This window comes from Mycobacterium paraintracellulare, from assembly GCF_000276825.1.
Lineage (GTDB): Bacteria > Actinomycetota > Actinomycetes > Mycobacteriales > Mycobacteriaceae > Mycobacterium > Mycobacterium intracellulare.
The window spans coordinates 396,795-508,270 of record NC_016948.1 but is presented as its reverse complement, the minus strand read 5'-3'; the positions used below and the strand labels follow the sequence as shown (position 1 = coordinate 508,270).

Genomic DNA, 111,476 nt, shown 5'->3' with positions numbered 1-111,476 from the left:
CGATGATGCGGCTGGTGTCGGGATTCGCGGTGGTCGCGGCGCTGCCGATGTTGCTGCCCGCCGGGGTGTGCGCGGCGGCGAGCAACACGGCCACCACGCTGTTCCCGCTGGACGGGCCCAACCAGCTCGAGACGCGGGTGATCCTCAACTGCTTCAAATCCGACGGCCACTGCGACTTCACCGCCGGCGCGGACATGCTGACGCCCGACGGGGTGACCGGTTTCCCGCCCGGCCTGTGGGCCCGTCAGACCACCGAGATCCGCTCCTCGAACCGGCTGGCCTACCTCGACGCGCACGCCGACGGCCAGTACGAGCGGGTGCACAAGTCGATGGGTTCCGACGAGATCACCACGATCTACATGGGCGAGGGTCCCCCGGAGAAGTATCAGACCAACGGGCGCATCGACTCCACCGATTGGCAGACGGGGCAACCCAAGACCGACAACAACGTCATCGCCTGCACCCACATCCAGGTCGTCTACTCCGGGGTCAACATCACCTCGCCCAGCACCTGCGCGCAGACCACCTTCTCCTGATCTCTCAGTCCGGATAGTCGCCGGTCTCGAGGTCGTCGAGAAGGCTTGGGCCCGTGGGTTTCCAGTCGAATCGTTGGCGGGTCAGCGCGCTGGACGAGGGCTGGTCGGCGGCGAAGATGGCGCCGAGCGGGCCGAAGGCCTCGACCGGGGCGGATTCGACGGGCACCCCGAGCCGGCGGCCGATCACCTCGGCGATCGCCCGCATCGGGTCGCCTTCGTCACCCACCGCGTGCAGTACCGAGCCGGGCGGGGCCTGCTCGAGGGCCAGCCGGAACAACGACGCCGCGTCGTCGCGGTGCACCGCGGGCCAGCGTTGCGCGCCGTCGCCGATGAAGGCCGACACCCCGCGCCGGCGCGCGAGCTGAATCAGCATGCCGGCGAAGCCGTAGCGTCCGCCGGCATCATGGACCGACCGCGGCAGCCGCACCACGGCCGATCTGACACCGCGCTCGGCCAGGTTGATGACGGCTTGTCCGGTGCGGCCACGCCCGGCCATCGGCCCCTCGGTGTTGAACGGGTCGTCCTCGGTGCTGGCGCGACCGGCCACCGCGGGGGTGCCGCTGGCGAGCACCAGCGGCTTGCCGGTGTCGACGAGCGCGTCGCCGAGCGCGGCGACCGCGCGGGCCTCGTCCCCGATCGCGTCTCCGATCACGTCGCCGGTACCGACGAAGTCGTGCGAGAACGCCAGGTAGGCAACGCCGTCGGCGTCGCCGGCCGCCTCCCGCAACACGTCGAGGTCGGTGACGTCGCCGCGCAGCGGCTCGCCCCCGAGTCCGCCGATGGTCGCCGCCGCGGCCTCCGAGCGGGCCAGGCCCACGACCTGATGGCCGGCGGCGAGCAGTTCCGTGACGACGGCCGAGCCGATTCCTCCGCTGGCGCCGGTGACGAATACGCGCACGAGCAGCTCCTTCCACGTGATGAGACATTTGTCCCATCACCCTACACCCGTGACGGGACTATGGTCGCATCACTAGGCTGGGGCCATGGCCCGGTGGGAACCCGATGCGCGCGAACGCCTGGTCGCCGCCGCACTGGACCTGTTCAACGAACGGGGCTACGACGAGACGACCGTCACGCAGATCGCCAAGCGCGCCGGCCTGACGAAAAGCACGTTCTTTCGGCACTTCCCGGACAAGCGGGACGTGCTGGCGGCCGGCCAGGACGCGATCGCGCAACTACTGCGCGAGGGCATCGCCACGGCGCCGGCCGACGCGACGCCGCTGGCCGCCGTGTGCTCCGGCCTGAAATCGGCCGCGGCCGCGTTCACGTCGTTCAACCGGGAGCTCGCGCCCAGGCTCAAGGCCGCGATCGCCGCCAGCACCGAACTCCAGGAGCGCAACGCGCTCAAACAAATCGGGCTGGCGCGCGCGGTGGCCGAGGCACTCCAGGCGCGCGGCATACCCGAGCCGACGGCGGTATTGGCCGCCGAACTCGGTGCGCTGGCATTCAAGACGGCCTACGCACGCTGGAGCGAACCGGGCGACGACCGAGACCTGGGCGCCATGGCATGCGACGCGCTGCACGAATTACACGCCGCCGCGGCCGATCTCGGCTAGCGCGGCAGACCGAGCAGGCGTTCGGCCGCCACGGTCAGCAGGATCTGCTCCGTGCCGCCCGCGATCGTCAGGCAGCGGGTGTTGAGGAAATCGAACACCGCCCGGTCGCCGTCGGCCCGGCGGTCGACGAGGCCGCCGCCTTCGGCGGCATCCATGGTGAATTCGGCCAGCGCCTGGCGGTAGCGGACGCCGATCAGCTTGCGCACACTCGATTGGGCGCCGGGGTCCTGGCCGCCCACCGCGAGCTGGGCGATGCGCTGGTCCAGCAGCGCGCCGGTCTGGGCCAGGATGATCAGGCGCGCCAGCCGGTCCTGCTCGGCGACGTCGAGTTCCCTTGCCGCCAAGAGGGTTAACAGCTCTTCCATCGGGTTGCCCAGCGCCGTGCCGTTGGCCATCGCCACCCGCTCGTTGGCCAGCGTGGTGCGGGCCAGCCGCCAGCCGTCGTTGACCTCACCGACCACCATCTCGTCGGGCACGAACACGTTGTCCAGGAACACCTCGTTGAACAGCGAGTCGCCGGTGATCTCGCGCAGCGGCCGGATGTCGATGCCGGGCGATTTCATGTCGACCAGGAAGTAGGTGATGCCTTTGTGTTTCGGGGCATCGGGGTCGGTGCGCGCCAGGCACACGCCCCAGCGCGCCTTGTGCGCCGCGGACGTCCACACCTTCTGGCCGGTCAGCAGCCAGCCGCCGTCACCGCGGACCGCCTTGGTGCGCAGCGACGCCAGGTCGGAGCCCGCGCCGGGCTCGGAAAACAGTTGGCACCACAGGAATTCACCGCGCAACGTGCCCGGCACGAATTGCTCGATCTGCTCCGGTGTGCCGTGCTCGAGGATGGTCGGCGCCGCCCACCAGCCGATCACCAGGTCCGGCCGTTCGACGCCGGCCGCGGCGAGCTCCTGATCGATCAGCAGCTGCTCCGCCGGGGATGCGGCGCGCCCGTACGGCTTGGGCCAGTGCGGCGCCTGCAGGCCCGCCTCGGCCAGACCCACCTGTCGCTTCTCGGCCGGCAGTTCGGCGATCTCGGCGACGGCCGCGGCGATCTCGGCGCGCCGGCCCTCGACCTCGGTGAGGTCGATGCCCAGCCGCCGGCGCACGCCGTCCTGGGTGAGCGCGGTGATGCGCCGCTGCCAGCGCTCGGGGCCGCCCAGGAAGCGGCCGATGGCGTGCGCCCGGCGCAGGTACAGGTGCGCGTCGTGCTCCCAGGTGCAGCCGATGCCGCCGAGCACCTGGATGCAGTCCTTGACGTTGGCCTTCACGGTGGTGATGCAGGTGCTGGCGGCCAGCGCGGCCGCGATGGAGAACTGGGACGCGTCGCCGTCGCCGGCGGCGCGAGCCGCGTCCGAGGCGGCCACCTCGGCCTGCTCGGCGCGGCACAGCATCTCGGCGCACAGGTGTTTGATGGCCTGGAAGCTGCCGATCGGCTTGCCGAACTGCTCGCGGACCTTGGCGTAGTCGACGGCGGTCTCGAGCGCCCATCGGGTGATGCCGGCGGCCTCGGCGGCCAGGACGGTGGCGGCCAGTTCCTCGACGCGCGTGCCGGTTTCGGACAGCACCGTGGCCGGGGCGGAGCTGAGCACCACCCGGGCCAGCGGCCGGGAGAAGTCGGTGGCCTGCAGCGGCTCGACCCGCACGCCCTCGCCGGCGGCGTCGATCAGCAGCCACTTGCCGTCGGCGGGCGCCAGCAGCACGCTATCGTCGGCGGCGCCCAGCGCGAACGGAAGTGTGCCCGACGCCGTCGAGGTCGCGCCGTCGAGTCGGACGTCGCCTTCGAGCGCCAGCCCGGCGAAGCGCTCCCCGGCGGCCAGCGCCTCCAGCAGTCCGGGGTCGGTGACGACGAGCGTCGCGAGCGCGGTGGTCGCGACCGGGCCGGGGACCAGCGCTTTGGCCGCCTCCTCGACCATCGCGCACAGGTCTTCGATGGACCCACCCGCCCCGCCGGATTCCTCCGGGATCGCGACGCCGAAGATTCCCAGTTCGGCCAGCCGGGAGAACACCGGCCGCCACGCGTCGGGCTTGCCCTGCTCGACCTCGCGGATCGCCGCGGTGCCACCCGGTCCCGACGTCGCATTGCGGGCCCAGTCGCGCACCAGGGCGCGCGCGGCAAACTGCTCATCGGTGACGGTCGCTACCACCTGAGAGGACCTCCGCGTCCTTGGCTCGACGTGACACGGGGCCGGCCGGCGCCCGTGTCCTGATTGTCCGATCTTTGCGCGAGCGGGGACATCCCCACCACCAGTTGGCGCGCAACCCGCTCACCGAAGACTAGAACGTGTTCTAATAGTGCCAGTGATCGACCGTCAAGTCGAACGCCATTGCAGCAGCACATGCGCTTGTCCCCGGCGGTATGGAGGTGGGAAATTCACACGCAGAATGCGTATCGTTTGCAAACGAACCGCCCGGAACAGGAGCAAACCATCACATGCCAGCCAGCGCCAATGCCAAGGCCACTTCCAAGGCTAGTTCGGGCCGCGTTTCCGACTCGCAGCCGCGTGAGGTCATAAACGTGGCGGTTCTGGCGGAGTCCGAACTCGGGTCTGAGGCGCAGCGGGAACGCCGCAAGCGCATCCTGGATGCCACCATGGCCATCGCGTCCAAGGGCGGCTACGAGGCCGTTCAGATGCGTGCGGTCGCGGATCGCGCCGACGTGGCGGTGGGGACGCTGTACCGGTATTTCCCGTCGAAGGTGCACCTGCTGGTATCGGCGCTGGGCCGCGAGTTCGGCCGCATCGACGCCAAAACCGACCGCTCGGCGATGACCGGCGGCACACCCTTTCAGCGGCTGAACTTCATGGTGGGCAAGCTCAACCGCGCGATGCAACGCAACCCGCTGCTGACCGAGGCGATGACGCGCGCCTACGTCTTCGCCGACGCGTCGGCGGCCAGCGAGGTCGACCAGGTCGAAAAGCTCATCGACTCCATGTTCGCGCGCGCGATGGCCGACGGCGAACCGACCGAGGACCAGTACCACATCGCCCGGGTGATCTCCGACGTGTGGCTGTCGAACCTGCTCGCCTGGCTCACCCGCCGCGCCTCGGCCACCGACGTCAGCAAGCGGCTGGATCTGGCCGTGCGGTTGCTGATCGGCGACCAAGACTCCAAATAGCGGCGCTCACCCGGGCGGGCCGGCGGTGCGTCCGCGGATCAGCTCGGTGTCGAGGAGTTCGGTGACCGGCAGACCGGACCGCGGTGGCTTCAACAACAGCTCGCCCGCGCGGCGCCCCTTGTGCAGGCTCGGCTGCGACACCGTGGTCAGCCCGCGGCTGATGGCCTCGGGCACGCCGTCGAATCCGGTGACGGTCAGCTGGCCGGGCACGTAAATGCCATGCGCCCGTAGGTAATCCATGGCGGACAGGGCCAGGATGTCCGCGGTGCACAGCAGCGCGGTGATGCGCGGATTGGTTTCCAGCGCCACCTTGGCGGCCGCGCCGCCCGATTCGGCCAGGTGCTCGTAGCTTTCCACCACGGTCAGCGAATCCGGGTCGATGCCGGCGGCCGTCATCGCCTCCCACACGCCGATGATCCGCTCGCGTTGCACGTCGAAGGCGGGCGAGCGCAACCGCTCGGCGTCCACCAGGCCGTGGCGCCGGTCCCGGCCCAGCCGCATGGTCAGCAGCCCGATCTCGCGATGCCCCAGCCCGAGCACGTAGTCGGCGAGCTCACGCATCGCCGCGCGGTCGTCGATGCCCACCCGCGAGGCGCCGGCGAGATCCTTCGGCTGATCGACCACCACGACCGGCAGCCGTCGCTGCAGCACCACCTGCAGGTAGGGATCGTCATCGCACACCGAATACACCACGAAACCGTCCACGCCCGCCGACAGCACCGCGTCGGTTCCCTCTTTCAGGCTGCGGCTGGGCCCCACGGCCACCAACAGCAGCCCCTGCCCGGCCGCCTCGCAGGACTGCGCCACCCCGGTGACGAAATCCCGGGCGGCGGGGTCGCTGAAGAAATAGGTCAGCGGCTCGGCCATCACCAGACCGACCGCGCCGGCCTTGCGGGTCCGCAACGAGCGCGCCACCGGGTCGGGGCCGGCGTAGCCGAGCCGCTTGGCCGTCGCGAGCACGCGTTCACGCAGGTCGGCGGAGAGTTGATCGGGGCGGTTGAAGGCGTTCGAGATCGTGGTGCGCGAAACGTTGAGCTCGTCCGCGACCGACGCCAGGGTCGCACGCCGGCGCGGTGTGGGGCTCACGTTCGGTGACGCTACAGCGGATCGGTGCGCGGCCCATGCGCTTCCGACCGCGGCTTTGTAATGGAAACGATTTTCATTAGTATTGTGGATCGGCTTGCTGGCGGGCGGGAGGAAATCGGACGTGCGCATGGCACTGACGCGTGGGCTGGCGGCCGCATTGGCCGTGGCCGGCTCGGCGGTGCTGTCCGGCTGCGGCGGGCACCCCGCGCACCCGCACGCGTCTGCCGTCGTCGCGTCCACCGACGTGTGGGGCAGCGTCGCGCGCGCCGTCGCCGGCAGCCATGTGGCGGTCAAGTCCATCCTGAGCGGCGCGGAAACCGACCCGCACTCCTACGAGGCCAGCCCCTCGGACGCCGCCGCCATCGCCGACGCCGCCCTGGTCGTCTACAACGGCGGCGGCTACGACGGATGGGTCGACGACGTGCTGGCCCGCCAGCCCGGCGCCAGGCCGGTCAACGCCTACTCGTTCCTCGAGAACGACGGGCAACCGCGCAACGAGCACGTCTTCTACGACCTGAGCGTCGCCAAGGCGGTGGCCGCCACGATCGCCGACCGGCTCGCGACGATCGACCCGGGCAACGCCGCGGACTACCGGGCCAGTGCCGCCACGTTCGGGCGCGGCGCCGACGCCATCGCCGGCACCGAACACGGCATCGCCGCCGCCTACCCCCACACCTCGGTCGTGGCGACCGAACCGGTCGCCTTCTACCTGCTGAAGGCGACGGGCCTGCTGAACCGCACCCCGCCCTCGTTCGCCGCGGCGATCGAGAACGAGACCGACCCGGCGCCGGCCGATCTGGCGTCGGTCCTCGACCTCATCGACCGGGCTCAGGTGTCGGCGCTGGTGGTCAACCCGCAGACCTCGGCGGCCGCAATCACCGGCCTGCGCGACGCCGCGCGTCACGCGGGTGTGCCCGTCACCGAGGTGGCCGAGACCCTGCCCGACGGGGCGGATTACCTGAGCTGGCAACGCAATACGGTCGAACGGCTGCTGGCCGCGCTGCAGTCGAGCCGGCCCGTCCAGCCGTGAGCATCGACACGGCACCCGCCGTCGATCGGCACCCGGACACCGTGTCACTGCGCGGCGCCCGCCTGGCGTTCGGCGACCGGGTGCTGTGGGACCACCTGGACCTGTCGGTGTCGCGCGGCGAGTTCATCGCGGTGCTCGGCCCCAACGGCAGCGGCAAGACGTCGCTCCTCAACGTGCTCCTGGGGCAGCTGCCGCTGAGCGCCGGCGTCGGGTTGGTGGAAGGCAGGCCGATCACCTCGGGTAGCGGCCGCATCGGCTATGTGCCGCAACATCGCCCGCTGGACCGCGACGTGATGCTGCGGGGACGGGACCTGGTTCGGCTGGGTGTCGACGGCGGGCGCTGGGGCGCCGTCCCGCTGCGGTCCCGCGACCGTGCCCGGCGGCGCGCGACCGTCGCCCACGCCCTGAGCCAGGTAAACGGCGAACGCCTGGCGGACGTCCGGGTCGGCGTGATGTCCGGCGGCGAGCTGCAGCGGGTACGCATCGCCCAGGCACTCGTCAGCGACCCGACCCTGCTGCTGTGCGACGAACCGCTGCTGACGCTGGACCCGGCGAACGCGAAGCTGGTGTCGGCGCTGATCGACCGGCGCCGCCGGGAGGCGGGGACCACGGTCATCGTCGTCACCCACGAGATCAACCCGATCCTGCCGTATGTGGACCGGGTGCTGTACCTGGTCGACGGCCGGTTCAGGATCGGCACCGTCGACGAAGTGATGACCAGCGAGACGCTCTCGGCGCTGTATCGATCCGACATCCAGGTGGTGAAGGTCAGGGACGGCTACGTGGTGGCCGGCGAGCGCACCGACGGCCACGGCTGATGGAGCACCGGCTCGCCGACGTGGGACACCACCTGTTCTCCTTCGACATCACCGCGCATCTGCTCAGCCACGACTTCGTGCAGCAGGCGCTGGTGGCGGCCGCGCTGCTGGGTTTGGTGGCCGGGCTGATCGGGCCGTTCATCGTGATGCGGCAAATGTCGTTCGCCGTGCACGGGTCCAGCGAATTGTCGTTGACCGGAGCCGCTTTCGCGCTGCTCGTCGGATTCGGGGTGGGTCTGGGCGCGCTGATCGGCAGCGCCCTCGCGGCGGCGCTGTTCGGCGTGCTGGGCCGGCGCGCCCGGGAACGCGATTCGGTGATCGGGGTGGTCCTCGCGTTCGGCCTGGGCCTGGCGGTGTTGTTCATCCACCTCTACCCGGGCCGGACGGCGACCAGCTTCGCGCTGCTGACCGGCCAGATCGTCGGGGTCGGCTACACGGGGCTGACGATGCTGGCGCTGGTTTGCCTCCTCGTCATCGCCGTGCTGGCAACGTGTTACCGCCCGCTGCTGTTCGCCACCGTCGACCCCGACGTCGCCGCCGCCCGCGGCGTGCCGGTTCACGCGCTCGGGATCGTGTTCGCCGCGCTGGTCGGGGTGGTGGCCGCCCAGGCGGTGCAGATCGTCGGGGCGCTGCTGGTGATGTCGCTGCTGATCACGCCGGCGGCCGCGGCGGCCCGGGTGGTCACCTCGCCGGCGGCGGCCATGCTGACCTCGGTGGTGTTCGCCGAGGTGGCCGCGGTCGGCGGGATCGTGTTATCGCTTGCGCCGGGCGTGCCGGTGTCGGTCTTCGTCGCGAGCATCTCATTTCTGATCTACCTGGTCTGCTGGCTGGTGGGGCGCCGGCGCGAGGCGTCCGCCTAAGCTGGTCGCACAGATCGGCCCACGTCGGGGAAGGCTCGGAGGCCATGGCGCGCAGGCGAATCGCGGTCCTGGTGCAGGCGGCGGTGTCCACCCTCGCGGTCGGCTGCACCACCGTCGTCGACGGAAGCGCCGCGCCCGCAGACACCCCCGGCCCGCTGCCGCAGCCCCCCGTGGCCGTCGCCGCCCTCGACGGACTGCTGCTCGACCAGGGCCAGATCAACTCCGTGCTCACCGCGGGGATGCGGGTCCGCAACCGCACACAGGCGATGTGGGACTCCAGCGCGACTTTCAGCGACAAGAGCTGCCTGGCGGTGGACGGTCCCGCCCAGGAAGCCGTGTATGCGGACACCGGCTGGACCGCGATGCGCGGCCAACAACTGGACGACAACTACGACGACCCCACCGTCCGCAATGACTCCGCCGCCGAGGCCGTGATCGCCTATCCAACCGCGCGCCAGGCCAACACCTTCTACGACGCCTCGGTGCGGCGGTGGTTCGCCTGCGCCAACCGCAAGTTCGTCGACCGTCCCCCGGGCAAGCCCGAAATCGTGTGGACCGCGGGCGACGCCCACAAAGTCGGCGGCACACTCAGCACGTCGACAGCTCAGGACGGCGGCGACGGCTGGACGTGCCAGCGGGCGCTGACCGTTCGTAACAACATCGCCATCGACGTCGCCACGTGCGCGTCCTTCCTGGCCGGCGGGTCCGCCGCCGACATTGCCCAGCAGATCGCGGCCAAGGTCGCCGGGCAATAGCCCGCCCCCATAAGCTGGGCGGGTGGCCGGTATCGACCTCAACGCCGACCTGGGCGAGGGCTTCGGCGTCTGGCGCCTCGGTGACGACGACGCCATGCTCGACATCGTCACCAGCGCCAACGTGGCGTGCGGTTTCCACGCGGGGGACCCCGCCGGACTGGTGCGGGTATGCACCTCGGCCGCGCGGCGCGGGGTGCGCATCGGGGCGCAGGTGAGCTACCGCGACCTGGCCGGGTTCGGCAGGCGCTTCATCGACGTCGCCGCCGACGACCTGATCGCCGACGTGGTGTATCAGATCGGCGCGCTGCAGGCGATCGCGCACGCGTGCGGTTCTGTCGTGTCCTACGTGAAACCGCATGGGGCGCTGTACAACACGATCGTGACCAACAGCGAGCAGGCCGCCGCGGTCGCCGAGGCGGTGCGGCTCGTCGACGACGGCCTGCCGGTGCTGGGCATGGCCGGGTCGGCGTTCTTCGACGAGGCCGCCCGACGCGGTCTGCGGACCGTGGCCGAGGCGTTCGCCGACCGGGCCTACCGCCCGGACGGGCGGCTGGTCTCCCGCCGCGAACCCGGCGCGGTATTGCACGATCCGGGCGCGATCGCCGAGCGCGTCACCGCCATGGTGACCGCGGGCCAGGTCACCGCGATCGACGGGAGCCACATCGAGGTGAGCGTGGAATCGGTTTGCGTGCATGGTGATTCGCCGGGGGCGGTGCGGATTGCCACCGCGGTCCGCGATCGCCTCACGGCGGCCGGCGCCGACCTTCGGGCGTTCTGCTGATGCGGCTCAAGCTCGGGCGCCCCGACATCGCCCGGTACGCGGACCGATTCGACGCCCCCGCGGCCGGACCCGACGGGCTCTCGGTGACCTGGATGGGCGTGGCGACGCTGCTGATCGACGACGGCTCGTCGGCGTTGATGACCGACGGCTACTTCTCCCGGCCGGGCCTGGCCAAGATCGCGGCCGGCAGGGTGGCGCCGTCGCCGGCCCGCGTCGACGGATGCCTGGCCCGCGCCAAGGTGTCGCGACTGGCCGCCGTCATCCCGGTGCACACCCACATCGACCACGTGCTGGACTCCGCGCTGGTCGCCGACCGCACCGGCGCGCAGCTGATCGGCGGCCAGTCCGCGGCCAACGTCGGGCGCGGCTACGGCCTCCCGGAGAACCGGATCGTCGTCGCGGTCGACGGGCAGCCAATTCGGTTGGGCGACTACGAGATAACGTTGGTAAACTCCCACCACTGCCCACCCGACCGGTATCCCGGCGTGATCGACGAACCGCTGATCACCCCGGTGAAGGCGTCGGCGTACCGCTGCGGCGAGTCGTGGTCGACGCTGGTGGCCCACCGGCCGACGGGCCGGCGGCTGCTGATCCAGGGCAGCGCCGGTTTCGTCAAGGGGGCGCTGGCCGGCCACCGCGCCGATGCCGTCTACCTGTCCGTCGGGCAGCTGGGGCTGCAGCCGCAGTCGTATCTGGTCGACTATTGGGCCGAGACCGTCCGCGCGGTGGGCGCTCGCCGGGTGATCCTCATCCACTGGGACGACTTCTTCCGCCCGCTGACAAAGCCGTTGCGCGCCTTGCCCTATGCGGGCGACGACCTCGACGTCTCCATCCGCGTCCTCGATGAGCTGGCCGCACAGGACGGTGTCGCGCTGCACCTGCCGACGGTGTGGCGGCGCGAGGACCCGTGGGGCGAAGCGGTCTAGACGTTGGCACTGACCGTCGCGCTGTTGCTGCTCGCCGTCGTCCTGGGGTTCGCCGTCGCGCGCCCACGGGGCTGGCCCGAGGCGCTTGCCGCGATCCCGGCCGCGCTCATCCTGGTCGGGATCGGGGCGGTCTCGGTCCAGCAGGCTGCCACGGAGATCGCCGACCTGTCCGAGGTGGTCGCCTTCCTCGGGGCGGTGCTGGTGCTGGCCAAGCTGTGCGACGACGAGGGCCTGTTCGAGGCCGCCGGCGCGGCGATCGCGCGCGGACGCGTCGGGTCGGGCACGCTGCTGCGGCGGGTGTTCGCGATCGCGTCCGGGATCACCGCCGTGCTGAGCCTGGACGCCGCCGTGGTGCTGCTGACCCCGGTGGTGCTCGCCGCCGTGCGGCGGCAGCGCACGCGGGTGCGGCCCTACGCCTACGCCACCGCCCATCTGGCCAATGGCGCCTCGCTGCTACTGCCGGTGTCCAACCTGACCAACCTGCTGGCCTTCCACACTGCCGACATCTCGTTCACCAAGTTCACGCTGGTGATGGCGCTGCCGTGGCTCGGCGCGGTGGCCACCCTCTACGTGGTCTTCCGCTGGTTCTTCGCCAAGGACCTACGGGTGCAACCGAACCCGGAGCAACGCGGCGCGCCACCACGCCCGCCGGTGTTCGTGTTGGTGGTCGTCGCGCTGACGCTGGCCGGGTTCGCGGTCGCCCAGTCGGTGGGGGTGGCGCCGGCCTGGGTGGCGCTGTGCGGCGCCGCGGCGCTGGCGGCGCGCAGCCTGCGCCGCCGCCATACCTCGGTGTCGGAGATCGTGCGCTCGGCCAACGTGTCCTTCCTGGTGTTCGTGCTGGCGCTGGGGGTCGTGGTGCGGGCGGTCATGCTGGGCGGGATGGACCGGGCGATGTCGGCGGTGCTGCCGTCGGGCTCGGGCCTGCCCGCCTTGCTGGCGATCGCCGCGATCGCGGCCGTGCTGGCCAACGTCGTCAACAACCTGCCCGCCACCCTGGTGTTGCTGCCGCTGGTCGCCCCGGCCGGGCCGGTGGCGGTGCTGGCGGTGCTGATCGGGGTCAACATCGGCCCCAACCTGACCTACGTCGGGTCATTGTCAAACCTGTTGTGGCGGCGCGTGCTTCGCCAGCACGACGTCGACGCCGGGGTCGGCGAATACACCCGCCTCGGGGTGTGCACCGTGCCCGCGTCGCTGGCGGTGGCGGTGCTCGCGCTGTGGGCGTCGGCGCGGGCGCTCGGCCTCTAAACCCGACGGTATGCCGGCGGCAACGGCATGGACAGCTCGGCCAGCACACCCCGCAGCGCCGTCGGATAGTCGGTGATGATGCCGTCGACCCCGTACCCGATCTGCCGGCGCATGGCGTCGACGTCGTCGACCGTCCACGGAATGACCTTGAGCCCCAACGCATGCGCGCGGTCGACGTACGGCTTGCCGGCGACCAGCGGGTAGTCCGGTGAGACGGCGTCGGCGCCCACCGTCAGCGCGCCGATCAGCGGATCGCCGGGAGTCTGCTCGTCATAGAGGGCCACCAACGGGATTGACGGTTCGGCCCGGTGGACCAACGGCAGCGTGCGCCAGTCGAAGCTCTGTATGTCCACCCGCTCGACCTTGCCCGCGGCCCTGACCGCGGCCAGTATCACGTCGACGAACTCCTGCGGCTCGGGTTCATCGGCGTCCACCTTGGTTTCGATGTTGTAGCGCACGGCGTCGGCGCGGTAGGAGTCGGCGAGTGCGAAAACCTGAGGCAGTGTGGCGATCCTGTTGCCCGGCGCCACTTCGGCGTTCGGGAAGTCGTCCAGCCGGCGCCCGCAGTCCAGGGTGCGGATCTGGGCCAGCGTGAGCTCGTGCACGAGTTTGCCGACGTAGGGGTACTGCGGGTCGCCGGCGAATGCGGGTGCGGTGTCGGCGCACTTCTCGGCCGCGATCGTCGGGTCGTGCCACACCAGCGGTTGGCGGTCCCGGGTGAGCACGACGTCGAGTTCCAGTGTGCTGACCCCCAATTCGAGCGACCTGGCGAAGGCCCGCAACGACTGCTCGGTGGCCTCCCCGCGGCCGCCGCGGTGGGCCTGCAGGTCGAAGTCGGGTGCCTGCGCGGCGGCCGGCGCCGCCACAAGCACCGCCGATGCCAGCAGCGCGGCAACGAGGCGGGCGATCACCTAACCCCTGCGCTGGCGCGAGATTTCGGCGAGCACCACCCCGGCGGCCACCGAGGCGTTCAGCGATTCGGCATTGCCGGCCATCGGGATGGACACCACCTCGTCGCAGTTCTGCCGCACCAGCCGCGACAGCCCCTTGCCTTCCGACCCGACGACGACCACGATCGGGTCGGTGCCGTCGAGGTCGTCGAGCGTGGTGTCGCCGCCGGCGTCCAGCCCGATCACCCGCAGGCCGCGATCCGCCCAATCCGTCAGTGTCCTGGTGAGATTGGTGGCCCGGGCCACCGGGACGCGGGCCGCGGCCCCGGCGCTGGTGCGCCATGCCACCGCCGTCACCGAGGCCGACCGCCGCTGCGGGATGAGCACGCCGTGGCCGCCGAACGCGGCGACCGAACGCACGATGGCGCCCAGGTTGCGGGGGTCGGAGATGTTGTCGAGCGCGACCAGCAGCGCGGGCGGCGAACCGGTCGCCGCCTCCACCAGGTCGTCGGGGTGGGCGTAGTTGTAGGGCGGCACCTGCAACGCGATGCCCTGGTGCAGATGGTTGTTGGTCATCCGGTCCAGGTCGGTGCGCGGCACCTCCAGGATCGCGATGCCCAAATCGGCGGCGCGGGAGACGGATTCGGTGAGGCGCTCGTCGGCTTCGCTGCCCAGCGCCACGTAGAGCGCGGTCGCCGGCACGCCGGCGCGCAGGCACTCCAGCACCGGGTTGCGGCCCAGCACCGTCTCGGTCTCGTCGGTCTTACCCCGCGCGGGGCGGCGCGACGGCGACTGGGCGCGCTTGGCGGCGGGGTGGTTGGGGCGCATGTGCGCGGGAGGCGTGGGGCCGCGGCCCTCCAGCCCGCGGCGACGCTGGCCGCCCGAACCGACGGTCGGGCCCTTCTTGGTGCCCGCCTTACGGATTGCGCCGCGGCGTCGCGAATTGCCGGCCATGTGCGTGGCCCCTACTGATCCGGGCCGGCCTGCAGCGACCACTGCGGCCCGTCGGCGGTGTCGGTGACCTCGATGCCGGCGTGCTTGAGCCGGTCCCGGATCTCGTCGGCGAGCGCCCAGTTGCGCTGCTCGCGCGCCTTCTCCCGGTTCTCCAGCTCCGCGTGCACCAGCACGTCGACGGCGGCCAGCGCCGCCGACGTCTCGTCGCGGGTCTCCCAGCGCTCGTCGAGGGGGTCGCAGCCCAGGATGCCCATCATCGCGCGGATCGCCCGGGCGTGGCGCAGCGCGCCGTCGTGATCGCCGGAGTCCAGCGCCCGGTTGCCCTCGGCGCGGGCGGCGTGCACCTCGGCCAGCGCCGCCGGCACCGCCAGGTCGTCGTTGAGCGCGTCGGCGAACTTCGGCGTCCACTGGCCGGGCTCGACGCCACCGACCCGAACCCGCACCCGGTGCAGGAATTCCTCAACGCCCACATAGGCTTTCACCGCGTCCTGCAGGGCGGTCTCGGAGAATTCCAGCATCGACCGGTAGTGGGCGCTGCCCAGGTAGTAGCGCAACTCGGCGGGCCGGACCCGCTGCAGCAGCGCCGGGATGGCCAGGACGTTGCCCAGCGACTTGCTCATCTTCTCGCCGCCCATCGTCACCCAGCCGTTGTGCAGCCAGTAGCGGGCGAAGCCGTCGCCGGCGGCGCGGCTCTGGGCGATCTCGTTCTCGTGATGCGGGAAGACCAAATCCATTCCGCCGCAATGGATGTCGAATTCGGCGCCCAGGTAGGTGCGGGCCATCGCCGAGCATTCCAGGTGCCAGCCCGGGCGGCCGCGGCCCCACGGCGTGGGCCAGGACGGCTCGCCGGGCTTGGCGGCCTTCCACAGGGTGAAGTCGCGCTGGTCGCGTTTGCAGGTGGCCGCGCCCTCGCCCTGATGGACGTCGTCGATCTTGTGGCCGGACAGTTGCCCGTACTCCGGGTAGCTGAGCACGTCGAAGTAGACGTCGCCGCCGGCGGCGTACGCGTGCTCGGTTTCGATCAGGCGTTCCATCAACTCGATCATCTGGGTGATGTGGCCGGTGGCCCGCGGCTCGGCCGACGGCGGCAGCACGTCCAGGGCGTCGTAGGCGGCGGAGAAGGCGCGTTCGTAGGTGGCCGCCCACTCCCACCACGGCCTGTTCGCCGCGGCGGCCTTGTTGAGGATCTTGTCGTCGATGTCGGTGACATTGCGGATGAAGGCGACGTCGCACCCGCGGGCGATCAGCCAGCGGCGCAGGATGTCGAAGGCCACCCCGCTGCGGACGTGGCCGATGTGCGGCAGGCCCTGCACGGTGGCGCCGCAGAGGTAGATGGAGACGTGGCCCTCGCGCAGCGGCACGAAATCACGCACAGCACCGGCTGCCGTGTCGTGTAGCCGCAAGCGGGCGCGATCGGTCACGACGTGCCAGCTTACCGGGTAGTTCCCCGGCGCCCGGCGCTGCGCGGGCTTAGCCCGCGGGGACCACCAGCGCGGTGGCGATGGCGGCCAGCCCCTCACCGCGTCCGGTCAGCCCTAACCCGTCGGTCGTGGTCGCCGACACCGACACCGGCGCTCCCAATAATTCCGACAGCACGCGCTGCGCCTCGGCGCGGCGGGGACCGACCTTCGGCCGGTTCCCGATGACCTGCACGGCGGCGTTGGAGACCCGGAAGCCTGCGCCCGACGCCAGTGCGGCGACGTGGCGCAGCATGTCCGCGCCGCTGATGCCCGCGAAGCGCGGATCGTCGACCCCGAACACGGCGCCCACGTCGCCGAGGCCCGCCGCCGAGAGCACCGCGTCGCACAGCGCGTGCGCCCCCACGTCGCCGTCGGAGTGACCTGCGCAGCCGTCGGCGTCGGCGAACAGCAGTCCCAGCAGCCAGCACGGCCGCCCGGGTTCGATCGGATGCACGTCGACGCCCAGGCCGACCCTGGGGACGGGAAGGGGCTCGCTCATCGGCGCACGATCGCTTCGGCCAGCAACAAATCGAGCTGGGTGGTGATCTTGAACGCCAGCGGATCGCCGTCGACCACCTGGACCCGCCCGCCGACGCGCTCGACCAGCGACGCGTCATCGGTGAAACCGGCCGCGCCGGCGCCGGCCCGGTAGGCGCGCTGCAGCAGGTCGGTGGCGAACCCCTGGGGCGTCTGCACCGCCCGTAGCCCGTCGCGCTCCGGCGTCCCCAGGACCACCCCGTTGGCGTCCACGGCCTTGATGGTGTCGTGCAGCCGCAACGCGGGCACCACGGCGTCGTGGCCGGCCCGCAGGGCGTCGACCACGCGGGTGATCAGCGTCGGAGGGGTCAGCGCGCGCGCCGCGTCGTGCACCAGCACGTACGCGGCGGCCACGGGGAGGGCGGCCAAGGCCAGGTCGACGGATCGGGTGCGGTCGGGCCCGCCGGCGACGACGGTGGCCCGGCCGGCGAGGACGCGCTTGGCCTCGTCGATCCGGTCGGCGGGCACGGCCACCACGACGTGATCGACCACGCCGGATTCCAGTAGACCCGCGACGGCGCGCTCCAGCAGGGTGCGGCCGGCAATCTCGCAGAATGCCTTGGGGATTCCCGCCGCCAGTCGTTCGCCCGAACCTGCGGCCGGGACGACGGCGATTACGTTGCCCGAGGTGCCCGTCTGTCGGGCCACCGAAGCGTCAGGACCTTCAGGAAGCGGCGGCCAGAACCTCGTCGAGGATGGTCTCCGCCTTGGCGTCGTCGGTGCTCTCCGCCAACGCCAGTTCACCGACGAGGATCTGGCGGGCCTTGGCCAGCATGCGCTTCTCACCGGCCGACAGTCCGCGCTCCTGGTCGCGGCGCCACAGGTCGCGCACCACCTCGGCCACCTTGTTGACGTCGCCGGAGGCAAGCTTTTCGAGATTGGCCTTGTAGCGGCGCGACCAGTTCGTCGGCTCCTCGGTGTGCGGGGCGCGCAGCACCTGGAACACCTTGTCGAGGCCTTCCTGTCCGACGACGTCGCGGACGCCGACGTACTCGGCGTTCTCCGCGGGAACTCGAACGGTCAGGTCTCCCTGCGCCACCTTCAAGACGAGATATTCTTTTTGTTCCCCTTTGATCGTCCGGGTTTCGATCGCCTCGACTAACGCAGCACCGTGATGCGGATAAACAACGGTGTCGCCGACCTTGAAGATCATCTGATTCGAGCCCCTTTCGTTACTTCATCCTAACACGCCCGCCTAACCACGCGCGAAGCAACGATGCAGGTCAGGGGCACAACACGCGCAGATTAGGGGTTGACATGGGGACCAAGTCGTGCAGTGCAGCACATTACCAACGCCCCCGGACCGGGCGGTTGGCGGCCTTTAAAACAGCTCCTGCGCTGGTCTGGCGCCCCGCGCTACCGCGTGCACAGCGTCCCTACTACTGTGCATAGTTGCATTAGTCGAACCGGCCGAGCAGGAGGCTGTAGAGAGTGAACCGCTTCAAGATCCGCCTCGGCCTTCCCGCGATCGCCGTGGCCGGCGTGCTGGCCGTGCTGGCCGCGCTGCTCAGCGGTTGCGGGGCCGGTCAGGTTTCGCAGATGGCGGTGCAGGAGCCCGCCATCAACGGGAACAAGGTCACCTTCAACAACGTGGCGTTGCGCAACATCCACCTCCAGGCCACGCAGACGGGTGACTTCCTGCAGCCCGGCCGGGCGGTCGACCTGGTGCTGGTGGCCGTCAACCAGTCGCCGACCACCCCGGACAGGCTCGTCGGCATCACCAGCGACGTCGGCGCCGTGGCGATCAGCGGCGACACCCGCCTGCCCGCCGGCGGGATGCTGTTCATCGGCACGCCCGAGGGCCAGAAGGTGGCGCCGGGACCGATCGATTCCAGCACCGCGGCCAAGGCGACCGTCACCTTGGCCAAGCCCATCTCGAACGGCCTGACCTACAACTTCACGTTCAACTTCGAGAAGGCCGGGCAGGCCACCGTGCTGGTCCCGATTTCGGCCGGAGTGACCCCGCCGCACCAAAATCACGCGGGGTAACCGCCTGTCGTGACGGGGGCTTGTCGTAGCGGCTCGATACCGTCATCACGTGGCAACCGCGCGCTCGCAATACCGCTGCTCGGAATGCCGGCACGTCACCGCGAAATGGGTCGGCCGCTGCCTCGAGTGCGGCACCTGGGGCACCGTTGACGAGGTCCCGGTGCTCAGTACCGTCGCCGGGCGCCGCGCCGTTCGTGCCGCGGCGTCGCAGGCCGTGCCGATCACGTCCATCGAGCCGGGCGCCAGCCAGCACCGCACGACGGGCGTAGGCGAACTCGACCGGGTGCTCGGCGGCGGCGTGGTGCCCGGTTCGGTCACGCTGCTGGCGGGCGATCCGGGCGTGGGGAAATCGACGCTGTTGCTCGAGGTCGCCCACCGCTGGGCGGAATCCGGCCGCCGCGCGCTGTACATCTCCGGCGAGGAGTCCGCCGGCCAGATCCGGTTGCGCGCCGACCGCATCGGCTGCGGCGGCGACGAGCTGTACCTGGCCGCCGAATCCGACCTGCACACCGTGCTCGAGCACATCGCCACGGTCAAGCCCGCGCTGGTGATCGTGGACTCGGTGCAAACCATGTCCACCACCGAGGCCGACGGCGTCGCCGGCGGCGTCACGCAGGTGCGGGCGGTGACGTCGGCGCTGACCGCGGCGGCCAAGACCAACGGGGTCGCGCTGATCCTGGTCGGGCACGTCACCAAGGACGGGGCCATCGCCGGGCCGCGTTCCCTCGAGCACCTCGTCGACGTGGTCCTGCACTTCGAGGGTGACCGCAACGGCTCGCTGCGGATGGTCCGGGGCATCAAGAACCGGTTCGGCGCCGCCGACGAGGTCGGGTGTTTCCTGTTGCACGACAACGGGATCGAAGGGGTCGCCGACCCGTCGAACCTGTTCTTGGACCAGCGCCCCGCGCCGGTTCCGGGCACCGCGATCACGGTGACCCTCGACGGCAAACGTCCGCTCATCGGCGAGGTGCAGGCCCTGCTGGCCTCGCCGTCGGGCGGTTCGCCGCGCCGCGCCGTCAGCGGCATCGACCATTCGCGGGCCGCCATGATCACCGCCGTGCTGGAAAAGCACGCCAAGTTGCCCGTCGCCGCCCACGACATCTACCTGTCCACCGTCGGCGGCATGCGGCTGACCGACCCGTCATCGGACCTGGCGGTCGCGGTCGCGCTGGCGTCCGCGCTGGCCGATCTGCCCCTGCCCACCACGGCGGTGATGATCGGGGAGGTGGGCCTGGCCGGCGACCTGCGGCGGGTCAGCGGCATGGAGCGGCGGCTGTCCGAGGCCGCGCGCCAGGGATTCACCGTCGCGCTCATCCCGGACGGCGACGACCCCCGGCGCGATATCGTGCCCCGCGGGATGCGCGCGCTGCGCGCGCCCACCATCGTCGCGGCGCTCCAGCACATGATCGACATCGCCGAGCGCCGGGGCGGCCCCGCAAACCCGTACCGGCTGGACGCGTGACGCGATGGGCCGCAGAATGCACGCTGTGACCCGACCGACGTTGCGTGACACCGTTGCCCGCCTGGCGCCGGGGACCGGGCTGCGTGACGGCCTGGAACGCATCCTGCGCGGCCGCACCGGCGCGCTGATCGTGCTCGGCAACGACGAAAACGTCGAAGCCATCTGCGACGGCGGCTTCGCGCTGGACGTGCGCTACGCGCCGACCCGGCTGCGCGAGCTGGCAAAGATGGACGGCGCCGTGGTGCTGTCCACCGACGGCAGCCGCATCGTGCGCGCCAACGTGCAGTTGGTGCCGGACCCGTCGATCGCCACCGACGAATCGGGGACTCGACACCGGTCGGCGGAGCGGGCGGCGATCCAGACCGGATACCCGGTGATCTCGGTGAGCCACTCGATGAACATCGTGACCGTCTACGTGGGCGGGGAGCGCCACGTGGTCGCCGATTCCGCGACGATCCTGTCGCGGGCCAATCAGGCCATCGCCACCCTGGAGCGGTACAAGATCAGGCTCGACGAGGTCAGCCGGCAGCTGTCGCGGGCCGAGATCGAGGACTTCGTCACCCTGCGCGACGTCCTGACGGTGGTGCAGCGCCTCGAGCTGGTCCGGCGGATCGGCCAGGTGATCGACAACGACGTCGTCGAACTCGGCACCGACGGGCGCCAGCTGCGGCTGCAGCTCGACGAGCTGCTCGGCGGCAACGACATCGCCCGGGAGCTGATCGTGCGGGACTACCACGCCAGCCCGGAGCCGCTGTCCGAAGCGCAGCTGACCGCGACGCTGGACGAGCTGGACGCGCTCTCGGACACCGAGCTGCTCGACTTCACCGCTCTGGCAAAGGTTTTCGGCTACCCGACGACGACGGAGGCGCAGGATTCGGCGGTCAGCCCGCGCGGCTACCGCGCGCTGGCCGGCATCCCCCGGCTGCAGTTCGCCCACGCCGATCTGCTGGTCCGCTCGTTCGGGACGCTGCAGAACGTGTTGGCGGCCAGCGCCAGCGACCTGCAATCGGTCGACGGCATCGGCGCGATGTGGGCGCGCCACGTGCGGGAGGGGCTGTCGCAGCTGGCGGAGTCGACGATCACCGACTCACTGAGCTAATGCTCGTTGAGGTCAGCCGGCCGGGGGCATCGGCGGCGCCTCCGGCTGCGGCACGGCGCCGGGCTGGCCCGGGCCGGGCACCGGGCCCGGCGGCGGCGGGGGCTGGTTCATGATGAACGGCACCGGCATCGAGCGCAGATTGCCCAGCTGGACGACCAGGTTGTAGGTGCCCGGCCCGATCGCCGGCCGCGGCAGCGGGCAGTGCGGCGCCGATCCCATGCCGGTCCACGTCACCGCGGTGGTCACCTGCTCGCCCGGCGTGAAGGTCTTGATCAGCGTCTCGTTGGACGGCGCGCAGTCCAGGTTCGACCACAGCCGCTTGTTGTCCAGCGAGTAGACGTAGGCCGCCAGCACCGCGGCCCCGACGTCGCGCTTGCACGCGACCAGCCCGATGTTGGTGACGACCATGGTGAACTTCGGCTGGTCACCGATGAAGTACTGGGGAGCGTTGGTCAGGCCCTTGACCGCCAGCGTCGAGTCGGGGCAGTCGTCACCCTCCTTCAGCACCGGCGGCGGCTGCACCGCGGCGGTGGGGGTGGGCGTCTCGGGGTTCTGGCCCTGCGCCGGCGGCGCCCCGGGGGCGGGGCTTTCGGGCCCCGCCGGTGGCGGCGCCTGGGGCGCGGGCGATCCCGGCTTGCTCTGCGCTGAGTTCGGCTTGTCGGCGGTGGTGGGCTTGGCTCCCGAGCTGTGCCCCATGAACGCGATGACGGTGGCGGCCACGATCCCGATCACGACGACCGCGATGCCCACGGCCAGGCCTCTGCGCCGCCAATAGATCTCGGTGGGTAGCGGGCCACGCGGTTCCAGATCGAGCACGTTCGCAGCGTAGGCCCAGGTCACGCCGATTCGGTTGACCCGCCTCGGCGTGTCGCTAGGTTTGCCGGCCAATCACCGTGTTAGTGGCGGCCGACCGCGCGGCCCATTCGCCCGCGATCGGCCCCGCTACTCGGCCCGCTATTCGCCGATGTCGCCGACGTGGTCACACAACGCCGCGCGCCCGTCGGCAAGGTGGTAGGTGACACCGGCCACCGCGACCGTGCCGTCGGCGATCCGCTCGGCGATCGCCGTGGACCGCGACACCAGCTGCGCCACGGTTTCGCGTACGTGTCGCTCCACGAACTCCTCGACGCGGTTCAGGCCGTCACGGCGGCCCATCAGGATCGACGGCGCGACCCGCTCCACCACGTCGCGCACGAAACCGCCCGGGATGGATCCCTCTTCGATCGCGCCCAGGGCGGCCTTGATCGCGCCGCAGCTGTCGTGACCCAGGACGACGATGAGGGGCACGTTGAGCACGCTCACCGCGAACTCGATGGAACCCAGGACCGCGGTGTCGATGGCCTGCCCGGCGGTGCGCACCACGAACATGTCGCCCAGGCCCTGGTCGAAGATGAGCTCGGCGGCGACCCGGCTGTCCGAGCAGCCGAACACGACCGCGGTGGGACTCTGCCCGGCGGCCAGGCTGGCTCGATGCTCAACACTTTGGCTGGGATGCTGCGGCTTACCGGCGACGAATCGCTCGTTACCCTCTTTGAGTGACTTCCACGCTGTTACCGGACTGGTGTTAGGCATGGCTGCCATCATGCCGGAACAAGCAACGCCGGGTCCGGCATACATATCAGTTACCAATCTTTTGGCCTGGTACGAGACCTCACGCCGCGACCTGCCCTGGCGCGAACCCGGGGTGAGCGCCTGGCAGATCCTGGTCAGCGAGTTCATGTTGCAGCAGACGCCGGTGGCCCGGGTGTTGCCGATCTGGTCGGATTGGGTCCGGCGCTGGCCGACCCCGTCGGCGACGGCCGCGGCCAGCGCCGCGGACGTGTTGCGCGCCTGGGGCAAGCTCGGTTATCCGCGGCGGGCCAAGCGATTACACGAGTGCGCCACCGTGATCGCGCGCGATCACGACGACGTCGTCCCCGATGACGTCGATACCCTGCTGACGCTGCCCGGCGTCGGCAGCTACACCGCGCGCGCCGTCGCCTGCTTCGCCTATCGCCGGCGGGTGCCGGTGGTCGACACCAACGTGCGCCGGGTGGTGGCGCGCGTCGTGCACGGCCTGGCCGACGCGGGCGCGCCGTCCGCGACCCGCGACCACGCCGACGTGTCGGCTCTGCTACCCGACGACGCGACCGCACCGCAGTTCTCGGTCGCGCTGATGGAGCTGGGAGCGACGGTGTGCACCGCGCGCACCCCGCGATGCGGGCTGTGCCCGCTGGGCCAATGCGCCTGGCGGCGCGCGGGTTATCCCGCCGCGCAAGGACCGCCGCGACGCGTCCAGACCTATGCCGGCACCGACCGCCAGGTTCGCGGCCGCCTGCTGGATGTGTTGCGCGCCAAGGATTCCCCGGCCAGTCGGGCCGAGCTGGATGTGGCGTGGCTGACCGACACCGCGCAGCGCGACCGGGCGCTGTATTCCCTGCTCGCCGACGGCCTGGTGACACAGACCCGCGACGGCCGGTTCGCGTTGGCCGGCGAGGGGTAGCGGATCAGGCCCGCGGATGCGGCGCGGCCAGGAAAGCCTGCACCGCTTCGCGGTATTGGCCGGGCGCTTCGTCGTGGATCAGGTGACCCGCTTGCGGAACACGCAAATACGTTGTGGCATGGCCGCTTTCGGACATCTGCCGCATCTGGCCCGGCGGCGTGACCGAGTTGCCGGCCTCGATGAGCAGCGACGGGGCGCGCACCGCCCGCCATTGCGCCCAGTAGTCGCGGGTGCCCCACTCCGCGGCGATCTCGATCCATCGTGAGGTGTGACCGTGCAGCCGCCACCCGGTTTCGGTGCGGTCGAACGCCTCCAGGAAATACTGCCCGGCGACGGGCCCGAATTCGGCGAATACCTGCTCCGCGGAATCGAATTCGACCGGAAGCGCGTGCAGCCAAGGTTCCCACGGGCCGGTGGTGCGGCCGCGGAAGTCTGGAGCCATGTCCTCGAGCACCAGCGCGGAAACCAGTTCGGGGCGCTGCGCGGCCAGGCACCATGCGTGCAGGGCACCCATCGAATGCCCGACGATCCTGACCCGGGCGCCCAACTCGCCCACCGCGTCGCCCAGGTCGGCCACGAACCGCTCGGTGCTGATCGGGTGCGGATCGTCGACGTCGCGCCCCCGATGCCATGGCGCGTCGTAGCTGTAGACGGTGCCCAAGCGGGTCAGCCACGGCAGTTGACGCGTCCACGTGGTCCCGCGCCCCATCAGGCCGTGCACCAGCACCAACGGCTCGCCGCGTCCCCCGTGACGCGTCAACAAATCGCCGGGCATGTCACCATCTTGCGTGGACCGCCCTAGTTGAACGGCGCGGGGGGCGGGGTAGCCTAGCGGCATGCCGCCTGTGGTGAAGATCAACGCAATCGAAGTTCCCGCCGACGCCGGCCCCGAACTGGAGAAGCGGTTCGCCCACCGCGCGCACGCGGTGGAGAATCAGCCCGGTTTCCTCGGCTTCCAGTTGCTGCGCCCGGTCCAGGGCGAGGACCGCTACTTCGTGGTGACGCACTGGGAGTCCGACGAGGCGTTCCAGGCGTGGGCGAAGGGTCCGGCCATCGAGGCCCACGCCGGCCATCGGGCCAACCCGGTGGCGACCGGGGCGTCCCTGCTGGAATTCGAGGTTGTGCTGGACGTTGCCGCAAACAAGCAGGCTGGCTAGCGGGCGGTCGGCCTGGCGCCGCGCGCTGGCGCTGAGCGCCGCCACCACACTGATCGTCACCTCGGCGCCCGGCTGCGCCCCCTCCCCCTCACCGCAGGCGAACGCGGCAAATTCGGGACGGCAGATCGACACCCGGACCCCGCCCGGCATTCGGGCCCAGCAGACGTTGGACATGCTCAACTCGGACTGGCCCATCGGGCCGGTCGGGGTCGGCACGCTGGCCGCCGCCGACAAGGTCGAGTCGGTGCAGACCACCATGGAGGCGCTGTGGTGGGATCGCCCGTTCGCCCTCGACGGCGTCGACATCGGTGCGAGCGTGGCCACCCTGCACCTGACGTCGTCCTACGGTGCCCGCCAAGACATCCGGATCCACACCGACGACGGCGGGTGGGTGGACCGGTTCGACCTGGACACGCGGGCGCCGACGGTCAAGTCGTGGCAGGACATCGACGCGGTGCTGAGCAAGACCGGCGCGCGCTACTCCTATCAGGTCGCCAAGGTCGACGACGGCCACTGCAACCCGGTGGCGGGCACCAACGCCCGCGAATCCCTGCCGCTGGCATCGATTTTCAAGCTGTACGTGTTGCATGCCCTGGCCAGCGCCATCAAGAACGGCACGGTGTCCTGGGATGACCAACTGACCGTCACCGACAAGAGCCGGGCCGTCGGCTCGTCGGGTTTGGCGCTGCCCGCCGGGGCCCACGTCTCGGTTCGCAAGGCCGCCGAGAAGATGATCGCCACCAGCGACAATATGGCCACCGATCTGCTGATCGGAAAGTTGGGCACGCAGGCCATCTCCGAAGCGCTCGCCACGGCCGGCCATCACGACCCGGCCAGCATGACGCCCTTCCCCACCATGTACGAGCTTTTCTCGGTCGGCTGGGGCAGACCCGACCTGCGCGGCCAATGGGAGCACGGGTCCCCCCAGGTGCGGGCCCAACTGCTTCAGCAGGCGAATTCCACGCCGTACGACCCGGATCCGATGCGCGCCCACTCACCCGCGTCCTCGTACGGCGCGGAGTGGTACGGCAACGCCGAGGACATCTGCCGGGTCCACGCGGCGCTGCAGGCCGACGCCGTCGGCGAGGCCGCGCCGGTGCGCGAAATCCTCTCCGCGGTGGCGGGTATCCAGCTGGACCGCAACGTGTGGCCCTACATCGGCGCGAAAGCCGGTGGCCTGCCGGGTGATTTGACGTTCAGCTGGTATGCCGTCGACAAGACGCGGCAGCCCTGGGTGGTCAGCTTCCAGCTGACCTGGCCGCGCGACCACGGGCCGACCGTGACCGGCTGGATGCTGCAGGTCGCCAAGCAGGCCTTCGCGTTGATCGCGCCGCGATAGCGCCGGCGCCGCGAGAACCGCTCGCTACTGCGGGTCCGGCCCCTGCGGCGCGGCGTGCGCCCCGGCCTTGGCCAGGTCCGGCTCGGCCGGCGGCTTGCGGGTGCCGGTGAAGGTGAACTTCGCGTCCTCGCCGGCGCTCTCGCCGTCCCAGTTGTCGACGTCGACCGTGACAACCTGGCCGGGACCGACCTCCTCGAAGAGGATCTTCTCCGAGAGCTGGTCCTCGATCTCGCGCTGGATGGTGCGCCGCAGCGGACGGGCACCCAGCACGGGGTCGAAGCCGCGCTTGGCCAGCAATGCCTTGGCCTTGTCGGTCAGCTCCATCGCCATGTCCTTGCTCTTGAGCTGGTTGCCGACGCGCTGGATCATCAGATCGACCATCCGGATGATCTCGTCGCGGGTCAGCTGGTGGAAGACGATGATGTCGTCGATGCGGTTGAGGAACTCCGGGCGGAAGTGCTTCTTCAGCTCGTCGTTGACCTTCTGCTTCATCCGCTCGTAGTTGTTCTCACCGCCACCCTGGGTGAAGCCCAGGCCGACCGGCTTGGAGATGTCGGACGTGCCGAGGTTCGAGGTGAAGATCAGCACGGTGTTCTTGAAGTCCACCGTGCGTCCCTGACCGTCGGTGAGCCGACCGTCCTCGAGGACCTGCAGCAGGCTGTTGTAGATCTCCTGGTGCGCCTTCTCGATCTCGTCGAACAGCACCACGGAGAACGGCTTGCGGCGCACCTTCTCGGTGAGCTGGCCGCCCTCCTCATAGCCGACGTATCCCGGCGGGGCGCCGAACAACCGCGACGCGGTGAACCGGTCGTGGAACTCGCCCATGTCGATCTGGATGAGCGCGTCGTCGTCGCCGAACAGGAAGTTCGCCAGCGCCTTGGACAGCTCGGTCTTACCGACACCGGACGGGCCGGCGAAGATGAACGAACCCGACGGGCGCTTGGGGTCTTTCAGCCCGGCGCGGGTGCGGCGGATCGCCTTGGAGACGGCCTTGACGGCGTCCTCCTGGCCGATGATCCGCTTGTGCAGCTCGTCCTCCATGCGCAGCAACCGCGTGGTCTCGGCCTCGGTGAGCTTGAACACCGGGATGCCCGTCCAGTTGCCCAGCACCTCGGCGATCTGCTCGTCGTCGACCTCGGCGACCACGTCGAGATCGCCGGAGCGCCACTGCTTTTCGCGCTCGGCGCGCTGGGCCACCAGCTGCTTCTCCCGATCCCGCAGGCTGGCCGCCTTCTCGAAGTCCTGGGCGTCGATCGCCGATTCCTTCTCCCGGCGCGCGTCGGCGATCTTCTCGTCGAACTCGCGCAGGTCTGGCGGCGCGGTCATCCGGCGGATCCGCATCCGGGCGCCCGCCTCGTCGATCAGGTCGATCGCCTTGTCCGGCAGGAACCGGTCGTTGATGTAGCGGTCGGCCAGGGTGGCCGCCGCGACCAGCGCCGGGTCGGTGATCGAGACCCGGTGGTGCGCCTCGTAGCGGTCGCGCAGGCCCTTGAGGATCTCGATGGTGTGCTCCACCGTCGGCTCCCCGACCTGCACCGGCTGGAAGCGGCGCTCCAGGGCGGCGTCCTTCTCGATGTACTTGCGGTACTCGTCGAGCGTGGTGGCGCCGATCGTCTGCAGCTCGCCGCGGGCCAGCTTGGGCTTGAGGATCGACGCGGCGTCGATCGCGCCCTCGGCGGCGCCCGCACCCACCAGGGTGTGCAGCTCGTCGATGAACAGGATGATGTCGCCGCGGGTGTTGATCTCCTTGAGCACCTTCTTGAGGCGTTCCTCGAAGTCACCGCGGTAGCGCGAGCCCGCGACCAGCGAGCCCAGGTCCAGCGTGTAGAGCTGCTTGTCCTTGAGTGTCTCCGGGACCTCGCCGTGCACGATGGCCTGCGCCAGGCCCTCGACGACGGCCGTCTTGCCGACGCCGGGCTCGCCGATCAGCACCGGGTTGTTCTTGGTGCGCCGGCTCAGCACCTGCATCACCCGCTCGATTTCCTTCTCGCGGCCGATGACCGGGTCCAGCTTGCCTTCCATCGCGGCGGCCGTCAGGTTGCGGCCGAACTGGTCGAGCACCAACGACGTCGAGGGGCTGCCGGACTCGCCACCGCGGCCACCGGTGCCCGCCTCGGCGGCCTCCTTGCCCTGGTAGCCACTCAGCAGCTGGATGACCTGCTGGCGCACCCGGGTCAGCTCCGCGCCCAGCTTCACCAGCACCTGCGCGGCCACGCCCTCACCCTCACGGATCAGGCCCAGCAGGATGTGCTCGGTGCCGATGTAGTTGTGGCCGAGCTGCAGCGCCTCGCGCAGGCTCAGCTCGAGAACCTTCTTGGCGCGCGGGGTGAACGGGATGTGGCCCGACGGCGCCTGCTGGCCCTGGCCGATGATCTCCTCGACCTGGCTGCGAACGCCCTCGAGCGAGATGCCCAGCGACTCCAGCGACTTCGCCGCGACGCCTTCGCCCTCGTGAATCAAACCCAGCAGGATGTGCTCGGTGCCGATGTAGTTGTGGTTGAGCATCCGGGCCTCTTCTTGCGCCAGGACGACGACCCTGCGGGCACGGTCGGTAAATCTTTCAAACATCGGGTTACCTGCTCTCCCTCAACATCGGTACAAACTAGTTAGCGGCCCTTCGAACAACCCTGCCGGTCCCCTGTGGCCGGAATCGCGTACCTGCCATCCACTGTAATGGTCGGCTTGCCGGCGGACCTAACCTTGTGCGGCCTCGTTCGCTGTCGACGCAACTCGGTCGTTCCGGCCCTGATCTCACTTGCGACTGCCTGGGGCTTTACCCGCCGTATCCCAAGAAACGTTGCAATGTCCCAATTCGTTTCCCGGGACGCCCGACCATCGTTTCGCGCCGAGCGAAATGACAAACCGGCGCCCGGGCTTGGGGCCCGGGCGCCGGTTTGAAGACTGTCAGGTTGCGGCGTGGAACGCGTCGATGACGTCGGCCGGGATGCGGCCGCGCGTCGACACGTTGTGCCCGTTCCGGCGAGCCCATTCGCGGATCGCCGCGCTCTGCTCACGGTCGATGGCGCCGCGCCCGCGTCCCGAGCCGGACCGCCCCCGCCGGCGGCCGCCGACGCGGCGACCGGCTTCCACCCACTGCTTCAGATCCCCGCGAAGTTTCGCGGCATTCTTGGACGAAAGATCAATCTCATAGGTCACCCCGTCAAGCCCGAATTCGACCGTTTCGTCGGCTGCGCCGGCACCGTCGAAATCATCGACCAAGGTGACGGTCACTTTTTTTGCCATTGGCTCACCCTCGCATTTCGTCCTGAGCAGTTGCTGAGCAGATTGGATCGACCTCCCCGGTCACCAATCTGCCATAACAACGCAGCATACTCAATCTGTACGGGCGTTGCAGGGTTGAGCTTTTCGACTACGAGTGTGGCCGAACAATGGGGAACAAAACTGTCTCCCGAATTGACAGTCCGGTCAATGTCATCAACAACCGGTCGATACCCATTCCCGTTCCGGTACATGGCGGCATCGCATACTCGAGTGCGGCAAGAAAATCCTCGTCGAGCACCATGGCCTCGTCGTCGCCGGCGGCCGCCGCGCGCGCTTGGGCGGCGAACCTCTCCCGCTGCACGACCGGGTCGTTCAATTCCGAGTAACCGGTGGCCAGCTCGACCCCGCGCACATACAGGTCCCACTTCTCGGTGACGCCGGCGATGCTGCGGTGCTGGCGCGTCAAAGGTGTTGTCTCGACCGGGAAGTCCCGCACGAACGTGGGTGCGACGAGCGCGTTGCCCACCGTGTGCTCCCACAGCTCCTCGACGATCTTTCCGTGTCCGTAACCACGGTCGCGCGGGATCTCGACGCCGAGGCGATCGGCGATGCCGAGCAGCTTTTCCACCGTCGCCTCCGGCGTGATCTCTTCACCGAGCGCCGACGACAACGACGGGTACATTTCGATCGAAGCCCATTCTCCGTCTATGTCGTAGACACTGCCGTCGGGCAGCGGTAGTTGTCGGGTTCCGATCGCCTCGTCGGCGACCTCTTGAATAAGCTCGCGCGTCACAACCGCCGAATCGTCATACGTTCCGTACGCCTGGTAGGTCTCGAGCATGGAGAATTCGGGAGAATGCGTGGAATCCGCACCTTCGTTTCGAAACACGCGATTTAGTTCGAAAACTCTGTCGAAACCGCCGACCACGCACCGCTTGAGGAACAGTTCCGGTGCGATCCTCAAGTAGAGATCGATGTCCAGCGCATTGGAATGTGTGATGAAGGGCCGCGCGGCCGCGCCGCCGGCGAGCGTCTGCAACATCGGGGTTTCGACTTCGAGAAAGCCGCGGCGCTCCAATGCGTTGCGGATGGCGCGGATGACCGCGATCCGCTGCCGGGCGACCGTGCGCGCCTGCGGGCGGACGATCAGGTCGACGTAGCGCTGCCGCACCCGCGCCTCTTCACTCATCTCCTTGTGCGCGACCGGTAGCGGACGCAACGACTTCGACGCCATCCGCCACGAATCGGCCAGCACGGACAATTCGCCGCGCCGTGAGCTGATCACGTTGCCGTGCACGTAGACGATGTCGCCCAGGTCGACGTCGGCCTTCCACGCGTCGAGGGATTCGCGGCCCACCTTGTCGAGGCTGACCATCACCTGCAGCGTGGTGCCGTCGCCCTCCTGCAGCGTGGCGAAGCAGAGCTTTCCCGAGTTGCGGGCGAAGATCACCCGGCCGGCGACGCCGACGACGTCGTCGGTCGCGGTGTCGACCGGCAGGTCGGGGTGGGCGGCGCGGACCTGCGCCAACGTGTGGGTGCGTTCGACGGCGACCGGGTAGGGGTCGCGCCCCTCGGCGAGCAGCCGAGCGCGCTTGTCCCGGCGGATCCGGTACTGCTCGGGAATATCTGGCTCGTCGGCACTCACGACGTGCCAGCTTAAATCAACTCTCGTGGTGCCCTTGACCGGCGGGCGCCCTAGCGGGCGGTCTTCAGCCGGCCGCGCTGGGCGTCGCGGTTGCGTTCGAAGACCAGCCGCAGGCCGTGCAGGGTCAGGTGCTGTTCGTAATGGCTGACGGTCTGCAGCTCGGGCAGCAGCAGGGGCGCGGTGTGTCCGGTGGCCACGATGGCGACGTCGTCACCGGCAAAGCCGTCCACGTCGTCACGGATGCGTCCGACCAGGCCGTCGACCAGACCGGCGAACCCGAACACCGCACCGGCCTGCATGCACTCGACCGTGTTCTTGCCGATCACCGAACGGGGCCGGGTCAGCTCGACGCGGCGCAGCGCGGCCGAGCGGGCCGCCGCGGCATCGGAGGAAACCTGCAGCCCGGGCGCGATCGCGCCGCCGAGGAATTCGCCCTTGGCCGACACGACGTCCACGCAGATCGAGGACCCGAAGTCGATGACGATGGCGGCCTGACCGAACTTGTGAAAGGCCGCCAGGCAGTTGACGATTCGGTCGGCGCCCACCTCTTTGGGGTTGTCCACCAGCAGCGGGATGCCGGTGCGCACCCCGGGCTCGATCAGCACGTGGGGCACCGACGGCCAGTACTGGTCGAGCATGAGCCGCACCTCGTGCAGCACCGAGGGGACGGTCGACAGCGCGGCGGCGCCGGTGAGCCGCTCGGAGTCGTCGCCGATCAATCCGTCGATGGTCAGCGCCAATTCATCCGCGGTGATCTCCGATTCGGTGCGGATCCGCCACTGCTGCACGACGTTTGCGTGCTCCTTGGCGCCCGATATGAGCCCGACGACGGTGTGGGTGTTACGGACGTCGATCGCCAGCAGCACGGCTACCGCGCAACGATCCGGGGATCCAGCAGCTCGGCCGCGTCTTCGGGCACGAACGCCGGGTCGTGGCCGAGGTCGACCGGTTTGTTGTCGGCGTCGACGAAGACGATCCGCGGCCGATACGCCCGGGCCTCCGCCTCCTCCATGGTCCCGTACGCGATCAGGATCACCAGGTCGCCCGGGTGGACGAGATGCGCTGCGGCACCGTTGATCCCGATCACGCCGCTGCCGCGTTCGCCGGTGATGGCGTAGGTGACGAGGCGGGCGCCGTTGTCGATGTCGACGATGGTCACCTGTTCGCCTTCGAGCAGGTCCGCCGCGTCCATCAGATCGGCGTCGATGGTCACCGAGCCCACGTAGTGCAGGTCGGCCTGCGTGACGGTGGCCCGGTGGATCTTCGACCTGAGCATCGTCCGTAGCATCAATTCCTCCAAGGTGATTGGGCGTATTCGTGATTGCCGTCCGGCCCTGAGGTGCCGGCGGGTGTTTCGATCTGCATTTCGATGTTGTCCAGCAGCCTGGTGGTGCCCAGCCGGGCGGCGACCAGCAGCCGGGCCGAACCGTGGGCGGGCGCCGGCCCGAGCCCGGCGTCGCGCAGCTCGAGGTAGTCGACCGTGAGCGCGGGGACGGCGTCGAGCACCGCGCGCGCCGCGTCCAGCGCGGCCGCGCCGCCGTGGTGCGCGGCGTGGGCGCCAGCAGTCAGCGCGGCCGAAAGCGTCACCGCCAGTTCGCGTTGCGTGGGGTCGAGGTAGCGGTTGCGCGACGACATCGCCAGGCCGTCGGATTCCCGGACGGTCGGCACCCCGACGACCTGGGCGTCGATGTTGAGGTCGGCGACCATCTGGCGGATCATCACCAGCTGCTGATAGTCCTTCTCGCCGAAGAAGATCCGGTCCGGGCGCACGATCTGCAGCAGCTTGCACACGACGGTGAGCACGCCCGCGAAATGGGTGGGCCGGTGGCGGCCCTCGAGCTCGGCGGCCAGCGGTCCGGGCTGCACCGTGGTGCGCAGCCCGTCGGGATACATCGCGGCGGCCGTTGGGGCGAAGACGATTTCGACGCCTTCTGCGCGCAGCAGCGCGAGGTCGTCGTCCATGGTGCGGGGATAGGCGTCGAGATCCTCACCGGCGCCGAATTGCAGGGGGTTGACGAAGATCGAGACCACGACCACCGAGCCGGGCACCCGCTTGGCCGCCCGCACCAACGCCAGATGGCCGTCGTGCAGCGCGCCCATGGTGGGCACCAGCATCACCCGGCGGCCGGTGTGGCGCAGGGCGCGGCTGACGTCGGTGACATCACGCGGGTTCGGGTACAGGTTGAGTTCGCCCGCCTTGAAGGCCGGGGGTTTTGCTCGGGTCATGGCGCCAGCACCTCCACGACGTCCTGGGGGGCGTGCGCGCGCTGCGCGGTTCGCAGGGCGTTCACCCGATACGCCTGCGCCAGTTCGGGTCCGACCCCGGCCAGGGCCGCCAGATGCCCGGCGACCGCGGCGGCGTCGCCGCGCGCGACCGGGCCGGTGAGCGCGGCCTGCCCGCGTTGCAGGGTGTTCTCCAGCGCCGCCCGGGCCAGCGGGCCGACGATGCGTTCGGCGATGCCGCCCGGCTGGTCGTCGACGGACTGTTGGGCGAGCAGCTCGCTGCCCCGCAGCGCGGCGCGCAGCGCCTCCAGGGCGTCGGCGAGCACGGTCACGATGTGGTTGCCCGCGTGGGCCAGCGCCGCGTGGTAGAGGACGCGGGCGTCCTCGGCGACGCAGAACGGCTCCCCGCCCATCTCCAGGACGAGCGATTGACCGATCGCGTACCCGACCTCGTCGGCCGCCGTGATGCCGAAGCAGGTGTCCGGCAGCCTGCTGATGTCCTCGTCGGAGCCGGTGAACGTCATGGCCGGGTGGATCGCCAGCGGGATGCAGCCCTGCGCGGCCAGCGGCGCCAGGACGCTCACCCCGTTGGCGCCGGACGTGTGGACCACGATGGTCCCGGGCCGCACGGCCGACGTCGCGGCCAGCCCGGATACCAGGCCGGCGAGTTCGCTGTCGGGAACCGCGAGCAGTAACAGCTCGGCGCCGGCGGCGACGTCGGGCGGCGTCGCCACCGGGGTGTCGGGCAGGCGGCGCTGCGCCCGCTGCCGCGACGCATGGGAGATGGCGCTGCACGCCACCACGACGTGGTCCGCGCGCTCCAGCGCGACACCGAGCGCGGTGCCCACCCGGCCGGCGGAGATGATTCCCACCTTGAGCCTGGCCGGGCGCAGACCGTCGAACTGCACCATCGCAGACGACCTCACAGATTTCTTGTTCGTTCCGGTCCCACCAGGTGGGTACCGTTCGGTCACCAAGACTCTAGTCGATCACCAGGCGTTTCCCAATGTGAGGAAGCTCCCAGCTCAGCCTTCGCGGCGGCGACGCCGGCCGCCCTCGGAGGGCTGCACCTGCAGGCGGGCCAGCAGGTCGGCCACCGACTGGCCGCCCGTGGCGGTGGTCTCTCCGGCGGCGCCGGCGTCCTCGCGCTGGGGATCACCGCCGTGCCGGGGCGTGTGCTCCGGTGCCGGCGGCGGCGCCAGCCGCGGCGGCGGGGGCGCGCCGGCGGGCGGGCCCTGCTGCACCGGGGGCTCGGGCGGCGGGGGCGGCGCCGGGGCCGGTGGCTCGGTGCCGGGGGCGAAACTGCGCACCCCGTAGTCGCGGTACTCCGCCGAATGGCGTGACCGTGCCCGGCGGCCGGACTCGGCGTAGGGCGGTTGGGGCAGGGGCTCGACGGGCAGGCCGTCCCAGGCTTCGTCTCGGTATTCGTCCCGGGCTTCGTCCCGAGGTTCGTCTCGGGACTCGTCGGGGCCCGAATGCCGGGCGCGCCGCCGCCCGCCCGCCGGTTCCCCGGGGGCGTCGGCGCCGGTCCAGTTGCTGCCCGGTGTCCCGGGTGGCAACCACTGGCCTTCCGCGGCCGTCGGCTGCCAGTCCTGGCGGTGCCGCTCCGCCCGGGGCGCAGGCTGTGGTTCGGGCTCCGGCGGAGCCTGCGGTTCGGGTTCGGGTTGCGGTGGCGGTTGCTGGCGGGGTTCGAACCGGGGCTCCGGCGGCGGTGGGGCGTAGGCCGGCTCCGGCGCCGGATACGCGGGTTCTTGGGGCGGTTCGTACTGGTAGCGGGGCCGTTCCCGACGGGGTGGCGGCGGTTGGCGGGGCGGCAGTAGGGGTTCTTCGGGGACGTCGATGATGGCCGTCTCGTCGGCGCGGCCGCGCGGGTTGTCCTGGGGCACCGAAGTGACCCGATCGCTGGGCACCCAATCGACGGGGTTGTCGCGGGGGGTCTCGCCGTTGCGATCCCACTCGCTGTAGGCGCGCTCCGGTTGCGGCTCGCTCTCGACGGTCCCGAGCGCGGGGCGGTGCGCGAGGTCGGTGTCGAACAGGATTTCCAGGCTGGTGCGCAAGGCGCTCAGCTCGGCGCGCAGTTCGGCCAGATCGTCGGCGGCCTGGGCGCGCAACTCGGAGGCCAGCTCGCGACGCAGCTGGGACTCCACGGTCAGTTCGTATTCGCGCCTGGCCGAGATCTCCCGGTCGAGCTGGAGGTCGTAGACCAGCTTGAGATCGCGGACGCGGGCTTGATCGGCGTCGCTTTGGCGGCGATAGAGCACGGAAACGAAGGCGCCGGCGACTGCGGCCCACAGCGCCAGGATTACAGCGAGCTTGAGGAGTTCCACCCGATTGGTGAAAACCAATGCGGAACTGGCACCTATCGCGAGGACCAGCAACGCGGTCAAGAGCACCCACCCCGGCCTGCGGCCGCCGCGCCGCACCCGGGCGCCGCGGGACAGAACGGTCATGGCCTGACTGTACCTGCGCGAGGTCAATCCGCGTGTCGCCCTACTCCGGCGATTCTCACCTGGGTTGATCCGCCGATCGATCGGCGCTAGGTTTCGGCGCCCTCGCCGCGCTCGGTCGGGTCGTACGGGGACTTGCAGCAATGTTGCAGCCACAGCGCGGCGACCACCAATGCCAGCGCGCTGATGGCCGCCACCACCGTTCCGGTGGTGTCCTCGGCGGCGGCCCGCAGCCAGGACCGGCGCGGCAGGAAGTACACCAGCAGTCCCACCCACCAGCCCAGCATCAACGCCCCCACCCAGGCCGACGCCTTGGCGACCATCAGGCTGCGTGCCACCGCAAGCGGATGCAACCTGCCCCGACCGGGGCCGATTTCGCCGTCGGCGATCTTGGCGCGCACGTAGCGCGCCCACAGCGCCTCGCCGATGGCCACCGCCAGCAACGACAGGCCGGTCAACACCGTGATCGGGGGAAACCACCGGTACAGGCCGTTGACCAGCAGGTAACCCAGCACGGCGGCGCCGACCACCGCGGCCGTCAGGTCACGCTTGCGGGTGGGCCCCATCAGGTTGTGAGCTCGAGCGTCAGGTCGGAGCGCCGTACGGCGGCACGGTCGGCGGGCTCCAGTTCGGCCAGCAACTGCGCGACGGGACGCGGCCCTTCGGCGACCGTCAGCCGAGCGTCCGGGTCGACCGCCAGCCAGGGGATCAGCACGAAGGCCCGCAAATGGGCCAGCGGATGCGGGAGCGTCAGGTTGTTCTCCCGCGAGGTCACCTCAGCTTGCCCGTAACAGGCGATCAGGTCGACGTCGAGGGTGCGCGGCCCCCAGCGCTCGCCGCGGACCCTGCCCGCCGCGCGCTCGAACTCCTGCGCCCGGGCCAGCCAGCCCTGCCCGTCGCAGGCCGGGTCGTCGGCGATCAGCACCGCGTTCAGGAACGGCGCCTGATCGACCCGGCCCCAGGGGTCGGTCTCGTACACCGGTGACACGGCGAGCACCGCGTCCCCCAGCCCGTCGACGACCGACTGCAACCGCGCCAGCCGGTCCCCCAGGTTGGACCCGATGGACAACACCACTCTGGTCATCCGCGCCACTCCTCGATCCCGGCTCCGCACAGGACCGAGCCGGCATCATCGTCGTCAACACGCGTCATAACGGCACCACCGAACCCCGGCCACCGCGCCGGGACCGCCGCACCACCACCGAGACGTCGGCGAACTGCTGCGGGATCGGGGCCTGCGGCTTGTGCACCACCACCTCGACGGCGTGCACGCGTTCGTCGTCCATCACCTCATCGGCGATCTGGGCGGCGACGGTCTCGATCAGGTTTCGCGCGGGTCCCGCCACGACGTCGGCCGCCAGCCGGGCCAGCGCGCCGTAGTCGTAGGTGTCGGTCAGGTCGTCGGTGGCGGCGGCCGACGCCAGATCGATCCACACGGTGACGTCGACGACGAAGTCCTGCCCGCTCGCGCGTTCGTGGTCGAAAACCCCGTGTTGCCCGCGAACCTTCAACCCGCGCAACTCGATTCGATCAGCCATCGTGTTCAGCCAGCCCAGTGTGCGTCTCGTCGTTCCACGCCGCCACGACCTTGAGCGCATCGACCGTGGCGCGCACATCGTGCACCCGTACCCCCCAGGCCCCGTGCAGCGCGGCGAGCGCGGAAATCACCGCGGTCGCCGTCTCACGCCCGTCGGGGGGCCGCGGCGAACCGTCGGGCCCGGCCAGCAACGTACCGAGGAACCGTTTGCGCGACGCGCCCAGCAGCACCGGGATCCCGGTGGCGACCAATCGCGGCAGCGCATGCAGCAGCGCCCAATTGTGTTGTCCCGTCTTGGCGAATCCCAGCCCCGGATCGATCATCAGCTGAGCGGGATCGACACCGGCGGACACCGCGGCGTCGACACTGGCAAGCAACTCGGCGCGCACCTCGGCGACCACGTCACGATAGTCCGGGGCCGCGTGCGGACGCTGCGCCGACACGGAGCGCCAATGCATCAGCACCCAAGGCACTTTCGCCTCGGCCAGCAGCGGCGCCATGGCGGGATCGGCCCGGCCGCCGGACACGTCGTTGACGATCCGCGCGCCGCTGCACAGCGCCGCCCGCGCGACGTCGGCGTGCATGGTATCGATGCTCACCGTAATGCCTTGCGAGGAAAGCTCTTTGACCACGGGGACGACCCGGGAGGCCTCGACACGGGCGTCGACGCGCGTGGCACCGGGACGGGTGGATTCTCCCCCGACGTCGACGATGTCGGCGCCGTCGGCGGCCAGCGCCAATCCGTGTGCCACGGCTTTGTCGGGGTCGAGATAGCGGCCGCCGTCGGAGAACGAATCGTCAGTGACGTTCAGAACTCCCATTACCTGCACAGGCGCCAGGCTCACTTCCGCAGGATGAGGTCGAGCGCCTCGGCTCGAGAAGCGGCGTTCGTTTTGAATATTCCGCGCACCGCCGAGGTCGTGGTCGTCGCTCCGGGCTTGCGGACACCGCGCATCGCCATGCACAGGTGCTCGGCCTCGACCACGACGATCACACCGCGCGGATTGAGCTTTTTCACAAGGGCGTCGGCGATTTGGCTGGTGAGCCGTTCCTGCACCTGGGGCCGCTTGGCGTACAGATCGACCAGTCGCGCGATCTTCGACAGGCCGGTGACCCTGCCGTCGTTGCCCGGGATGTAGCCGACGTGGGCCACCCCGTGGAACGACACCAGGTGGTGTTCGCACGTGGAGTACAGCGGGATTTCCTTGACCAGCACCAACTCGTCGTGATCCTCGTCGAACATGGTGTTCAACACGCTGTCCGGATCGGTGTAGAGCCCGGCGAACATCTCCCGGTAGGCGCGGGCGACGCGGGCCGGGGTTTCCCGCAGCCCGTGCCGGTCCGGGTCTTCGCCGATCGCGCACAGCAACTCGCGGACCGCGGCCTCGGCACGGTCCTGGTCGAAGACCCGCATCTTGGACATCGCGGTGTCCGGCAGTGCCATCGAATCCTCCGTTTGCTCAGCCGTGGGCCGGCGGATTGGACCGGCTCACGTCGTCATCCTGCCGGTCGGGCGAGCCACCCTCCTGGGCGGGCTGTCCCGGTGGGGGATACGGCGGGTACGGCGGGTACGACGGCTGCGCCTGGCCCTGCTGGCCGGAACGACCCTGCCCGCCCGGATAGCCCTGCTGGTGGCCGGCGTGGCCCTGCTGACCGGGATAGGGCTGCGGGCCCGGATAACTGGGCGCCGGTTGCTGCCAATAGGGCTGCTGTGGCGGCTGCGCCGGCGGATGCCAATAGTTCGGCTGCTGCTGCGGTTGCTGCGCTTGCGGCGGCCATCCCGGCGCGCGCCAGCCCGCCGGCGCGCCGTAGTCCGGCTGGGTGGGCCCGTGCGGCGCACCCTTACCGCTGGCCTGACCGCCGTGAGAACCGTTGCCGCCGTTGGCGTTTCGGTCGGCCTCCAGCCGTGCCGCTTCGCTGGCCCGCGCGATGGCCGCCTTGAACGCCGGCTCGGGGGTGGGCGGCGGCCACGGCTCGCCACGCTCGATGGCCAGCTCGCCGGGGGTCTTGATGGGCGGCTTGTCCGACGGGATGCGGCCACCGAAATCGTCGAACATGGTGAGCCGCGGGCGCTTTTCGACGCCCGAGAAGATGCTTTCCAGTTCGGCCCGGTGCAGGGTTTCCTTTTCCAGCAGCTCGCCGGCGAGGGTGTCGAGGATGTCGCGGTATTCGGTGAGGATTTCCCACGCCTCGGTGTGCGCGGCCTCGATCAGCTTGCGGATCTCGTCGTCGATGTCGCGGGCGACCTCGTGCGAATAGTCCGCCTGCGTTCCCATGGTGCGGCCCAGGAACGGGTCGCCGTGTTCCGAACCGTATTTGACCGCACCGAGTTTGGAGCTCATCCCGAATTCGGTGACCATGGCACGCGCGATCTTGGTGGCCTGCTCGATGTCCGACACCGCGCCGGTGGTCGGCTCCCGGAAGACCAGCTCCTCCGCGGCGCGCCCGCCCATGGCAAACACCAACTGCGCGATCATCTCCGAGCGGGTCCGCAGCCCCTTGTCTTCCTCCGGCACCGCCACCGCGTGCCCGCCGGTGCGGCCTCGCGCCAGGATCGTCACCTTGTAGATCGGCTCGATGTCGGGCATCGCCCAGGCCGCCAGGGTGTGGCCGCCTTCGTGGTAGGCGGTGATCTTCTTTTCCTGCTCGCTGATGATGCGGCCCTTGCGGCGCGGGCCGCCGATCACCCGGTCCACCGCCTCTTCCAGGGCGGCGCTGGTGATGACGGTGCCGTTCTCCCGGGCCGTGAGCAACGCCGCCTCGTTGATGACGTTGGCCAGGTCGGCGCCGGTCATGCCGACGGTCCGCTTGGCCAGCCCGGCGAGGTCGGCATCCGGGCCGATCGGCTTGCCCTTGGAGTGCACCTCCAGCACCGCCTTGCGGCCCGCCAGGTCCGGGTTGGACACCGGGATCTGCCGGTCGAAGCGGCCGGGCCGCAGCAGCGCCGGGTCCAGGATGTCGGGCCGGTTGGTGGCCGCGATCAGGATCACGCCGGCCCGCGGGTCGAACCCGTCCATTTCGACCAGCAACTGGTTCAGCGTCTGCTCGCGCTCGTCGTGCCCGCCGCCCAGGCCCGCGCCGCGCTGGCGGCCAACGGCGTCGATCTCGTCGACGAAGATGATGCACGGGTTGTTCTGTTTGGCCTGGTCGAACAGGTCGCGTACCCGGGACGCACCGACACCGACGAACATCTCGACGAAGTCTGAGCCGGAGATGGTGAAGAACGGGACGCCGGCCTCGCCCGCCACCGCGCGGGCGAGCAGCGTCTTGCCGGTCCCGGGCGGACCGTAGAGCAGCACGCCCCGGGGGATCTTGGCGCCCAGCGCCTGATAGCGACCGGGGTTCTGCAGGAAGTCCTTGATCTCGTAAAGCTCCTCGACCGCCTCGTCGACGCCGGCGACGTCGGCGAACGTGGTCTTGGGCATGTCCTTGGAGAGCTGCTTGGCGCGCGATTTGCCGAACCCGAAGCCCATCCGGGCGCCGCCCTGCATGCGGGAGAACATCACGAACAGCCCGACCAGCAGCAGCAGCGGCAGGACGTAGACCAGCAGCTCGCCCAGGATGCTGCCCTGGTTGACGACGGTGCTGACCTTCGCGTTCTTGGCGGTCAGCGCGTTGAAGAGGTCGACCGCATACCCGCTCGGGTATTTGGTGATGACCTTGTCGGAGTTGTCCGTGTCGCCATTGCCCTTCTTCAGGGTCAGGCGCAGCTGCTGCTCGCGATCGTCGATTTGCGCGCTTTTGACGTTGTCGCCGTTGATCTGGGACATCGCCACGGACGTGTCGACGGGCTTATAGCCGCGAGTGTCGTCGCTGAAATAGAAGAACGACCAGCCGAGCAGCACCACGACAGCAATCGCCGTGATGGTGCGAATAACGTTTTTCCGGTTCATCAATCATCGGCCTTGCCGGCCAGGTCCTTCCCCGATATACACGCAGCTGGAAAAGTCCAGGCTACCGCCTGTGGCGATCGCCAGCTCCGGCAGCGCCGGGGCGCAGCGGGTCGCCACCATCTGCTCCGCGGCGATCGCCAGCTCCGGCAGCGCCGGGGCGCAGCGGGTCGCCACCACCCTGTTCAGTTAACGACGGGCGGTTCCCGCGTCGCGTCACTCGTAGTAGCGCGCCTCGACCACATTCCCGTCGGGATCGGCGAAATAGAATCCCTGCGGCGCCCAGCCCCGCGCGCCGAAGCTGTGGTTCAGCCGGGCACTGGTGTCCACGCCCTCGGCCTGCAGGCGCGTGTCGAGCGCGTCGTATTCGGCCTTCGACAGGGCAAGGCAGACGTGGTTGACCGGTTGGCCGGCGCTTCCTTCGGCCACCGCGGACGACACCGCACCGGAAGCCATCTCGAGTGGCATCAGGTCGATGATCGAATCCTCGGACACCCGCACGCTGGGGAAAGGCGCCTCGGCGGCCTCGAACTCGGCGAACCGCACCGGTGCCAGCCCGACCACCCTCGAGTAGAAGTCCATCGCCGCGCGCGGATCCTTCGTCCACAGAACTACGTGGTCCAATCGCATGCACAAATTATGCTGCGCGGGGCCAAAGAGACCCTTCTCAGTGCGCAACCGTTGTGCTTTGGTGAGACGGTGCCCCCAACCCAACGGTTAGTAGATACCAATGGTGTGCGGCTGCGGGTGACCGAAGCGGGCGACCGCGGCGCACCCGTGGTGATCCTGGCCCACGGCTTTCCCGAACTGGCCTACTCCTGGCGCCACCAGATAGACGTCCTCGCGCAAGCCGGCTACCACGTGCTGGCGCCCGATCAGCGCGGCTACGGCGGTTCGGATCGCCCGGATGCCGTCGAGGCGTACGACATTCACCAGTTGACGGGAGACCTGGTCGGTTTGCTCGACGACGTCGGCGCCGAGCGTGCCGTGTGGATCGGGCACGACTGGGGTGCCGCCGTGGTGTGGAACGCCCCGCTGCTGCACCCCGACCGGGTCGCGGCCGTCGCCGCGCTCAGCGTGCCCGTGACGCCGCGCCCGCGCGTAGCGCCGACGAAGGCGTGGCGAAAGATGTTCGGCGAGAACTTCTTCTACATCCTCTACTTTCAGGAGCCCGGTGTCGCCGACGCCGAATTGAACGCCGATCCCGCCCGGGTGATCCGTCGCATGATGGGCAGCCTGGGAACCGACGGCAAGGATGCGCTGGTGCGGATGGCCAGCCCCGGTCCGGCGGGTTTCGTCGAACGCCTTGGCGAACCGGACGGCCTGCCGGACTGGATAAGCCAGGACGAGCTCGACCACTACGTCGCCGAATTCTCGCGGACCGGCTTCACCGGCGGGCTGAACTGGTATCGCAATTTCGACCGCAACTGGGAGACCACGCCCGAACTCGACGGCGTCAAGATTTCGGTCCCGTGTCTGTTCATCGGCGGGACGGCCGATCCGGTCCTGTCGTTCACCCGCGCCGACCGCGCCGCGGAGGCGATTTCCGGTCCGTACCGACAGGTGATGATCGACGGCGCCGGGCATTGGCTGCAGCAGGAGCGCCCCGGCGAGGTGAATGCGGCCTTACTGGAATTCCTCAACGGATTGGAGCTTTGATGAGCGCGCCCCTGCGTTTCGGTGTCTTTATCACGCCGTTTCACCCCGTCGGCCAATCCCCAACGGTCGCACTCGAGTACGACATGGAACGCGTCGTCGCGCTGGATCGCCTCGGGTTCGATGAAGCGTGGTTCGGCGAACACCACTCGGGCGGCTACGAGCTGATCGCCTGTCCGGAGGTATTCATCGCCGCGGCGGCCGAGCGGACCAAACACATCCGGCTGGGCACGGGAGTGGTCTCGCTGCCCTATCACCACCCGCTGATGGTCGCCGATCGCTGGGTGCTGCTGGATCACCTGACCCGCGGCCGGGTCATGTTCGGTACCGGCCCGGGTGCGCTGCCGTCGGACGCCTACATGATGGGCATCGATCCCGTCGAACAGCGACCGATGATGCAGGAATCCCTCGAGGCCATTTTGGCGCTGTTCCGGGCCGCACCCACCGAACGGATCGACCGCCACTCCGATTGGTTCACCCTGCGCGACGCGCAGTTGCACATCCGGCCCTACACCTGGCCTTACCCCGAAATCTCCACGGCGGCAATGATTTCGCCGTCCGGTCCGCGGCTGGCCGGCGCGCTGGGCACCTCGCTGCTGTCGCTGTCGATGTCGGTGCCCGGCGGCTACGCGGCGCTGGAAACCACCTGGGACGTGGTGCGCGAGCAGGCCGAAAAGGCCGGACGGGACGAGCCCGACCGCGGCAACTGGCGCGTCCTGAGCATCATGCACATCGCCGACAGCCGCGAGCAGGCCATCGACGATTGCACTTACGGGCTGCAGGATTTCGCGAATTACTTCGGCGCCGCCGGATTCGTCCCGCTGGCCAACAGCGTGGAAGGCACCCAGACGCCACACGAGTTCGTCGCGGACTACGCGGCCAAGGGGAATTGCTGCATCGGCACGCCCGAGGACGCCATCGCCCACATCGAAGACCTGCTCGACCGCTCCGGCGGCTTCGGCACCCTGCTGATGCTCGGCCATGACTGGGCATCGCCCGAGGCGACGTACCGCTGCTATGACCTGATGGCGCGCAAGGTGATTCCCCACTTCAAACGTCAACTCGAAGCGTCCCGCGCATCGCACGACTGGGCCAGAGGCAAACGTGACCAGTTGATCGGCCGGGCCGGCGAGGCCGTGGTCAAGGCCATCACCGAGCACGTCGACGAACAGAAAGACGCGGTGCACTGATGCGCGCCTCGGTGTTGCGCGACGGTCGCATGGTCTACCGCGACGACGTGCCCGACCCGATCCCCGAAGCCGGGCAGGTGCTCGTCGGCGTGCGGGCATGCGGAATCTGCGGCAGCGACCTGCATTTCGCCGCCCACGGCGCCCAGGTGCTGGAAATGACCGAACGGGCGGCCGGTGGCGGCGGTGGCATGCACGTCGACCTGGACCACGACATCTTCATGGGTCACGAATTCAGCGCCGAGATACTCGAAGCCGGCCCCGACACCGAGACCCATCCACCGGGCACCCTGGTCACCTCGCTGCCGGTGCTGTTGTCCGCCAAGGGCGTCGAGCCAATTGTGTACAGCAACAGCACAATCGGCGGCTACTCCGAACGGATGCTGTTGTCCGCGCCGCTACTGCTGCCCGTCCCCAATGGCCTGGACTTCAAACACGCAGCACTGACCGAACCCATGGCGGTGGGATTGCATGCCGTCAACAAGTCCAACGTCGCGCCCGGGGAGACGGCCCTGGTACTGGGCTGCGGCCCGATCGGGATCGCCATCGTCGCAGCCCTTCGGTCCAAGGGCGTCGAAACCATTGTGGCGGCGGACTTTTCGCCGAAGCGACGGGAACTCGCCACCGCGATGGGAGCTCACCAGACGCTGGATCCGGCGCAGGGCTCGCCCTTCGACAGTGTCAAGCCCGCGGTGGTGTTCGAGGCCGTCGGGGTGCCCGGCATCATCGACGACGTGCTGCTCCGCGCGCGGCCGGGCACCCGACTGGTGGTTGCCGGGGTGTGCATGCAACCCGACACAGTGCATCCCTTCTTCGCGATCGCCAAAGAGATCAACGTGCAGTTCGTGCTCGCCTACACCCCCGACGAGTTCGGCGACTCGTTGCGCGCGCTGGCCGACGGCGACATCGACGTCAGCCCGCTGATCACCGGCGAGGTGGGCTTGGATGCGGTCGGGGCGGCGTTCGACGACCTGGCCGACCCCGAGCGGCACTGCAAGGTTCTCGTCACGCCCTGAAACTTGTCAGGGGCCCCGCCTATAATCGAACGCATGTTCGAAGTACCGTCGGATCCCGCCGCTCTGGTGGCGGTGATCGAGTCCACGCATCGGGAGGAGTCGATGCTGGTGGCGCGGCGGTTGGCGGCGGTGGCGGCGCTGCTGCGGCATCGGGTGGCCACTGCCGACGGGGCCGATCGGGAGTACGCCGAGATCGACGGTTTCGAGCAGACCGCCGCCGAGGTCGCCGCGGTGATGAACCTGTCTGCGATGGGTGCCAGTTTTCTGGTGTCGCACGCCGAGGCGCTCGATACCCGCCTGCCGCGGGTGGCGGCGCTGTTGGCCGAGGGGCGAACGGATTGGCGCACGGTGCGTTTGGTCATCACCCGCACCGATCTGGTCACCGACCGGGAGGTGATCGCCCAGCTCGATGAGTCGTTGGCCGCCCGGATCGGGAATTGGCACGGTTGGTCGCGGCAGCGGATCGTCAACGCCGTCGATGCCGCGGTGCGGGTCGCCGATCCCGACGCCGCCCGGGAGCGTCGGGTGGCCGCCGAGGAGGACCGTTACGTCGCCATCAGCGCCGCGGACAACGGGATGGCCGAGATCCGCGGTTCGGTGGCCGCCGCCGCCGCGACGGCCTTTGATCGCCGGCTGTCCCAACTCGCCAAGCAGGTGTGCCCGGCCGATCCACGGACGATGGATCAGCGCCGCGCCGACGCACTGTCGGCGCTGGCCGAGGGCCGCCGGTTGGGCTGTGCGTGTGGGCAAGCCGACTGCCCCACCCGGGCCGGCGAGCACGCTCGCGAAGGTGAGCCGACCGGGGCGCGGGTGGTCGTCAGCGTGATGGCCGGCGAACAGACCGTCTACGCCGTCGGCGCCGGGCCCGGCTATCTGGAGGGCTATGGGGTCATCGATGCCGAGCAGGTGCGCCGGTTGGCGGCCGCCGCGTCGGTGCTGGTGGCCAACCCGGTGACCAGTCCGGTCGAGGCCTTGCGCTATCAACCGCCGGCGGGGCTGGAACGGTTCGTGCGCTGCCGTGATCTGACCTGCCGCTTTCCCGGATGCTCCCGCCCGGCGATGATCTGCGATATCGACCACACCATTCCGTTCAACCATCAAGATCCGCGGGCGGGTGGGCGCACCGTCGCGGAGAACCTGAAATGCCTGTGCCGCCAGCATCATCGGCTCAAAACCTTCGGGGGCTGGCGCGACAAACAGTTGGCCGATGGAACCGTGGTCTGGACTTCGCCGACCGGCAACATCTACCGGACCTCGCCGGCGGGTGCGGATCTGTTTCCGGCGGGGCGCGCCCCGGCCTGCGCCGCCCCCGAGCCGAGGCGACGCAGCCGATCACGGCAGCGCAGCGCGCGGATCACCCAGGCGCGCACCCACAATCGCGAGCAGCGCCCGATCAACGCGGCCCGCCGCCGGCTCGAACAGGATCGCAAAGACGAGATCGCGGCCCGCAAGTTCCGAAACCACATGCGCGACATGCTGTTCCTGTTCAAGGGAACACCGAGCACCAGCCCCTACTGCACCTGGGTCAACGACCCCCGAGAACCGGAAGAACTGCCCCCGGACTGGGAACCCGACCAACCCACCCTGCAGCCCCTACCCGACGAACCACCCTTCTGACGCGTCACCCACCCGCGGGGGGCTGCGCGATGACCGTGGGCTTGAAACCGTATCGGGGAGTGACGAAGTGGGCCGCGACGCCGCGCCCCGCCCCAGCGGCGGGCACCATCGGCACCCCGCCCACCGCGTTCGTGGCACGTTCGACGGCTCCCGCGGCGGTGGCACCATTGAGCGCCACGGCGATCGGCGGTGCCGGGGCCGCACTCGCCCAGGCGGCGGGCACCGCCAATCCGCCGATCGATGCCGCCTTGCCGACGGCCCCGCCGATCGCGCCGATCGAGCCCAGGCCCGCACCCGAAACGGCGGGAAGGGCCGCTTCCGCGGCCTTGGCGACGCCCTCGGCGGCGGACTTCGCGGCGGGCATGAAGCCCTGCGCGAGACTTTGGATGTCCTTGAACGCCGTGGTGAACAACCGCGTCGGCGAAATCAACCGGATGAATGCGTCGAAAGGCGTGCTGGCATCGAGGGTTTGCGACCCGGTCAGGCCCTCCAACAGATCCCCCAACGGGCCCCCCACGACAATGCCGTCGCCCTCGGGGTTCATGCCGATCCCGCCGAACGACAGTGTGGGATTGGCCGGCGACGGGGACGTGTTGGTCGGCCCGGCCAGCGCCGACAGGGTCTGGGGCACCGCGTCGAGCCCCTGCGCGCTGTCGCTCCCGCTCGTACCGGCGGCCCGGGCCACCGCGGCGGCCTGACCGGCGACGCCGGCCGGATCCGTGGTGGGCGCCGCCGGTTCGAACGCGGGCAAGGTCGCGGCCGCCGCCGACGCGCCGGCATATTCGTACATCGCGGCGGCGTCCTGGGCCCACATCTCGCCGTATTGCGCCTCGGTGGCCGCGATCGCCGGGGTGTTCTGCCCGAGGAAGTTCGTCGCCAGCAACTCCATCAGCAACGCCCGGTTCGCCGCGATCACCGGCGGCGGCACCGTTTCGGCGAATGCCGCCTCGTAAGCACCCGCCGCCGCCACCGCTTGGTTCGCCGCCTGTTCGGCCTGTCCGGCCGTGGCGCTCAGCCACGCCACTTGCGGCACGGCCGCGGTGAGCATGGACGTCGCGGCCGGCCCCTGCCACGGGCCGCCCTCGATGCCCGCGATCACCGACCCGTAGGACGAAGCCGCGGAATGCAGGCCGGCGGCCAGGCCGCCCCACGCCGCGCCGGCGAGCAGCAACGGCCCCGAACCCGGCCCCGAATAGATCAGCGCGGAATTGATCTCCGGCGGCAACTGCGCAAAATCCAGCATCGTGTCCTCGCCTAACCGACCGCGGCGGCGTTGGCGAGTTCCGTGGCGGCATACGAACCGGCGCTGATGCCAAGCGTCGTCGCCAACTGCTCGCGAACCGCCGCCGCCTGCGCACTGATCTCCTGGAAGAGCTGTCCATGCCGGGAGAACCGGGCGGCCGTCAGGATCGACACCGCATCGGCGGCGGCGGGCGCCACCGCCGTCGTCGCCACGGCGAGCGCCGAATTGTTTTCCTGCACTGCGGCATTGATGCCGTGCAGCTCACGCGAAGCCGCATCGAGAATTTCCGGCCTTGCCATCAGAAAAGACATGGTGAGTCCTCAAAACCCTTTCAATTAACCAGCTTTCAGCGACGATCACCGGCGCCGAGTCCGACGCTCGTCACGTTAGGCCGGTGACCTCGGGTGATGACAGCCTGCGGCCGGCTATTTCATAACCGGTTGGACAACTATTCATTTAGCTGGACGCGTCCGCTGCGACTCTTTGGGTTCGGCATGAATATCGCGGTAATCCAATATGATTGGAGTCATATATGTTCGTATATGAGCGCACCGCAGCGCCGATTTTGCTTTGCTAGGGGTACCGGTGAGCCCGCGCCGGACGACCCCCCTCCCGACAGGATCCGCCCGCTGGCTATGCTGCCCACGCAGGTATCCGCAGCTTGACGGGACGGAACACCGATGCTGGCGCGCGACGCATTCACCGGCTGACTGCCTTGGCCGCCAATGGTTCCGCTCTGGCGCAGTTCTTGCGCGCGCGCCGCAGCCTGGTCCGGCCCAGCGAGGTCGGCCTGCCTGAGGGCGAACGCCGCAGGGTCGCCGGCCTGCGCCGGGAGGAAGTCGCGGTGCTCGCCGGCATCAGCACCGACTACTACCTCCGCCTCGAGCAGGGCCGCGAAACCAACCCCTCCGATCAGGTGCTCACTTCGATCGCCCGGGCGCTGCGACTGGACGACGACGCCGTGGTGTACATGCGAAACCTCATGCGCCATGGATCGGCCGAGCGCATTGCGCCACTGCAGCAATTGAATCCGGGCCTCCGTGATCTGCTCGACGGTTTTCCACGGGCGGCCGCGATCGTCGTCGACCCCGGCATGACGGTCGTCGTCGCGAACCGGGCGGCGGCGGCGTTGTCACCGCACTTGCGGGTCGGGTCCAACGCCGTGCGGGAACTGTTTCTCGATCCGCGCTCGCCGCAGTTGTACCGCGACTGGAAGTTGCTGACCGCGTGGGCGGTCCGGCTGCTCCGCGCGACGTACGGCCAGCGTCCCGATCCGGCCCTGATCAACCTGGTCGACGAGTTGATCGAGCACAGCCCGCGGTTTCGCCAGCAGTGGGCCCGCCACGATGTCAGGCACGAAGTCGCCGGAGGGTTGGGCATCAACCACCCGGAGGTCGGCGCGCTGCGGCTCAACTACCAGCAAATGGTGCTGCCGGGGACCGGTCACGTGCTGGTGGCTTACTGGGCCGAATCCGGCTCGCCATCGGAGGCCGCCATGCTGCGCCTGGGCGCCGACTGAGCCTGGGTGTGGCACTACCAGGAACAACGCGTCCTGGATGCAAGCGCTCGGCCGCCGCAACATTTGACGCATGAGCCATACTTCCCGTCCGGCTGTCCTGACATGACGCAAGCAACACCCGAAACGCATCCCGGCGCAATGGAACTGGTCGCGGTGCTGGCCGGGTTCATGGCGGGTCCGGTGGCAACACCCGCCCTGATATGGCTCAGCCTGGCCCTGGAGCTGCCCCTGGTGGTGGTCATCGTCCTGCTCGTCGCCATGGTGCTGGTGTCAAACTGGCTCTCGCACATCATTATTCGCATCCACGAGCCGGGCTGAGCCGGGAACCGGGCCACGGCACCGACCACTTGACCGGAAATCCACAACACGGACGGCGGGGCCAGGGGCTAGGGTGCCAGGCATGCCGGTCGCAACCAACGCCTCGAACCTTGTCCGCCGATCGATCGCGGTGGCCGCGGCCGGCCTGACCGTCGCGGCGGCGTCGGCATGCGACGAGCCCAGCCCGTCGCACCCGGGCGCCAACCCGCGCCAGGTAACGGTTTTGGGAACCGGGCAGGTGCAAGGCGTCCCGGACACGCTGACCGCCGACGTCGGTATCGAATTCACCGCCCCCGACGTCACCACCGCGATGAACCAGACCAACGACCGTCAGCAGGCGGTCATCAACGCGCTGCTCGGCGCCGGCGTGGACCACAAGGACATCAGCACCACCGAGGTCACCCTGGCGCCGCAGTACAACAATCCCGGCCCCAGCGGCACGGCCGACATCAGCGGATACCGCGCCACCAACGCCGTCGCCGTCAAGATCCACCCACCCGACGCCGCGTCGCGGTTGCTGGCCCTCGTCGTCGGCACGGGGGGCGACGCCACCCGGATCAGGTCGGTCCGCTATTCAATCGCCGACGATTCGCAGCTGGTCAAGGACGCCCGCACGCGGGCGTTCAACGACGCCAAGGGCCGCGCCGAGCAGTACGCCCAGCTGTCCGGGCTCCGGCTGGGCCGGGTGCTGTCCATCTCGGAGGCCACCGGCAACCCCCCGCCGGTCGGGACGCCGACGCCGCGGGCCATGCCGTCGATGGTCCCGCTCGAGCCCGGCCAGCAGACCGTGAACTTCTCGGTCACCGCCGTGTGGGAGCTGGACTGAGCCGGCCGGATGGCGGCGACCTGCCGCGCCCGGCTTCGCCGCGCTTGCGATCGCCGCGAGCTACTGCTGGTAGACCCTGGGGTCCAGGGTGCCGATGTAGGACAGGTCGCGGTAGCGCTCGTCGTAATCGAGGCCGTAGCCGACGACGAAGTCGTTCGGGATGTCGAAGCCCACGTAGGCGATGTCGACGTGGGCTCCCTTCGCGTCCGGCTTGCGCAGCAGCGTGCACACCTTCAGCGACCGCGGATGCCGCGTTTTGAGGTTGCGCAGCAGCCACGACAGGGTCAGGCCCGAGTCCACGACGTCCTCGACGATCAGGACATCGCGGCCTTGGATGTCGCGGTCCAGGTCCTTGAGGATGCGCACCACACCCGACGAGGACGTCGATGATCCGTACGAGCTGACGGCCATGAATTCGAACTGCGTCGGCACCGGGATCGCGCGGGCCAGGTCGGTGACGAAGATCACGGCGCCCTTGAGCACGGTGATCAACAGCAGGTCCTGGCCGGTCTCGCTCGCGGCGTCGCGGTAGTGCTCCCCGATTTCGCGGCCGAGTTCGGCGATTCGCGCCTGAATCTGCTCCGCCGTCAGCAGGACAGACTTGATATCCCCGGGGTAGAGCTCCGCGGGCTGGGCGGGGGTGATCGCCGAGGAGATCTGGGCCACGCCCACAGAGTGCCACGCCGGCGGGCGGATAACCAACGGCGGCCCCGATATTGCGGTCAGCCGACCGGTTCGCGCCACAGCGTCAAAACGCCGTCGCGGCGGCCCGCGAACAACCGCTCGTCGGGCACGGACGACCCCACCGCCACGCCGCCCTGGCCGCGCCACGCGGTGATCAGGGTGTCGACCCCCCGAATCTGCTTGTCGGTCAGCCCCGTTGCGCCGCCCGCCAGCAGCCAGGCCCGGATCACGCGCCGCCGCACGGGCGCGTCCAGCGTCGCCAGCGCCGAGACCCGTAGCCCATCGCCCGCCTTGGCGCCGGGCAGCGCCCGGGCGGCGAGCGTGTCGATCAACTCGCCGTCCTCCCGCAGCGCGGTCGCGGTGCGGGCCAGCGCCTCGGCGACGCCCCCGCCGAGCACGTCTTCGAGCAGCGGCAACACCTCGGCACGCAACCGGGTCCGGGTGAAGCGGGGGTCGCTGTTGTGCGGATCGCGCCATGCGGTCAGGCCCAGCTCCCGGCACGCGTCGTGCGTCACCGCACGCCGGACCCCCAACAACGGCCGGCACCACGGCGGATCGTAGGGGCGCATCCCGGCGATCGAGCGCACGCCGGACCCCCGGCCCAGCCCGAGCAGCACCGTCTCGGCCTGGTCGTCGAGCGTGTGGCCGAGCAGCACCGGGCCGTCGTGGTAGGCGGCCAGCGCGGCGTAGCGGGCCGCGCGGGCCGCGGCTTCGGGACCACCCTCCGTGCCGACCTGCACCCGAATCACTTGCGCCGCAACACATCCCAGTGCGACGGCCTGCGCCCGGGCGGCTTCGGCGACGTCGGCCGAGCCGGGTTGCAGGCCGTGGTCCACCACCACCGCGGTGGTGGGCCGCAGCTGGGCCGCCACCGCGGTCAGCGCCAACGAATCCGGGCCACCGGACAGGGCCACGCACCATTGGTCGACGGCGGCGAGGTGCGTCTTGACGAACGCCTCGACCGCCGCGCGCAGCCGGCCTACAGCACCCTGTCGATCCATCGCTGGGGCTCTTCGATCTCGATGGGCAGCGGCAGCGTTTCGGGCCCCGCCCAGATGGCGTTGAATCGCGCCATGCCCACCTGGCCCACGACGTGGTCGACGAACGCCTTGCCGCGCGTGTATTGGCTGAGCTTGGCGTCGAGTCCCAGCAGTGCGCGCAGCAAGCGCTGCAGGGGCGGTTGCTTGCGGTGGCGGCGCTCGTCGAAGCGGCGGCGGATGGTGGCCACCGACGGCACGGCGATCGGCCCGACGGCATCCATGACGTGGTCGGCGTGGCCCTCCAGCAGCGTGCCCAGCACGAGCAGCTGATCCAGGGCGTGGCGCTGAGGCTCGGACTGCACCGCCCGCACCAGACCGAGGATGCCCGCCGAGTTGGCGTCGGAGTTCTGATTGCCGCGATTGCGGGCGTAGTCGGCGAGCCGGCTCACCACCTCCCCGAGGTCGTCACCGGCGTCGCGGGTCAGCAGGCCCAGCGCCTGCGACATGTAGTCGGGCAGCCACGGGTTGGCGGTGAACTGCACGCGATGGGTGACCTCGTGCAGGCACACCCACAGCCGGAAATCGGACGGCTCGATCCGAAGCTGCCGCTCGACGGCGATGACGTTCGGGTACACCAGCAGCAGGCAGCCGGCCCTGGCCCCGTTATCGGTGGCGAAGGGGTCGTATTGGCCGAGGATCCCCGACGAGACGTAGGCCAGGACGGCGCCGGTCTGCGCGCCGGTGACCCGGCCCGTGAGAAACCCGCGCGGCTTCTCCGCGCCGTTCATCATCACCCGCATCGACTCGGCCGCGGCGGCGACCCATTCCGGGCGGTCGACGATGCGCGCGGCGGGCACGGCACCATCCGCGACCAGGCCGGTGACGTCACGGACCAGGGGTTCGGCCTTGGCGGCCGCGTCCACCAGTTCGTCCATCACCTGGCGCCGGGTGTAGTCGCTGGACGGTGGCCCGGGCCGGGCCAGCCGCCGGCCGACCGTGGCCGCGAATTGCCAGTCGACGGCGGTGCCCAGCGTCAGTTCCGACGCCGGCGTCATGAGCACCCGCAGAACCAGAGCCGGGTCGCCAGCGCGTCCATCACGTTGCGGCCGTTGGGGCCCGCGTCGTTGGAGATGAATGCGAAGGTGAGCACCCGGCCGCTGCGGTCGGTGAGCACCCCGGCCAGCGCGTTGATGTTGGTCAGCGAGCCGGTCTTGGCCCGCAGCCAGCCGGCGGGACCCTGGATGGTCGAGGCGTCGAGGAACCGGTCGCCCAGCGTCCCGCTGCCGGCGGCGATCGGAAGCAGGTCCAGCAGCGCCCGCAGCGACGGCTGGTCGGGCCCGGCGGCGGCCTGCAGCACCCCGTCGAGCGTCTTGGCCGTGAGCCGGTCGTCGACCGAAAGCCCGCTGGAGTCCAGCAGCGCCGCGCCCGCGGTGTCGACGTGGGCGGTGCTCAACCGGTTGGTCACCGCGTCGGCCGCGCCGGCGAAGCTGCGCGGCCGGTTGATCGCGGCCGCCACCTCACGGGCGATGCATTCGGCCAGCACGTTGTCGGAGTGGTCCATCATCTCGGAGAGCCGTTGGACCAACGGCGCCGACTGCACGACGGCCAGCTGCCGCGCGCCGGACGGCGCCGTCGCGATCGTCACCGCGGCGGGATCGAGGTTCAGCGCCTTGGCCAGCTCGCGGCCGGCGTCCAGCGCCGGCGTCCGGGACCGCCGGGAGTTGACCGTGGTCGGCTGGATGCGCCCGGCGTCGATCATCACCGACTCGATCGGCGCGATGTCGCCGTTGTCGACGTCGGCGGGATCCCAGCCCTGCGCCATCGTCGGGCCGCTGAACGCCGAGGTGTCCACCTGCACCGCGGTCGGGGTCACCCCGCTGCGCCGGATCTGTTCGACGAGGTCGCTGATGCGGGCCGCGCCGCGGTACCAGGTGTCCTGCCCGGGCGGCGCCGCCGACAGCAGCGGATCGCCGGCGCCCACCAGCACGACGGGGCCCTGGGCGTTCTGGCTGCCCGCGACCACCCGGGTGCTGATCCGGGCCTGGCGGTCCAACGTCAGCAGGGCGGCGGCGGCCGTCAGCACCTTGTTGGTCGACGCCGGCACCAGCGGCATGTCGTCGGCCACCTGCCACAGCTCTTTTCCGGTGAGGGCGTCGGTGATCCGGCCGCCGAGCCTGCCCAGGTTGGGATCGCCCGCCACCGGTGCCAGCGCGGCGCCCACGCCGGGCCCGCTGGGTAACTCGGCGGTGTCGCTCACCGGGACCATGCCGGGTTTGACCGTGGGCGCGTGCGGAGGCGGGATCGGGGCGCGCGCGCTGCCCGCGCCGTGCCCGGTCGTGGTGAAAAACGTCGCCGCCACCACCACGGCAGCGACGAACGCCAGCACGCCCAACCCGATCAACACTGGGGTGGATTTTTGCCAGCGAGTACGGGCCATCACTCTCCTGACTGTCTGAACCCATTCTGCCGAATCGGCGCCGATGGGCTCGACTAGGGTGTAGCAGAGCAAAATTGGCCTGCCCATGCAGACACTCAGACAAGGAGCCGACGCGGTGGAATTCGACGTGACCATCGAGATCCTCAAGGGCCAGCGGAACAAATACGAGATCGACCACGAGACCGGACGGGTGCGTCTGGACCGCTACCTGTACACCGCGATGGGCTACCCGACCGACTACGGCTACATCGAGGACACCCTCGGCGAGGACGGCGACCCGCTGGACGCCATGGTGCTGTTGCCGCAGTCGGTGTTTCCCGGGGTGATCGTGGAGGCCCGCCCGGTGGGCATGTTTCGGATGACCGACGAAAAGGGCGGCGACGACAAGGTTTTGTGCGTGCCGGCCGGCGACCACCGCTGGGACCACATCCAGGACATCGGCGACGTGCCCGAGTTCGAGCTGGACGTGATCAAGCACTTCTTCGTGCACTACAAGGACCTGGAGCCGGGCAAGTTCGTCAAGGCGGCGGACTGGGTCGGCCGTGCGGAGGCCGAGGCCGAGATTCAGCGCTCGGTGGACCGGTTCAAGGCCGAGGGGCACTAGCCCGATGGTGGCGACCCGCCGCGCCCGGCTTCGCCGCGCTTGCGATCGCCACTAGCCCGATGGTGGCGACCCGCCGCGCCCCGCTTCGCCGCGCTTGCGATCGCCACTAGCCCGATGGTGGCGACCCGCCGCGCCCCGCTTCGCCGCGCTTGCGATCGCCACTAGCCCGATGGTGGCGACCCGCCGCGCCCCGCTTCGCCGCGCTTGCGATCGCCACTAGCTCGCCCGCGCCCTGCGCCGGTTGCGCAGCAGGCTCCAGCCCAGCGCCGCCCCGATGAAGACCACACCCACCGAGGCGGTGACCGCTTCGGGGACCTGCAGGCCGGGGTCGATGGATCCCAACATGATCACGGCCAGCGCGCCGATCGCCCAGTGCGCGCCGTGTTCGAGGTAGACGTACCGGTCCAGGGTTTCCTGCTTGACCAGGTAGATGGTGATGGACCGCACGAACATCGAGCCGATCAACCCGAGCCCCAGCGCGATGACGATCGGGTCCGAGGTGATCGCGAAGGCGCCGGTGACCCCGTCGAACGAGAACGCGGCGTCGAGCACCTCCAGATAGAGGAACAGGGTGAAACCCGCCCTGCCGACCGCCTCGCCGACCGTCATGCCCTCGACGTTGGCCGGCCGGAACGCGCGGCTCAACCCGTTGACCACCAGGTAGGTCACCAGGCCCAGCACCCCGGCGGTCAACACCGTGGCACGCTCGTCGGCCGAATGCGTCAACCGCGAGCCGACGAGCACCAGCGTGGCGCCGGCCACCACCACCGACACCTGGCCGAGTCGCCCGATGCGGGCGAACGGAACCTCAATCCACTTGAGCCACTTGATATCTCGGTCGTGGAAGACGAAATCCAGGAACAGCATCAACAGGAACATCCCACCGAAGGCCGCGATCTGCGGATGGGCGGACAGGATCATCTTCTCGTAGCTCGGCGAGCCGTCCGCGAACTCCAGCGCGCCGTTCGGCGGCGGATGCAGCGCCAGTTCCATCGCCCGCACGGGACCGATCCCCGCGGTCGCCCACACGATGACCAACGGGAACAACAAACGCATCCCGAACACGGCGATGACGATCCCGACGGTCAAGAACATCTGCCGCCAAAACGGGCTCATCCGCTTCAGGATCGCGGCGTTGATGATGGCGTTGTCGAACGACAGCGACACCTCGAGGACGGCCAACACCAGCAGCAGGAAGAGATCCTCGAGGCCACCGTGGGCGTACCCCAGCACGAGGGCCACCACGGTGAGCAACAGCGAAACACCGAAGACGCGGTAGGCGGCCATGGGTCCTTTCCGACAGCGGCTCACATTAGCGAACCCGAGCGCCGCGCCGGGCGAGCGGTGCGGACACTTACTATTTTCAAATTGTGGCGATACATCGGTGCGGTCCGCTGAAAGCGCTGCCCCGATGACCGAAATCAGCGCCTCGCAGGGGCCGGTGGCGCGCGGCAGCATGGCCCGCGTCGGCACCGCCACCGCCGTGACCGCCCTGTGCGGCTACGGCGTGATCTACCTGGCGGCCCGCGACCTCGCGCCCAGCGGCTTCTCGGTGTTCGGGGTCTTCTGGGGGGCCTTCGGGTTGGTCAGCGGCGCCGCCTTCGGGCTGCTCCAAGAGACCACCCGCGAGGTCCGCGCGTGCGCCTACCTCGACGTCGCGCCGACCAAGCGCACCCACCCGCTGCGGGTCGGCGCGCTGCTCGGGGTCGCCGCGGCCGTCGTGATCGCGGGGACCGCGCCGCTGTGGAGCGGTCGGGTTTTCGTCGAGGAGCGCTGGTTGTCGGTGGCGCTGCTGTGCGCGGGGCTGGCCGGCTTCTGCGTGCACACCACGCTGCTGGGCATGCTGGCCGGCATCAATCAGTGGACCCAGTACGGGGCGCTGATGGTGACCGACGCGGTCATCCGCGTCGCGATCGCGGCGGCCACCGTGGTGCTGGGCTGGCATCTGACCGGCTTCCTGTGGGCGACGGTCGGCGGCGCGATCGCCTGGCTGATCCTGCTGGTGGCCTCGCCGGCCACCCGCGCGGCCGCGCGGCTGCTCACCCCGGGCGGCACCGCGACCTTCCTGCGGGGCGCGGCGCATTCGATCACCGCGGCCGGCGCCAGCGCCATCCTGGTGATGGGTTTTCCCGTGCTGCTGAAGCTCACCAGCGCCGAGCTGGGCGCCGAGGGCGGGGTGATCATCCTGGCCGTCACGTTGACCCGCGCGCCGCTGCTGGTGCCACTGACGGCCATGCAGGGCAACCTGATTGCGCATTTCGTCGACGAGCGCAGCGACCGGGTGCGCGCGCTGATCGCCCCGGCCGGCATCGTCGCGGGCATCGGCGCGGTCGGGGTGCTGGCCGCGGGCGCCGTGGGCCCGTGGCTGTTGCGATTCGCCTTCGGGCCGCAGTACCACGCCAGCAGCGCCCTGCTGGCGTGGTTGACCGCGGCCGCGGTGGCGATCGCCATGCTGACGCTGACCGGCGCCGCCGCGGTGGCCGCCGCGCTGCACCGCGCCTACTCGCTGGGCTGGGTCGGCGCCACGGTCGCGTCGGGTTTGCTGCTGTTGCTGCCGCTGTCCCTGCAGACCCGCACCGTGGTCGGATTGCTGTGCGGGCCGCTGGTGGGCATCGGTGTCCATCTGGTGGCGCTGTCGCGCGCCGGACGCGCAACGGGCTGATCTGGCCTGCACCAGCGTGTACCTTGTGGGCTTAGATGGGTACGGAAACGCAATATTCGGTCGTCTGGGTCGTCATTCCCGCCTTCAACGAAGCAGCTGTCATCGCCGAGGTGATAGCCGACGTGCGCTCGGTATTCGACCACGTCGTCTGCGTGGACGACGGCAGCGCCGACGGCACCGGTGAGATCGCCCGGCGCGCGGGCGCTCACCTGGTTCGCCATCCCATCAACCTCGGGCAGGGGGCGGCCATCCAGACCGGCGTCGAGTACGCCCGCAAGCAGCCCGGGGCCGAGGTTTTCGCCACGTTCGACGCCGACGGCCAGCATCGCGTCAAAGACCTCGCCGCCATGGTCGACCGGCTGCGCGTCGGGGACGTCGACGTGGTCATCGGGACCCGGTTCGGCACCCAGCAGGTCGCGCGGCCGCCGCTGCTGAAACGGATCGTGCTGCAGACGGCAGCGCGGTTGAGCCGGCGCGGTCGCCGGCTCGGGCTGACCGACACCAACAACGGCCTCCGGGTGTTCAACAAGAAGGTCGCCGACGGGCTGGACATCACGATGAGCGGCATGAGCCACGCCAACGAGTTCATCATGCTGATCGACGAAAACCATTGGCGCGTCGCCGAAGAACCGGTCGAGGTGCTCTACACCGAATACTCGAAGTCGAAGGGGCAGCCGCTGCTCAACGGCGTCAACATCATCTTCGACGGGTTCCTGCGAGGGAGGACACCATGAACTGGATCCAGGTGCTGCTGATCGGATCGATCGTCGCGCTGCTGGTCTATCTGCTGCGGTCGCGCCGCAACGCGCGGTCCCGGGCCTGGGTCAAGGTCGGCTATGTGGTGTTCGTGCTGGCCGGCATCTACGCCGTGCTGCGGCCCGACGACACCACCGTCGTGGCGCAGTGGTTCGGGGTGCGCCGCGGCACCGACCTGATGCTCTACGCGCTGGTCATGGCCTTCTGTTTCACCACGCTCAGCACCTACATGCGGTTCAAGGACTTGGAGTTGCGCTACGCGCGGCTGGCCCGGGCGATCGCGTTGGATTCCGCGCAGGCGCCCGAGGCTAGCTAGCCGGCGTGCGTCCGCCGGAAGTAATCCACCGTGCGGCGCACACCCTCGGTCAGCTCGACCTTCGGTCGCCAACCCAAAACCTCTGCGGCCGAACCGATGTCGAGGCAGGATCGCTTGAGGTCACCGAGCCTGGGCGGCGCGAACTCCGGGTCGTCGGGCCCCCCGACGGCCGCGGCCACCGCCGTATGCAGTTGCCGGTCCGAGGTTTCGACGCCGGTGCCGATGTTGAAACGCTGCCCGCCGCCGGCGTCCCCGGACGCCTTGACGAACGCGTCCACCACGTCGTCGACGAAAACGTAGTCGCGAGTGTTGCCGCCGTCACCGAAAACCTTGGTGGACTTACCCGATAGCAGCGCCTGGGCGAAGATCGCCACCACGCCGGCCTCCCCGTGCGGGTCCTGGCGGGGGCCGTAGACGTTGGCCGGCGCGATGTGTGAGCAGTCCAGACCGTAGAGGTGGCGGAAGGTGTTCAGGTAGATCTCGCCGGCCACCTTCCCGGCGGCATACGGCGAAGCCGGATCGGTCGGCACCGTCTCGGGCGTCGGGTACCGCGGCGGGACGCCGTAGATCGAGCCGCCCGAGGACGTGTGCACGACCTTGCGCACCCCCGCCCGGCGCGCGGCCTCGGCCAGGCGCACCGTGCCGATCACGTTGACCGACGCGTCGAACTGCGGGTCGGCCACCGAGTGCCGCACGTCGATCTGGGCGGCGAGGTGAAACACCACCTCCGGGCGGTGCTCGTCGAGGATGGCCTCCAAATCCGCGGTCACGATGTCCGCCTCGACGAAGACGTGTGCCGGGTTGTCGGCCAGGTGCTCGAGGTTGCTCGCGCGGCCGGACGCGAAGTTGTCCAGCCCCACGACCGTGTGGCCGTCGGCCAACAGGCGGTCGACTAGCGTCGAGCCGATGAATCCGGCTGCCCCGGTAACCAGTGCACGCACCGGCCCACCATACATAGCGGCGGCGGCCGCGGCGCTCATCGCGGTGCAGCTGGCGGTCCGCGCGGCGCTGGCGTTCGGGGGCTATTTCTATTGGGACGACCTGATTCTGATCGGCAAGGCCGGCACGCATAACCTGCTCGCGCCGTCGTACCTGTTCCACGATCACGACGGCCACGTCATGCCGGCGGCGTTCCTGCTCGCGGGCACCATCATCCGGCTGGCGCCGCTGGACTGGACCTGGTCGGCGGTCAGCCTCGTGGCGCTGCAGCTGCTGGCGTCGCTGGCGTTGCTGCGCGCGCTGCACGCCATCTTGGGCTGGCGCCCGGTGTTGCTGATCCCGTTGACGTTCGCGTTGTTCACCCCGCTCGGCGTGCCCGGGTTCGCCTGGTGGGCGGCGGCGCTGAACTCGCTGCCGATGCTGGCGGCGCTGGCCTGGGTGTGCGCCGACGCCGTCCTGTTGGTGCGCACCGGCAACCGGCGCTACGCGGTGACCGGGGTGCTCGTCTACCTCGGCGGGCTGCTGTTCTTCGAAAAGGCCGCAGTGATCCCGTTCGTCGCGTTCGCGGTCGCCGCGCTGCTGCGCCACGTGACCGGTGACGGGGGGCTGGGATCGGCGCTGGCGGCGGTGTGGCGGGCCGGCGCGCGGTTATGGGTCGCGGCGCTGGCGCTCACCGCCGCCTGGGTGGTGCTCTACCTGGCCGTAGTCAATCAGCGGCGGTGGAGTTCCGACCTGTCGATGACGGGGCGGCTGCTGGCGCGATCGATCACACACGGCATCGTGCCGGGGCTGGCCGGCGGCCCCTGGCACTGGGACCGGTGGGCGCCGGCCTCGCCCTGGGCCACGCCCCCGCCGTCGGTGATGGCGCTCGGCTGGGTGGCGCTGGGCGGTGCGCTGGCGGTGTCGCTGGCGCGCAAGCGGCGCATCGGGCCGGTGTGGGCGACCGCCGCCGGCTACGCCGTGGCCTGCCAGGTGCCCATCTATCTGATGCGCTCGTCGAAGCAGACCGCGCTGGAACTCGCTCAGACGCTGCGGTATTTCCCGGATCTCGTCGTCGTGCTGGCGCTGCTGGCCGCCGTCGCGCTGTGCGCCCCGAACCGCCCGGCCGGCCCGGGCTGGCTCGACGCGTCGTCGAAACGCGCCGTGGTAACCGCGGGTTTGGCGGCGTTGTTCACGGTCAGCAGCCTGTACTCGACGGCCACGTTCTTGACCAGCTGGCGCGACAACCCGGCCCAGCCCTATCTGCAGAACGCCCAGGCGTCGCTGGCCGCCGCCCATGCCGCCTCCGACGCGCCGCTGCTGGACCAGGAGGTCGATCCGCTGGTGCTGCAACGGGTGGCCGCACCGGAGAACCTGGCCAGCCACATGTTCGCCCTGCTGCGGGACAGGCCCGAATTCGCGCCCGCCACAACGCAATTGCGCATGCTGGACAGCTCCGGCCACCTGATCAAGGCGCGGGTGACCTGGGTCCGCACCATCACGCCGGGACCGATGCCGCGATGCGGCTATTTCGCGCAACCGGACAAACCCGCGCGCCTGGCCCTCGACGGGCCGCTGTTGCCCGCCGACTGGACCGTCGAGCTGAACTACCTGGCCAACAGCGACGGGTCGATGACGCTGTCGATGACGCAGGGGCCCGAGGTCAAAGTGCCGGTGCATCCCGGACTCAACCGGGTCTTCGCGCGCCTGCCGGGCGCCGGGGACGCGATCACCGTGCGGGCCAACACCGCCGCGCTGGCGTTGTGCATCGCGTCGGGTCCGGTGGGTTTTCTGGCCCCGGCCTGACCGGGAAGAAATGGAGCCGCCTAGGAGAATCGAACTCCTGACCTATTCATTACGAGTGAATCGCTCTACCGACTGAGCTAAGGCGGCTGGTGCCCACACGCCGGGCGGCACGAGTCTACGGCAGGCGGGCGGGCACCACGAAATCAGTCGCGAGGTTCCTGGGCGCGCAGTTGCTGGCCGATCGTGGCGACCATGGCGTCGACGGCGAACTTCGGCTTGACGTTGATCGCCAGCGCCTCGCGGCACTCGAGAACCGCCTCGATGCAGCGCAGCAGCCGGTCGGGCGGGGCATGCGCGGCCAGCGCCGCGACCTTCTCGGCCATGTCCGGATGGTTGGCCCGCACCGCCCCGCCGTTCGCGGCGGCCAGGAGCGCATCCCGGAAATAGGTCGCCAGGTCGATCAGCGCCCGGTCCAGCGCGTCGCGCGAGGCCCGCGTCTGGCGCGACTTCTGCCGCCGCTCAAGGTCTTTGATCGCCCCGGCCGCGCCGCGCATCGCGCCCGCGGTGCCCTTGCCGGTGCCGCCGGCGCCGAGGGCCGTGCGCAGCTCCTCGGTCTCGGCCTCGGCACGGTCCGCGGTCAGCACCACCGCCTCGGCCTCGGCCGCGGCCACCAACTCCTCGGCGGCGGCGTAGGCCCGCGACGGGGTCGCGGCGTCGCGCACCAATCCCAGCGCCCGCTCCCGGCGCGCGCGGGCCTCCGGGTCGGTGGCCAGCCGGCGCGCCCGGCCCACGTGGCCGCCGCTGACCGACGCCGCCCAGTCCGCGGTTTCGGGACTCAGGCCGTCGCTGTCCACCAGCACCCGGGCGATCGCCTCGGTCGACGGCGTCACCAAAGCCACGTGCCGGCACCGCGACCGCAGCGTGATGGCGATGTCCTCGGGATCCACCGACGGCGCGCACAGCAGGAACACCGTTGACGGCGGCGGCTCCTCGACGACCTTCAGCAGCGCGTTGGCGGCGCCCTCGGTCAACCGGTCGGCGTCTTCGATCACCACGATCTGGCGATGCCCGGTGGCCGGGCGCCGCGACGCGATCTGCACGATCGCGCGCATCTCGTCGACGCCGATGGACAGGCCCTCGGGGATCACCCGGCGCACGTCGGAGTGCGTGCCGGCCATGGTCGTCGTGCACGCGTGGCAGCGCCCGCAGCCCGGGCCCCCGTCTTCGACGGTGGAGGTGCATTGCAGCGCGGCCGCGAAGCACAGCGCGGCCACCGAGCGCCCCGAGCCCGGCGGACCGGTGATCAGCCAGGCATGTGTCATAGTCCCGGCGCCCGCCTCGCTGTGGGCTGGGTCACCGCGGGAGGCTCTGGCGGCGGCGAGCAGCTCGGCCGTCACCGCGTCTTGGCCTACCAGCCGCGCAAACACCCCGGACATCATCGGTAACAGTAGACAGCCAGGCCGACAGATACCGATCGGCTACCGTACCGCGACCATTCCGTGATCTTTGCGGTCGTCGGGGCCCCCCGCGCGACCTGCCGAGATCGTTATTAAGTTTCCGGGACGTCGCCGCCGCCCGATACGGTGGGTTGGTGACTACGGCGGCGGCACTACCGGGGCGGATCAGCGCATTCGTCCGGTGGGTGGTGCGCACCCCTTGGCCGCTGTTCGCGCTGAGCATGTTGCAGGCCGACATCATCGGCGCGCTGTTCGTGCTCGGCTTCCTGCGCTACGGGTTGCCGCCGCAGGATCGCATCGAATTGCAGGACCTGCCGACGCTCAACCTGGCGATCTTCTCGAGCTCGTTGGTCGTCCTGTTCCTCGTCGGCGTCGTGGTCAACCTCAAGCTGCTGATGCCGGTCTTCCGCTGGCAGCGCCGCGACAACATGCTCGCCGAGACCGATCCGGTCGCCACCGAACTCGCCCGCAGCCGCGCGCTGCGGATGCCGTACTACCGCACCCTGAGCACGGTCGCGTACTGGTGCATCGGCGGCGTGGTGTTCATCGTGGCCAGCTGGTCGGTGGCCAAGTTCGCGGCGCCCGTCGTCTCGGTCGCCACCGCGCTGGGCGCCGCGGCCACCGCGATCATCGGCTACCTGCAATCCGAACGGGTGTTGCGGCCGGTCGCGGTCGCCGCCCTGCGCAGCGGGGTCCCGGAGAACGTCAAGGCGCCCGGCGTCATCCTGCGCCAGATCCTGACCTGGATGCTGTCCACGGCGGTGCCGCTGATGGCGATCGTGCTGGCCGTGGTGGCGGACAAGGCTTCGCTGCTGCACGCCGCACCGGAGAGCCTGTTCAACCCCATCCTGTTGCTGGCGCTGACCGCGCTGGGCGTCGGGCTGATCAGCACCCTGCTGGTGGCCATGTCGATCGCCGACCCGCTGCGCCAGCTGCGCTGGGCCTTGAGCGAGGTGCAGCGCGGAAACTACAACGCGCACATGCAGATCTACGACGCCAGCGAGCTCGGCCTGCTGCAGGCGGGCTTCAACGACATGGTGCGCGACCTGTCCGAGCGGCAGCGGCTGCGCGACCTGTTCGGCCGCTACGTCGGGGAGGACGTCGCCCGCCGCGCGCTGGAGCGCGGCACCGAGCTGGGTGGGCAGGAGCGCGACGTCGCGGTGCTGTTCGTGGACCTGGTCGGCTCCACCCAGCTGGCCTCCACCCGTCCGCCCGCCGAGGTGGTCCACCTGCTCAACGAGTTCTTCCGGGTAGTGGTGGAAACCGTTGGCCGCCACGGCGGTTTCGTCAACAAGTTCCAGGGCGACGCCGCGCTGGCCATCTTCGGCGCGCCGATCGAGCACCCCGACTCACCGGGCGGGGCGCTGGCCGCCGCCCGGGAATTGCACGACGAGCTGCTCCCGGTGATCGGTTCGGCGGAGTTCGGCATCGGGGTGTCATCCGGGCGGGCCATCGCCGGCCACATCGGCGCGCAGGCCCGCTTCGAGTACACCGTGATCGGCGACCCGGTCAACGAGGCCGCCCGGCTGACCGAGCTGGCCAAGCTCGAGCCCGGCCACGTGCTCGCGTCGGCGATCGCCGTCAGCGGCGCGCTGGATGCCGAGGCCCTGTGCTGGGATGTCGGCGAGGTGGTCGAGCTGCGCGGCCGCAGGGCGCCCACCCAGCTGGCCCGGCCGGTGAAGCTGGCCGCCCCGGAAGAGGTTGCGCCGCAAGAGGTTTCCAGCGACGCGCGCGGCTAACTGCGCTTGGCGGTCTTCTTGGCAGCCGACTTCTTGGCCGGTGACTTGCGGGCGGCCTTCTTGGCGGGACGCTTCGCCGGGCCGCGGGCCCTGCGGTCGGCCAGCAGTTCGGCGGCCCGCGCGTCGGTGATCGACAGCACGTCGTCGCCCTTGCGCAGGCTCGCGTTGGTCTCGCCGTCGGTGACGTACGGCCCGAACCGGCCGTCCTTGATCACCATCGGCTTGCCGGTCGCGGGATCGGCGCCCAGCTCACGCAGCGGCGGCGCGGCGGCGCCCTGGCGGCCGCGACGCTTGGGCTCGGCGTAGATCTTCAACGCTTCCTCGAGGGTGATGTCGAACATCTGCTCCTCGGTGGCCAGCGAGCGAGAATCGGTGCCGCGCTTCAGGTATGGGCCGTAGCGGCCGTTCTGCGCGGTGATCTCCTCGCCGGATTCGGGGTCGACACCGACCACCCGGGGCAGCGACAGCAGCCGCAGCGCGTCCTCGAGCGTGACCGTCTGCAAATCCATGGTGCGCAGCAGCGACCCGGTGCGGGGTTTGGGACCGGTGGGCTTCTTGCCCTTCTTCGCGGGTGTGGCGCCGCCGTCGTCGTCGCCGGGTGGCGGCTCCGGCAGGACCTCGGCCACGTACGGGCCGTATCTGCCGTCCTTGGCGACGATTTCGTGGCCCGTCGCCGGGTCCACGCCCAGCACCCGTCCCTCCTGCGGCGTGGCGAACAGCTGCTCGGCCAGCTCGAGGGTCAATTCGTCGGGGGTCAGCGAGTCGTTGAGGTTGGCCCGCTGCGGCGTGCGCTCGCCGTCGTCTCCGGTCACCATGCGCTCCAGGTACGGCCCGTTCTTGCCCACCCGGACGTAGACGGGACGGCCCTGCTCGTCGTCAAAGAGCTTGATGGAGTTGACTTCTCGGGCGTCGATGCCTTCCAGGTTAACGCCGACGAGCTTCTTCAGGCCGCCGGACCGGGCCACCGAATCGGCCACCCCGTGCTCGCCGCCGAAGTAGAAGTTGTTGAGCCAGTCGGTGCGCCGCTCCTGGCCCGAGGCGATCGCGTCGAGCTCGTCCTCCATCGCGGCGGTGAAGTCGTAGTCGACCAGCCGGCCGAAATGCTGCTCCAGCAAACCGGTTACGGCGAACGCGACCCAGGAGGGCACCAGGGCGCTGCCCTTCTTGTGCACGTAGCCACGGTCCTGGATGGTCTTGATGATCGACGAATAGGTCGACGGGCGGCCGATGCCCAGTTCCTCGAGCGCCTTGACCAACGACGCCTCGGTGTAGCGGGCCGGCGGGTTGGTGGCGTGGCCGTCGGGCGTGAGTTCGATGGCGTCCAGCCGCTGGCCCTGGGTGAGCTGCGGCAGCCGGCTCTCGGCGTCGTCGGCCTCGCCGCCGGCCAACTCGTCCACCGTCTCCACGTAGGCCTTCAGGAAGCCGGGGAACGTGATGGTGCGACCGCTGGCGGAGAACACCACTTGACGCTCGCCGGAGCGGCCCCCGATCCGCAGGCTCAGCGTGGTGCCGCGCGCGTCGGCCATCTGCGAGGCCACCGTGCGTTGCCAGATCAGCTCGTAGAGCCGGAATTCGTCGCCGTCGAGTTCGCGTCGCACCGCGTCCGGGGTGGCGAACGTCTCGCCGGCGGGCCGGATCGCCTCGTGCGCCTCCTGGGCGTTCTTCACCTTGCGGGTGTACTGGCGTGGGGACGGCGAGACGTACTCCTCGCCGTAGAGCTGACGCGCCTGGTTGCGGGCGGCGTTGATCGCCGACTGCGACAACGTGGTCGAGTCGGTACGCATATAGGTGATGTAGCCGTTTTCGTAGAGCCGCTGGGCGATGCTCATGGTGCGCTCGGAGGAGAACCGCAGCTTGCGGCCGGCCTCCTGCTGCAGCGTCGACGTCATGAACGGCGCGTACGGCCGGCGCGTGTAGGGCTTCTCCTCGACCGAGGCGACGGACAGCTGGGCGCCGCGCAGCCCGGCGGCCAACTCGGTCGCGCTTGCTTCGTCGAGGATGGTGACCTCGTCGGCCTTGCGCAGCTGTCCTAGCGAGTCGAAGTCGCGTCCGGTGGCGACGCGCAGGCCGTCGACATTGGTCAGCCGGGCGGAGAAGGTGGGCGGCGACGCCTGCGGGTCGGACACGCTGGCGTCGAGCTGGGCCACGATGTCCCAGTAGGACGCGCTGCGAAACGCCATGCGGTCGCGCTCGCGCTGCACGATGATCCGGGTGGCCACCGACTGGACCCGGCCCGCCGACAGCTTGGGCGCGACCTTCTTCCACAGCACCGGGCTGACCTCGTAGCCGTACAGGCGGTCCAGGATGCGGCGGGTCTCCTGCGCGTCGACGAGATCGATGTCGAGGTCGCGGGGGTTTTCGGCGGCCTCCAGGATCGCCGGCTCGGTGATCTCGTGGAACACCATCCGCTTGACCGGGATGTTGGGCTTGAGGGTCTCCAGCAGGTGCCAGGCGATGGCTTCGCCCTCGCGGTCGCCATCCGTGGCGAGATAGAGCTCGTCGACGTCCTTGAGCAGGCCCTTGAGCTCGGTGACGGTGCTCTTCTTCTCCGGGCTGATGATGTAGAGCGGTTCGAAGTCGTGGTCGACGTTCACGCCCAGCCTGGCCCACGGCTCCGACTTGTACTTGGCGGGCACGTCGGCGGCGGCCCGGGGCAGGTCGCGGATGTGGCCGCGCGACGACTCGACGATGTAGCTGGAGCCCAGGTACCCGGCCAGTTTGCGCGCCTTGGTGGGCGACTCGACAATCACGAGTCGCCGGCGGCTTCCGTTGCCGCCGCCGGCGCTGTCCTTCAGTTTCGGGTCAGCCAACTGCCCTTACGCTCCATCCCTGATTGGTCCCCCCTGCGAGACCACCTGCAGGAAGAATGACAGGTCGGCTTCGAAAATTCCGGTGAAATTCAGGTACGCGACCGTTCCTTCGCCCTGCGGCACCTGACAATTTCGCACCCTCGGGCGGGCCTACGCAAACCGACGCTCGAGAACGCGGCGCGAATTCGCGCGTCGTCCGGTGGCTAGACCCGCGGCCACCGGGACAGCGCCTCGGCGCCGTCGGGCGGCTCCCCCACGTTCTCTACCAGGCGCGATAGCCTGCGGCGGCCGCTGATGCGCAGTGCCGGCCGGCCGCCGCGGGTGCCGATCAGCGTGGGCGCGATCCCGACGCGCATCAACGCCGACGCCAGCGGCGAGTGGGTGTCGGGCGCGTGGGGGTCCAGCGCCAGCAGGTAGTGCTCGCCCTCGGGGTTGCCGGCCGCCAGCGTCCACGCCCGCAGCTCGCGCGGTCCGGGCAGCCAGCGCGGCGGCACGGTCTTGACCGCGCCGCGCGTCCATTCGGCCGCCAGCGTGCTCAACGACGGGTCCACCGCCGTCCGCACCAGCGGGGTGTCTTCGTCGGTCCGGCCGATCTCGGCGGCCAGACCGGCCTCGCGGATCATGTCCGCCAGCGCGGCGGCCCGCCAGGGCGCGTCCACGACCACCGAAAGCCGAGCGCCCTGGGCCTCCGCACCGCCGACGGTGACGATCTGCCCGGACGCCGCCAGCACCCCCGAAAGATCGGCGACCGCGGGCGGCACCGACTCGGCGGTAAAGAAGGAAAGCTGGCTCACGCCATCCGACAGTAGGCCCTCTCGCCCATCCGCGTCTTGAGGTAATCGGCGCGGCGGCGCCGTGCCGATAGAAACCGATAGAACTGATAGAAAAAGGAAACCCCCCGGCTGGGCCCGCTGGGCGGGGCTGCACGGGGGGTGTCCGTTAGGTCTGCTCTTCCCTACAGGGAGCGGACTCCGGTGGCCTGGGGGCCCTTCGGGCTGTGGCCGATTTCGAACTCGACCTTCTGGTTCTCTTCGAGGGTGCGGAAGCCCGAACCCTGGATCTCCGTGTAGTGGACAAACACATCCGCGGAGCCGTCTTCGGGGGCAATGAACCCGAAGCCCTTCTCCGCGTTGAACCACTTCACAGTTCCCTGTGGCATCTCTCGATCTTTCCTTTTCTTCTGGGTGCGGGGCATCGCCTTTCGATGTCCCGGGCCTGGTACGACCGCCATACCTCGCTGAGTCGCCGGAACTTCACCCGACCGATTAACCTCGCAGGAACCGCGGCCGCAACGTCGATCCTGCGAAAGTTTGACACGAACACAGAAGCTGCGACCGCAATTAGTCAACCATGTTCATCGCGTCGGCGACAGACTTGTGTGTTTGCCCGATTCGAACAGCGATTCCGAGCGGGGTGAGATGGCGAGCTTCGGCAGTGAGCTGCTTGCCGCCGCGCTCGCCGGAACCGCGACGGACGAACGGCCGCTGCGCCACGTCGCCGAACTGCCACCGCGCAGTGGCCGGCCGCACGATTGGCCGGCGTGGGCCGAGCCCGACGTGGTCAAGGCATTCGCCGACCGCGGGATCGCCGCGCCCTGGTCGCATCAGTTCGCGGCCGCGGATTTGGCCTACGCGGGCCGCCACGTGGTGGTGAGCACCGGCACCGCCTCGGGCAAGTCGCTGGCCTATCAGCTTCCCGTCCTCAACGCGCTGGCGACCGATCCGCGGGCCCGGGTGCTCTACCTGTCGCCGACCAAGGCGCTGGGGCATGACCAGCTGCGGGCAGCGCACGCCCTGACCGCGGCGATTCCGCGGCTGCATGAACCCGGTTTTGCGGTGGCTCCCACCGCCTACGACGGCGACAGTCCCGCCGAGGTGCGCCGCTTCGCGCGGGAGCGCTCCCGCTGGTTGTTCTCCAACCCCGACATGATCCACTTATCGATCCTGCGCAACCACGCCCGCTGGGCGGTGCTGTTGCGGGGTCTTCGCTTCGTGGTGGTCGACGAATGTCATTACTACCGTGGGGTGTTCGGCTCCAATGTGGCGATGGTGCTGCGCCGCTTGTTGCGGTTGTGCGCCCGCTATTCGAGCGTGCCGACGGTGATCTTCGCCAGCGCGACAACGGATTCCCCGGGTGCGACGGCCACCGAGCTCATCGGGCTGCCGGTGCAGGAGGTCACCAAAGACGGTTCACCCCAGGGGGCGCGGACCGTGGCCCTGTGGGAACCCGCGCTGCGGACCGACCTGGTCGGCGAGAACGGTGCACCGGTGCGCCGCTCGGCGGGCGCGGAGGCGGCGCGCGTCATGGCCGACCTGATCGCCGAGGGAGCGCAGACCCTGACCTTCGTGCGGTCGCGCCGCGCCGCGGAATTGACCGCGCTGGGCGCCCAGGCGCGGCTGGACGACATCGCCCCCGAGCTGTCCCGGACCGTGGCGTCGTATCGGGCCGGGTATCTCGCCGAGGACCGCACCGCACTGGAGCGCGCACTGGCCGAGGGCCGGTTGCGCGGGCTGGCCACCACCAATGCGCTGGAGTTGGGCGTCGACATCGCCGGGCTGGACGCGGTGGTGCTCGCCGGTTTTCCGGGCACCGTCGCCTCGTTCTGGCAGCAGGCCGGCCGCTCCGGGCGGCGCGGCCAGGGCGCGCTGGTGGTGTTGATCGCCCGGGACGATCCGCTGGACACGTATCTGGTGCACAATCCGGCCGCGCTGCTGGACAAGCCGGTCGAGCGGGTCGTCATCGACCCGACGAACCCGTACATCCTGGGGCCGCAACTGCTCTGCGCGGCAACCGAACTGCCGCTGGGCGAGGCGGAGGTGCGCGAACTCGGCGCCACCGACGTCGCTGACGGCCTGGTCGATGACGGGCTGCTGCGGCGGCGAAGCGGAAAGTACTTTCCGGCGCCCGGCCTGGAACCGCATGCCGCGGTGGACATCCGGGGCTCAACGGGCGGGCAGATCGTCATCGTCGAGGCCGACACCGGGCGGCTGTTGGGCAGCACCGACGTCGGCCGGGCACCGGCTTCGGTGCACCCGGGCGCGGTGTACCTGCATCAGGGCGAGAGCTACGTGGTGGACTCGCTGGACACCGAGGAGGGCATCGCCTTCGTCCACGCCGAGGACCCCGGTTATGCGACGTTCGCGCGGGAGATCACCGACATCGTCGTCACCGGCACCGGTGAGCGTCTGGCCTTCGGGCCGGTCACGCTCGGGCTGGTCCCGGTCCGGGTCACCCACCGGGTGGTCGGCTACCTGCGCCGCCTGCTCTCCGGGGAGGTGATCGACTTCATCGAGTTGGACATGCCGGAGCACACGTTGGCCACCACCTCGGTGATGTACACCATCACCGAGGATGCGTTGCTGCGCAATGGTATTGACGGCACGCGGATTCCCGGGTCATTGCATGCGGCCGAGCATGCCGCCATCGGGCTGCTGCCGTTGGTCGCCAGCTGCGACCGCGGCGACATCGGCGGCTTGTCCACCGCGGTGGGACCGGGTCCCGACGGGCTGCCCAGCGTCTTCGTCTACGACGGGTATCCGGGCGGCGCGGGATTCGCCGAACGGGGCTTCCGCCGGGCCCGCACGTGGCTCGCCGCGACGGCCGCCGCCATCGAGGCGTGCGAATGCCCCCGCGGGTGCCCGTCGTGCGTGCAGTCCCCCAAGTGCGGCAACGGCAACGACCCGCTCGACAAGGCCGGCGCGGTGCAGGTGCTGCGGCTGGTACTCGCGGAGCTGCCGCGGGAGTCACGCTGAGCACAGCGGCGAGGTCGCCCGCCGGTTCACCCGCTCCCCCGGATCCGTCCCGTCGCCGTAAACTCAGCCGCATGGCCCACGACTGGTTGCTCGTGGAGACACTCGGGGGTGATCCCACCGTCGTGGCGCAGGGGCGCCAACTGAAGAATCTCGTCCCGATCACCACCTTCCTGCGCCGCAGCCCCTATCTCGCCGCGGTGCGAACGGCGATCGCCGAATCGGTCCAGACCGGACAGGCCCTGACCAGCATCGCGCCCAAGCGCGATCGCATCATTCGCACCGAACCCGTGGTGATGTCCGACGGGCTCATCCACGGCGTGCACGTGTGGACCGGGCCGTCGGACATCGACCCACCCGAGCGCCCGATTCCGGGGCCGCTGAAGTGGGACCTGACCATGGGGGTGGCGACCGACACCCGCGAATCGCTGATCAACAGCGGCAAGAATCCCGAAGTCGAAGTCACCTTCGGCAGGGCTTTCGCCGAGGACCTGCCGTCCCGCGAGCTCAACCCGAACGAAACCAAGGTGCTCGCCATGGCGGTCAAGGCTAAGCCCGACCAAACGCTGTGCAGCACCTGGGATCTCACCGACTGGCGGGGCAAGGCCATCCGGATAGGTTTCGTCGCGCGCACGATCTTGGAGCCGGGGCCCGACGGCCGGGAGCACCTGGTGGCGCGGGCGATCAATTGGCAATCCGAACTCAAGGGCCCGGCGGTGTCGACCGATGATCTGGCCCAACGGATCCTCAGCGGCCTCGCCCAGGCCGGGGTGCACCGCGCGCTGATCGACCTCAACAACTGGACCCTGTTGAAATGGCTCGACGAGCCCTGCACGTTTTATGACTGGCGCAGCAGCGAGACCGGAAAACCGCGGGTCCATCCCGACGATCAGGACGTGATGTCCACCATGACAAGGGAATTCGGCGGGGGCGCCACCAGTCGGGTGTTGCGGTTGCCCGGCCACGACGCGGATTGGGTGCCCGTGCACGTCACCGTCAACCGGGTCGAACTGGAGCCGGATACATACGCGGGGCTGGTCTCCCTGCGATTGCCCACCGACGACGAGCTGGCGGCCGCGGGGCTGCCGCAGACGCCCTAGCCATTTCGCCCGCCGGCGGGCCCCGCCCGCGCGGTGGCACGTGCCGTACCGGCGACGACGACCGGCACCCGCGCCGTGATGACGACATCGAGACCGTCGACCACGCAGCCGATGTCGTCGACCCGCATCGCGCGGGCGACGGCCGCGGCCTGGATGCAGGCCGCGGCGGATCCCGACGTCAGCCGCGCCGCAGCGGCCAGGGCGGCCAGGTCGGCCACCGCCTGTGCGCGGTGACGCGCCACCACCGCCGAGCCCAGGTAGCCGGCGACGCCGGTCGCCCAGAGCAGCACCACGACCATCCAGGCGGCGACCACCGTGGCCGACCCCCGATCGTCATGGCCGCTCGGCCGCGGCGACCGCGTTCGCGCCAATATCCAAGGCGGGCAGGAACTTCGAATGCGCGGCGACGGTGGCGACCAGGAAGTCGCCGTCGCGGTGCAGGTCGACCCGGGCGCCGGCGGGGGCGAGCCGGACCGCGGCGGCCACCGCGGAGCGTTCGTCGCCGCGGGCGGCCAGCCGGGCGGCCTCGCGGGCGGCGTCGATGCAGCGCACCTGCATCGAGACGGCGCTGACACCGGCCAGGCACAGCACCAGCACGACGACGAGCGAGGCGATGCCCAGCGCCGCCTCAACGGTGCTCGCGCCGGCACTGCCGGCTACACCTTGGTGTTGAGCGCACGGCCGATGATGTTGGTCAGCGCCGACACGATGGAATCGCCGGTGACCACCGCGTACAGCACCGCGCCGAACGCCGCCGCCGCGATGGTGCCGATGGCGTACTCGATATCATCAAAATAACACCACGGTGCTAAAGTGTCAACATGACGCTACGAGCCCTTGTCGTCATACGGCTGAGCCGTGTTACCGACGAGACCACCAGCCCTGAACGGCAGCGCGAAGCGTGCGAACAGCTCTGCCGCGAACGCGGATTCGAGATAGTCGACGTAGCCACAGATCTAGACGTGAGCGGTTCGGTGGACCCTTTCACCAGGCCGGTACTGGGTCGCTGGCTCGCAGAGCGACACGACAAGTTTGACTGCCTCGTCGCGTGGCGGGTGGATCGGCTGACCCGATCAATCCGGCACCTGAGACGACTGGTCGACTGGGCTGAGGATCATGGCAAGCTCATCGTGTCTGCGACTGAGCCACACTTCGACATGGCGAGCCCATTCGCAGCCGTGCTGATAGCGCTGCTCGGAACGGTAGCCGAGATGGAATTAGCAGCCATCTCGGAGCGCAACCGATCGGCTGCACGCCACAACATCAAGGCCGGCAAGTATCGGGGCGGGCTCCCGCCGTGGGGGTACGTTCCGGACAAGTCGTCAGGAGAGTGGCGACTCATCAAGGACGATGAGCAGGTTGTCGTTATCGAAGAGGTCGTAAAGCGGGTGTTGAGACGCGAGCCGCTGCGGTCTATCGCCCACGACTTAACCGAACGCGGCGTGCCCACACCTAAAGACTCGTTCGCCAAACGCCAGGGCCGCGAAGCGAAAGGCCTTGGGTGGTCTTCAGGTCGGCTGAAACAATCGCTAACGAGTGAAGCACTACTCGGGTACGCGATGTCCGGGGGACAACCCGTAAGGGCTGAGGATGGCTCTCCCATCATCCGGGCTGAGCCGATCCTCACCCGCGACAAGTTCGACAGGCTGCGAAAGGAACTGGAATCGCGGGAGAACCGCAAAGAGCCCTATGCCCGAACGACCGCGCTGCTGCTGCGGGTGATCTATTGCGGCTGCGGAAAGCAGATGTACTCACTCAAGGGTGGCAAAGGGCGGCAATACCGATACCGCTGCGCCAGTGCCCAGTACAAGACCAACTGCGGCGGTCCGTCGTGTTTGGCACCGGAAGCCGATCAGCTGGTTGAGACTTCGATACTGCAACTGCTCGGCGACAGCGAGCGACTAGAGAAGGAGTGGGACGCGGGTGACGACCACTCCGCCGAGCTCGCAGACGTTGACGCGGAACTAGCGGACCTCGCCGGCCAGCTCGGCACAGCTGCGTTCCGGCCCGGGACGCCGCAGCGGCTCAGGCTGAATGATCGCATCGAGAGGCTGTCTCAGAGACAAGCCGAGCTATCACGCGACGTTTCTAGACCTGCTGGCTGGGTATGGAGACCCACCGGCGAGAGGTTCGGCGACTGGTGGGCTTCTCAGGACGTTGTAGGCCGGAACGTGTGGCTGCGCGATGCTGGTGTGCGGCTGATCTTCGACGGCCGATACAACCTTGATCTAGGCGACGTCGAGACGATGACCAAGCAGCTTCAACCAGCGGGTGCCATCGCTGAGTATCAGCGGATGTTCGCAGCGATGACCGAAAGCGGCATCGCCGGAACTGAGATCAACGGAGATGACGTTGTGATCCATTACAGAGATGGGACTACCGAGCGGGTCACGTTGGCATAGGCGAACTTGTCGTACCCCGCGGATAGCATCGCGCCTATGGCAGTACGTACACGTGAACAACTTCTCGAACTGTTCGATGAACAGATCGACTACTTGGAGTCGTCCAACAAGTTGTTTGACGACGGGAAGATTGCCGAGGCGAAGCGGCTTGCCGTAACCCTGCGCGTCCTGTTCCACAACACCCGTAGATCTCACGCGTTGATCCATCAGTTGGGCTTCGATCAGACGCTCACGTGGGTGGCAACGTGTGGACTGCCCGACCCGAAAAACATGATGCCGCAATGGGGCCTAGTCACAATGGGAATGCGCCTCGAAACCAACGAGGTGTTTTTCGATCCTCGACTGGACGGCGGTGCAGCGACCAAGATTCGCACGAAGACGCTGCAGCTACCGCGCGGGTCTAGAGTTCTGCTAGACGAGTGGTGGACGGAGCCGGTAGTCAGGGATGCGTCGCACGCGTTGTTTTCTCGCAAGGACTTCGTGCTTGCGCTGAGCAACAAAGAAGGTGGGGCACACGTCGACCCCGAGATCGACGAGGCGTACAACAGGATCGCACACCTGAACTCGATGGGGTGGACATTCTCCGTAACTCCCGAAGGCAACCGGGTCCTGACGAGCGCGCCCATTTCGCTCGATGGCAGCCCAACGGACGCAACAGTCGCGACCCTCGATCCCGATGAGGTTGCGCTGAGCAATCCAGTCCCGTTCATGGTTCGCCAAATCTCCCATGAGGTCGTGAAATCAGTTGAAGCCCAGCGAGACCGGATCAAGTGACAGCTGCTTATATCGTCAGCGTGTCCGAGCCGGGGATGTAGACATCGACCGTGTGCGGGTTGGTGGTCGGGGCCACATCGCCCCACGGGGGCGTGCGCTGCTTATGCCGAACATGGATCTGTGCCCATTTCGCTTTTCCACTGGCCACCAACTGTTTTGCTTCCCATTCCTGCACGTTGGCCAGTTTGTTATCGGCTAAGAGCCAGATCATGTAGCCCCCGCCCGTGGGAATATATGTCGCTGTATAGCTCGGTTGCGTTGTCACAGCGTGGCTTTCCAATCGAGGTAGTCCTGATACGTCGGGACAGCGGTCGGCGGGTACTTACCTGTCAGCATGGCCCTGTAGAAGTCAGCCATGGACGGCCCTGCTGGGGTGGCGGCAATATGTTGGCTTTTGCGTCTGGTCATTGGTTCCACCTTGCTTTGGCAGCCTTACGGGCTGCTTGGGTGCGACGGGAAGCCCCGTCTCCTGGTTCGTCGTTATCAGGTAGGCCAAGCCTGCCGAGAAGCTGAGCCAGCAGAGCCCGTTGGACTCGGGCCTCTGCGATGAACGGGGATATGACCGGCTGCCCCATCGAGCCCCGCACCGTCAGCGGGGCCTCATCGGCAGCCTCGTCTAACTCCGCGATGATGTCGGCCACTTTGCACGCTTCGCGTAGCACTTGGACCTTTCCGGGTTCGTCTTCGAAGTCGAAAACGTCGTCTATCGACTTCCACAAACGCTTGCCGGCAGGGCCTAAACCTGCTGGTGCGCGCATATTTCTCCGTTCTTACTGACTCTCAAAAAATGGGGGATGCGTTCGCATCGGATGTCGGTGGCGCATTACCCTCCGGTCTTGTGCGCGGGGGCAGGGTATACCCCCGGGGGTGCCGGGGGCCTGCCTGCCGGGCAGGCGGCAGGGGGAGTGCCGAGGCGGCAGTGCCTACCCTGAGGCAGGTACTCCCCCGAGGCCAGTGCCCAGGCAGCAGTGCCCTGCTGCCTATACCTCTGCCACCTACCCGTATGCCCGACCCGACTAGGGGGCAGCGCCTAGCCCCCATACCCGGGGCACAGTCCCAGTCCCCCGATACTTCTCCTGCCGAGTCACGTTGTGGTCATACGGCAGAACGTGTTCCGTCACGCTGCCCTCTCGTTAGTTGTCAAGTCGCAGGCGCCTTAGGGAGTGGTGACCTTGAAAGAGCGGTTGCGTAGGCGGAGCGTGGTGCCAGCGGTGGGGTTGGCCCCGCCCCAACCGATGTGTGTGGGGGCGAAACCGCTACTGGGCGCGGTGGCTAGGACGTCCCAATCGACCCCGTTGATGCTGGTCTGGAACGACTGGGCCGTGCCGTCATCAACGAGGCGGTACCAGTGCGCGCCCCAGTAGGTGCCCGCGATGTTCGCAACGGCGGTGCCATAGGCGGCGGGGGCCGCTGTGGCGCTGGCGAACGACTGCACAAAATTCCCGGCTGGTGCCTTACCGAAGCCCACAAACTGCCCCGAGGAGGAGTTGTACATCAGTATTGCAAAGAGCTGGGAAGAGGTTGGAGCCGCACCAACCTCGAAATAGCCGGTTGCCGTGAAGGGCCTGGAGGGGAGTGCTGCGTACTCTGCTCGGATGTTGTTCCCGGCCACCCCCGGGATTACCAGTAGGCGGGAATCCTTGTCGGCGGTGAGCGTGGCGGTTCCGAGCGCGGTGGTCGTCAGGGATGTGCTCGGCGGTGGAGTGAACGCGTTTAGGTCCCCGCCCCAGATCCGATCCCACGACGTTCCGTTGTCCCGCAGGATCAAACCTGTGTCGTCGCAGACGTACAGCCGGCCCTCATTGCCTGGGGTGGGCAGGCTCGCGTAGTGGCCGCGCTGGGGTATCGCACCCTTGGCGGCGTTGACCTCGGTGCCGAGGCTGTTCAGGAAGTCAGCATCGACCTGCATCCCGATGTTGTTCTGCCAGTTAGTAGGTAGTGCCATGTTGGGGTTATTTCCTTACGGATTAAACGATTTCGGGTAGGGACCAAAAAGGCCCCGGTCTAATCACCGGGGCCTCTCGGGTTATTAGGTTGTGGGGCAGGCGGTTAGGCGGTTGTGAGACCGCCAGGGCGTACTAGCTACGCGTGATCGAACAGACGGACCACGCCAGCCGGGTTGGTCACGCCGAAGTCGACACGAGCCACACCACGGACCGCAGTGCCGTCCTGTTGGAACGCCGCAGACTTGTCGGTCTCGATGGTCGTGCCCTGTCGGCGGACGGTGAACACCTGCGCGGCGTCAACGATCCACGCGGCGGTCAAAGCGTCAACAGCCCGACTGACGTAGACAGGAACACCACCGATGGTGAAACCGGCGTAGCCGGCACGGCGCTGCTCGTCGGCCAGGAGCTGATCCTGCACCAGATAGGAGTTGGCGCCCGTCTGCGTCTTGATCTGCCGCCACGCCAGCTCGACGCTGGGGTTGATGACAACCGCAGTCGGGTCCGCTCCGTGATCCTTGCTGAGCTTGATGCCTTGCAAGACGTGATCGAACGTGGCGCTGGCAACAGCGATGTCGATGTAGCTGTAGGCCACGACACCCAGCGGAAGCTGGGGGCCTTTGGTGACCGCCGACAAGCTGAAGAACGCCGCATCAACCTTTTTCGCGATCTGAACCGTCCCGCGTTTGATGCGCACCTCTCTTCTTGGGAAGGTGCATGTCGTGGCGAGCAAGTACGACCCGGAGACCCGGGCCAGGGCTGTGCGTTTGGTGCTGGATCATCGTGATGACTATCCAAGCGAGTGGGCGGCGATCACTGCGGTGTCTCAGCGGCTGGGGATGACCGCCGAGACGCTGCGAAGTTGGATCCGTCGGCATCAGGTCGACGAGGGTGAGCGCGACGGTGTGTCCAGTGACGCTGCGGCGCAGATCCGCGCGCTCAAGCGCCGTAACGCCGAGCTGGAGCAGACCATCGAAATCCTCAAAGCGGCAACGAGTTTCTTCGTGCGGGAGAGCGACCCGCGCAACCGCCGCTGACAGCCACGGTCTGCGAGTTCATCGCCGAGAACAGGGACCGTTTCGGGGTCGCTCCGATCTGCCGCGTGCTCTCCGAGCACGGGATGCCGATCGCCCCGAGAACGTTTCACGCCTGGGCTACGCGGGCGCCCTCGAAACGGGCCCTGTGGGATGCCACGATCACGCAGATCCTGGCCGGCTGCTACGAGCCCGACGAGCAGGGCCGCCGCAAACCGGAGTCGCTGTACGGGTCGCTGAAGATGTGGGCCCATCTGCAGCGCGAGGGCATCCCGGTGGCCAAGTCCACGGTGGAACGGCTGATGCGTAAAAACGGCTGGCAGGGCGTGCGACGCTGCAAGAAGGTGCGCACCACGATCCCGGACCCGGCCGCGGTGCGGCCACCGGATCTGGTGGACCGCCAGTTCGCCGTGCCCGCTCCCAACCTGCTGCTCGTGGCTGACTTCACCTACGTGAAGTTGGTGACCGGGATCTTCGTCTATGTCGCGTTTGTCATCGACGCTTATGCCGGAGCCAGTCTTGGGGTGGGAGGCGTCGGCCTCCAAGCACACCCGCTTCGTCGAATCAGCCATCCGTCAGGCCGCCGCACTACGCCGCCGCCAGGGGCATCCGATCGACGGTGCGATCCACCACAGCGATGCCGGGTCGCAATATACGAGCGTGAGATTCGGTGAGACACTGAGTCTTTCGGGGATCCGACCGTCGGTCGGTAGTGTCGGTGACGCCTACGATAACGCGTTGGCCGAGACCACGATCGGGCTCTACAAAAACGAGTGCGTCCGAGCCGACTCCCCGTTCCGCCGCGGCAAGCTCAACACCGTGGGCGACGTCGAGTACATCACCGCCGACTACGTCGCCTGGTACAACCAGCAGCGCCTCATGCACCGCCTCGGACGCATCCCACCCGCCGAAGCCGAGACCCGCTACTATTCCCAACTCGTGACCGACCAATCGGCCGGCTCACAGAACCCCGAGGGTGCATGAAACTCGGGATGGTTCAATCGACCGACCGATCGAGTTACCGATCAGGTTGGCGATAGCGGGCTGCGTGTCGGCGACCGACTCGTTCGACAACAGGCTGTATGCCTTGACACCCTTCGGGGTCACCACCAGCTCGTCGGTGGTGGGGTCTTCGGCGTCAATCGTGTCCAGCTCGCCGTACCAGTCCACCGCCACGTCTGCGGTGAGCAGCGGGATGCGGATGGATTCGGTGCTGATATTCAGCGTGCTAGCAACAGCAGGGTTGAACGCGATCGAGTTCGACTCGATCACGGTGTCAACCAGCTTGCCGTACGATTCGGGCTTAAACGCCTGGTCAAGCCCGGAGTTGGTTGTAGACATTATGTGTTTCTCCTCGAAACAGAAATGGCCCCAACCCTTTTGGTTGGAGCCGTGGATTCGAGGAAAGGCCACAGACCTTTTCCTATTGCCGCACAGCGGCTACGTGACTAACAAACCCGCCACAGACGGTTATCTGTCAGTCAAGACTTTTTGAAGCTGGGATTGGAACAATTCCGGCCTGACGCCGGTATTTGTGCGTTAACCTGCTCGTATGCTGAAGCGGATAATGCTTGCGGTGTTATTGACTGCCGGCACGGTGACGTTAGCGGGGTGTGGCCCGATTGCACTTGCCCCGTTGTGTACGCCAGATCCCCCGGCTGTCCTCTGCACTTATCCTTGACCGTCTTTAACTTCTGAACAGGCTTGAAAAGGACGGTTGTGGTGGTCCGCCATGGCCGCCCAAGCCCTGCGTGTTGTCGTAGGCAGGCACCCGGGGATTCCTAGCGAGAAGCGGGCGTGAGGAAATAAGATTGGCGACCGCCTCGGCTACGGCGGCGCTGTCAACGTCGCCGGCCTCGGTAAGCAAGTCGGTCAGACTGACCCCTCCCAGCTCGAATAAATCCCCCGGTTGGGCCAGGTCGCCGGCGAGGCGTTCTGCCTCGCGGCGCTGAAAGGCCTCGACACGCTCTCGGAGCTGGTCGCGCTCGGCCTCGGCGGCGCGAAGCTCCATACGGTACCGCTGCTCTCGGGGCATCTTGCGATCTGCTAGTGCGTCTTCGGCCCGCGAGGGAGACTCGGAGGGCTCGGCTGGCACGGCATCGGCCGTACCGTGGGCATCTTCGGCGATATCCACGGTGTCAGCGGGACGTGCGGCTGTATCAACGGCGTGATCCTCGGTCATGCTGCTGGGGTCTCCTTTAAGTACTTGGCCTCGTAGCGGCACGAGGGGCAGACCCCTCGGGAACGCTTGCGCTTTAAGTGGCCGTTTCCGCAGGTCACGTCTGCGTCAACGGCGGTGTACAGGGCGATCGGTGCCCTTCCGGGGTGGCTGTACCAGCCAGCCACTTTCAGCCCTCTACAGAACGCTGATGCTGCGGATTTAGTGACTCCCCTGTAGTGGGCCACGTCGTCCACCGTCAGCAACGCGGGTACGTCGTTATCGGTCATGCTGTTTTCTCTCCCTTGCGGCGGTGCCGCATGTAGAGCGCCCTGCGGCGCTCGTCTTCGCCCATGCTGGAAATGCCGGCAATATGCCGCTCTAACTTCGCGACCTTCTCGGGGTCGCGGAACCAAGGAAGATCCCCCGCCGCTTCGATAGCGGCGTTGTATTCCACCGTGCTAGCCGCATACCGCTGGTAGGCCGCTTCGTGGTCGATCACTGTGCCTCCGTCTTCGACGGCCTGGCGAGGTCCCACTCGGTAGTGATCCAGCCGCCGAACAGCGTGCGTTGGGCACCGTCGAGGTTCACGGTGAACTGCTCACCGCCTCCGTATTCAGCGCAGCGCGAGATCGCCTCTGCGAGTTGATCCATCTGTTCTCTCCTTTTTGGTGGTGGGACGACAAAGCCCCCAGCCGTGAGGGGCTGAGGGCTATTCGGATATTCGGTTGTGGATCGACCTACGCAGGGGTAGGGGTGATCGGTTCGCCTGTGGTCTCGTCCACGTACTCGGCGAACGGATCGAACTTGCCGGGGACGAACGGCTTGCCCGCTGGCCACGGGATCGCCTCTTGTGTCGAAACACAGGCAGAGGGCTGCTGTGCCCCAAGGGTGCTGGTAACCAGTACCCCTGGGGTACTGGTCGGAATCTTCTCTTCTGCCTTCATCGCAGACCCCGGGGTCTGCTCTTCGGCAGTGTTCGCTGGAAGAGATATCCCCTCCCCTGTGGGGAGGGAGGAGATCCCGAATGGATCTCCGACTGACCCGGTGATACCCCACGAGCCAAAATCTGGCTCGTTGTCTGGTAAGTCACCAGTACCTGTGGGGTACTGGTTCTTTTCACTAGTAGTTTCACTAATGGTTTCACTACTATGCAGTACCTGTGGGGTACTGGTTACCAGTACCTGTGGGGTACTGGTCCCCGGGGCCTGGGAGGTAGGAACCAGTACCTGTGGGGTACTGGTCCCGCCTCGTAGTGCCTCAACCTGACGAGCCGAGAACGGCTCATTGGTGAGGTTCCTGTGCCATACCTCGACAGCGGGACGACCCCGGCTGTCGACCTTGATGATCTCCCGGACCAACCAACCACGAGCGCCTAACTCATCGAAGGCGTTAGTGACCTGGCGTCTGCCTGTCTTCAGTCGTTTTGCGATCTCGGTCATCGACTGTTCCCACTTGGGAGCGTGGGACCAAACTTCCAGCGCCACGGCTTTCGCCATCGCAGACAGCTCGTAGTCGTGAGCGAGTCCGTTAGGCACTCGGGCATAGAGCCCGAGGGCTGCACCGTGATCCTTGACTCGGTTGCGGTTAGCCATCCGTCCGAGCGGCCTTCAGCTCGGCTAGCTCGGCACGGGCAGCATCCCGCTCGGTAATGACGGACACGAGTGCATCTCTCGCCTCGTTCCTCCGGATCCTCGCCTGCGAGCATTCTCGGCGCAGCTTCTGGATGTGCCTCTGCCAGCTCTCGGGCAGCGTCTCTAGTGGAATATCGTCGGTGTATCTCGTTGTCATCAAACCCTCCTGGTCGATGTGTGTTGGTTCGTGCCTCCTGGGCACTCCGTTCGCGGGCTGTATTGCCCGCTGACGGACTTTCACCCTCTGGATGGGTGGAAGTGTTGGGGGAGCGCCGTTTAAGCGATCTGAAGGGCCGCTTCTACGGCCCGGAGCCGGTGAAGTGCGTCTTGGCATTGCCTGCGGTACTGGCGACGAAAGTGCCGCTGGCACAACAGGCAGCGACCACGGGGGTCGCGTCGGTGGTGTCCGGGTTTGTCGCAGCGTGGTGTTGGCATGGTGATCTCCGATCACGGTCCTGGTGTGGCCACAGACCACGGGGTTGACATGAAGCCAGCGCCGCTGACGCTGACCATCGGGTAGCCCATAAGGGCCGAAGAAAGGAGGCCCCCGGCGCGCCGGGGATCTAAGTCAGCGCACCGAGGGCCACAGGAGACCGCGGCCGTAGGTCTCCCGTCCCGCCGAGCGAGGGAAGCTAGGAAACCTCGCCCCGGGAGGTAGTCGCCGCTCAACCGGGAAGGTGGTCGGGAGCGGCAAGTCTGAATAGGCCGATGGCCTACGAGGGGATGCGAGGGGATGGGGCGTACTCCTCCCTTTACCCCTCCATCCTTATCGTAAAAGTTAGTCATCGAAACGCCTGCTCATCGGAGTGCGAGACTAGAACCATTAGTCGGCCTCGTAGTCGTCGTCCAGGTCTCGCTCTGCCCTGTTCCACTCGTCCTCGATTTGCTTCATCCGGTAGTCGGAGATGCCGCCGTGCTGCTTGCGGTGATCAGCCTGCCGCTTCCGGGTTGTCCGCTGTGCCTTCATCTGCTGGAAGTGCGGCCTGTCTTTGTTGCAACCACAGTGCTGCGCCCAGCGCCGCGCCTTATCGGACACTCGGCGGATATGGCCGCCGCAGTCGACGCAGGTCGAATGCTGGACTATCTCACCGTTCCAGTAGACCCGGATACGGTCCACGCCGTGGGGCTCATCCCACGAGCCGAAGTACACCAGCGGGAGCGTCATCTTGTCCCGAGCGGCCTGCAGAGCTGCCTCGTCGCGTGCCCTGCGGGCCTTGGCACGTTCGGCACCGAGAAGGGCACCGAACCCCACTCCGCTGGCCGTGCCGAACACATGGCCGTCCCAGTTGCCTCTCATCAGTCGTCGCTGCCGTCTGGGTACCTGTGATTGCCACCGCCGTAGCTGGGGCCAGGCCCGTTGAACGGTGACTCCCCGTCCGGGCAGTACCCCGAAAAGTCAGGCCACGGGAGGAACTGCTGAGTTGAGTAGCAGTAGACGGGGTCCAGCGGAGCCGGTGCCCGTTGGAGTGCCACGGCTTTGCCGTGACCCGACGGCCCAAAGTCCGCGTAGGCCGGCGATGTCGGGGATGCCGAACATACGACCAGAAGCGTTGCGATGATGGCTTTCTTCAACATCATCGCCCCAACGTGTCTGGGCATAGCTCGTGCTGTGCGGCGTCGATGATTCCGTGGATGTCGAAGATCGTTGGGGTAGCCGCGATCTGATCCGGGGTTCTGCCCTCGTGCAGCTCTTGGCAGGCGGTGTTGCCCATCCAGAGCTGCTTCGACGGGTTGGAGATTCCCACGTTGATGTGATGGTCCTGGATGTACTGCAGGTAGGTGTTGGCGTCTGCGTGGGCCTGCGGCGCGAGCACCAAGGCTGCTAGGCAGGCGATGCCTGCCGTTGCCAAGCGCGGCGATGCGAGCACTGCCACGATGAGGCTCATCGTGCGGCCCCGCCCGGGATGCGGAAGCGGAGCACATGTTCCTGCCGCTCGTGGTCGATGTCGAGATGTAGTACGTCCGAAAGGAATCCGGCGTCTATCAACTCTTGCACGCTGTCATTGAATTGCTTGGGCGTCAGGGCGGGCGAGCACTTGCAGTCGTCGCAGTGGTACCCGGTGTCTGTACATCCCGGCCCGGTGAACGGGCCTACTTCGTACCGGCCATCGGCCAGTGCGAACGCCACCCGGAAGTCGGTGGGAAGTAACAGCGAGTCCCATTCGGTACCCACGACGGGCAACATGGCTGTAAGCCACTCGCCCATGTTCACGTCGTCGGCCGGGATCCTCTCAATCCCGCTCATCGGTTAGCCAGACGTTCGCTTGGCGGTACGTACAACGACGCCACGTCTGACTCCAAGACGATGGCCGTAAAGGTGGCCGTCCCGTCTTTGACCTTGAGCGACCCCGGCTTTATGGACACCAATAACCCGTGGTCGTCGGCGCGATCTGCGGTCAGGAAAACACCGCTAACTTGCGAGTAGCTCGCTTTCGGATCGTTAATTTTCATGTGTGTTGCCTCTCTCAGGTTGACGCTGGCACATCTGGTGTCAGCAGGTTTTTGCTTTGAACTGTGCGTTCGCTATGAAATGGCGAACCCTTTGCATCACAGGCTGTCGCCTGCTAATCGCGCTAGTTATGAGCCCGCGCCTGCCTCGCGGCGGTGCGGGTGATCCGGTTGCCAAGGCCCGGTCGACCTCCAAAGTTTCCGCTTGTCGATTGAGTAATTCGATTTAGTCGAGTACTCGACCGTCGACATGCCCGACTCGTCGGCCGCCAGCACGGCCACGCGCGCGGCGAATTCGCGAAACTTGTTGATCATCAAGGACTTCCTTTCGTTTCACAGTAGACCCGACTGCAGCACGTCACCGGCCAAGCCGGCCACCACCGGGACGATGCCCAGGCAGACGAATGCCGGCAAGAAACATAGGCCCAGCGGCCCGGCGATGAGCACCCCCGCCCGCTCGGCGGCGGCCGTGGCCGCGTGTGCGGCGTCGTGACGGGACTGGTCGGCCAACTCGGCGACGCCATCGGCCAGCGCCGCGCCCGAGGACGCCGAACGCCGGGCCAACCGCAGCAGCGCTTCGATGTGCGTGTCGTCCGGCCGCGCGGAGTGGTCCGACGGAATCGCCCATGCCACAGCGGGATCGGCGCCCAGCGCCAGCAGGTCGGCGGCGCGGCGCAGGACGCGGGCCAGGTGCGGCGGGGCGGATGGCGCAGCGGCGGCCGCGGCGGCCGACACCGCCATCCCGGCCCGCAGGCACACGGCCAGCACGTCGAGACAGGACGCGACCGCCAACGGATCCGGGCCATCCGTTCGCCGGGCCGTCGCGAGCGCCCGGCCGCCACGCGACGGCATGCCGGCACGCAGTCGCGTCAGCGACGGACCGGGAGCCATCCACAGCGCCGTGGCCAGCAACATTGCCGCTACACCCACTCGCGCGTCTCCACCTCACGCCACCCGATCGGCGATGCGGTCCGACCACAGCAGCCCGCCGCAGGCCAGCGTTGACCCGATCAGCAAGAGCCACCCGCCCACCTGCCCGCCCAGCAGGAAGGTCAGCGGGCGGGCCCCGACCAGTTGGCCGAGTAGCACGCCCAGCACCGGCAGGGCGGCCAGTATCGTCGCGGTCGCGCGCGCACCCGCCAGGCTCGACGCGACACGCGCCGAGAACCGTTGCCGCTCAGCGATATCGCACTGGGCCGCCCGCATCAGGGTCGCAACCCCCAACCCGTTGTCACTGGCCAGCCGCCAGCACAGCGCGAGCCGCTCCCACTGCGCGGGCAGTGCCGAGGAGCGCGACGCGGCGGCCAGCCCGGCGGCGACATCGGCTCCCAGCCGGGCCCGCGCCGCCACCGATCGCAGTGACGCCGCGACCGCGCCGGCGGTCTCGTCGGCGGCCACGCCGAACGCGCGCACCGGGTGGGAGCCGGCCCGCAGTTCACCGACGAGCACGTCGAGCGCGGTTTCCAGCGCGTGGCCCTCGCGGGTCGCGCGCCGAATGCGGCGCCGACGGAGGTAACGCACGCTCACGGTCGCGCCCACGACCGCGCCGCACAGAACGGTCGTCGGCGGCAGCAGGGCCACGCCCGCGCAGCCGAGGCCCACGGCCAGCCACGCCACCCCGCGGAGCCCGCGCGAGGGGAGCCGCCACCTCGGTTGCGCCGTCGCGCGCAGCCGTCGCCGCGGCGAGGGCCGGCCGATGACCAGCGCGAGCGCCAAGAGCAGCGCGCCGGCCTGCGGGCCGTTCACGCCGGCATCCGGCTTTGCAGGACGCGCCGCAGCCGGGGCGCGTCGTCCGTCATCCCCCGATCCGCGTGCCACACCGTGACCGCCCGGACCTGCCCCTGAACCGGTTGCAGCACGGCGATCTCGCCGAGTCGCCGCCGGCCGGTGCGATCGCGTTCGACATGCAGCAGCACCTGCACGGCCGCGGCGAGTTGGCTGTGCAGCGCCGCACGATCGAGGCCGCCGAGCGCGCCCAGCGCCTCCAGGCGGGCGGGAACCTCGCCGGGGCTGTTGGCGTGCACGGTGCCCGCGCCGCCGTCGTGCCCGGTGTTCAGCGCGGCCAGCAGGTCCACCACTTCGGCGCCCCTGACCTCGCCGACCACGATGCGGTCGGGCCGCATCCGGAGCGCTTGCCGGACCAGTTGGCGCACCGGGACTTCGCCGACGCCCTCGACGTTGGCGCACCGCGCGACGAGCTTCACCAGATGCGGGTGCCGCGGCGCCAATTCGGCGGCGTCCTCGACGCAGACGATCCGTTCGGCCGGCGGTACGGCGCCCAACATCGCGGCCAGCAATGTCGTCTTGCCCGCGCCGGTTCCGCCGCTCACCAGAAACGCCAGGCGGGCGGCGATGATGTCGGCGACCAGCGCGGCGGCCACGGGGTCGATCGCGCCCGCGGCGGTCAGGGCCGCCAAGTCCTGGCTGGCCGGCCGCAGCACCCGCAGCGACAAACAGGTGCCCGCGGCGGCCACGGGCGGCAGCACCGCGTGTAGCCGCACCGCGAATCCCCCGGCTCCGATGCCGGACAGCTCGCCGTCGACCCAGGGCTGCGCGTCGTCCAGCCGCCGGCCGGCGGCCAGCGCCAGCCGCTGCGCCAAGCGCCGCACCGCGGGCTCGTCGGGGAAGCGAATCCCGGTGCGCCGCAAACCGTTGCCGTCGTCGACCCATACCGCGTCCGGTGCCGTCACCAAGACGTCGGTCGTACCGTCCGCGCAGAGCAGCGGTTCGAGAATGCCCGCGCCGGTGAGTTCGGTCTGCAGCACGCGGAGATTGGCCAGCACCTCGGTGTCGCCGAGCATCCCGCCGGACTCGGCCCGGATCGCGGCGGCCACCACCGACGGACCCAGCGGGCCGGCTTCGCCGGCCAGCCGCTCGCGGACGCGTTCGATCAGTGAACCGCTCACGCCGCCCGCCCGTTCCGCGCCGCCCGCGCGGGCGGCAGCACCCCGAGCACCTCGCGGGCCGCCACCGCCAGCGCGGACCGACGCCGATACCGCAGGCCGCCGCGTTCGACCTGCTCGCCGAGTTGCGGCTGCGCCTTGATCGCCGCCAGCAGCGGCATTCCCGCGATCTCGGCGATCTCGACCGCGCGCAGTCCGCCCGGCGACGGGCCCCGCACCACCAGGCCGACGTTGGGATTGGTGGCGGCCAGGACCGGCGCCATCGCGGTGGTCGCCGCGCACGCACGCACGTCACAGCGGCTGACGACCACGACCAGATCGGCGGCGCTCAGGGCGGCCTGGGTCGCGTCGGTGAAGCGGCGGGGCAGGTCGCAGATCACGGTGACCGCCCCGCGACGCCCGGCCTCGACGATGGCGTGCACCGGCCCGGCGTCCACCTCGTACCCGCGCCGCGTTCCGGACAGCACGCTGATGCCGCGGTGTCGCGGCAACGCATCGCGCACCGCCGACCAGGTGAGCCGCCCAGCCTGCAGGGCCAGGTCCGGCCAGCGCAAGCCCGGCGCGTTTTCGCCGCCGAGCAACAATTCGATGCCGCCACCCCACGGGTCGAGGTCCACCAGCAGCGCGTCGGCGGCGGCCTGAGCAAGGGCGACCGCGAGCGACGAGGCGCCGGCCCCGCCGCAGCCTCCGATGACGGCCACGGCGTGGCCGCGCGACCCGTCGTCGCGCGACGACTCGGCGGCTTCGGCGAACGCGCCAACCAGGTCGGCCGCTTGCCCGGGCAGTCGCAGCACGTGCTCGGCGCCGACGCCCACGGCGGCCGCCCACGTCGTCGACTCGGGCTCGCCCACCGTCAGCACGGTCACGTGATCGCGGCGTGGCAGCGCCCAGCGCTCACACCGCGCGGCCGCCCGCGCGTCCAGCACGACGGCCGCCGCCGCCGTCCAGGTCTTGCGACTCACCGGCGCCGCGCCGCCGGCATGCACCAACCGCACCCCGGCCGCGGCCGCCACCCGCTCCACCTCGGCGCGCAGTTCGGGCTCCGCCAGCATCGCCAACACACCCGCGTGATGGGCGCCTTGTGCTCCGGAAGTGCCAGTCATCCGCCCACTGTGCAGCGCCCCAACCTGGCACACCAGTCCCAAACGCGGATTTGGGGATAGAGACGCGAGTGTGCACAAACCACGTGCGGCGGCGGTGCGCCAGCGACGACGGACGGATTCCCCGCAACGCGTCGAGGGCCGGCCCACGCGCCCGAAATCGGGGGGAAACCGCCCAAAAAGACCCGAGAAAAGGGACGACCCCCGCCAGGGGGGGAGGAGGCGAGGGTCGTCGTGCATCAGCCCCGGGGGGTCGGGCTGATACACCCTCGGCTCAGGCCGAGTAATGCTTACTATACACATGACAGTCCGCAATAACGCAATAGATCATTTACTGAAAAATGACCTTGAGCCGCGTAAACACGGCGTCACCCGACCCTCGCACGGCCCTGAGCGGCCATTTCCGGTGCGGGATCGCGGCCCGACGTCACCGCCGACCTATGCTGGGTCCGTGACCGTCTTCGACCCGGCTGCGGAGCAGTCAGCCGCGGGGCAATCAGCGGCAGGCACCACTACCCACGCCCGCACGGCGGCCTTCTTCGATCTGGACAAGACGATCATTGCGAAGTCCAGCACGCTGGCTTTCAGCAAACCGTTTTTCGCCCAGGGCCTGCTCAATCGCCGCGCCGTGCTCAAGTCCAGCTACGCCCAGTTCATCTACCTGCTCTCCGGTGCCGATCATGACCAGATGGATCGGATGCGGGCGCACATGACCAACATGTGCACCGGCTGGGACGTGGAACAGGTCAAGTCGATCGTCAACGAGACGCTGCACGACATCGTGACCCCGTTGGTGTTCGCCGAGGCCGCCGATCTGATCGCCGCCCACAAATTGTGCGGGCGCGACGTCGTGGTCGTGTCGGCCTCTGGCGAGGAGATCGTCGCGCCGATCGCCCGCGCCCTGGGCGCCACCCACGCGATGGCGACCCGCATGGTCGTCCAGGACGGCCGGTACACCGGCGAGATCGCGTTCTACTGCTACGGCGAGGGCAAGGTCCAAGCGATCCGCGAGCTGGCCGCTCGCGAGGGCTATCCGTTGGAACACTGCTACGCCTACTCCGACTCGATCACCGACCTGCCGATGCTCGAGTCGGTCGGCCACCCCAGCGTCGTCAATCCCGACCGCGGGTTGCGCAGGGAAGCCCTCGAGCGCGGTTGGCCGGTCATGTCGTTCTCCCGCCCGGTGTCCTTGCGCGACCGCATCCCGGCCCCGTCGGGCGCGGCGATCGCCACCACCGCCGCGGTGGGCATCAGCGCGCTGGCCGCCGGCGCGGTCACCTATTCGCTGCTGCGCCGCTACGCGTTCTGAGCCGGCGGCGGCAGCAAACGCGTTACACGCGCAATACAAAACGTATTCGGCGCCATTTCGCGAATTGGCTCTTGCTGTGCTAGGGGTCTAGTAGTACAAAGGAACCACGGAAGCCCGGTGAGGCCTAGGTCGATCCGGAAGAGAAGGTTCGATCTCCCGACCCGGGCGCCCAGCACGGTGCCCGGCACCCACGCGGAGTCATAGCCGCGAAAATGGCAGAAGTGTTGCGGGCCTGCGTAATTGCGAAGAGCGGAAGCGTCGACGGCCCTTTGGGTGGGGCTGCAGCCAGAAGCGTCGCGAGATCGCCGAGGCCAACCCACGCAGCCCAGAAATGCACGCTTGGTAACCGAGTCCCGTGCTAGCGGGCGGCGGACCGATCATTCGGAACGTCGCCCGCTCTACACGTTTCCGGGCCCGATTTCCCCGCGTTCGGGCTACTGCGCCAGCTACCGATTCGACATCGAGTCGGCGATCGCCAGAGCCTCTTTCGCCCCGGCTTGCATCGCCCGGCAGCACAGCACCAGCCACGCGCCCACGCCCTCGCGCGTGCCCTCGGCGAAACCCTGTGCCGCGTCGCGATACGCCGCGGGTTGGCGCATCCAGCTGACCTCGGGCACGCCCAACCCGTGCGGGTCCAGCCCGCTGGCGATGGTCACCAACCTCGACACCGCGCGCGCGACCACGCCGTCGGAACTGCCGAATGGCTTCAACGTCAACAACTCACCGTGCGCGACCGCGGCGATCACCGGGGCCGGCGCCTGGGTGCGGCCGTTCACCAGCTCCGCCAACAACTCGAGCCGCGGACCCACGCCGGAATCGCCGCGCGGGCGACCCAGATGCTCGGCGTCGACCTGGTCGGCCGCGGCCAGCATGTGCAGGCGGGCAAGCGCCTGCAGGGGTGCTCGCCGCCAGATGCCGACGACGGGGCCTTCGCCGCCCTCGAGCGCCTGCGCCACCCGAAGCGCGCCCGCGAACACCGGATCGCTGACCTTGCCGGCGTCGGCGAGGTCCTCGAGCCGGATGGGACCACCGTCGAGGACCGACGACGCGCGGGCCGCCCGCAGCGCGGCCTCGGCGGCGGTCACGGGCCAACCGCGCAAGTTGGCCCGGTGGCGATGGGCGCGCCCCAGCGCCTCGCGGGCGCGGTCGCTTGCCTCGGCGACGCCGGGCAGTTCCATCAGGGGCGCCAGAGGATCAGCCGTCACAGCTTGACAACCTATCTCCGCCGGATTCACCGCGCGTGCGGGATGGCATCCAACAGCTGCCGCGTGTACTCGTGGCCGGGGCGAGTGAACAGTTCCTCGGTGGGCGCCTGCTCCACCACGCGGCCCGCGCGCATGACCAAGACGTCGTCCGCGATCTGCCGGATCACCGCGAGGTCATGGCTGATGAACAGGTAGGCCAGGCCCAGTTCGGTCTGCAGGTCGGCCAGCAGATCAAGGATCTGCGCCTGGACCAGGACGTCGAGGGCTGAGACCGCCTCGTCGCAGACCAGCACCGCGGGACGCAACGCCAGCGCTCGAGCGATCGCCACGCGCTGGCGTTGACCGCCGGACAGTTCGCGGGGCAGGCGGTCCAACACCGACGACGGCAGCGCCACCTGGTCGACCAGCCGGCGCACCGCTTGTGCGCGCTGCCTGCGGTCGCCGACCCGATGAATCCGCAACGGCTCCTCGATGGCGCGAAACACCGAATACATGGGATCCAGGCTGCTGTAAGGGTTTTGAAACACCGGCTGCACCCGCCGGCGGAAAGCCAGCTGCGCGTCCCGGGGCATCGCGTCGTCGATCCGGGTGCCGTCGAACGCCACCGTGCCCGCCGTGGGAGCCAGGAGGCCGAGCACCATCCGCGCCAGGGTGGACTTACCCGACCCCGACTCCCCGGCGATCGCCAGTGTGCTTCCCCGGCGCAGCCGAAACGACACCGCGTCGACCGCGCGAAATTCGCTGCGCCGCCACGGAACACCGCGGGGCTCGCGGTAGATCTTGGTCAACCCGGAGGCGACGAGGATGTCGTCGGCCGCCTCGTCCGGACGCACCGCTGCGGGACGCGACCGCGCGCCACCCCGGACCGTCAGCGCCGGCGCGGCGGCGACCAGCCTCCGCGTGTATTCGTGTTGCGGGCTCCGCAAGATCGCCCGTGCCGCACCGGATTCCACGACGGTCCCCCGGTGGACGACGACGACGGACTCGGCGCGCTCGGCGGCCAGCGCCAGATCGTGCGTGATGAGCAGTAGCGCGGTGCCCAGTTCGGCGGTGAGCCGCTGCAAGTGATCGAGCACCTGCCGCTGCACCGTGACATCCAGCGCGGAGGTCGGCTCGTCGGCGATCAACAACCGCGGCCGGCCCGCCAACCCGATCGCGATCAGCGCACGCTGGCACATGCCGCCGGACAGCTGATGCGGGTAGCGCCCGGCTTGTTTCGCCGGGTCCGGCATCCCCGCCGCGGCGAGCAGCTCCACCGCGCGCTGCCGGGTGCGCGAGTCGGAGGTGTTGGCCCGCAACGCTTCCCGGATCTGAAAGCCGACCTTCCACACCGGGTTCAGGTTGGTCATCGGGTCCTGCGGAATGTAGCCGATCTGCCGGCCCCGGATCGCACGCATCGCTCGGCGGTCGGCGGCCGAGATGTCGACGCCGTCGAACACGATGCGCCCGCCGGTGATTCGCCCGCCGGGGGGAAGGAGTCCGAGGATCGCGGCGGCGGTGGTGGATTTCCCCGATCCCGATTCGCCCACGACGGCGACGGTCTGCCCCGGCAACACCGACAGGTCCAGGCCGCGCACCGCGGCCTGGCCGCCGAAACTGACGTCCAGGCCGTCCACCGACAACAGTGGCGAGGCGTCCGCGCTCATGCCCGCCACGCCCTCGACGCCGGATCCAGCGCATCGCGAAGCGCGTCGCCCATCATCATGAAGGCCAGCACGGTCATGGCCAGGGCGCCGGCGGGATAGAACAGGATGGGTGAGCCCGCCCGCAGCCGCGTCTGGGCGAGATTGATGTCGCCGCCCCACGACACCACCGACGTCGGCAATCCCACACCGAGGTACGACAACGTGGCCTCGGTGACGATGAAGAGGCCGAGGGCGATGGTGGCCACCGCGATGACCGGTCCCAAGGCGTTGGGCAGCGCGTGCCGCAGGAGGATCTGAAACCTGCTCATCCCCAACGCTTTAGCGGCGAGCACGTAGTCGCTGGCGCGCACCGCGAGCACCGCACCACGCGCGATCCTGGCCACCTGCGGCCACCCGAACAACGCGAGGATCGCGATGACCGTCCAGACGGTGCGATGGTGCAGGACCTGCATGAGGACGATGGCGGCCAGCAGCAACGGCAGCCCGAAGAACACGTCGGTGACGCGGGAGACCACCGCGTCGATCCAGCCGCCGTAGAAGCCGGCCAGCGCACCCAGCGCACCGCCCACGACGAACACGATCGCGGCGGCCCCCAGGCCCACCGTGACCGAGGCGCGCGCGCCGTACACCGTGCGGGCGTACACGTCGTGGCCCTGCAAGTCGGTTCCGAACCAGTGCGCGCGCGACGCGGGCAGCAGGCTCTGACCGGGGTCGGCGTAGGTCGGGTCGACGGTGGTGAACAGCGCCGGAAACATCGCGACGGCGACGATGAACGCGATCAGCAGGGCCGCACCGATGAACTTCGGGCGCCGGTGCAGCCGCCGCCAGGTGTCGCGCCAGAATCCGCCCCGTCCGGGGATCCGCTCAGCCATAACGGATCCGGGGATCCAGCGCGGCGTACAGCAGGTCGACCATCAGATTGGTGAGCAGGTAGATCAGCACCAGGACGGTCACGATCGAGACCACGGTGGGAGCCTCTTGCCGGGTGACGGCTTGATAGAGCACACCGCCGATCCCGTGAATGTTGAAGATGCCTTCGGTCACGATGGCCCCGCCCATCAGCGCACCCAGGTCCGCTCCCAGAAACGTCACCACCGGGATGAGCGAGTTGCGCAGGATGTGCACCGTCACGACGCGGGGTCGCGACAATCCCTTGGCGGTGGCGGTGCGCACGTAGTCGGCGTGCGCGTTGGCGGCCACCGCCGACCGGGTCAGCCGCACCACGTAGGCGAAAGACACCGAGCCCAGCACGATTCCGGGTAACAGGAGGCGGGTGAAGGTGGCTCTTTGCCCCACGGTCACCGGGGCGATGCCGAGCCGGACCCCGAACACGAACTGCGCCAGGAATCCCAGCACGAAGATGGGGATCGCGATGATGACCAGGCCGGTGATCAACACCGTGGAATCGAAGAGGCCACCCGCGCGCAGGCCCGCGATCAGCCCGAATCCGATGCCCAGCACCGCCTCGACCGCGAGCGCGATCAACGACAACCGCAGGGTGACCGGAAACGCATGTGCGAGAACGTCGCTGACAGGTAGCCCGGAATAGGCGCGGCCCAGGTCGCCATGCAGAACGCCGCCGAGGTAGTGCAGATACTGCACGATGAACGGGTCGTCGAGTTGATAGCGGGCCCGCAGCTGCGCGGCGACCGCCGGCGTCAGCGGGCGATCGCCGGCGATCGCGGCCAACGGGTCGCCGGGCAGCAGGAAGACCATGCCGTAGATCAGCAACGTGGCGCCCAGGAACACGGGCACTATGACGGCGATCCGGCGCGCGATATACCAACCCATCTCAAGCCTTCACGATGTTCTCGTAGTCGGGCAGCCCGTTCCAGGTGACCGTGACGTTGCTGACCTCAGCCGACCATCCGAGGACACTGATGTAGTTCCACAGCGGAACAACGGGCATGTCGTGGAACAGGATTCGCTGGGCGTCGTTGGCCAGCCTGGTGGCCTGCGCAATGTCGGCCGCGGCTTCGGCGGTCGCCAGCGCGGCGTCGAACTCCCGGCTGGAGTAGCCGACGTCGTTGGATCCCGCGCCGGTGGCGAAAAGGGGCGCGAGGAATTCGATCATCGACGGGTAGTCCCCCTGCCATCCGGCGCGGAAGGCGGTGGCGATGCTGCGGTTGGTGATCTGGGTGCGAAAGCCCGCGAAGGTGGGCTGCGGCGCTCCGGCCGCGTCGATGCCCAGCACGTTCTTGATGCTGTTGGCCACCGCGTCCACCCAGTCCTGGTGTCCCGCATCGGCGTTGTAGGCGATCGCGTAGCGTCCGCTCCACGCCGAGATCGCATCGGCTTGCGCCCAGAGCTGCCGCGCTCGCCCGGGATTGAAGTCCAACGCGTCGTTACCGGCGATGTTCGGGTCGAAACCCGGGAGCGATCGGGCGGTGAAATCGCGTGCGGGACTGCGGGTGTCGACGAAGATCTGCCGCGAGATCTGCGCCCGGTTGATGGCGGCCGATAGCGCCAGACGGCGCAGCCGTCCTTCCTCACCGCCGAAGTGCGGTAGCCGCAACGGGGTGTCCAGGCTCAGGTTTATCGCGGCCGGACCGCTGGTGACCTTGTCGCCGAGGTCGCGCTTGTAGACCGGAAGGGCGCTGGGCGGGATGGTGTCCAGCACGTCGAGGTTGCCCGACAGCAGGTCGGCGTAGGCGGTGTCCAGGTTGGCGTAGAACTCGAACCTCAAGCCCTTGTTGTGTGGTCGGCGGTTGCCGCGATATCCGGGGTTGGGCCGCAAGTCGATTCGGACGTTGTGCTCCCACGCCGGCCCGTCGGGGCCCTCGGCGAGCTGGTACGGCCCGTTGCCGATCGGGTGCTGCCCGAACGCGCTCCTGTCCCGAAAGGCGGCCCGCGGCAGCGGATAGAAGGCGCTGTGTCCCAACCGCATCCTGAAGTCGATGGTCGGCGCCTTGAGCCGGACGGTGAACTCCAGGTCGTTGATCACCCGCAGCCCCGACATCGTGGTGGCGGTCGGCTTGCCGTCGCCGGTGAGGCCGGCGACCGCGTCGAATCCGTCGATCGGGCTGAAGAAGCTTTGCTGCAGTTGGCCATTGGTGCTCAGCGCCCCATAGTTCCAGGCGTCGACGAACGAATGGGCCGTCACCGGCGATCCGTCGGTGAACGTCCAGCCGGGTTTGAGGACGACGCGGTAGTTGACGTTGTCGGTGGTGTCGATCGACTGGGCGACCTCGGGCGACGGATGGCCGGTGGCATCGTAGGACATCAGCCCGGCGAAGAGCCGGTCGAGGATTCGCCCGCCTTGGCTGTCATTGGTGCCGGTGGGGATCAGCGGGTTGGGCGGTTCGCCGCCGTTGACCACCACCAGATCCGGGCTCAGCACACCGCCGCCGCATCCGGCAAGCGAAGCGACCACGAGCATCGCGGCGACGACCGGGGCCAGCAAGGCCGGCGGGGTCCGCATCGCACGCATGACACCCGACCCTAGGGCCTGAAGTCGTGCGGGCGGTGAAGTGCCGTGGCCGCGTCTGCGACCTAGAATCCTCGGGTGGTCGTCGCGTACCTGGCCCTCGACGAATCCCCCGCCGTGCTGGTCGGCCGGCTGATGTTCTTGCTCGGGCTTCCCGCGACGGGCTTGACGCTTCTCATCATCGGACTTGGGCGGCGCTCCCGCGCCCGTCGGCAGACCCCGCAGCTCCCGCCGCCCTATCACCCCGGCTATCCCTATCCGCCGCCCCCGCCCGGATATCCGGGCCCGTACCCGACCCCGCCGCCGTATCCGGGCTACCCGCCACGGCCGGCGGCGGGGAAGTCGGGCACCGCGCTGATCGCCGTCGGCGCCGTCCTGCTGGCGCTGAGCGGCCTGGCCATTCTGGGGAAAATCGCCCGGTTCGCGTCGCACGACGACCGGCGGGGATCGCACACCATCGGCCAGGCATCAACGTCGGGCTCGGCCGCGGTGCCCAAGATCGGCCAGTGCTTCTCGGAGTTCGAGGTGCGCATGGGTTCGTTGAAGTCACCGTCTGACTGCGCCAACCCCGTGGCGACGTTCGAGCTCGCCGCCGGCGAGGGACCGACGGCGACCTGCCCGGACGGCAAGCGCGATGGCTCCGTCTATTCACGCCTCACCAACAACGCCCACACGTTGTGTTTCATCGCCAACCTCATCGAAGGGCACTGTTACCTGCAGACGGATCCCACCACGACGGCCACCTGGACGCCGGCCGACTGTGACAACCCGCGCTTAGCCACGTTCAAGGTTTTCAAGCGCATCGACGGCAGCGTGGACGAAACCCAGTGCCCTGCAGGGACTAAGGCGAATTCCTACCCCAGCCCCGCGCGGGTCTACTGCCTGGCCAGGGCCGGCTGAGTCGCTCAGACCGCGGTGACGGGATGCACCTGCAACTCGCAGGCCTCGATGGTGGCCGACACCGTCACGACGTTGGTGGTGCCGGGCGGATTGACGAGCAGGTCCGTGTAGGTGGGGCACGGCTTTCCCTCGCCGTCGACGGCGATGCCCTCGACGATCGCCTGGCCCTGGGTCGAGATGGACAGGATGACGGCGGGCGCGACGTTGACGCCGGCCGGCAGGCCGCCCAGATATCCGCGCGGGGTGGGCCGGGCGTGCACCAATGGGCCGCCGGCGCCGGAGTCGACCCCGGCGTATCCGGCGATGGTGCAGGGCTCCGCGCCGCCGGCGAGGGTGAAGATCAGGGTCACCGCGCGGTGCCCCACCGCACCCTCCGTCGGGGAGGCGGATACGGCGATCTGGTCCGACCAGCACGGTGTCGGCGCGTCGACGGTGTCGGCCGGCATGGCCGACGCGGGCCACCCCAGCACTGTGGCGGCGGCGTAAGTCGTTGCGGCCGCGGCAAAGCTGGGGGCTAGTCGGCGGATGCTCCGCCCATGACCCGGCACACGGTGATTATCCGCCCCGAGGGCACCCTTTGACCCCGGATTCGGCCGCGCAATTCCCGCTCGCACAGCTACGCCGCAGACGGCCGGGCCGCACACCGCTAGCCCTGATTGCCCGGCTCCTCACTCGCGCCATGCGGCGCTCGCCGTCGCCCGGCTAGGCCCGATTGCCCGGCTCCTCACTCGCGCCATGCGGCGCTCGCCGTCGCCGGGCTAGGCTCGCCACCGAACGGCGCAGCCTCGACACAGGAGAGAAGCCAGTGACCGCCACCAACTCTGCGGGCCCCTCGTCGTATCCCCCGTCGGCGCGATTCGCCGAACAAGCCAATGCGGGCGAGGAGCTGTACCGCGACGCCGAGCGGGACCGGCTGGCCTTTTGGGCCGAGCAGGCCAACCGGTTGTCCTGGGCGACGCCGTTCACCGAGGTGCTGGACTGGTCTGACGCGCCGTTCGCCAAATGGTTCGGCGACGGCAAGCTCAACGTCGCATACAACTGCGTGGACCGCCACGTGGAGGCGGGCCACGGGGATCGGGTCGCAATCCATTGGGAGGGCGAGCCCGTCGGTGACCACCGCAGCCTGACCTACTCGCAGCTGCAAACCGAGGTCTGCAAGGCCGCCAACGCGCTGACCGATCTCGGCCTGGTGGCCGGTGACCGCGTCGCCATCTACCTGCCGCTGATCCCGGAGGCCGTGATCGCGATGCTGGCCTGCGCGCGCCTCGGCATCATGCACAGCGTGGTGTTCGCCGGCTTCACCGCCAAAGCGCTGCAGGCCCGCATCGCCGACGCCGATGCCAAGCTGCTGATCACCAGCGACGGGCAGTTCCGCCGCGGCAAGCCCGCGCCCCTCAAGGACGCCGCCGACGAGGCGGTCTCGGACCCGGACAGCCCCATCGAGCACGTTGTTGTGGTGCGGCGCACCGGAATTGACGTGTCCTGGAACGACGACCGCGATCTGTGGTGGCACGACGTCGTCGACGCAGCCTCCCCCGAACACACCCCGCAACCGTTCGACGCCGAACAACCGTTGTTCCTGCTGTACACCTCGGGAACCACCGGCAAGCCCAAGGGCATCGTGCACACCAGCGGCGGCTACCTGACCCACGCCGCCTACACGCACCACTACGTCTTCGACATCAAGGCCGACAGCGACGTGTTCTGGTGCACCGCCGACATCGGCTGGGTCACCGGACACACCTACGGCGTCTACGGCCCGCTGGCCAACGGCGTCACCGAGGTTCTCTACGAAGGCACACCCGACAGCCCGTCGCAGCACCGGCATTTCGAGATCATCGAAAAATACGGCGTGACAATCTATTACACCGCGCCCACGCTGATCCGCACGTTCATGAAGTGGGGCCGCGAGATTCCCGACGCCCACGACCTGACCAGCCTGCGGCTGCTGGGATCGGTCGGCGAGCCGATCAACCCCGAAGCATGGCGCTGGTACCGCAAGGTGATCGGCGCCGACAGCCTTCCGATCGTCGACACCTGGTGGCAGACCGAGACCGGCGCCACGATGATCTCCCCGTTGCCCGGAATCGCTGCGGCCAAACCGGGTTCGGCGATGCGGCCGCTGCCGGGTGTCTCGGCGAAGATCGTCGACGACCACGGCGAGGAGCTGCCCCCACCGGGCGAGGACAAGGGCGAGCACGTCACCGGCTACCTGGTGCTGGACCAGCCGTGGCCGTCGATGCTGCGCGGCATTTGGGGCGATCCGCAACGTTATGTCGAGACCTACTGGTCCCGATTCGCCGAGCAAGGCTGGTATTTCGCCGGTGACAGCGCCTATTACGACACCGAGGGCGACATCTGGGTGGTCGGCCGCATCGACGACGTGATGAACGTGTCGGGGCATCGGCTCTCCACGGCCGAGGTGGAGTCGGCGCTGGTCGGCCACGCCGCGGTGGCCGAGGCGGCGGTGGTCGGCGCGACCGACGAGACGACAGGCCAGGCCATCTGCGCGTTCGTCGTCTTGTGCGCGGATTTCGAGGTGCATGACGGGATCGTCGACGACCTGCGCGTCGAGGTGGCCCGGGAGATCTCCCCCATCGCCCGCCCGCGCGAGGTGCACGTGGTGCCCGAGCTACCCAAGACCCGCAGCGGCAAGATCATGCGCAGGCTGTTGCGGGACATCGCCGAAAACCGCGAATTGGGCGACACGTCAACGCTGCTCGATCCCGGCGTGTTCGACGCGATCAGGGCGGCGAAGTAGCCGGTGACGATCAGGCCGGCAGCGGGCTGAACCCCGCACCGGGGCGGTGCTTGGCGTTGATGTCGCCCAGGATCGCGTTGAAGGACTGGACCACCGCCGGGGTGTGCAACGGGATGTACTTGACGATGCACGTCGGCAAGTTGTCGCTGAACGCGCCGTGGATCATCCCGACCAGTTCGTTGTTGACGGTCACCGGCGCGCCGGAATCGCCGGGCTGGCCGCAGACCTGCATCACGATGGTGCCCGGCGTCTGGCCCGCCCCCCAGGTGACGCCGCACGAATTGCCGGTGGTGCGGCCCTGTTTGCAGGCGATCTCACCGAAGGCCGGGTCCGGACCGATGCCGCTGATCAAAAAGCCGTTGAAGTTCGCCACCGGGGTCACCTTGGCCGGATCGAACTTGATCACCGCGTAGTCGAGGTTGTCGTTGCCGGCGACCATGGTGCCCAAGACGCCCGCGTTTTCCGCGCCCTCGGCGGCGACCTGAGCGCCCGGACCCCCGCAGTGCGCGGAGGTGAAACCGATGAGCTCACCCGCGGCGTCCCCGCCGATGGTGGTCAGCGTGCACATGGTGTCGCCGTTGACAACGATGCCCGCGCCGCCCCCCAGCGGGATCCTGACATCAGCGGCGGCGGCGTGGGCATGTGAACCGAGCACGGCCACCAGCAGGGAAACCATCGCCACCAAGAAGCACCGGTGCGCCCTCCGCACAGCCTCACTCCCATCGGTCGGCCGGACATCGCGACCGGCGTGGACGAGTGTAATCGGCCGGGCAGCCAGGTTCGCTCCTGCCGCGCGTCTGTGCGGACCGCGTTCTGGCCGAACCCAACTGGCCACCGGGCGGTCACGGGGTTCGGCTGGCCTCGTCTGCCTTCTCCTGTCCAGGCGCCACATGGCAACATAAACCGCGACGACAGCGAGCCTGGCGACGACGAAAGAGGACGGTCTGTGAGCAAAGCCGATGGCAAGAACGGCGTGCCCAGCACGCTGACCACGATCCCGTTGACCGACCCGCACGCCAAGCCCGCCGAGTCGTCGATCGGCGACCTGATCAAGGACGCGACGACCCAGGTCTCCACGCTGGTGCGCGCCGAAGTCGAACTGGCCCGCGCCGAAATTACCCGCGACGTCAAAAAGGGCCTCACCGGTAGCGTCTTCTTCATCGCCGCGCTGGTGGTGCTGTTTTACTCCACCTTCTTTTTCTTCTTCTTCGTCGCCGAACTGCTCGACACCTGGCTGTGGCGCTGGGTGGCGTATCTGATCGTCTTCGGGATCATGGTGGTGGTCGGCGCCGTGCTGGCCCTGCTGGGCTTCCTCAAGGTCCGCCGGATTCGGGGGCCGCGCGAGACGATCGAATCGGTCAAGGAGACCCGCACCGCGCTCACCCCGGGCCATGACAAGCAACTCACCGGGAGCCACGGCAGGCACGCGAAGCGCGACGCCGCCGGCGATCCCTCGGGTGGGTAGATGCCGCCGCCCGATCCGTCGGTAACCCGCATCGACGGGCCGTGGCGCCACCTGGATGTGCACGCCAACGGCATCCGCTTTCACGTCGTCGAGGCTGTCAGCGCCCGCGACGCCGGTGGACTGCCGCCGACGGCGCGGCCGTTGGTGATGCTCTTGCACGGATTCGGCTCGTTCTGGTGGTCCTGGCGTCATCAGCTGCGCGGCCTGACCGGCGCCCGCGTGGTGGCCGTCGACCTGCGCGGCTACGGCGGCAGCGACAAGCCGCCCCGTGGCTACGACGGGTGGACGCTGGCCGGGGACACGGCCGGGCTCATCCGGGCGCTGGGGCACTCCTCGGCGACGTTGGTGGGCCACGCCGACGGCGGATTGGCCTGCTGGGCCACCGCGCTGCTGCATTCGCGGCTGGTGTCGGCCATCGCGCTGATCAGCTCGCCGCACCCGGCGGCATTGCGGCGCTCCACGTTGACGCGCCGCGACCAGGGTTATGCGCTGTTGCAGACCCTGCTCCCCTACCAGGTGCCGTTGTGGCCCGAGCGCCTGCTGACCCGCGACGACGCGGCCGAGATCGAACGCCTGGTCCGAAGCCGCAGCTGCGCGAAATGGCTTGCATCCGAGGACTTTTCCGAGACCATCGGCCACCTGCGGACGGTGATACAGATCCCGGGCGCCGCGCACTGCGCGCTGGAATACCAGCGCTGGGCGGCGCGCAGCCAGCTGCGCGACGAAGGCAGGCGGTTCATGAAATCGATGTGCCAGCGGCTCAGTGTGCCGCTGTTGCACCTACGCGGTGAGGCGGATCCCTATGTGCTGGCCGACCCGGTCGATCGGACGCGACGTTACGCGCCGCAGGGGCGCTATGTATCCATCGCGGGCGCAGGGCATTTCAGCCACGAAGAGGCCCCCGAGGAAGTCAACAGGCACCTGATGAGGTTCCTCGAACAGGTGCACGGCTCCCGGGCCGGCATCAACTGACGCAGGACCCGGTGCCCACCGTCTGCGTGTCACCGATTTTGGCGAGCTGACCGGCCACCTCATCGGCGGTCAGCACAAAGCCGGTGTCGGGGTCGTCGACGGCCGCGCCGAACACCACCCCGAGCACGTGGCCGTCGAGGTCGATCAACGGTCCGCCCGAATTACCTTGCTCCACACCGGCTCTGATCGTGTAGACGTCGCGGGTGACCGGCGCCGGGTCCCGATAGATGTCGGGGCCGCTCAACTTGATCAGCTCCCGGATCCTGGCCGGGGTCGCGGTGAAGTTGCCCCCGCCCGGATAACCCAGCACGACGACGCTGGCACCCGTCTTCGCCTCGGTCTGCGCGAACGGCAACGGTGGCGGGGGCAGGTTGGGAACCGCCAGGATCGCGACGTCGACCGACGGATCGTAGGACACCACGGTGGCGTCGAGGGGATTGCCGCTGGCGTAGATCTGAACGCTGTTGGAGCCGGCCACCACGTGCGCATTGGTCATCACCCGGTCGGGCGCGATCACGAATCCGCTGCCCTCCAACACCTTCTGGCAGCTGGGGGCGAGGCTGCGCACCTTGACCACGCTCGGAGCGGTGGCCTGCACCACCGGGTTGCGGGCCAGCTCGGGGTCGGGCGAGGCGACCGGAATGACCGGAGTGCGGCTGAACGGCTCCAACACCGCCGGCAACCCGGAGGTGTTCAGCAGCGCGGACAGCCGCTTGGGCACCGTCTTGAGCCACGGCGGCGCTACCTCGTTGACCTGAGCCAACACTCGCGAACCCCGGACCGCTGCGGCCAGCTCGGGCTGGTCCTTCGACTGGGTCAGCGGCGTCGCCAACAACCACGCGGCCGTCAGCACCACGACGAGTTGCACCCCAACCCCGATCACCGAGTCGAGGGTTCGGATCGAGCGGCTGCGGATCGCGCCCCGGACGGCGCGTCCCAACACCACGCCGGCCACCTCGCCGATGACGACGAGCGCGAGGATCAAGAACAGTGCCGCAAACAATTTGGCGCGCGGCGCGGCGATGTGGCTGACGAGGTGGGGCGCAAGCAACACCCCCGCGATGGCACCGAGCAACACCCCCACGAACGACAGCAGCGACCCCAACGCCCCGGACCGCCAGCCCGACACCGCCGCGATGAAGGCGACCGCCAGCACGGCGATATCCAACCACTGCGACGGGGTCATCGAATTCATGTTCATCGGCGGGGCTCACCCCGGTCACCGACCAGCGCCATCGCCGCGTCCAACTCCCGCTCGTCGGCGGTGTCCCATGGCTGCGCCCAGCCGGCGACGTCGAGCAGTGCGGAGATCACCTGGCCAGTGAATCCCCAGACCAGCATCTCGTTCAGCAGAAACGCCGGGCCGGCCCATCGGCGGCCGAGGTCGCCGCGGTACACCATCAACCGGTTTTCCGGATTGATGAAGGCGCGCACCGGAACTCGCGCGACGATCGCCGTCTCGGCCTCGTTGACGACGGCCACCGAACCGGGGTCCGGCGAGTACGCCAACACCGGCACGACGTGAAACTGCGAGGGCGCGATGAACATCCGCTCCATGGTGGCCAGGGGATGAAGCCTGCTGACGTCGATTCCGGTTTCCTCATGGGCCTCGCGCAGGGCGGTGGCCACGGGGCCGTCGTCGGTGGGATCGGCGGCGCCGCCGGGGAATGCCGCCTGGCCGGCGTGGTGGCGCAAGGTCGACGCCCGCACGGTGAGCAACAGGTCGGCGTCGTCGGGCGGGCCGCCACCGGGCGGGCCGGATTGCGGGCCGGAGAACAACACCAGGACCGCGGCGTCGCGGGCGGCTCCGCGCAGGGTGGTGACCGCCGACGCGGCCTTGGTGGTGATCATCGCCAGCACGTCGGCCGGCAGGCGGCGCCGGGCCGCGTCGGGGACGTCGTCGACGTGGTCGACCAGCGGACGCAGCCAGGACGGGCAGGCGTCAGGTGTCAGCGGAACGGTCCCGCGCGCGGGGGCGGGGTCCCCATTCCGCAGGGGCGAACCCCCAGCACTCACGGCCCCTCCAGTCGGTTCAATTTTTCCGCTTATCCCCTGTCGGTTCCGATCGCCGCGGCGATCTCGTCGGCAGTGGTGAAAGCGCGCGGCAGCGTCTGCGCAACGCTACCGTCCGGCCGCAGGACCACCGTCGCGGGCATCACATTTACCACCCGCAGCGCGGCCGCGACCCGGCGCCGGCCGTCCTGCAGCGTCGGCAGCCGAACGCCGAGCTCGGCCAGCCGCAGCAACGCGGCGGTCTCGTTCTCGTCTTGATGCACCGTCACCACCGTCACGTCCGAACCGACCCGTCGTTGATACTCGGCCATCGCGGGCAGTTCGGCGGCGCACGGCGCGCACCAATATGCCCACAAGTTGAGGACCACCCGGCGCCCGGCGACCGCGCGCGCGACGTCGACAACCGAACCGTCGGCGGCGCATTCGGCGGTCACGCCGCGCAGCGCCTCGGGACCGGGACCGCTTGCGGCGGCGGGACAGGGCGCCAGGCCGGCGCGTTGCCGCGGACCCGCCAGCGCGGCGGGGGTATCGGCGTCGCGGTGTTCCCGGTTCGCCGCCGCACGATCGGTCGCCGGCGTCCCCGGCGTGGCGGAGTTGTCGCGCAGCTGGGCCACCAGCGCCGCGATCAGCGCCACCACCACCGCCAGAATCGCGATGGTCCAGCGGGTCGTCCGGCTCAACGTCTCCTGCCCCGGGTGCTTAGAGCCCGGCCAGCGCCAGCAGGTGCTCCGTTTCCGGGCCCTTCACCAGCGACGCGGCCAGCGGCGCCTCGGTGGGACCCAGCCCGAAGGAGGGGCAATCCTTGGCGATCAGGCAGACGCCGCATGCGGGTTTGCGCGCGTGGCAGACCCGGCGGCCGTGGAAGATCACCCGGTGGCTCAGCATCGTCCACTCGCTGCGCTCGATGAGCTCGCCGACCGAGTGCTCGATTTTGACCGGGTCCTTGTCCGCGGTCCAGCGCCAGCGGTGCACGAGCCGCGCGAAGTGGGTGTCGACGGTGATGCCGGGGATCCCGAAGGCGTTGCCCAGGATGACGTTGGCGGTCTTGCGGCCCACGCCGGGCAGGGTGACCAGTTCGGCCATCGTCGGCGGCACCTCGCCGTCGAACCGTTCGACCAGGGCCTGCCCAAGGCCGATCAGCGAGGACGCCTTATTGCGGAAGAACCCGGTCGGGCGGATCAGGTTTTCCAGTTCGGCGCGGTCGGCTTGGGCGTAATCCAGCGCCGACGGATACCGCTTGAACAGCGCCGGCGTCGTCAGATTGACCCGCTTGTCGGTGCTCTGCGCGGACAGGATGGTGGCGACGGTCAGTTCCAGCGGCGTGGTGAAGTCAAGCTCGCAGTGCGCATCGGGAAACGCTTGTGCCAGCGCACGATTCATCCGCCGCGCCCGTCGCACCAGGGCCACTCGGGATTCCTGCGACCAGCGCCCCGCGTCGACGCCGTCGGGCTGGGCCGGCGTCGACTTCGAACGCCCGGACGACTTTGCCACTGTCACCTACGACAGAGTACTGATTTCGTGATCTCGCCGAGACCTCGTGTTGATGCAAGGCCATGTTTACTCTTCGTGTGTCATGGTTGCTGGTGGCCGGGGTTCCGGTGCTGCTGATGCTCGCGGCGCTGGGTCTGGGGCGGCTCGAATCCGAGCTCACCCGTGCCCCCCTGGCGGTGGCCGATGTCGACGAGTTTCTCGAACGCGCGGGCGGTGTCGACATGCGCACGCTGGCCGCCGAGGGCATGCCCGAGGCGCTCGAATACCTGCATCGACGCGAGGCCCGGCAGCTGCCCGGCCCCGCGTTGACGGGGCGCAACGACGGGCCGCGCCACGCCGCGCCGTCATTCGCCGTCGGCTTCGTCGACCGCGACGAGATGACTCTGCCGACGCGAATCCACGGCCATTCGCACGTCAATCCGCAATTTAGGGCACCTCGACACGCCAATCGTGTGTAGCGTTGGCACGTTAGACACAATGGCGTTCCTCTAGACTCGTCACGCGAGCAAGGGATCAGCCTGCCCGTATACATTAATTTTCTGGGAAAGTTGAAGAGGCAACGTGGACGAGATCCTGGCAAGGGCAGGAATCTTCCAAGGGGTTGAGGCCGGCGCGGTCACGGCGCTGACCAAGCAGCTGCAACCCGTCGACTTCCCCCGCGGACACACAGTCTTCGCTGAGGGGGAACCGGGGGATCGGCTCTACATCATCGTCGCGGGGAAGGTGAAGATCGGTCGCCGCTCGCCCGATGGACGCGAGAACCTGCTGACGATCATGGGCCCGTCGGACATGTTCGGCGAATTGTCGATCTTCGACCCGGGTCCGCGGACTTCCAGCGCCACCACCATCACCGAGGTGCGTGCGGTGTCGATGGACCGCGACGCGCTGCGGGCGTGGATCGCCGATCGCCCCGAGATCGCCGAGCAGTTGTTGCGGGTGCTGGCCCGACGGCTGCGCCGCACCAACAACAACCTGGCCGACCTCATCTTCACCGACGTGCCCGGCCGGGTGGCCAAGCAGCTGCTGCAGCTCGCCCAGCGTTTCGGCACCCAGGAAGGTGGCGCCATGCGGGTCACCCACGACCTGACGCAGGAGGAGATCGCCCAGCTGGTGGGGGCTTCCCGCGAGACGGTGAACAAGGCGCTGGCCGACTTCGCCCACCGCGGCTGGATCCGCCTCGAGGGCAAGAGCGTGCTGATCTCCGACTCCGAAAGGCTCGCGCGCCGAGCGAGGTAAGCGCGCGCGAAGCGCGGGCGCAACCGAGCGAGAATCCCACCCCGAGCGAGGTAAGCGCTCTTTGGGCCGCGAGCGTAACGTGGCTGCAATTTCCGGCGCTCAATTTCGCAATGGCGTTACGCTCGCGAACGGTCGCCGGGCGACTCCGCGCTAGCCGCGCAGGTGGTTCAGCTGAACCTGCACCGACCATTCGGCGGCATCCCACAGCTTCTCGTCGACGTCGACGTAGACGTGCTCGACGATCTGGCGGGCCCCCGCGTCCTCGCCGAGCTCGCGCAGCGCGGATCGCACCTGCTCCAGCCGCTCATGCCGGTGCGCAATGTATCCGCGCGCGACGGCCTCCAGGTCGGACAGCTCCGGCCCGTGCCCGGGCAGCACGGCGCGGCGGCCCAGCCCCCGCAACCGGTGCAGCGATTCCAAATAGTCGGTGAGACTGCCGTCTTCGGAGTCCATCACCGTGGTGCCGCGGCCCAGGATCGTATCGGCGGTCAGCACGGCATCGTCGAGGACGAAGGACAGCGAATCGGCGGTGTGGCCGGGGGTGGCCATGACCTTGATCCTGAGTCCGGCCGCATCGATGACCTCGCCGTCGACCAGCTCGCCGCCCAGCCCACGCAGAAAGCCACTGCCCGCCGACCGGACCGTCGCGCCGGTGCGCTCGACGAGCTTGTCGATGCCGTCGGTGTGGTCGCCGTGCCGGTGGCTGATCAGCACCAAACCGATGCGCCCCAGCGCGGCGACCCGCGCAATGTGCTCGTCGTCGTCGGGGCCGGGATCCACGATGACCAGCTCGTCGCTCCGCGGCCCGCGCAGCACCCAGGTGTTGGTGCCCTCCAGCGTCATCAGGCCCGGGTTGTCGGCCAACAGGACCGAGACCGTGTCGGTGACCGCCCGCAACCTGCCGTATGCGGGGTGGGTCGGCGGCTCGGCAACCTCGGTCACGACCGTCAGCCGACCTCGACGATCAGCTCCACTTCCACCGGCGCGTCCAGTGGCAGCTCGGAGACCCCGACCGCCGAGCGCGCGTGCGCGCCCCGGTCGCCGAACACCTCGCCGAGCAGGTCGGAGGCGCCGTTGATGACGCTGGGCTGGCCATTGAACCCGGGAGCCGATGCGACGAATCCGACCACCTTCACCACCCGGGTCACCGAGTCGATGCCCACCAGGGAATCGACCGCAGCCAACGCGTTGAGCGCGCAGATCCGCGCCAGCGCCTTGCCCTCGTCCGGGGTGACCTCCGCGCCGAGCTTGCCGGTGCCCGCCAGCTTCCCGGCCCGCATCGGCAGCTGGCCGGCGGTGTAGACCAGGTCGCCCGTGCGCACCGCCGGCACATAAGAGGCCAGGGGCGCGACCACCTCCGGCAGCGCGAGATCGAGCTCGGCCAGTCGGGCCTTCCAGGAAGGCTGGGCGCTCATCTCTACTTGGGGCGCTTGAGGTAGGCGACGTGCTGTTCGCCGGTCGGGCCGTTCAGCACGGACACCAGCTCCCAGCCGTCGGCGCCCCACTGGTCGAGGATCTGTTTGGTGGCGTGCGTCAGCAACGGGACGGTGACGTACTCCCAGGCGGTCGGTTGGCTCATGCGGCGAGCTTATCGGTCGGAGGTGAACCGCTCCGGCCAGCCCGGCCGGGCTAGCATGCGAAGGTGGCAACCACTTCGAGCGGCGGCAGCGCCGTCGGCTGGCCGGCGCGCCTGACCAAGGCCCGCTTGCATTTTGTGACCGGCAAAGGCGGTACCGGCAAGTCGACGATCGCGGCGGCGCTGGCGCTCACGCTGGCGGCCGGCGGCCGCAAAGTCCTCCTCGTGGAAGTCGAGGGCCGCCAAGGGATTGCGCAACTCTTCGACGTCCCGCCCCTGCCCTATCAGGAGGTGAAGATCGCGACCGCCGAACGCGGCGGTCAGGTCAACGCCCTGGCGATCGACATCGAGGCCGCATTCCTGGAATACCTCGACATGTTCTACAACCTGGGCATCGCGGGCCGCGCGATGCGCCGCATCGGTGCGATCGAGTTCGCGACGACCATCGCGCCCGGCCTGCGCGACGTGCTGCTCACCGGGAAGATCAAAGAGACGGTGATCCGCGTCGACAAGAACCGGCTCCCGGTGTATGACGCGATCGTCGTCGACGCGCCCCCGACGGGACGGATCGCGCGGTTTCTCGATGTCACCAAGGCCGTCTCCGATCTGGCCAAGGGCGGCCCCGTGCACTCGCAGGCCGACGGCGTCGTGAAGCTGCTGCACTCCGAGCAGACCGCCATTCACCTGGTCACCCTGCTGGAGGCGCTGCCCGTCCAGGAAACGCTGGAGGCCATCGAGGAGCTCACCGACATGCAGCTGCCGATCGGCAGCGTGATCGTCAACCGCAACATCGCCTCCTACCTGCAACCGGCCGATCTGGCGAAGGCCGCCGAGGGGGACGTCGACGCCGACTCGGTGCGGGCCGGGCTGGAAAAGTCCGGAATCACGTTGAACGACAACGACTTCGCCGGCCTGTTGACCGAGACCATCGAGCACGCGACCGTGATCGCCACCCGCTCCGAGATCGCGCAACAGCTCGACGCGCTGAAGGTCCCGCGGCTACAACTTCCGGCGATCTCCGACGGGGTCGATTTGGGCAGCCTTTACGAACTGTCGGAATCGCTTGCACAGCAGGGAGTTCGATGAGTACCACGCCGAAACCGCTTGATATGGCCGCTATCCTGGCCGACACGTCGAACCGGGTGGTGGTGTGCTGCGGCGCGGGCGGCGTGGGCAAGACGACCACCGCGGCCGCGATCTCGCTGCGCGCCGCCGAATACGGCCGCAACGTCTGCGTCTTGACGATCGATCCGGCCAAGCGGCTGGCCCAGGCGCTGGGGGTCAACGACCTCGGCAACACGCCGCAGCGCGTCCCGCTGGCGGCGGAGGTTGACGGCGAGCTGCACGCGATGATGCTCGACATGCGTCGCACCTTCGACGAAATGGTGGTCCAATACTCCGGACCCGGTCGCGCACAAGCGATTCTGGACAACCAGTTCTATCAGACCGTCGCCAGTTCGCTTGCGGGCACGCAGGAATACATGGCGATGGAGAAGCTGGGCCAGCTGCTGGCCGAGGATCGCTGGGACCTGGTGGTCGTCGACACCCCGCCGTCGCGCAACGCGCTGGACTTCCTGGACGCGCCGAAGCGGCTGGGCAGCTTCATGGACAGCCGGTTGTGGCGGCTGCTGCTGGCGCCGGGCCGCGGCATCGGCCGGTTGGTCACCGGCGCAATGGGTTTGGCCATGAAGGCAATGTCGACCATCCTGGGCTCACAGATGCTCGGCGACGCCGCCGCGTTCGTGCAATCGCTGGACGCCACCTTCGGCGGCTTCCGGGAAAAGGCGGACCGCACGTACGCGCTGCTGAAAAGGCGTGGCACGCAATTCGTCGTGGTGTCGGCGGCCGAGCCCGACGCGTTGCGCGAGGCGTCCTTCTTCGTCGATCGGCTGTCGCAGGAAGGCATGCCGCTCGCCGGGCTGGTCTTGAACCGCACGCATCCGACGTTGTGCTCGCTACCGGCCGAGCGGGCGATCGACGCCACCGAGATGCTGGAGCACGACACCGATTCCGAAGCCGCGTCGCTGGCCGCGGCCGTGCTGCGGATTCATGCCGACCGCGCGCAGACCGCCAAGCGGGAAGTCAGATTGCTCTCCCGATTCACCGGAGCCAATCCGCACGTGCCGGTCATCGGCGTTCCTTCGCTGCCGTTTGACGTGTCGGATCTGGAAGCGCTGCGGGCCCTCGCCGACCAGATCACGTCGGTCGCTTAGGGCCCCACTCGGTCAGCCCGCGGTGCGGCTTCTGCTCTTGTCGAAGAAGTCCGCCCAGGACACCACCTCGGGGTGCTGCTTGAGCAGCGCGCGGCGTTGCCGCTCGGTCATGCCGCCCCACACCCCGAACTCGACCTTGTTGTCCAGCGCGTCTGCCGCGCATTCCTGCATCACCGGGCAGTGCCGGCAGATCACTGCCGCCTTGCGCTGGGCCGCGCCACGGACAAACAGTTCGTCGGGATCGGTCGTGCGGCAGAGCGCCTTCGAGACCCAAGCGATCCGTTCTTCAGCATCGACGCTGCGGAGTACACCTTGTGCGGCTGCGATGTTTGTCCTACGCGCCGCCGGCCGTATTGGTGACACGAATCGTTCCCTTTCCCTACCGGCCGCCCGTCACGGCCGCCCTCCTTGGGTGCAGATCCAACCCTGCGATCTACGCCTCACCATGTACATCGGTGTTACCTGAATCTCACCGTGTGTCTAAGTTAGGTGGT

General features: G+C 69.0%; 116 protein-coding genes, 1 tRNA gene and 2 pseudogenes. 44 read left to right on the top strand and 75 right to left on the bottom strand.

Going from position 1 to position 111,476, the window contains the following annotated elements:
- The first annotated feature begins 2 nt into the window (after positions 1-2).
- A complete protein-coding gene (locus OCQ_RS02525; protein ID WP_008263570.1) occupies positions 3-536 on the top strand; it encodes a hypothetical protein in 534 nt (177 codons plus the stop codon).
- Positions 537-540: 4 nt separating this feature from the next.
- Here OCQ_RS02525 and OCQ_RS02520 read toward each other — a convergent pair whose 3' ends face one another.
- On the bottom strand, positions 541-1,434 hold the full coding sequence (locus OCQ_RS02520; protein ID WP_014383758.1) for an SDR family oxidoreductase: 894 nt from the start codon (positions 1,432-1,434) through the stop codon (positions 541-543).
- An 85-nt stretch (positions 1,435-1,519) separates the two neighbouring features.
- On the opposite strand from OCQ_RS02520, the gene OCQ_RS02515 reads away from it, so the two are divergent.
- Positions 1,520-2,092: a TetR/AcrR family transcriptional regulator gene (locus OCQ_RS02515; protein ID WP_014383757.1), complete on the top strand. Its 573-nt coding sequence runs from the start codon at positions 1,520-1,522 to the stop codon at positions 2,090-2,092.
- Here the strand turns inward: OCQ_RS02515 and OCQ_RS02510 are convergent.
- Complete coding sequence (locus tag OCQ_RS02510; RefSeq protein WP_014383756.1) at positions 2,089-4,227, bottom strand: acyl-CoA dehydrogenase; 2,139 nt, start codon at positions 4,225-4,227, stop codon at positions 2,089-2,091. The two genes, OCQ_RS02515 and OCQ_RS02510, sit on opposite strands and share 4 nt — an antisense overlap.
- 371 nt (positions 4,228-4,598) lie before the next feature.
- Between OCQ_RS02510 and kstR the strand changes: the two genes are divergently transcribed.
- The gene (gene kstR / locus OCQ_RS02505) at positions 4,599-5,198 is read left to right on the top strand and encodes a cholesterol catabolism transcriptional regulator KstR (RefSeq protein ID WP_008263559.1); all 600 of its coding nucleotides are present in this window, start codon (positions 4,599-4,601) and stop codon (positions 5,196-5,198) included.
- Positions 5,199-5,204: 6 nt separating this feature from the next.
- Here kstR and OCQ_RS02500 read toward each other — a convergent pair whose 3' ends face one another.
- Complete coding sequence (locus OCQ_RS02500; RefSeq protein ID WP_009957019.1) at positions 5,205-6,284, bottom strand: LacI family DNA-binding transcriptional regulator; 1,080 nt, start codon at positions 6,282-6,284, stop codon at positions 5,205-5,207.
- Positions 6,285-6,411: 127 nt separating this feature from the next.
- Here OCQ_RS02500 and OCQ_RS02495 point away from each other — a divergent pair, with 127 nt between their 5' ends.
- Genes OCQ_RS02495 through OCQ_RS02465 form a run of 7 tightly spaced genes read left to right on the top strand, consistent with a single transcriptional unit; the run spans position 6,412 to position 12,699 of the window.
- On the top strand, positions 6,412-7,314 hold the full coding sequence (locus OCQ_RS02495) for a metal ABC transporter solute-binding protein, Zn/Mn family (RefSeq protein WP_014383755.1): 903 nt from the start codon (positions 6,412-6,414) through the stop codon (positions 7,312-7,314).
- Complete coding sequence (locus OCQ_RS02490; protein ID WP_014383754.1) at positions 7,311-8,132, top strand: metal ABC transporter ATP-binding protein; 822 nt, start codon at positions 7,311-7,313, stop codon at positions 8,130-8,132. Before OCQ_RS02495 ends, OCQ_RS02490 begins: the two co-directional genes overlap by 4 nt.
- Positions 8,132-8,992, top strand: a complete 861-nt coding sequence (locus OCQ_RS02485) for a metal ABC transporter permease (protein ID WP_008263555.1) — start codon at positions 8,132-8,134, stop codon at positions 8,990-8,992. The genes OCQ_RS02490 and OCQ_RS02485 overlap by 1 nt, the downstream gene beginning before the upstream one ends.
- A gap of 44 nt (positions 8,993-9,036) precedes the next feature.
- The gene (locus tag OCQ_RS02480) at positions 9,037-9,747 is read left to right on the top strand and encodes a sensor domain-containing protein (RefSeq protein ID WP_014383753.1); all 711 of its coding nucleotides are present in this window, start codon (positions 9,037-9,039) and stop codon (positions 9,745-9,747) included.
- 22 nt (positions 9,748-9,769) lie between these two features.
- A complete protein-coding gene (locus OCQ_RS02475) occupies positions 9,770-10,528 on the top strand; it encodes a LamB/YcsF family protein (RefSeq protein ID WP_008263550.1) in 759 nt (252 codons plus the stop codon).
- Positions 10,528-11,454, top strand: coding sequence for an MBL fold metallo-hydrolase (locus OCQ_RS02470; RefSeq protein ID WP_009957014.1), 927 nt, complete (start codon positions 10,528-10,530; stop codon positions 11,452-11,454). Before OCQ_RS02475 ends, OCQ_RS02470 begins: the two co-directional genes overlap by 1 nt.
- A gap of 3 nt (positions 11,455-11,457) precedes the next feature.
- Positions 11,458-12,699, top strand: coding sequence for an SLC13 family permease (locus OCQ_RS02465; protein ID WP_014383752.1), 1,242 nt, complete (start codon positions 11,458-11,460; stop codon positions 12,697-12,699).
- Here the strand turns inward: OCQ_RS02465 and OCQ_RS02460 are convergent.
- The 6 genes from OCQ_RS02460 to carD are packed head-to-tail and all read right to left on the bottom strand — an operon-like array spanning position 12,696 to position 17,693.
- On the bottom strand, positions 12,696-13,610 hold the full coding sequence (locus OCQ_RS02460) for a glycerophosphodiester phosphodiesterase (protein WP_009957011.1): 915 nt from the start codon (positions 13,608-13,610) through the stop codon (positions 12,696-12,698). The two genes, OCQ_RS02465 and OCQ_RS02460, sit on opposite strands and share 4 nt — an antisense overlap.
- On the bottom strand, positions 13,611-14,543 hold the full coding sequence (gene rlmB / locus OCQ_RS02455; RefSeq protein WP_008263538.1) for a 23S rRNA (guanosine(2251)-2'-O)-methyltransferase RlmB: 933 nt from the start codon (positions 14,541-14,543) through the stop codon (positions 13,611-13,613).
- Positions 14,544-14,554: 11 nt separating this feature from the next.
- Positions 14,555-15,964, bottom strand: a complete 1,410-nt coding sequence (gene cysS / locus OCQ_RS02450; protein ID WP_041784779.1) for a cysteine--tRNA ligase — start codon at positions 15,962-15,964, stop codon at positions 14,555-14,557.
- A gap of 49 nt (positions 15,965-16,013) precedes the next feature.
- The gene (gene ispF / locus OCQ_RS02445) at positions 16,014-16,502 is read right to left on the bottom strand and encodes a 2-C-methyl-D-erythritol 2,4-cyclodiphosphate synthase (protein WP_014378997.1); all 489 of its coding nucleotides are present in this window, start codon (positions 16,500-16,502) and stop codon (positions 16,014-16,016) included.
- On the bottom strand, positions 16,499-17,188 hold the full coding sequence (gene ispD, locus OCQ_RS02440) for a 2-C-methyl-D-erythritol 4-phosphate cytidylyltransferase (RefSeq protein WP_014383750.1): 690 nt from the start codon (positions 17,186-17,188) through the stop codon (positions 16,499-16,501). Before ispD ends, ispF begins: the two co-directional genes overlap by 4 nt.
- A 16-nt stretch (positions 17,189-17,204) precedes the next feature.
- Entirely contained in the window at positions 17,205-17,693 is a 489-nt protein-coding gene (gene carD, locus OCQ_RS02435) for an RNA polymerase-binding transcription factor CarD (RefSeq protein ID WP_003419482.1), read from the bottom strand.
- A 278-nt stretch (positions 17,694-17,971) separates the two neighbouring features.
- Here carD and OCQ_RS02430 point away from each other — a divergent pair, with 278 nt between their 5' ends.
- The 3 genes from OCQ_RS02430 to disA are packed head-to-tail and all read left to right on the top strand — an operon-like array spanning position 17,972 to position 21,090.
- Positions 17,972-18,529, top strand: a complete 558-nt coding sequence (locus OCQ_RS02430; protein ID WP_008263526.1) for a hypothetical protein — start codon at positions 17,972-17,974, stop codon at positions 18,527-18,529.
- Between the two features lie 49 nt (positions 18,530-18,578).
- On the top strand, positions 18,579-19,991 hold the full coding sequence (gene radA / locus OCQ_RS02425; protein ID WP_008263524.1) for a DNA repair protein RadA: 1,413 nt from the start codon (positions 18,579-18,581) through the stop codon (positions 19,989-19,991).
- Positions 19,992-20,007: 16 nt separating this feature from the next.
- Positions 20,008-21,090, top strand: a complete 1,083-nt coding sequence (disA, locus tag OCQ_RS02420; RefSeq protein WP_008263522.1) for a DNA integrity scanning diadenylate cyclase DisA — start codon at positions 20,008-20,010, stop codon at positions 21,088-21,090.
- Between the two features lie 12 nt (positions 21,091-21,102).
- On the opposite strand, the gene OCQ_RS02415 is transcribed toward disA, so the two are convergent.
- Positions 21,103-21,906, bottom strand: a complete 804-nt coding sequence (locus OCQ_RS02415; protein ID WP_085976473.1) for a hypothetical protein — start codon at positions 21,904-21,906, stop codon at positions 21,103-21,105.
- A gap of 138 nt (positions 21,907-22,044) precedes the next feature.
- Positions 22,045-22,662 carry a carbonic anhydrase gene (locus OCQ_RS02410; protein ID WP_008263518.1) on the bottom strand — a complete coding sequence of 206 codons (618 nt, stop codon included), beginning with the start codon at positions 22,660-22,662 and terminating at the stop codon, positions 22,045-22,047.
- On the opposite strand from OCQ_RS02410, the gene OCQ_RS02405 reads away from it, so the two are divergent.
- Positions 22,661-23,572 carry an HhH-GPD family protein gene (locus tag OCQ_RS02405; protein ID WP_041784776.1) on the top strand — a complete coding sequence of 304 codons (912 nt, stop codon included), beginning with the start codon at positions 22,661-22,663 and terminating at the stop codon, positions 23,570-23,572. The genes OCQ_RS02410 and OCQ_RS02405 overlap by 2 nt on opposite strands.
- Positions 23,573-23,576: 4 nt before the next feature.
- Here the strand turns inward: OCQ_RS02405 and OCQ_RS02400 are convergent, their stop codons facing one another.
- The gene (locus OCQ_RS02400; protein ID WP_009957607.1) at positions 23,577-24,347 is read right to left on the bottom strand and encodes an alpha/beta fold hydrolase; all 771 of its coding nucleotides are present in this window, start codon (positions 24,345-24,347) and stop codon (positions 23,577-23,579) included.
- Positions 24,348-24,408: 61 nt separating this feature from the next.
- On the opposite strand from OCQ_RS02400, the gene mhuD reads away from it, so the two are divergent.
- Positions 24,409-24,729, top strand: a complete 321-nt coding sequence (mhuD, locus tag OCQ_RS02395) for a mycobilin-forming heme oxygenase MhuD (RefSeq protein WP_003875625.1) — start codon at positions 24,409-24,411, stop codon at positions 24,727-24,729.
- Positions 24,704-26,068 carry a serine hydrolase gene (locus OCQ_RS02390; protein ID WP_008263511.1) on the top strand — a complete coding sequence of 455 codons (1,365 nt, stop codon included), beginning with the start codon at positions 24,704-24,706 and terminating at the stop codon, positions 26,066-26,068. Before mhuD ends, OCQ_RS02390 begins: the two co-directional genes overlap by 26 nt.
- A gap of 24 nt (positions 26,069-26,092) precedes the next feature.
- On the opposite strand, the gene clpC1 is transcribed toward OCQ_RS02390, so the two are convergent.
- The 14 genes from clpC1 to ftsH form a co-directional block, all read right to left on the bottom strand.
- On the bottom strand, positions 26,093-28,636 hold the full coding sequence (gene clpC1 / locus OCQ_RS02385) for an ATP-dependent protease ATP-binding subunit ClpC (protein ID WP_008263504.1): 2,544 nt from the start codon (positions 28,634-28,636) through the stop codon (positions 26,093-26,095).
- 336 nt (positions 28,637-28,972) lie between these two features.
- Positions 28,973-29,311 (bottom strand): histone-like nucleoid-structuring protein Lsr2, encoded by a 339-nt coding sequence (gene lsr2, locus OCQ_RS02380; RefSeq protein WP_008263502.1) that lies wholly within the window; start codon positions 29,309-29,311, stop codon positions 28,973-28,975.
- A 127-nt stretch (positions 29,312-29,438) separates the two neighbouring features.
- Entirely contained in the window at positions 29,439-30,935 is a 1,497-nt protein-coding gene (gene lysS / locus OCQ_RS02375) for a lysine--tRNA ligase (RefSeq protein WP_008263500.1), read from the bottom strand.
- 50 nt (positions 30,936-30,985) lie between these two features.
- On the bottom strand, positions 30,986-31,801 hold the full coding sequence (locus OCQ_RS02370; RefSeq protein ID WP_008263499.1) for a type III pantothenate kinase: 816 nt from the start codon (positions 31,799-31,801) through the stop codon (positions 30,986-30,988).
- A gap of 2 nt (positions 31,802-31,803) precedes the next feature.
- Positions 31,804-32,223: an aspartate 1-decarboxylase gene (gene panD / locus OCQ_RS02365; RefSeq protein WP_008263496.1), complete on the bottom strand. Its 420-nt coding sequence runs from the start codon at positions 32,221-32,223 to the stop codon at positions 31,804-31,806.
- Complete coding sequence (gene panC, locus OCQ_RS02360; RefSeq protein ID WP_008263493.1) at positions 32,223-33,161, bottom strand: pantoate--beta-alanine ligase; 939 nt, start codon at positions 33,159-33,161, stop codon at positions 32,223-32,225. The genes panD and panC overlap by 1 nt, the downstream gene beginning before the upstream one ends.
- A complete protein-coding gene (locus OCQ_RS02355) occupies positions 33,158-34,069 on the bottom strand; it encodes a Rossmann-like and DUF2520 domain-containing protein (RefSeq protein ID WP_014383745.1) in 912 nt (303 codons plus the stop codon). Before OCQ_RS02355 ends, panC begins: the two co-directional genes overlap by 4 nt.
- A gap of 114 nt (positions 34,070-34,183) precedes the next feature.
- A complete protein-coding gene (locus OCQ_RS02350; RefSeq protein WP_014381726.1) occupies positions 34,184-35,608 on the bottom strand; it encodes a DUF6779 domain-containing protein in 1,425 nt (474 codons plus the stop codon).
- 86 nt (positions 35,609-35,694) lie between these two features.
- Entirely contained in the window at positions 35,695-36,171 is a 477-nt protein-coding gene (locus OCQ_RS02345) for a DUF3180 domain-containing protein (RefSeq protein WP_008263488.1), read from the bottom strand.
- Positions 36,171-36,689 carry a 2-amino-4-hydroxy-6-hydroxymethyldihydropteridine diphosphokinase gene (gene folK, locus OCQ_RS02340; protein ID WP_008263487.1) on the bottom strand — a complete coding sequence of 173 codons (519 nt, stop codon included), beginning with the start codon at positions 36,687-36,689 and terminating at the stop codon, positions 36,171-36,173. The genes OCQ_RS02345 and folK overlap by 1 nt, the downstream gene beginning before the upstream one ends.
- 64 nt (positions 36,690-36,753) lie before the next feature.
- On the bottom strand, positions 36,754-37,143 hold the full coding sequence (gene folB / locus OCQ_RS02335; protein WP_008263472.1) for a dihydroneopterin aldolase: 390 nt from the start codon (positions 37,141-37,143) through the stop codon (positions 36,754-36,756).
- On the bottom strand, positions 37,136-37,987 hold the full coding sequence (gene folP / locus OCQ_RS02330; protein ID WP_085976422.1) for a dihydropteroate synthase: 852 nt from the start codon (positions 37,985-37,987) through the stop codon (positions 37,136-37,138). The genes folB and folP overlap by 8 nt, the downstream gene beginning before the upstream one ends.
- Complete coding sequence (folE, locus tag OCQ_RS02325; RefSeq protein WP_014378981.1) at positions 37,984-38,586, bottom strand: GTP cyclohydrolase I FolE; 603 nt, start codon at positions 38,584-38,586, stop codon at positions 37,984-37,986. The genes folP and folE overlap by 4 nt, the downstream gene beginning before the upstream one ends.
- A 16-nt stretch (positions 38,587-38,602) precedes the next feature.
- Positions 38,603-41,035: an ATP-dependent zinc metalloprotease FtsH gene (gene ftsH, locus OCQ_RS02320; protein ID WP_014378980.1), complete on the bottom strand. Its 2,433-nt coding sequence runs from the start codon at positions 41,033-41,035 to the stop codon at positions 38,603-38,605.
- Positions 41,036-41,105: 70 nt separating this feature from the next.
- On the opposite strand from ftsH, the gene OCQ_RS02315 reads away from it, so the two are divergent.
- Positions 41,106-41,225, top strand: coding sequence for a hypothetical protein (locus OCQ_RS02315; protein ID WP_014381724.1), 120 nt, complete (start codon positions 41,106-41,108; stop codon positions 41,223-41,225).
- 23 nt (positions 41,226-41,248) lie between these two features.
- Here the strand turns inward: OCQ_RS02315 and OCQ_RS02310 are convergent, their stop codons facing one another.
- Positions 41,249-41,662: a VOC family protein gene (locus OCQ_RS02310; RefSeq protein WP_014378978.1), complete on the bottom strand. Its 414-nt coding sequence runs from the start codon at positions 41,660-41,662 to the stop codon at positions 41,249-41,251.
- Between the two features lie 51 nt (positions 41,663-41,713).
- On the opposite strand from OCQ_RS02310, the gene OCQ_RS02305 reads away from it, so the two are divergent.
- From OCQ_RS02305 to OCQ_RS02290, 4 genes are read left to right on the top strand one after another with little or no spacing between them, the layout of a single operon-like run.
- A complete protein-coding gene (locus OCQ_RS02305) occupies positions 41,714-42,691 on the top strand; it encodes an alpha/beta fold hydrolase (protein ID WP_232065646.1) in 978 nt (325 codons plus the stop codon).
- Positions 42,691-43,878, top strand: coding sequence for an LLM class flavin-dependent oxidoreductase (locus OCQ_RS02300; protein WP_008263461.1), 1,188 nt, complete (start codon positions 42,691-42,693; stop codon positions 43,876-43,878). Before OCQ_RS02305 ends, OCQ_RS02300 begins: the two co-directional genes overlap by 1 nt.
- On the top strand, positions 43,878-44,891 hold the full coding sequence (locus OCQ_RS02295; protein ID WP_009957412.1) for a zinc-binding dehydrogenase: 1,014 nt from the start codon (positions 43,878-43,880) through the stop codon (positions 44,889-44,891). Before OCQ_RS02300 ends, OCQ_RS02295 begins: the two co-directional genes overlap by 1 nt.
- A gap of 33 nt (positions 44,892-44,924) precedes the next feature.
- Positions 44,925-46,508 carry an HNH endonuclease signature motif containing protein gene (locus OCQ_RS02290; protein WP_014383742.1) on the top strand — a complete coding sequence of 528 codons (1,584 nt, stop codon included), beginning with the start codon at positions 44,925-44,927 and terminating at the stop codon, positions 46,506-46,508.
- A gap of 4 nt (positions 46,509-46,512) precedes the next feature.
- On the opposite strand, the gene OCQ_RS02285 is transcribed toward OCQ_RS02290, so the two are convergent.
- Both OCQ_RS02285 and OCQ_RS02280 read right to left on the bottom strand, forming a co-directional pair.
- Positions 46,513-47,751, bottom strand: coding sequence for a PPE family protein (locus tag OCQ_RS02285; protein WP_014383741.1), 1,239 nt, complete (start codon positions 47,749-47,751; stop codon positions 46,513-46,515).
- Between the two features lie 11 nt (positions 47,752-47,762).
- A complete protein-coding gene (locus tag OCQ_RS02280; protein ID WP_014383740.1) occupies positions 47,763-48,062 on the bottom strand; it encodes a PE family protein in 300 nt (99 codons plus the stop codon).
- Positions 48,063-48,466: 404 nt separating this feature from the next.
- Here OCQ_RS02280 and OCQ_RS02275 point away from each other — a divergent pair, with 404 nt between their 5' ends.
- From OCQ_RS02275 to OCQ_RS02265, 3 genes are all read left to right on the top strand, one after another.
- Entirely contained in the window at positions 48,467-49,270 is an 804-nt protein-coding gene (locus OCQ_RS02275) for a helix-turn-helix domain-containing protein (protein ID WP_014383739.1), read from the top strand.
- Between the two features lie 102 nt (positions 49,271-49,372).
- Positions 49,373-49,588, top strand: a complete 216-nt coding sequence (locus tag OCQ_RS02270) for a hypothetical protein (RefSeq protein WP_014383738.1) — start codon at positions 49,373-49,375, stop codon at positions 49,586-49,588.
- Positions 49,589-49,670: 82 nt separating this feature from the next.
- A complete protein-coding gene (locus tag OCQ_RS02265; RefSeq protein ID WP_014383737.1) occupies positions 49,671-50,414 on the top strand; it encodes an SIMPL domain-containing protein in 744 nt (247 codons plus the stop codon).
- Between the two features lie 60 nt (positions 50,415-50,474).
- Here OCQ_RS02265 and hpt read toward each other — a convergent pair whose 3' ends face one another.
- Genes hpt through dacB form a run of 4 tightly spaced genes read right to left on the bottom strand, consistent with a single transcriptional unit; the run spans position 50,475 to position 54,515 of the window.
- A complete protein-coding gene (hpt, locus tag OCQ_RS02260; protein ID WP_008263453.1) occupies positions 50,475-51,086 on the bottom strand; it encodes a hypoxanthine phosphoribosyltransferase in 612 nt (203 codons plus the stop codon).
- A gap of 50 nt (positions 51,087-51,136) precedes the next feature.
- The gene (tilS, locus tag OCQ_RS02255; RefSeq protein WP_014378969.1) at positions 51,137-52,099 is read right to left on the bottom strand and encodes a tRNA lysidine(34) synthetase TilS; all 963 of its coding nucleotides are present in this window, start codon (positions 52,097-52,099) and stop codon (positions 51,137-51,139) included.
- The gene (locus OCQ_RS02250) at positions 52,078-53,133 is read right to left on the bottom strand and encodes a zinc-dependent metalloprotease (RefSeq protein ID WP_014383736.1); all 1,056 of its coding nucleotides are present in this window, start codon (positions 53,131-53,133) and stop codon (positions 52,078-52,080) included. The genes tilS and OCQ_RS02250 overlap by 22 nt, the downstream gene beginning before the upstream one ends.
- A complete protein-coding gene (gene dacB / locus OCQ_RS02245) occupies positions 53,130-54,515 on the bottom strand; it encodes a D-alanyl-D-alanine carboxypeptidase/D-alanyl-D-alanine endopeptidase (protein WP_139826549.1) in 1,386 nt (461 codons plus the stop codon). The genes OCQ_RS02250 and dacB overlap by 4 nt, the downstream gene beginning before the upstream one ends.
- A 115-nt stretch (positions 54,516-54,630) precedes the next feature.
- Between dacB and OCQ_RS02240 the strand changes: the two genes are divergently transcribed.
- Positions 54,631-55,119, top strand: a complete 489-nt coding sequence (locus OCQ_RS02240; RefSeq protein WP_008263447.1) for an inorganic diphosphatase — start codon at positions 54,631-54,633, stop codon at positions 55,117-55,119.
- A 216-nt stretch (positions 55,120-55,335) separates the two neighbouring features.
- On the opposite strand, the gene OCQ_RS02235 is transcribed toward OCQ_RS02240, so the two are convergent.
- Positions 55,336-56,406 (bottom strand): DUF475 domain-containing protein, encoded by a 1,071-nt coding sequence (locus tag OCQ_RS02235; RefSeq protein WP_009953618.1) that lies wholly within the window; start codon positions 56,404-56,406, stop codon positions 55,336-55,338.
- 124 nt (positions 56,407-56,530) lie between these two features.
- On the opposite strand from OCQ_RS02235, the gene OCQ_RS02230 reads away from it, so the two are divergent.
- The 3 genes from OCQ_RS02230 to OCQ_RS02220 are packed head-to-tail and all read left to right on the top strand — an operon-like array spanning position 56,531 to position 58,853.
- Complete coding sequence (locus tag OCQ_RS02230; RefSeq protein ID WP_014378966.1) at positions 56,531-57,781, top strand: hypothetical protein; 1,251 nt, start codon at positions 56,531-56,533, stop codon at positions 57,779-57,781.
- A gap of 35 nt (positions 57,782-57,816) precedes the next feature.
- Positions 57,817-58,515, top strand: coding sequence for a glycosyltransferase family 2 protein (locus tag OCQ_RS02225; protein WP_009953617.1), 699 nt, complete (start codon positions 57,817-57,819; stop codon positions 58,513-58,515).
- Entirely contained in the window at positions 58,512-58,853 is a 342-nt protein-coding gene (locus OCQ_RS02220; protein ID WP_009953616.1) for a DUF2304 domain-containing protein, read from the top strand. The genes OCQ_RS02225 and OCQ_RS02220 overlap by 4 nt, the downstream gene beginning before the upstream one ends.
- Here the strand turns inward: OCQ_RS02220 and OCQ_RS02215 are convergent.
- A complete protein-coding gene (locus OCQ_RS02215) occupies positions 58,850-59,794 on the bottom strand; it encodes an NAD-dependent epimerase/dehydratase family protein (protein ID WP_014710838.1) in 945 nt (314 codons plus the stop codon). The two genes, OCQ_RS02220 and OCQ_RS02215, sit on opposite strands and share 4 nt — an antisense overlap.
- Here OCQ_RS02215 and OCQ_RS02210 point away from each other — a divergent pair.
- Positions 59,760-61,577: a hypothetical protein gene (locus tag OCQ_RS02210; RefSeq protein WP_232065630.1), complete on the top strand. Its 1,818-nt coding sequence runs from the start codon at positions 59,760-59,762 to the stop codon at positions 61,575-61,577. The genes OCQ_RS02215 and OCQ_RS02210 overlap by 35 nt on opposite strands.
- An 11-nt stretch (positions 61,578-61,588) precedes the next feature.
- On the opposite strand, the gene OCQ_RS02205 is transcribed toward OCQ_RS02210, so the two are convergent.
- Positions 61,589-61,664 (bottom strand) — tRNA-Thr (locus OCQ_RS02205).
- A gap of 56 nt (positions 61,665-61,720) precedes the next feature.
- Complete coding sequence (locus OCQ_RS02200) at positions 61,721-62,953, bottom strand: DNA polymerase III subunit delta' (protein ID WP_085981096.1); 1,233 nt, start codon at positions 62,951-62,953, stop codon at positions 61,721-61,723.
- 98 nt (positions 62,954-63,051) lie between these two features.
- On the opposite strand from OCQ_RS02200, the gene OCQ_RS02195 reads away from it, so the two are divergent.
- On the top strand, positions 63,052-64,713 hold the full coding sequence (locus tag OCQ_RS02195) for an adenylate/guanylate cyclase domain-containing protein (protein WP_085976420.1): 1,662 nt from the start codon (positions 63,052-63,054) through the stop codon (positions 64,711-64,713).
- Here OCQ_RS02195 and topA read toward each other — a convergent pair.
- The 3 genes from topA to cspA form a co-directional block, all read right to left on the bottom strand.
- Positions 64,710-67,523: a type I DNA topoisomerase gene (topA, locus tag OCQ_RS02190; protein WP_014383732.1), complete on the bottom strand. Its 2,814-nt coding sequence runs from the start codon at positions 67,521-67,523 to the stop codon at positions 64,710-64,712. The two genes, OCQ_RS02195 and topA, sit on opposite strands and share 4 nt — an antisense overlap.
- A gap of 203 nt (positions 67,524-67,726) precedes the next feature.
- Positions 67,727-68,317 carry a hypothetical protein gene (locus OCQ_RS02185; protein WP_008263431.1) on the bottom strand — a complete coding sequence of 197 codons (591 nt, stop codon included), beginning with the start codon at positions 68,315-68,317 and terminating at the stop codon, positions 67,727-67,729.
- Positions 68,318-68,478: 161 nt separating this feature from the next.
- Positions 68,479-68,682 (bottom strand): cold shock protein CspA, encoded by a 204-nt coding sequence (gene cspA, locus OCQ_RS02180; protein ID WP_007772268.1) that lies wholly within the window; start codon positions 68,680-68,682, stop codon positions 68,479-68,481.
- 259 nt (positions 68,683-68,941) lie between these two features.
- On the opposite strand from cspA, the gene OCQ_RS02175 reads away from it, so the two are divergent.
- Both OCQ_RS02175 and OCQ_RS02170 read left to right on the top strand, forming a co-directional pair.
- Entirely contained in the window at positions 68,942-71,275 is a 2,334-nt protein-coding gene (locus tag OCQ_RS02175; RefSeq protein WP_014383731.1) for a DEAD/DEAH box helicase, read from the top strand.
- 71 nt (positions 71,276-71,346) lie between these two features.
- Positions 71,347-72,372, top strand: a complete 1,026-nt coding sequence (locus OCQ_RS02170; RefSeq protein WP_008263424.1) for a PAS domain-containing protein — start codon at positions 71,347-71,349, stop codon at positions 72,370-72,372.
- Here the strand turns inward: OCQ_RS02170 and OCQ_RS02165 are convergent.
- From OCQ_RS02165 to OCQ_RS25740, 3 genes are read right to left on the bottom strand one after another with little or no spacing between them, the layout of a single operon-like run.
- Positions 72,369-72,686 (bottom strand): Rv3654c family TadE-like protein, encoded by a 318-nt coding sequence (locus OCQ_RS02165; protein ID WP_008263421.1) that lies wholly within the window; start codon positions 72,684-72,686, stop codon positions 72,369-72,371. The two genes, OCQ_RS02170 and OCQ_RS02165, sit on opposite strands and share 4 nt — an antisense overlap.
- A 19-nt stretch (positions 72,687-72,705) precedes the next feature.
- Positions 72,706-72,993 (bottom strand): TadE family type IV pilus minor pilin, encoded by a 288-nt coding sequence (locus tag OCQ_RS02160; RefSeq protein WP_026071053.1) that lies wholly within the window; start codon positions 72,991-72,993, stop codon positions 72,706-72,708.
- Positions 72,994-73,028: 35 nt separating this feature from the next.
- A complete protein-coding gene (locus OCQ_RS25740; protein WP_080587978.1) occupies positions 73,029-73,157 on the bottom strand; it encodes a DUF4244 domain-containing protein in 129 nt (42 codons plus the stop codon).
- A gap of 36 nt (positions 73,158-73,193) precedes the next feature.
- Here OCQ_RS25740 and OCQ_RS02150 point away from each other — a divergent pair, with 36 nt between their 5' ends.
- Entirely contained in the window at positions 73,194-74,774 is a 1,581-nt protein-coding gene (locus OCQ_RS02150) for a recombinase family protein (RefSeq protein WP_080587977.1), read from the top strand.
- A 36-nt stretch (positions 74,775-74,810) separates the two neighbouring features.
- Complete coding sequence (locus OCQ_RS02145) at positions 74,811-75,548, top strand: hypothetical protein (protein ID WP_014383728.1); 738 nt, start codon at positions 74,811-74,813, stop codon at positions 75,546-75,548.
- Between the two features lie 7 nt (positions 75,549-75,555).
- Here the strand turns inward: OCQ_RS02145 and OCQ_RS02140 are convergent, their stop codons facing one another.
- The 3 genes from OCQ_RS02140 to OCQ_RS02125 form a co-directional block, all read right to left on the bottom strand.
- Positions 75,556-75,759, bottom strand: coding sequence for a hypothetical protein (locus OCQ_RS02140; protein WP_014383727.1), 204 nt, complete (start codon positions 75,757-75,759; stop codon positions 75,556-75,558).
- 945 nt (positions 75,760-76,704) lie between these two features.
- The gene (locus OCQ_RS02130) at positions 76,705-77,493 is read right to left on the bottom strand and encodes a hypothetical protein (protein ID WP_014383725.1); all 789 of its coding nucleotides are present in this window, start codon (positions 77,491-77,493) and stop codon (positions 76,705-76,707) included.
- 137 nt (positions 77,494-77,630) lie between these two features.
- Complete coding sequence (locus OCQ_RS02125) at positions 77,631-78,188, bottom strand: phage major capsid protein (RefSeq protein ID WP_014383724.1); 558 nt, start codon at positions 78,186-78,188, stop codon at positions 77,631-77,633.
- A gap of 25 nt (positions 78,189-78,213) precedes the next feature.
- Here OCQ_RS02125 and OCQ_RS02115 point away from each other — a divergent pair.
- A pseudogene (locus OCQ_RS02115) lies at positions 78,214-79,509 on the top strand (IS3 family transposase).
- On the opposite strand, the gene OCQ_RS02110 reads toward OCQ_RS02115, so the two are convergent.
- From OCQ_RS02110 to ssd, 14 genes and pseudogenes are all read right to left on the bottom strand, one after another.
- On the bottom strand, positions 79,486-79,938 hold the full coding sequence (locus tag OCQ_RS02110; protein WP_014383721.1) for a phage major capsid protein: 453 nt from the start codon (positions 79,936-79,938) through the stop codon (positions 79,486-79,488). The pseudogene OCQ_RS02115 and the gene OCQ_RS02110 sit on opposite strands and share 24 nt — an antisense overlap.
- Before the next feature lie 274 nt (positions 79,939-80,212).
- On the bottom strand, positions 80,213-80,707 hold the full coding sequence (locus tag OCQ_RS02105; RefSeq protein ID WP_139826603.1) for a hypothetical protein: 495 nt from the start codon (positions 80,705-80,707) through the stop codon (positions 80,213-80,215).
- A gap of 262 nt (positions 80,708-80,969) precedes the next feature.
- Positions 80,970-81,185 carry a hypothetical protein gene (locus OCQ_RS02100; RefSeq protein WP_014383719.1) on the bottom strand — a complete coding sequence of 72 codons (216 nt, stop codon included), beginning with the start codon at positions 81,183-81,185 and terminating at the stop codon, positions 80,970-80,972.
- The gene (locus OCQ_RS26430; RefSeq protein WP_014383718.1) at positions 81,182-81,337 is read right to left on the bottom strand and encodes a hypothetical protein; all 156 of its coding nucleotides are present in this window, start codon (positions 81,335-81,337) and stop codon (positions 81,182-81,184) included. The genes OCQ_RS02100 and OCQ_RS26430 overlap by 4 nt, the downstream gene beginning before the upstream one ends.
- An 86-nt stretch (positions 81,338-81,423) precedes the next feature.
- Entirely contained in the window at positions 81,424-82,182 is a 759-nt protein-coding gene (locus tag OCQ_RS27290) for a hypothetical protein (RefSeq protein ID WP_158023539.1), read from the bottom strand.
- A gap of 958 nt (positions 82,183-83,140) precedes the next feature.
- Positions 83,141-83,614, bottom strand: coding sequence for a hypothetical protein (locus tag OCQ_RS02090; protein ID WP_139826602.1), 474 nt, complete (start codon positions 83,612-83,614; stop codon positions 83,141-83,143).
- Between the two features lie 277 nt (positions 83,615-83,891).
- Positions 83,892-84,203 (bottom strand): DUF732 domain-containing protein, encoded by a 312-nt coding sequence (locus OCQ_RS02085; RefSeq protein WP_041784765.1) that lies wholly within the window; start codon positions 84,201-84,203, stop codon positions 83,892-83,894.
- The gene (locus OCQ_RS02080) at positions 84,200-84,562 is read right to left on the bottom strand and encodes a hypothetical protein (RefSeq protein ID WP_041784763.1); all 363 of its coding nucleotides are present in this window, start codon (positions 84,560-84,562) and stop codon (positions 84,200-84,202) included. Before OCQ_RS02080 ends, OCQ_RS02085 begins: the two co-directional genes overlap by 4 nt.
- Positions 84,559-84,768: a hypothetical protein gene (locus OCQ_RS26425; protein ID WP_139826601.1), complete on the bottom strand. Its 210-nt coding sequence runs from the start codon at positions 84,766-84,768 to the stop codon at positions 84,559-84,561. Before OCQ_RS26425 ends, OCQ_RS02080 begins: the two co-directional genes overlap by 4 nt.
- Before the next feature lie 228 nt (positions 84,769-84,996).
- Positions 84,997-85,080, bottom strand: a pseudogene (locus tag OCQ_RS26970) (DUF4244 domain-containing protein); the annotation flags it as partial.
- Between the two features lie 18 nt (positions 85,081-85,098).
- The gene (locus OCQ_RS02070) at positions 85,099-85,695 is read right to left on the bottom strand and encodes a type II secretion system F family protein (protein WP_179300125.1); all 597 of its coding nucleotides are present in this window, start codon (positions 85,693-85,695) and stop codon (positions 85,099-85,101) included.
- A 15-nt stretch (positions 85,696-85,710) separates the two neighbouring features.
- Positions 85,711-86,511, bottom strand: coding sequence for a type II secretion system F family protein (locus OCQ_RS02065; protein ID WP_008263413.1), 801 nt, complete (start codon positions 86,509-86,511; stop codon positions 85,711-85,713).
- Complete coding sequence (locus tag OCQ_RS02060) at positions 86,508-87,671, bottom strand: TadA family conjugal transfer-associated ATPase (protein ID WP_014381704.1); 1,164 nt, start codon at positions 87,669-87,671, stop codon at positions 86,508-86,510. Before OCQ_RS02060 ends, OCQ_RS02065 begins: the two co-directional genes overlap by 4 nt.
- On the bottom strand, positions 87,668-88,720 hold the full coding sequence (gene ssd / locus OCQ_RS02055; protein WP_008263398.1) for a septum site-determining protein Ssd: 1,053 nt from the start codon (positions 88,718-88,720) through the stop codon (positions 87,668-87,670). The genes OCQ_RS02060 and ssd overlap by 4 nt, the downstream gene beginning before the upstream one ends.
- A 499-nt stretch (positions 88,721-89,219) precedes the next feature.
- Here ssd and OCQ_RS02050 point away from each other — a divergent pair, with 499 nt between their 5' ends.
- A complete protein-coding gene (locus OCQ_RS02050; RefSeq protein WP_014383710.1) occupies positions 89,220-90,077 on the top strand; it encodes an HAD-IB family hydrolase in 858 nt (285 codons plus the stop codon).
- A 446-nt stretch (positions 90,078-90,523) separates the two neighbouring features.
- Here the strand turns inward: OCQ_RS02050 and OCQ_RS02045 are convergent, their stop codons facing one another.
- Genes OCQ_RS02045 through OCQ_RS02025 form a run of 5 tightly spaced genes read right to left on the bottom strand, consistent with a single transcriptional unit; the run spans position 90,524 to position 96,349 of the window.
- Positions 90,524-91,282 carry a hypothetical protein gene (locus tag OCQ_RS02045; protein ID WP_008263395.1) on the bottom strand — a complete coding sequence of 253 codons (759 nt, stop codon included), beginning with the start codon at positions 91,280-91,282 and terminating at the stop codon, positions 90,524-90,526.
- Positions 91,283-91,308: 26 nt separating this feature from the next.
- The gene (locus OCQ_RS02040) at positions 91,309-92,928 is read right to left on the bottom strand and encodes a dipeptide ABC transporter ATP-binding protein (RefSeq protein WP_014383708.1); all 1,620 of its coding nucleotides are present in this window, start codon (positions 92,926-92,928) and stop codon (positions 91,309-91,311) included.
- A complete protein-coding gene (locus OCQ_RS02035; RefSeq protein WP_008263391.1) occupies positions 92,925-93,800 on the bottom strand; it encodes an ABC transporter permease in 876 nt (291 codons plus the stop codon). The genes OCQ_RS02040 and OCQ_RS02035 overlap by 4 nt, the downstream gene beginning before the upstream one ends.
- The gene (locus OCQ_RS02030; RefSeq protein ID WP_008263389.1) at positions 93,793-94,719 is read right to left on the bottom strand and encodes an ABC transporter permease; all 927 of its coding nucleotides are present in this window, start codon (positions 94,717-94,719) and stop codon (positions 93,793-93,795) included. The genes OCQ_RS02035 and OCQ_RS02030 overlap by 8 nt, the downstream gene beginning before the upstream one ends.
- Before the next feature lies 1 nt (position 94,720).
- Positions 94,721-96,349: a peptide ABC transporter substrate-binding protein gene (locus tag OCQ_RS02025; RefSeq protein WP_179960112.1), complete on the bottom strand. Its 1,629-nt coding sequence runs from the start codon at positions 96,347-96,349 to the stop codon at positions 94,721-94,723.
- Positions 96,350-96,433: 84 nt separating this feature from the next.
- Between OCQ_RS02025 and OCQ_RS02020 the strand changes: the two genes are divergently transcribed.
- A complete protein-coding gene (locus tag OCQ_RS02020; RefSeq protein ID WP_014383706.1) occupies positions 96,434-97,255 on the top strand; it encodes an LppU/SCO3897 family protein in 822 nt (273 codons plus the stop codon).
- A gap of 5 nt (positions 97,256-97,260) precedes the next feature.
- Here the strand turns inward: OCQ_RS02020 and OCQ_RS02015 are convergent, their stop codons facing one another.
- A complete protein-coding gene (locus tag OCQ_RS02015) occupies positions 97,261-97,803 on the bottom strand; it encodes a DUF4232 domain-containing protein (RefSeq protein WP_170320642.1) in 543 nt (180 codons plus the stop codon).
- A 257-nt stretch (positions 97,804-98,060) separates the two neighbouring features.
- On the opposite strand from OCQ_RS02015, the gene acs reads away from it, so the two are divergent.
- Positions 98,061-100,016 (top strand): acetate--CoA ligase, encoded by a 1,956-nt coding sequence (acs, locus tag OCQ_RS02010; RefSeq protein WP_008263376.1) that lies wholly within the window; start codon positions 98,061-98,063, stop codon positions 100,014-100,016.
- Positions 100,017-100,026: 10 nt separating this feature from the next.
- On the opposite strand, the gene OCQ_RS02005 is transcribed toward acs, so the two are convergent.
- Positions 100,027-100,725, bottom strand: a complete 699-nt coding sequence (locus OCQ_RS02005) for a chymotrypsin family serine protease (protein WP_020188338.1) — start codon at positions 100,723-100,725, stop codon at positions 100,027-100,029.
- A gap of 237 nt (positions 100,726-100,962) precedes the next feature.
- Between OCQ_RS02005 and OCQ_RS02000 the strand changes: the two genes are divergently transcribed.
- Complete coding sequence (locus OCQ_RS02000) at positions 100,963-101,481, top strand: phage holin family protein (protein ID WP_014381700.1); 519 nt, start codon at positions 100,963-100,965, stop codon at positions 101,479-101,481.
- A complete protein-coding gene (locus OCQ_RS01995; protein ID WP_008263370.1) occupies positions 101,482-102,453 on the top strand; it encodes an alpha/beta fold hydrolase in 972 nt (323 codons plus the stop codon).
- Here the strand turns inward: OCQ_RS01995 and marP are convergent.
- From marP to nth, 4 genes are read right to left on the bottom strand one after another with little or no spacing between them, the layout of a single operon-like run.
- Positions 102,446-103,639, bottom strand: a complete 1,194-nt coding sequence (gene marP / locus OCQ_RS01990) for an acid resistance serine protease MarP (protein WP_008263368.1) — start codon at positions 103,637-103,639, stop codon at positions 102,446-102,448. The two genes, OCQ_RS01995 and marP, sit on opposite strands and share 8 nt — an antisense overlap.
- An 11-nt stretch (positions 103,640-103,650) precedes the next feature.
- A complete protein-coding gene (locus tag OCQ_RS01985) occupies positions 103,651-104,469 on the bottom strand; it encodes an NUDIX hydrolase (RefSeq protein WP_008263366.1) in 819 nt (272 codons plus the stop codon).
- A gap of 29 nt (positions 104,470-104,498) precedes the next feature.
- Entirely contained in the window at positions 104,499-105,146 is a 648-nt protein-coding gene (locus OCQ_RS01980; protein ID WP_008263360.1) for a TlpA family protein disulfide reductase, read from the bottom strand.
- 19 nt (positions 105,147-105,165) lie between these two features.
- A complete protein-coding gene (gene nth / locus OCQ_RS01975) occupies positions 105,166-105,846 on the bottom strand; it encodes an endonuclease III (protein ID WP_041785355.1) in 681 nt (226 codons plus the stop codon).
- A 173-nt stretch (positions 105,847-106,019) separates the two neighbouring features.
- Between nth and OCQ_RS01970 the strand changes: the two genes are divergently transcribed.
- Both OCQ_RS01970 and crp read left to right on the top strand, forming a co-directional pair.
- Entirely contained in the window at positions 106,020-106,415 is a 396-nt protein-coding gene (locus OCQ_RS01970; RefSeq protein WP_232065629.1) for a hypothetical protein, read from the top strand.
- 103 nt (positions 106,416-106,518) lie between these two features.
- Positions 106,519-107,193: a cAMP-activated global transcriptional regulator CRP gene (gene crp, locus OCQ_RS01965; protein WP_014383702.1), complete on the top strand. Its 675-nt coding sequence runs from the start codon at positions 106,519-106,521 to the stop codon at positions 107,191-107,193.
- A 150-nt stretch (positions 107,194-107,343) separates the two neighbouring features.
- Here crp and OCQ_RS01960 read toward each other — a convergent pair whose 3' ends face one another.
- Genes OCQ_RS01960 through OCQ_RS26415 form a run of 3 tightly spaced genes read right to left on the bottom strand, consistent with a single transcriptional unit; the run spans position 107,344 to position 108,772 of the window.
- Positions 107,344-108,135 carry an MBL fold metallo-hydrolase gene (locus OCQ_RS01960; RefSeq protein ID WP_008263349.1) on the bottom strand — a complete coding sequence of 264 codons (792 nt, stop codon included), beginning with the start codon at positions 108,133-108,135 and terminating at the stop codon, positions 107,344-107,346.
- A gap of 5 nt (positions 108,136-108,140) precedes the next feature.
- Positions 108,141-108,608: a RidA family protein gene (locus tag OCQ_RS01955; RefSeq protein ID WP_008263347.1), complete on the bottom strand. Its 468-nt coding sequence runs from the start codon at positions 108,606-108,608 to the stop codon at positions 108,141-108,143.
- 2 nt (positions 108,609-108,610) lie between these two features.
- Positions 108,611-108,772: a DUF4177 domain-containing protein gene (locus OCQ_RS26415; RefSeq protein WP_008263345.1), complete on the bottom strand. Its 162-nt coding sequence runs from the start codon at positions 108,770-108,772 to the stop codon at positions 108,611-108,613.
- A gap of 63 nt (positions 108,773-108,835) precedes the next feature.
- Between OCQ_RS26415 and OCQ_RS01950 the strand changes: the two genes are divergently transcribed.
- Both OCQ_RS01950 and OCQ_RS01945 read left to right on the top strand, forming a co-directional pair.
- A complete protein-coding gene (locus tag OCQ_RS01950; protein WP_014383701.1) occupies positions 108,836-109,855 on the top strand; it encodes an ArsA-related P-loop ATPase in 1,020 nt (339 codons plus the stop codon).
- Positions 109,852-110,982: an ArsA family ATPase gene (locus OCQ_RS01945; RefSeq protein WP_041784761.1), complete on the top strand. Its 1,131-nt coding sequence runs from the start codon at positions 109,852-109,854 to the stop codon at positions 110,980-110,982. Before OCQ_RS01950 ends, OCQ_RS01945 begins: the two co-directional genes overlap by 4 nt.
- Positions 110,983-110,994: 12 nt before the next feature.
- On the opposite strand, the gene OCQ_RS01940 is transcribed toward OCQ_RS01945, so the two are convergent.
- Positions 110,995-111,345, bottom strand: a complete 351-nt coding sequence (locus OCQ_RS01940; RefSeq protein ID WP_008263340.1) for a WhiB family transcriptional regulator — start codon at positions 111,343-111,345, stop codon at positions 110,995-110,997.
- Positions 111,346-111,476: the final 131 nt, after the last annotated feature.

What these genes read in the sequence shown, in the direction of transcription:
- OCQ_RS02525 (WP_008263570.1), top strand. Translation starts at nt 3, where the DNA reads ATGATGCGGCTGGTGTCGGGATTCGCGGTGGTCGCGGCGCTGCCGATG.
- OCQ_RS02515 (WP_014383757.1), top strand. Translation starts at nt 1,520, where the DNA reads ATGGCCCGGTGGGAACCCGATGCGCGCGAACGCCTGGTCGCCGCCGCA.
- OCQ_RS02495 (WP_014383755.1), top strand. Translation starts at nt 6,412, where the DNA reads ATGGCACTGACGCGTGGGCTGGCGGCCGCATTGGCCGTGGCCGGCTCG.
- OCQ_RS02485 (WP_008263555.1), top strand. Translation starts at nt 8,132, where the DNA reads ATGGAGCACCGGCTCGCCGACGTGGGACACCACCTGTTCTCCTTCGAC.
- OCQ_RS02480 (WP_014383753.1), top strand. Translation starts at nt 9,037, where the DNA reads ATGGCGCGCAGGCGAATCGCGGTCCTGGTGCAGGCGGCGGTGTCCACC.
- OCQ_RS02470 (WP_009957014.1), top strand. Translation starts at nt 10,528, where the DNA reads ATGCGGCTCAAGCTCGGGCGCCCCGACATCGCCCGGTACGCGGACCGA.
- rlmB (WP_008263538.1), bottom strand. Translation starts at nt 14,543, where the DNA reads ATGGCCGGCAATTCGCGACGCCGCGGCGCAATCCGTAAGGCGGGCACC.
- ispF (WP_014378997.1), bottom strand. Translation starts at nt 16,502, where the DNA reads ATGAGCGAGCCCCTTCCCGTCCCCAGGGTCGGCCTGGGCGTCGACGTG.
- carD (WP_003419482.1), bottom strand. Translation starts at nt 17,693, where the DNA reads ATGATCTTCAAGGTCGGCGACACCGTTGTTTATCCGCATCACGGTGCT.
- disA (WP_008263522.1), top strand. Translation starts at nt 20,008, where the DNA reads ATGCACGCTGTGACCCGACCGACGTTGCGTGACACCGTTGCCCGCCTG.
- OCQ_RS02405 (WP_041784776.1), top strand. Translation starts at nt 22,661, where the DNA reads ATGGCTGCCATCATGCCGGAACAAGCAACGCCGGGTCCGGCATACATA.
- OCQ_RS02410 (WP_008263518.1), bottom strand. Translation starts at nt 22,662, where the DNA reads ATGCCTAACACCAGTCCGGTAACAGCGTGGAAGTCACTCAAAGAGGGT.
- OCQ_RS02400 (WP_009957607.1), bottom strand. Translation starts at nt 24,347, where the DNA reads ATGCCCGGCGATTTGTTGACGCGTCACGGGGGACGCGGCGAGCCGTTG.
- mhuD (WP_003875625.1), top strand. Translation starts at nt 24,409, where the DNA reads ATGCCGCCTGTGGTGAAGATCAACGCAATCGAAGTTCCCGCCGACGCC.
- clpC1 (WP_008263504.1), bottom strand. Translation starts at nt 28,636, where the DNA reads ATGTTTGAAAGATTTACCGACCGTGCCCGCAGGGTCGTCGTCCTGGCG.
- lsr2 (WP_008263502.1), bottom strand. Translation starts at nt 29,311, where the DNA reads ATGGCAAAAAAAGTGACCGTCACCTTGGTCGATGATTTCGACGGTGCC.
- panD (WP_008263496.1), bottom strand. Translation starts at nt 32,223, where the DNA reads ATGCTACGGACGATGCTCAGGTCGAAGATCCACCGGGCCACCGTCACG.
- panC (WP_008263493.1), bottom strand. Translation starts at nt 33,161, where the DNA reads ATGACCCGAGCAAAACCCCCGGCCTTCAAGGCGGGCGAACTCAACCTG.
- OCQ_RS02355 (WP_014383745.1), bottom strand. Translation starts at nt 34,069, where the DNA reads ATGGTGCAGTTCGACGGTCTGCGCCCGGCCAGGCTCAAGGTGGGAATC.
- OCQ_RS02350 (WP_014381726.1), bottom strand. Translation starts at nt 35,608, where the DNA reads ATGACCGTTCTGTCCCGCGGCGCCCGGGTGCGGCGCGGCGGCCGCAGG.
- OCQ_RS02345 (WP_008263488.1), bottom strand. Translation starts at nt 36,171, where the DNA reads ATGGGGCCCACCCGCAAGCGTGACCTGACGGCCGCGGTGGTCGGCGCC.
- folK (WP_008263487.1), bottom strand. Translation starts at nt 36,689, where the DNA reads ATGACCAGAGTGGTGTTGTCCATCGGGTCCAACCTGGGGGACCGGCTG.
- folB (WP_008263472.1), bottom strand. Translation starts at nt 37,143, where the DNA reads ATGGCTGATCGAATCGAGTTGCGCGGGTTGAAGGTTCGCGGGCAACAC.
- folE (WP_014378981.1), bottom strand. Translation starts at nt 38,586, where the DNA reads ATGGCACTGCCGGACACCGCGATGTCCAAGATGCGGGTCTTCGACCAG.
- ftsH (WP_014378980.1), bottom strand. Translation starts at nt 41,035, where the DNA reads ATGAACCGGAAAAACGTTATTCGCACCATCACGGCGATTGCTGTCGTG.
- OCQ_RS02310 (WP_014378978.1), bottom strand. Translation starts at nt 41,662, where the DNA reads ATGCGATTGGACCACGTAGTTCTGTGGACGAAGGATCCGCGCGCGGCG.
- OCQ_RS02300 (WP_008263461.1), top strand. Translation starts at nt 42,691, where the DNA reads ATGAGCGCGCCCCTGCGTTTCGGTGTCTTTATCACGCCGTTTCACCCC.
- OCQ_RS02295 (WP_009957412.1), top strand. Translation starts at nt 43,878, where the DNA reads ATGCGCGCCTCGGTGTTGCGCGACGGTCGCATGGTCTACCGCGACGAC.
- OCQ_RS02290 (WP_014383742.1), top strand. Translation starts at nt 44,925, where the DNA reads ATGTTCGAAGTACCGTCGGATCCCGCCGCTCTGGTGGCGGTGATCGAG.
- OCQ_RS02285 (WP_014383741.1), bottom strand. Translation starts at nt 47,751, where the DNA reads ATGCTGGATTTTGCGCAGTTGCCGCCGGAGATCAATTCCGCGCTGATC.
- OCQ_RS02280 (WP_014383740.1), bottom strand. Translation starts at nt 48,062, where the DNA reads ATGTCTTTTCTGATGGCAAGGCCGGAAATTCTCGATGCGGCTTCGCGT.
- OCQ_RS02270 (WP_014383738.1), top strand. Translation starts at nt 49,373, where the DNA reads ATGACGCAAGCAACACCCGAAACGCATCCCGGCGCAATGGAACTGGTC.
- OCQ_RS02265 (WP_014383737.1), top strand. Translation starts at nt 49,671, where the DNA reads ATGCCGGTCGCAACCAACGCCTCGAACCTTGTCCGCCGATCGATCGCG.
- tilS (WP_014378969.1), bottom strand. Translation starts at nt 52,099, where the DNA reads ATGGATCGACAGGGTGCTGTAGGCCGGCTGCGCGCGGCGGTCGAGGCG.
- OCQ_RS02250 (WP_014383736.1), bottom strand. Translation starts at nt 53,133, where the DNA reads ATGACGCCGGCGTCGGAACTGACGCTGGGCACCGCCGTCGACTGGCAA.
- dacB (WP_139826549.1), bottom strand. Translation starts at nt 54,515, where the DNA reads ATGGCCCGTACTCGCTGGCAAAAATCCACCCCAGTGTTGATCGGGTTG.
- OCQ_RS02235 (WP_009953618.1), bottom strand. Translation starts at nt 56,406, where the DNA reads ATGGCCGCCTACCGCGTCTTCGGTGTTTCGCTGTTGCTCACCGTGGTG.
- OCQ_RS02230 (WP_014378966.1), top strand. Translation starts at nt 56,531, where the DNA reads ATGACCGAAATCAGCGCCTCGCAGGGGCCGGTGGCGCGCGGCAGCATG.
- OCQ_RS02225 (WP_009953617.1), top strand. Translation starts at nt 57,817, where the DNA reads ATGGGTACGGAAACGCAATATTCGGTCGTCTGGGTCGTCATTCCCGCC.
- OCQ_RS02220 (WP_009953616.1), top strand. Translation starts at nt 58,512, where the DNA reads ATGAACTGGATCCAGGTGCTGCTGATCGGATCGATCGTCGCGCTGCTG.
- OCQ_RS02210 (WP_232065630.1), top strand. Translation starts at nt 59,760, where the DNA reads ATGAATCCGGCTGCCCCGGTAACCAGTGCACGCACCGGCCCACCATAC.
- OCQ_RS02200 (WP_085981096.1), bottom strand. Translation starts at nt 62,953, where the DNA reads ATGTCCGGGGTGTTTGCGCGGCTGGTAGGCCAAGACGCGGTGACGGCC.
- cspA (WP_007772268.1), bottom strand. Translation starts at nt 68,682, where the DNA reads ATGCCACAGGGAACTGTGAAGTGGTTCAACGCGGAGAAGGGCTTCGGG.
- OCQ_RS02175 (WP_014383731.1), top strand. Translation starts at nt 68,942, where the DNA reads ATGGCGAGCTTCGGCAGTGAGCTGCTTGCCGCCGCGCTCGCCGGAACC.
- OCQ_RS02170 (WP_008263424.1), top strand. Translation starts at nt 71,347, where the DNA reads ATGGCCCACGACTGGTTGCTCGTGGAGACACTCGGGGGTGATCCCACC.
- OCQ_RS02150 (WP_080587977.1), top strand. Translation starts at nt 73,194, where the DNA reads ATGACGCTACGAGCCCTTGTCGTCATACGGCTGAGCCGTGTTACCGAC.
- OCQ_RS02145 (WP_014383728.1), top strand. Translation starts at nt 74,811, where the DNA reads ATGGCAGTACGTACACGTGAACAACTTCTCGAACTGTTCGATGAACAG.
- OCQ_RS02140 (WP_014383727.1), bottom strand. Translation starts at nt 75,759, where the DNA reads ATGATCTGGCTCTTAGCCGATAACAAACTGGCCAACGTGCAGGAATGG.
- OCQ_RS02130 (WP_014383725.1), bottom strand. Translation starts at nt 77,493, where the DNA reads ATGGCACTACCTACTAACTGGCAGAACAACATCGGGATGCAGGTCGAT.
- OCQ_RS02105 (WP_139826603.1), bottom strand. Translation starts at nt 80,707, where the DNA reads ATGACCGAGGATCACGCCGTTGATACAGCCGCACGTCCCGCTGACACC.
- OCQ_RS26430 (WP_014383718.1), bottom strand. Translation starts at nt 81,337, where the DNA reads ATGGATCAACTCGCAGAGGCGATCTCGCGCTGCGCTGAATACGGAGGC.
- OCQ_RS27290 (WP_158023539.1), bottom strand. Translation starts at nt 82,182, where the DNA reads ATGGCGAAAGCCGTGGCGCTGGAAGTTTGGTCCCACGCTCCCAAGTGG.
- OCQ_RS02090 (WP_139826602.1), bottom strand. Translation starts at nt 83,614, where the DNA reads ATGAGAGGCAACTGGGACGGCCATGTGTTCGGCACGGCCAGCGGAGTG.
- OCQ_RS02085 (WP_041784765.1), bottom strand. Translation starts at nt 84,203, where the DNA reads ATGAGCCTCATCGTGGCAGTGCTCGCATCGCCGCGCTTGGCAACGGCA.
- OCQ_RS02080 (WP_041784763.1), bottom strand. Translation starts at nt 84,562, where the DNA reads ATGAGCGGGATTGAGAGGATCCCGGCCGACGACGTGAACATGGGCGAG.
- OCQ_RS26425 (WP_139826601.1), bottom strand. Translation starts at nt 84,768, where the DNA reads ATGAAAATTAACGATCCGAAAGCGAGCTACTCGCAAGTTAGCGGTGTT.
- ssd (WP_008263398.1), bottom strand. Translation starts at nt 88,720, where the DNA reads ATGCTGGCGGAGCCCGAACTGCGCGCCGAGGTGGAGCGGGTGGCGGCC.
- OCQ_RS02040 (WP_014383708.1), bottom strand. Translation starts at nt 92,928, where the DNA reads ATGAGCGCGGACGCCTCGCCACTGTTGTCGGTGGACGGCCTGGACGTC.
- OCQ_RS02035 (WP_008263391.1), bottom strand. Translation starts at nt 93,800, where the DNA reads ATGGCTGAGCGGATCCCCGGACGGGGCGGATTCTGGCGCGACACCTGG.
- OCQ_RS02030 (WP_008263389.1), bottom strand. Translation starts at nt 94,719, where the DNA reads ATGGGTTGGTATATCGCGCGCCGGATCGCCGTCATAGTGCCCGTGTTC.
- OCQ_RS02025 (WP_179960112.1), bottom strand. Translation starts at nt 96,349, where the DNA reads ATGCGGACCCCGCCGGCCTTGCTGGCCCCGGTCGTCGCCGCGATGCTC.
- OCQ_RS01995 (WP_008263370.1), top strand. Translation starts at nt 101,482, where the DNA reads ATGCCGCCGCCCGATCCGTCGGTAACCCGCATCGACGGGCCGTGGCGC.
- marP (WP_008263368.1), bottom strand. Translation starts at nt 103,639, where the DNA reads ATGACCCCGTCGCAGTGGTTGGATATCGCCGTGCTGGCGGTCGCCTTC.
- nth (WP_041785355.1), bottom strand. Translation starts at nt 105,846, where the DNA reads ATGAATCGTGCGCTGGCACAAGCGTTTCCCGATGCGCACTGCGAGCTT.
- OCQ_RS01970 (WP_232065629.1), top strand. Translation starts at nt 106,020, where the DNA reads ATGTTTACTCTTCGTGTGTCATGGTTGCTGGTGGCCGGGGTTCCGGTG.
- OCQ_RS01955 (WP_008263347.1), bottom strand. Translation starts at nt 108,608, where the DNA reads ATGAGCGCCCAGCCTTCCTGGAAGGCCCGACTGGCCGAGCTCGATCTC.
- OCQ_RS26415 (WP_008263345.1), bottom strand. Translation starts at nt 108,772, where the DNA reads ATGAGCCAACCGACCGCCTGGGAGTACGTCACCGTCCCGTTGCTGACG.
- OCQ_RS01945 (WP_041784761.1), top strand. Translation starts at nt 109,852, where the DNA reads ATGAGTACCACGCCGAAACCGCTTGATATGGCCGCTATCCTGGCCGAC.